We start from the raw sequence: 115,343 nt of genomic DNA, 5'->3' as shown, positions 1-115,343 counted from the left end.
CAGAAGCCGAAACTGAATTAGGCCAGCTGTGTGACAGCTATCCGGGGATTGCCGTGTGCGTCGAACCGGAATCGGTCCCGGCACTGGTCACCGGCATTGAACAGGCACTTGCCATGCCGAAAGTGAACACGGTGGCACGTGAATATGCCGAACGCACGCTCGAGAAAGAGAACGTGCTGAGTCAATTTATTGCAGATATACGGGGATAAATCATGAGTCAAACCACTTTGTATCCGGTCGTAATGGCGGGTGGATCCGGGAGCCGGTTGTGGCCACTGTCCCGCGTGCTTTATCCAAAACAATTTCTGTGCCTGAAGGGTGACCTCACCATGCTGCAGACGACGGTAAACCGTCTGCACGGTGTGGAGTGTGAAAGCCCGGTGGTGATTTGTAACGAACAGCACCGCTTTATTGTTGCCGAGCAGCTGCGCCAGCTGAATAAACTCACAGAAAACATCATTCTGGAGCCTGCCGGACGTAATACCGCGCCTGCTATCGCCCTCGCGGCGCTGGCGGCAAAACGCAGCAGTCCTGACTGTGACCCGCTGATGCTGGTGCTGGCGGCAGACCACGTTATCCAGCAGGAAGAGGCGTTCCGCGAGGCGGTGCGTGCAGCGATCCCTTACGCCGAAAGCGGCAAACTGGTGACCTTCGGCATCGTGCCGGATCTGCCAGAAACCGGCTATGGCTATATTCGCCGCGGTAATGTGACGCCAGGCGAAGGCGACAGCGTGGCGTTTGATGTGGCGCAGTTTGTCGAAAAACCGAATCTGGAAACCGCTCAGGCCTACGTCGCCAGCGGTGAGTACTACTGGAACAGTGGGATGTTCCTGTTCCGTGCCGGGCGCTATCTGGAAGAGCTGCGCAAATACCGTCCGGATATTCTGAATGCCTGTGAGAAGGCGATGGCAGTGGTGGACCCGGATCTCGACTTCATCCGCGTGGATGAGGAGGCGTTCCTCGCCTGCCCGGAAGAGTCCATTGACTATGCGGTGATGGAACGCACGGCCGACGCCGTTGTGGTTCCGATGGATGCGGGCTGGAGTGATGTGGGCTCCTGGTCCTCACTGTGGGAGATCAGCGCCCATACCCCGGAGGGTAACGTCCATCACGGCGATGTCATTAGCCACAAAACGGAAAACAGCTATGTCTACGCCGAGTCCGGCCTGGTGACCACGGTCGGGGTGAAAGATCTGGTGGTTGTCCAGACCAAAGATGCCGTGCTGATTGCCGACCGTAACGCCGTGCAGGACGTTAAAAAAGTGGTCGAGCAAATCAAGGCCGATGGCCGACACGAACACCACATTCACCGCGAAGTGTACCGTCCGTGGGGCAAATATGACTCCATCGATGCAGGTGAGCGTTATCAGGTGAAACGCATTACCGTGAAGCCGGGCGAAGGGCTGTCTGTGCAGATGCACCATCACCGCGCCGAGCACTGGGTCGTGGTGGCGGGCACGGCTAAAGTCACCATCGACGGCGAAGTCAAACTGCTGGGTGAAAACGAGTCCATCTATATTCCGCTGGGGGCCACGCACTGTCTGGAGAACCCGGGGAAAATTCCTCTCGATTTAATTGAGGTACGCTCCGGCTCGTATCTGGAAGAGGACGATATCGTGCGCTTCCAGGATCGCTACGGCCGGGTGTAGCACTCTGCAATATGCCCGGTGGCGCTGCGCTTGCCGGGCCTACGAATGACAAAAAAATCAATTTGGCCATTTAGTGGTCAGGGCCGACTGTTGCCTGAAAAAGGGGTCATCATGGAAAAATTAACCTGTTTTAAAGCCTACGATATTCGCGGCAAGCTGGGCGAAGAGCTGAATGAAGATATCGCGTGGCGCATTGGCCGCGCCTATGGCGAATACCTGAAGCCGCAGACCATCGTGCTGGGCGGCGACGTGCGTCTGACCAGTGAATCCCTGAAGCTGGCGCTGGCGAAAGGGTTGCAGGACGCGGGCGTGGACGTGCTGGATATCGGACTTTCCGGGACCGAAGAGATTTACTTTGCCACCTTCCACCTGGGCGTGGACGGTGGTATTGAAGTGACCGCCAGCCACAACCCGATGGACTACAACGGCATGAAGCTGGTGCGCAAAGGTGCGCGTCCTATCAGCGGCGACACCGGCCTGCGCGACGTGCAGCGTCTGGCGGAAGCCAACGATTTCCCGCCAGTGAACGACGCGAAACGCGGCAGCTATAAGCAAATCAACCTGCAAAAAGAGTATATCGATCACCTGCTGGGCTACATCAACGTGGCGAACCTCAAGCCGCTGAAGCTGGTCATCAACTCCGGTAACGGCGCGGCCGGCCCGGTGGTGGATACCCTGGAAGCCCGCTTTAAAGCGCTGAACGTGCCGGTGACCTTCGTCAAAGTGCACAACACCCCGGACGGCAACTTCCCGAACGGTATTCCTAACCCACTGCTGCCGGAGTGCCGCGACGACACCCGTAACGCGGTGATTGAGCACGGCGCGGATATGGGCATTGCCTTTGACGGCGATTTCGACCGCTGCTTCCTGTTCGACGAGAAAGGGCAGTTCATCGAGGGCTACTACATTGTCGGCCTGCTGGCGGAAGCGTTCCTTGAGAAAAACCCGGGTGCGAAAATCATTCATGACCCGCGTCTTTCCTGGAACACCGTCGATGTGGTGTCAGCGGCAGGCGGCACGCCGGTGATGTCCAAAACCGGTCACGCCTTTATCAAAGAGCGCATGCGTGAAGAAGACGCTATCTACGGCGGCGAGATGAGCGCCCACCACTACTTCCGTGATTTTGCCTACTGCGACAGCGGGATGATCCCGTGGCTGCTGGTGACTGAACTCCTGTGTCTGAAAGGGAAAACGCTGGGTGAGCTGGTGCGCGACCGCATGGCGGCGTTCCCGGCGAGCGGGGAGATCAACAGCAAGCTGGCGCAGCCCGCCGAGGCGATTGCCCGCGTGGAGCAACACTTTGCCATTCACGCGCTGGAAGTTGACCGCACCGACGGCATCAGCATGGCGTTTCCACAGTGGCGCTTTAACCTGCGCTCCTCCAATACCGAGCCGGTGGTGCGCCTGAACGTGGAATCCCGCGCGGATACGGCGCTGATGGAAGCCCGAACGAAGGACATTCTGGCGCTGTTGAATCAGTAACAATTGCCCCTCCCGGCGGGAGGGGAAACCGAATACAGGAACAACGATGACGAATCTAAAAAAACGCGAACGAGCGAGAACGAATGCATCGTTAATCTCTATGGTGCAGCGTTTTTCTGATATCACCATCATGGTCGGCGGACTGTGGGCGGTGTGTCGGATCGGCGGGCTGCCGTTTTTATATATGCATCTGCTGATGGCGCTGATTGCGTTGGTCGTGTTTCAGATGATCGGCGGGATGACCGATTTCTACCGCTCGTGGCGCGGCGTGAAAATGACTACCGAACTGATGCTGTTGCTGCAGAACTGGACCCTGAGTCTGATCTTCAGCGCGGGCCTGGTGGCGTTCAGCCATGATTTCGATAATCGCCTCGTGACCTATCTCAGCTGGTATCTGCTGACCAGCGTCGGCATGGTGGTGTGCCGCTCCCTGATCCGCTTTGGCGCGGGCTGGCTGCGTAACCGCGGCTATAACCGTCGCTTCGTTGCCGTAGCGGGCGATCTGCCGGTTGGTAAGGTTCTGCTCGACAGCTTCCGCAAAGAGCCGTGGTTAGGGTTTGAAGTGGTGGGCATTTATCACGACGCGAAACCGGGCGGCGTGCCGTCGGACTGGGCGGGGAATTACGCCCAGCTGATTGAAGACGCGAAAGCCGGAAAAATTCACAACGTTTATATCGCCATGCAGATGAAAGACGAATCCCGCATTAAGCAGCTGATGCGCGAGCTGGCGGATACCACCTGCTCGGTGATCCTCATCCCGGATGTGTTTACCTTCAACATTCTGCATTCCCGTATTGAAGAGGTGAACGGCGTGCCGGTGGTACCGCTGTACGATACGCCGTTGTCGGGCATTAACCGCGTGCTCAAGCGCGTGGAGGATATCGTGCTCTCTTCGCTGATTTTACTCCTCATCTCCCCGGTACTGTGCTGCATCGCTCTGGCGGTGAAGCTTAGCTCCCCCGGCCCGGTCATTTTCCGTCAGACCCGCTACGGCATGGACGGCAAGCCGATCATGGTCTGGAAATTCCGCTCTATGAAGGTGATGGAGAACGACAAGGTGGTGACCCAGGCGACGCAGAACGATCCGCGCGTCACCCGCGTGGGGAACTTCCTGCGACGCACCTCGCTGGACGAGCTGCCGCAGTTTATCAACGTCTTTACCGGCGGCATGTCGATTGTTGGCCCCCGTCCGCACGCCGTGGCGCACAACGAGCAGTACCGCTCGCTGATTGAAGGCTACATGCTGCGCCATAAGGTGAAGCCGGGCATCACCGGCTGGGCGCAGATCAACGGCTGGCGCGGTGAAACCGACACGCTGGAAAAAATGGAAAAACGCATCGAGTTCGATCTGGAGTACATCCGCGAGTGGAGTCTCTGGTTCGATATCAAGATTGTTTTTCTGACCATTTTCAAAGGCTTCGTGAACAAAGCGGCGTACTAAGATGAGCTTACGTGAAAAAACCATCAGCGGCGCCAAGTGGTCAGCGATGGCGACCATCGTCATCATTGGCCTCGGCCTGGTGCAGATGACGGTGCTGGCGCGCATTATTGATAATCACCAGTTCGGCCTGCTGACCGTCTCGCTGGTGATTATTGCGCTGGCCGACACGCTGTCGGACTTTGGTATCGCCAACTCGATTATCCAGCGTAAAGAGATCAGCCATCTGGAGCTGACCACGCTCTACTGGCTGAATGTGGGGCTGGGAATTTTCGTGTTTGTGCTGGTCTTTCTGCTGAGCGGTACTATCGCCAGCGTGCTGCACAACCCGGATCTCGCCCCGCTGATGCGCACATTGTCCTTTGCCTTCGTGGTGATCCCACACGGGCAGCAGTTCCGCGCGCTGATGCAGAAAGAGCTGGAGTTCAACAAAATCGGCATGATCGAAACCAGCGCCGTGCTGGCGGGCTTTACCTTCACCGTGGTCAGCGCCCATTTCTGGCCGCTGGCGATGACGGCCATCCTCGGTTACCTGGTCAACTCCACCGTGCGTACGCTGCTGTTTGGCTATTTTGGCCGCAAAATTTATCGCCCGGGGCTGCATTTCTCTCTCACGTCCGTCTCGTCTAACCTGCGCTTTGGCGCGTGGCTGACGGCGGACAGCATCATTAACTACGTGAATACCAACCTCTCAACGCTGGTGCTGGCACGTATTCTTGGGGCGAGCGTCGCGGGGGGCTACAACCTGGCCTATAACGTTGCGGTTGTACCGCCGATGAAGCTGAACCCGATTATCACCCGCGTCCTGTTCCCGGCGTTTGCCAAGATTCAGGACGATACCGAAAAGCTGCGCGTTAATTTTTACAAGCTGCTGTCCGTGGTAGGGATCATCAACTTCCCGGTGCTGCTGGGGTTGATGGTGGTCTCGAGCAACTTCGTACCGCTGGTGTTTGGCGAGAAGTGGAACGGCATTATCCCGATCCTGCAATTGCTCTGCGTGGTGGGACTGCTGCGCTCTGTGGGGAATCCGATTGGTTCGCTGCTGATGGCGAAGGCACGGGTGGATATCAGCTTCAAGTTCAACGTGTTCAAAACCTTCCTGTTTATTCCGGCAATTATCGTCGGTGGCCATATGGCGGGCGCCATCGGCGTCACGCTGGGCTTCCTGCTGGTGCAGGTAGTCAATACCGTTCTGAGCTACTTCATCATGATTAAGCCGGTGCTGGGCTCCAGCTACCGTCAGTACATTTTGAGTCTGTGGCTGCCTTTTTACCTCTCACTGCCAACCCTGGCTGTGAGCTACGGTCTGGGCATTATCCTTCGCGGCCATCTGCCGCTGGCCGCACTGCTGGCGGTGCAGGTGGCCGCCGGCGCGCTGGCATTTGGCGTGATGATTGTGCTGTCACGCAATGCGCTGGTGGTCGAAATGAAGCGCCAGTTTTGCCGTAACGAAAAAATGAAAACGCTGCTTCGCGCAGGCTAGTTATTTAAGAGGCCATTATGAAATTATTAATTCTTGGCAACCATACCTGCGGCAACCGTGGCGACAGCGCCATCCTGCGCGGTTTACTGGATGCAATTAACACCCTTAAGCCTGAGACCGAAGTGGACGTGATGAGCCGTTATCCGGTCAGCTCATCCTGGTTACTGAACCGCCCGGTAATGGGCGACCCGCTCTACAGCCAGATGAAACAGCATAACAACGCCGCAGGCGTGATGGGGCGAGTGAAGAAAGTCCTGCGTCGTCGCTACCAGCACCAGGTGCTGCTTTCCCGCGTGACGGATACCGGCAAGCTGCGCAACATTGCGATTGCGCAGGGCTTTACCGATTTCGTGCGGCTGCTGTCCGGCTACGACGCGATTATTCAGGTTGGCGGTTCGTTCTTCGTCGATCTCTACGGCGTACCTCAGTTTGAACATGCGCTCTGCACGTTTATGGCCAAAAAGCCGTTGTTTATGATTGGCCACAGCGTCGGACCTTTCCAGGATCCGCAGTTTAACCAGCTGGCGAACTATGTCTTTGGGCACTGCGACGCGCTGATCCTGCGTGAGTCGGTGAGTCTGGATATGATGAAGCGCAGCGAAATTGACACGTCTAAAGTAGAACACGGCGTGGACACCGCTTGGCTGGTGGATCATCAGGATGACAGCTTCCAGGCAAGCTACGCGGTACAGCACTGGCTGGACGTGGCGGCAAAACAAAAAACGGTCGCCATCACGCTGCGTGAACTGGCTCCCTTTGATAAACGGCTAGGCACCACCCAGGCGGCGTATGAGAAAGCCTTTGCCGACGTGGTGAACCGCGTGCTGGACAGCGGTTATCAGGTACTGGCGCTTTCCACCTGTACCGGCATCGACAGCTACAACAAAGATGACCGCATGGTGGCGCTGAATCTGCGCAACCTGGTTAACGATCCGTCCCGTTATCACGTTGTGATGGATGAGCTGAACGACCTTGAAATGGGCAAGCTGCTCGGCGCCTGTGACCTGACCGTCGGCACCCGCCTGCATTCGGCCATTATCTCCATGAACTTCGGTACGCCGGCCATCGCCATTAACTACGAACACAAATCCGCCGGGATTATGCAGCAGCTTGGCATGCCGGAAATGGCAGTGGATATTCGTCACCTGCTGGATGGTTCGCTTGGTGCGATGGTGGGGGACACGCTGGGTCAACTGCCCGCCATCAACGAACGGCTGGCCGTGGCGGTGAAAGCCGAACGCGAGAAGGGCATTGGCATGGTGAAATCGGTACTCGACCGCGTACGGGAGGGGAAATGAAGGTTGGTTTCTTCTTACTGAAATTTCCGCTGTCGTCCGAGACCTTTGTGCTGAACCAAATTACCGCGTTTATCGATATGGGATATGACGTGGAGATTATCGCCCTGCAAAAGGGCGATACCCAAAACACCCATGCGGCCTATACCCAGTATGGGCTGGAGGCGAAAACCCGCTGGCTGCAGGATGAGCCTTCCGGGAAGTTGAGCAAGCTGCGCCACCGGGCCAGCCAGACCTTACGCGGGATCCATCGGCCGCAGACCTGGCGGGCGCTGAATGTTTCCCGCTATGGGTCCGAATCTCGCAATCTGATCCTGTCGGCCATCTGCGGGCAAACGGCGCAGCCGTATCGTGCCGATGTGTTTATCGCCCACTTCGGCCCGGCGGGTGTCACTGCCGCGAAGCTGCGCGAACTGGGGGTAATAGACGGCAAGATTGCGACTATTTTCCACGGAATCGACATCTCAAGCCGTGAAGTGTTGAACCACTATACGCCAGAGTATCAGCAGCTTTTCCGCCGCGGTGACATGATGCTGCCCATCAGCGACCTGTGGGCCGGACGCCTGAAAAGTATGGGCTGCCCGGGTGAGAAGATTGCCGTTTCGCGCATGGGCGTCGATTTAACGCGCTTTACGCGTCGTCCGGTGAAGGTGCCGGGAAAACCGCTACAGATCATCTCTGTGGCACGTCTGACCGAAAAGAAAGGTCTGCATGTGGCCATTGAGGCCTGCCGTCAGCTAAAAGCGCGCGGGGTGGCGTTCCACTATCGCATTCTCGGCATTGGGCCGTGGGAACGTCGTCTGCGCACGCTTATCGAACAATATCAGCTGGACGATGTCGTGGAGATGCCGGGCTTTAAGCCGAGCCATGAAGTTAAGGCCATGCTCGATGAGGCGGACGTGTTCCTGCTGCCCTCCGTGACGGGCGCCGATGGTGACATGGAAGGCATTCCGGTGGCGCTGATGGAGGCGATGGCCGTGGGTATTCCGGTGGTATCGACCCTGCACAGCGGGATCCCGGAGCTGATTAAATCTGACCATTCCGGCTGGCTGGTGCCGGAGAATAACGCGATGGCCCTTGCTGACCGGTTAGCGGCCTTCAGCGACATCGACCAGCAGGCGCTGGAGCCCGTGCTTCACAATGCCAGACAAAAAGTAGAAACCGATTTTAACCAGCAGGTGATTAATCGCCAGTTAGCGAGCCTGCTGCAAACGCTGTAACGCCGAGGTTGTATGCTGAAAAAGATTACCCGACGCACTTTTGTCTCTTCTCTGTCCGTTCTGGCGGCCACGCCGCTGCTGTCGTCCCGCCTCGCGCGGGCGGCAGGCGGAAAGACGGTCTCTGTTAATCAGTACAATAACAACGACTGGATCGCTGCCTTTAAGCAGGCGTTTAAAGAAGGTGACATCGTCGTTGTCCCGGCGGGACTCACCTGCGAGAACATCAATACGGGCATTTTCATTCCTGACGGTAAAACGCTGCTGATCCGCGGGGCGTTAACCGGCAACGGGCGCGGCCGCTTTGTTCTGCAGGAAGGCTGCAAGGTCATTGGCGAAGGGGCAGGGCGCACGGAGAACATTACGCTCGACGTTCGTGGCTCAGATTGTGTGATTAAAGGGCTGGCAATGAGTGGATTTGGCCCGGTAACGCAGATCTACATTGGCGGTAAGAAACCCAAAGTGATGCGCAATTTGCTGATTGATAATATCAGCGTGAGCCAGGCTAACTACGCTATCCTGCGTCAGGGTTTTCATAACCAGATCGATGGGGCCCGTATTACCAACAGCAAATTCAGCCACCTGCAGGGCGATGCGATTGAGTGGAATGTGGCGATCAATGACCGCAATATCCTGATCTCCGATCACGTCATCGACAACATCAACTGCACCAACGGCAAGATCAACTGGGGTATCGGTATTGGCCTCGCCGGGAGCACCTACGACAACGACTATCCTGAAAAACAGACCGTTAAGAACTTCGTGGTGGCCAACATCACCGGCAGCAACTGTCGCCAGCTGGTACATGTTGAAAACGGTAAACACTTTGTTATCCGCAATATAAAGGCCGAAAATATTACCCCCGACTTCAGTAAAAAAGCGGGAATAGATAACGCCACGGTAGCTATTTATGGCTGTGATAATTTCATTATTGATAATGTCGATATGGTCAATAGTGCCGGAATGCTAATTGGCTATGGGGTCATTAAAGGCGATTATTTGTCCATTCCCCAGAACTTCAAGCTAAACAATATTCATCTGGATAATCGCCAGCTTGCGTATAAGCTGCGCGGAATCCAAATATCATCCGGCAATGCCACCTCCTTTGTGGCGATCACCAACGTCGAGATGAAGCGCGCGACGCTTGAGCTGCACAATAAGCCGCAGCATCTGTTCTTACGTAATATCAATGTGATGCAGGAGGCTGCTATCGGTCCTGCGCTGAAGATAAACTTTGACTTACGTAAGGATGTGCGGGGCAAATTTATGGCCAAAGATGAGACCCTGCTGTCACTGGCGAACATAAAAGCGGTGAATGAGAAGGGGCAGAGCTCGGTGGATATTGACCGGGTGGACCAGCAGGTGGTGAATGTGGAAAGGCTTAACTTTGCACTTCCGCGCAAATAATCGACGATCGTCTGTTTTGAGACTATTCCTGGCACAAAAGCGCGATCGAATCAGATTACAACTACAGAAATTTGTGATGCTGAGGCGTAACATTACCTCAGGATTACGGCAAATCATGCTGGCGAAAACAGGTTTAAGAGCTATAATTCGTCAACCATTTTAAGGTGGAAGAAATAATGATTAATTTGAAAGCAGTCATTCCGGTAGCAGGCCTGGGCATGCATATGCTGCCAGCCACAAAAGCCATTCCTAAAGAAATGCTGCCGATCGTCGACAAACCGATGATTCAATACATCGTCGACGAGATTGTTGCTGCAGGGATCAAAGAAATCGTCCTGGTTACGCACTCGTCCAAGAATGCGGTTGAAAACCACTTCGACACCTCTTACGAACTCGAAGCGTTGCTTGAGCAGCGCGTCAAACGCCAGCTGCTGGCGGAAGTGCAATCTATTTGTCCACCTGGCGTGACCATCATGAACGTGCGCCAGGCGCAGCCGCTGGGGCTGGGCCACTCCATCCTGTGTGCCCGTCCGGTTGTCGGTGATAACCCGTTCATCGTTGTTCTTCCGGACATCATCATTGATACCGCGTCTGCCGATCCGCTGCGCTACAACCTGGCGGCCATGGTGGCGCGTTTCAACGAAACCGGTCGCAGCCAGGTACTGGCAAAACGCATGAAGGGCGATCTCTCTGAATACTCTGTGATTCAGACGAAAGAAGCGCTGGAGACGGAAGGGCAGGTGAGCCGCATCGTTGAGTTTATCGAAAAGCCGGATCAGCCGCAGACGCTGGACTCCGACCTGATGGCGGTGGGTCGTTATGTTCTGAATGCCGATATCTGGGCGGAGCTGGAAAAAACCGAGCCAGGCGCCTGGGACCGTATTCAGCTGACTGACGCGATTGCTGAGCTGGCGAAGAAGCAGTCTGTGGATGCCATGCTGATGACGGGTGACAGCTATGACTGCGGTAAGAAAATGGGGTATATGCAGGCGTTTGTGAACTATGGGCTGCGTAACCTGAAGGAAGGGGCGAAGTTCAGAAGCCGGATTGAGAAGCTGCTGGCTAACGACTGATATTCCTTTTTGTCTTTTTGAATAAGCGGCAGTTATCATTTGGCTATGTCGAACATAACCAAAATGGTAACTGCCGTTTTTTATTATTAATTCTAGCAATAACATGCAGTTATCTGATTCAATTGTGGGCTGATTTGTAACGATTTGTGCTTGTTTCCAGGGCCATTTAGGACGACAATTAACGGCAGTTTTTCGTCTGTAATCAGACCCAAAATCCTTTATCTAACTATCGCTCAGTGCACTGGTAGCTGTTAAGCCAGGGGCGGTAGCGTGCAAAATTTCTGAAATCATTATTATTAATCGGGTTCCAGAGCATCAATATCTCGATAAACCCAATAGATGGAATAGCTAACGTGAAAATCCTTGTTACGGGCGGTGCCGGATTTATCGGCTCAGCGGTTGTGCGGCATATTATTAAGAATACCCAGGATGCGGTCGTCAATGTGGATAAACTGACGTATGCCGGTAACCTGGAGTCACTGACCGACGTCAATGATAGCGATCGTTATGTCTTTGAACATGCAGACATTTGCGATAAAGTCGCTATGGATCGCATTTTTGCCGAGCACAAACCGGATGCGGTGATGCACCTTGCGGCAGAGAGTCACGTTGACCGTTCTATTACCGGCCCTGCTGCGTTTATTGAAACTAACATTGTGGGTACCTATGTCCTTCTGGAGGCCGCCCGTGCCTACTGGTTGAAGTTAGATGATGCGGCTAAAGCGGCGTTTCGTTTCCACCACATCTCAACTGATGAAGTGTACGGTGATTTGCCTCACCCTGATGAACATCCTGCGTCTGCTGAGTTGCCGCTGTTTACCGAAACCACAGCCTATGCGCCAAGCAGCCCGTATTCCGCCTCTAAAGCCTCCAGCGATCATCTTGTACGCGCGTGGCTGCGTACCTACGGTTTCCCTACGATTGTGACTAACTGCTCAAATAACTACGGCCCGTATCATTTCCCTGAAAAGCTGATCCCGTTGGTGATTTTGAATGCTCTGGACGGTAAAGCGCTGCCAATTTACGGCAAAGGTGACCAGATACGTGACTGGCTGTATGTTGAAGACCATGCGCGTGCGCTGTATACCGTTGTAACCCAAGGTAAGCCGGGTGAAACATATAACATTGGTGGGCATAACGAAAAGCAGAATCTGGATGTGGTACACACCATCTGCGATCTGCTGGATGAAATCGTGCCGAAAGAAGGCTCCTATCGCGATCAGATTACTTACGTCGCTGACCGTCCAGGGCATGATCGGCGCTACGCAATTGACGCACATAAAATTGGCGTTGAGCTGGGCTGGAAGCCGGAAGAGACGTTTGAAAGTGGAATTCGTAAGACAGTGGAATGGTATCTGAATAATAAAAAATGGTGCATTCGAGTGCAGGATGGAAGTTATCAACGTGAGCGTCTGGGGTTAGTATAAATGAAAGGCATTATTTTAGCTGGTGGTTCCGGAACTCGACTTTATCCTATAACTATGGGTGTTTCGAAGCAGTTATTACCTATTTATGATAAACCGATGATCTATTATCCATTATCGGTTTTAATGCTTGCTGGTATACGAGATATTTTAATAATTACCACCCCGGAAGACCAGGAAGGATTTACACGTCTCCTTGGCGATGGCTCCGCCCTCGGTTTGAAACTGCAATATGCAATTCAACCATCACCGGATGGACTTGCCCAAGCTTTCATTATTGGTGAAGAGTTCATTGGAAATGATCCTGTCTGTCTTGTGTTAGGAGACAATATTTTTTATGGACAGGGGTTCTCGCCGAAATTAAAAGAGGCTGCTGTTCGGGCAACAACAAAAGCAACTGTTTTCGGTTACCAGGTTAAAGATCCAGAGCGATTTGGTGTTGTAGAATTTGATGAAAACCGCAACGTGCTCTCTATAGAGGAAAAACCTGTTAAGCCGAAAAGTAATTATGCAGTGACAGGTTTGTATTTTTATACAAACGAAGTTGTTGAATTTGCAAAGAAAGTTAAGCCCTCTGAGCGAGGTGAACTTGAAATAACATCAATAAACCAAATGTACCTCGAGAAGGGTAATCTTGTTGTTGAGATGCTAGGTCGTGGTTTTGCCTGGCTGGATACAGGCACTCATGAAAGCCTTTTACAGGCAGCACAGTTTGTTGAAACTATCGAAGTTCGACAGGGCTTTAAAGTCGCTTGTCTGGAAGAGATTGCGTATAACAACGGTTGGTTGGCAAAGGAAGACGTGTTGAAGCAGGCTGCCATGATGTCAAAAAATGGTTATGGTCAGTATCTTTCTCAACTTGTTAAGTAATGCACAGTGTCTGAACTTAAAAGCAAGACCGTCAATGGTCTAAAATGGAGCGCTCTTGAGAGAATACTCTCACAGGGTGTTCAGCTCATTTTGATGCTGATTTTAGCGCGTCTCTTAGGTCCCAAAGCCTTCGGTCTAATCGGGATGTTAGCTATCTTTATTGCGATAGGCCAGGTCTTTATTGATAGCGGATTTAGCTCAGCACTGATAAGAAAGACCGACCGTAGCGATGTAGATTATTCAACGGCATTTTATTTTAATATCATTGTAGCCTTTTGTTTCTATATTCTACTTTATATAAGCTCAGGTTACATAGCTGATTTCTATCAACAGCCAGAATTAGTCTTATTGACAAAAGTAACAGGTTTAACGCTGATGGCTAACAGCTTTTCAGTGGTGCCTAGAACAATTTTGACAGTCTCGATGAATTTTAAAGCGCAAGCAAAAGCCTCGATCTGCTCGGTTGTTCTGGGAGGCGGCGTTGCTTTGATTATGGCGTTGAATGGTTATGGCGTTTGGGCTCTGGTAGCACAAACGCTAACCACAGCCGTGCTCAGCGCTGTTTTTCTTAATTTTATAACACGCTGGGTTCCGGTCTTTTGCTTTTCAAAAAAATCGTTTGATTATCTCTTTGGTTTTGGAGGTAAATTACTAATTTCTGGTCTACTTGATACAGCTTACAATAATCTCTATCAAATCATTATCGGTAAAAGATTTAATGCGGAAAATGTTGGGCAATTCACTCAAGCCAACCAGATATCTAGCATACCTGCTATGACAATGACCAACATTATTCAACGTGTTACCTATCCTATGTTTAGCCATATGCAAAGTGATCAGCATAAGATGGATGGGTATTATTTGCTAACCATGAAAGTGGCTGCATTATTTATTTTTCCACTAATGGCTGGGGTTGCCATACTTGCACAACCGTTATTGCAACTAGTATTAGGTGTGCAATGGAAAGAGGCTGCTGAACTTGTTGCCGTTCTTGCTTTAGCGTATATGCTTTATCCCATACATGCAATTAATCTGAACGTGCTTCAAGTCAAAGGCCGTAGCGATCTTTTTCTGAAGTTAGAAATTATAAAAAAAATCATAGGTATTTGTATTATAGCAGTAACGATGAATTACAGCATATATCTTATGTGTGTTGGATTATTAATTCATTCTTATTTTGCTCTTTTGTTAAATACTTATTATACAGGGAAATTAACCGGGTTAACGGTATGGCGCCAATTCAAAGAAATTTCGCCTATCTGGTTGATTACCATGACCTCATGTTTAATTGCTAAAATGACTGCTGTCTATCTTACGGCACATTATATTTGGCAGATCGTTACAATGTTAACTTTAGCGCCTGGTATATATGTAGTCTTAATTTACCTCACGCAAAGAAAATTATTTAAGATTGTGTTGTCTATCAAAGAATAGAGAAAACTAAATGAAAAATATACCAGTGACTCAACCGTTTCTTCCTGAGCTCAGCGAGTTTATTCCTTACCTGGAACAAATTTGGGATAATAAATGGTTGACTAATAATGGACCTTTCCATCAGCAACTCGAAAAAGAACTGTGTGAGTATTTGGGTGTTGAGCACATATCTCTTTTTAATAATGCTACCATTGCACTCATTACAGCTCTTCAGGCCCTGCGTATTTCAGGTGAAGTGATCACTACCCCATACTCCTTCATTGCGACCAGCCATTCTATTTTATGGAATGGGTTGAAGCCGGTATTCGTCGATATTGATCCTAAGACGTTCAATATCGATCCAAAGAAAATCGAAGCTGCCATCACGCCAAATACAACAGCTATCATGCCTGTGCACTGTTATTCCAGTCCTTGTGATGTTGAAGCTATTCAGGAAATTGCTGACAATTACGGCCTGCGCGTGATTTATGATGCCGCTCATGCTTTTGGGGTTAATTACAAAGGCCAAAGCATTTTACGATTTGGCGATATGTCTATCCTCAGTTTCCATGCTACAAAAGTATTCAATACATTTGAAGGTGGGGCGATTATTTGTCAGGATGCCAAGACTAAACAACGAATTGACAGATTAAAGAATTTTGGTATTGCTGATGAACTCACCGTAACGGCGCCAGGAATCAACGGAAAAATGAGTGAAATCAACGCTGCCTTTGGGCTGGTTCAGCTTAAGCATATCAACAGCGCAATTGAGCAGCGTAAAAAAATTGATCTGGCCTACCGTGAAGCGCTTACGAGTATCAAGGGTATTACTGTTCCTGCACCATCAGAATATTCAAACAGTAACTATTCTTATTTCCCTGTGTTGATTGAACCTGAATTTCGTGTTTCAAGAGATGAGCTTTACCTAGAGCTAAAACGGAATGACATTCTTTCTCGTCGCTATTTCTATCCATTGATCAGTAATATGCCAATGTACAGAGGCATTGAATCAGCTGCCGTTGAGAATCTTCCTTTATCAAATGCTATCTCTGATAAGGTATTGTGTTTACCGATTTTCAACGAATTAAGTAAAGAAGATTTCTCGCGTATTATAAATGTTATTCGAGGGTAGAAATGGCTATCTTAACCCGTGAAGAAATTGAAAAAATGGGATTTGCTTCCATTGGAGAAAATGTTCATATATCAACGAAAGCATCATTCTACGGTATATCTAAAATTCATATCGGGAACAATGTTCGAATAGACGATTATTGTGTTATTTCCGCAGGAGTGGGTGGGGTATTTATCGGGAATTATATACATATTGGGGTGTATTCCTCTTTGATCGGTGCGGGGAAAATCACGTTAAGGGATTTTTCAAATATTTCGTCACGGGTTTCGATTTATTCTAGTAACGATGATTACTCTGGTGAATTTATGACAAACCCAATGGTTCCAACTAAACTAACAAATGTTTGCCATGCATCCGTTACCATTAATAAACATGTTATCATTGGTTCTGGTTGCGTTATATTACCAGGCGTAGTTATAGGCGAGGGGGCTGCAATAGGTGCTCTTTCTCTTGTAAAATCGGATTGTGAACCCTTTTCAATATATGTAGGTAATCCCGCGCACAAAGCTAAAAAAAGAAGTATGGGCATGATCGATCTTGAAAAAAAATTGAACATAAAGCCGGGTCAGTAATGATAGAAATAAATGATGAGCAAATAAAAAAAAATTGGATTACGTCGATCCATGAAATTAAAGTGAGCATTTGTTGCATTACTTATAATCAAGAGCTTTATATTTCTGAAACGATTGATAGCTTCTTAAAACAAAAAACAAACTTTCCTTTTGAAATTCTTGTTTCTGATGATTGCAGTTCTGATGCAACTAAAGAGATTATAGAGCAATATGTGCGAAAATTCCCAAGTATAATAAAGTCAGTTGGTGTCGATGAAAATCTAGGCGCTAATGGAAATATTTTGAATGTGTTCTCTCATGCTAAAGGGAATTATATAGCCTTTTGTGAAGGGGATGATTATTGGGTTGATGATAACAAGTTGCAGGTGCAGCTTGAGGCTATGGAATCAAATCCACATATTAAATTTTCATTCCACCCCTGTTATTTGCTCAATAATAATATATTGAATGAATCAAGATCCTTTTATAAAGGGCCTAACCCTACAGTTTTTCACATTAAGGATGTCTTAAATAGTTTAAATCAATTCGCTCCGACAGCATCTTATATGTTTCATAGAAGCTTAATTGATAATATTCCTGATTGGTTTATAAACGCACCTGTGGGCGATCTATTTTTAGAACTTTATGGGATGAAATCTAGCGGAGGGTTATATATTCCAGATATAAATTCAGTATACCGATTAGCATCATTAGGCTCATGGTCTACAGAAACACAAAAAGAAACCACAACGCATAAAAATAGACATCTTAAACTGATTGAATTTCTATCTTTTGCACAAAACGATTTTCCTGGATACGACAAAGCTTTTTCACGTAAAAAAGCATATATTTATTTATCATTAGCAACTCGTGCGGTAAAAGTTGGAAATTATCGAGATTTTTATGAATATCTTAAAGCAGCCAATGGGCACAATGAGCAATTAGATTTTAGACATAAATTCTTCAATTATATGCATAAATTTCCGTTAGCCATTCGTTTGTTTATCAAAATGAAAAATAAATTCTCCCATAATAAATAATTTTGGTAGTCTTATAAGAAATAATTGAGAGAACAATGACGAGAAAATATTTATTTGCGCTATATATATTCCTGAATATATCATGTACATTATATTTTGGAGTGTTAGGTATGTTGGGTGGGGATTTCAAGTATGAATACCCTGCAGATTCAGAATTGCTGTTATTATCTCTTTTGATTGTATTATTAACTTTTTTTATTGTGCAAAGAGTTATATTTAGGATTTTTGAGAACATACCCGTCAAAAAAACAATTAATTTAAATAATTCAATTGTTTTGGATTGGCTTGTTTTTGCTATAGTCATTATTGGATTGTTCTCATCAATATTTTTTAGTGTCGGTGTACTTGGTGCAAGTAAGGATGTTGCAGAGGATGCGCCAAAACTGATATTTTACTTTAATTCTTTCTTCCAGCCTTCATTATTTGTTCTTGTCTATTTGTTTTATAGATATGACAGTACTCGTTTTTTATATTATATTAATTTTATCCTATATATTATATTGATTTTAGTGAGTGGGCAAACGGGTCAATTATTATTATTGTTTTGTCTCTATCTTTTAAGAAAAAAAAATCCGTTAAACTTCTTCCAGCTTTGTATATTTACTTTACTTGGTATAGGATTATATCCATTTGTAAGGATTATCAAGGATGCAATTGTTCAAAGTGTCAATGCTGGCTCGAATTTAATTGAAACAGTTATCACCGCAATGTCCAACATTGATATGGATATTTATTTTAGCTATTTATTCATAACACTTGAACGCTTTCAAAGTGTAAGCAACATACATTATCTTCTTCAGAACGGAGAGAGGTTATCAACGCTTTTTGATTTAACAGGATCAACATACTCTTTCTTTTCCTTATATTGGATTGTGTCAGCTTTTTTACGCATGTTTGGAATTGATTTGTCTAATATAACTTCAGCACAAGATTTTACCGCCGTAAGTATTAACGGAGTTTCAACTTGGTCTTCACAAATCGGTGTGTTTGGATATGTTTACTTTCATGGTCTATATTCATCCATCATATTTTTTTCAATGATGATTGCATTGTTTTTTTGTATCCGGATGAGTAAGTTGTTAAATAAAAATAATGCTATAACAAACTTAACATGGTTCATGTCATTACTTTTGATATGCCATGGGTGGTTTATTCCATTTTATAACTATGCTCAGACATTATTAATTTTTCTAGGTTTAGTATTAACCTTGAATGCTTTTAAAATGAAGCATAAGGTATATAAGTCATGAATGCTTCGCAAAAAAATATAGTTGTTTTTAGGACTAAGTTATTGCCATACTCTGAGACTTTTATTAAAGAGCAAGTATTATCATACCAGGAATGGTCTCCGATTTTGGTTGGACACTTTATGTTGTCTGATGGTATTGATTTAAAAGATGTAAATTACGTCACCTTTGAGAAAAAATATAATACATTCTCTAATTTTAAAAGGAACTTTTATAAACTTATTGGGTTTTCACCTTATTGTGACTTTGCTATGTTGAACAATATAAAACCTGATCTGATCCATGTACATTTCGGTGTTGATGCTGTTGTAAATTGGCCTCTGTTAAAAAAAATTCAAGTGCCCCTCATTATTACTCTTCATGGATATGATATAACAATAGATAAAAATTGGTGGAAGGCTGGTAAAGAAGGTATACATCTAAAAAAATATCCTGAAAAATTAAATGAAATTGCTAAATATGAAAACGTAAATTTTATTGCTGTTTCACAAGCAGTTAAAGAAAAAGCAATAGAGTTTGGGATACCTTCAGATAAAATAAAAATATCATACATTGGTATAGATCTTCTAAATTTCTCAGTATCAACTAACAAGTTTGATAACCGTAAACAAATCTTATTTATAGGACGTTTGGTAGAGAAAAAAGGCGCTCATGTACTGCTTGATGCATTCTCAAAAATAAAAGATAAATTCCCTGATCATATCATTACATTTATTGGTGATGGACCATTGAAGCCTCAACTTTATGACCAAGCACATACTTTAGGAGTAAATGTGAAATTTTTAGGTGCATGCTCAAAAGAAAAAATTATAGAGGAGTTGCATAATACAGCAGTATTTTGTTTACCTAGTATTCGCGCAAAGAATGGTGATTCCGAAGGGTTTGGGTTGGTAATCCTTGAGGCTGCAGCATGTGGTGTACCTGTTGTGACTTCTGCATTGGGTGGGGCTACTGAGGGTATTGTTCATGGGGAAACAGGTTTTAGATTTGGTGAAAATAATAGCGATGAGTTGGCTTTATATTTAGATAAATTATTGAGTGATCCGCATTTAATGAAATCAATGGGTCAAAATGGCAGAGAGTTTGTCGAGAAAAACTTTGATATAAAGAAATGCACGAGATCTCTTGAAATAATATATGAAGATATTATAAACGGTTGTTAAAAAAGGTTGAGATGGTAATGACTCTTAGGAATAAAGTGGATGTAATTATCCCTTGCTTTAACCGATTAGAACTCATAATGAGCTCAATACGCAGTGTCAAGTCGCAAACATATCCTATTAATAAAATAATTGTTGTGGATGACTGCTCTTCCTTTACTAATGAGCAGTTTTGGATGGAGCTTAATAATAATATATCTGATTCATCAAATATAGAATTTCATAGAAAAAAAAGTAATGGTGGAGCATGCCAATCCAGGAACCAGGGTGCAAGCCTTAGTGAAGCTGAATTTATTGCTTTTCTTGATGATGATGATATGTGGGAGCCAGAGCATATAGAAAAGCTTATAAACTGCTTTAAAGATGATAAAGTTGCATTAGCCTACTCTGGAAAAAAAATAACAAACTTTGCCAAAGATAGCGTCAGAAAAAGCTTAAATGTTATCCCTAATAAAGAACAATATAAAGCGCTTCTTAAATGTAACTATCCAGGTTCAACTTCTTCAATTCTTGTAAGGAAAAAATATTTCCTTGAAACTTCAGGATTCGATGAAAAACTGCCTGCCATTCAGGACTATGATTTTTATCTAAGATTAGTCAAGAAAGGTAAAATTGCAACAAGCAAAGCATATACATTGATATATAGAGATGATACGGGTATAAAAATTACGAATCAATTGAATAAAGCTCGGTATGCATTTCATATGATAATCGGGAAAACAGAAGGCTGTTTTAAAAAACAACTTGCTTATACGATTTTCATTCAAAATATTAAGAAAGCCGTCATAAATAAAAATATCAAGTATGCTTTATTGTTTAGTCTGGATTATTTTAAATTCTTATTGATGAGTAAATGAAATGAAATATGATTACCTTATTGTCGGGTCTGGGCTGTTTGGTTGTGTCTTTGCTCATGAGATGCACAAACGTGGTTTTAAAATTAAAGTGATTGAAAAAAGAAATCATATTGGTGGAAATATATACTGTAAGGAAATCGAGGGTATAAACGTCCATGCTTATGGTGCGCATATTTTTCACACAAATGATAAAAAAATTTGGGACTACGTTAACGCTCTTACTGAATTTAATCGATTCACAAATTCCCCGGTAGCAATATCAAAAGGTAAAATGTATAACTTACCTTTTAATATGAATACATTTTATCAATTATGGGGGGTAACTAAGCCTGAAGAGGCTAAAAGCAAAATCGCTTCCCAGAGTGCGGAAATGGATGGGAAGGACCCCCAAAATCTTGAAGAACAGGCGATATCGTTAGTCGGTAGAGATATCTTCAATACACTAATAAAAGAATATACTGAAAAGCAATGGGGTCGAGATTGTAAAACACTTCCTCCATTTATTATTAAGCGACTTCCTGTACGCTTTACTTTTGATAATAATTACTTTAATGATAAATATCAAGGTATACCAATTGGCGGCTATAATAGCATAATTGAATCCTTGCTTAATGGCATAGAAGTTGAAACAGAAGTAGACTTTTTTGACGATAAAAACAGATGGATCGAATCTGCTTCAAAAATTGTTTATACTGGACCTATCGATAAATATTTTGATTTTGAGTTTGGTGAGCTTGAATATCGCACGCTTGAATTCCAGAATGAGGTTTTGGAAACAGATAATTTCCAAGGTAATGCGGTGATAAACTACATTGATGCTTGTTTCCCTTATACTCGTATTATTGAGCATAAACATTTCGAGTTTGGAAATCAAGCCAAAACAGTAATCACTAAAGAATATCCGAAAGAATTCAAGCATGGCGATGAACCTTATTATCCTGTTAACGACAGCAAAAATAATAGGATTTTTTCTCAATATAAACAAAAGTCAAAAACATTAAGCAATATTCTATTTGGTGGCCGTTTGGCTGAATATAAATATTACGATATGCATCAAGTTATAGCTTCTGCATTGAATGCTGTCGAAAAGGAGTTAGAAGCTAAATGAAGAAGGTTATAGCTTTAGTTGTTACTTATAAACGCAAGGAGTTTTTAAGTAAAGTAATAAAAGGTTTATATAATCAGTCCTATCCAATAAATGAGATCATTATTGTCGACAATAATAGTCAGGATGGTACTCATTTATTAGTCCAAGAAATGCAGAAAGAATGTGCTAATGTCGCTTTAACCTATTTTAATACTGGGGCAAACCTTGGTGGTGCAGGCGGCTTTTCATATGGTTTCGACATTATTAAAAACAAAGAATATGATTATGTATGGTTGATGGATGATGATCTGCTTCCTTCACCTAATTGCCTTTCTCATCTTGTTAAATTTTGTAATAATGGTATAACGCAACCAATGAGATTCAATCTAGATGGATCATGTGCAGAAATTTCACCTGTGAAATATGATCTATCAGAGCCATTCATTATTAACCCAAAAAAATTAACAATTCAAGAATTATACGAAAAGCAGCCTTTTCATGAGCCAGTAGAAATTGATGGTGTTCCGTTTGAAGGTCCATTGATATCCAAAGAGCTTGTAGATAAAATTGGCAAACCTGATGCCAGGTTTTTCATATTCAACGATGATTTGGATTATTCAATTCGTGCTAGAAATAATGGGTATAAGATATTTTGTCATCCAAGCGCTACAGCAACGCGCTTATTAGTTAATAACCAGGGTAATGATTTAAATTCATGGAAGGGATATTTCATGTTACGTAATCATTTTTATATATTAAGGGTTCATGGTAATTCTATCCTTGTAAAAATGAGACCATTATTTTTGACGGTTGGATATTTTGGCTTATCCATATTGCGTGGAAAAACGTCACTTGCTTTAACTACTTTAAAAGCATACAGAGATTCCTTCTCTTTGAAAAATAATGATAAATATAGACCGTGATTTTTATATGCAGTAATATTCAGTGATTATTACTCTTTTAGGCACAATTGTCCCTACACACACATGATAAAATTGGGTTAACATCAGAGCTACATTCAAGCCGCGCATAAGTCGCGGTGACCACACCTGACAGGAGTATGTAATGTCCAAGCAACAGATCGGCGTTGTCGGTATGGCAGTGATGGGGCGCAACCTGGCGCTCAACATCGAAAGCCGTGGTTATACCGTCTCCGTTTTCAACCGCTCCCGTGATAAGACTGAAGAAGTCATCGCTGAGAATCCAGGCAAGAAACTGGTTCCTTTCTATACGGTTAAAGAGTTCGTTGAGTCTCTGGAAACGCCTCGTCGTATCCTGTTAATGGTGAAAGCGGGCGCAGGTACCGATGCTGCTATCGATTCCCTGAAACCGTATCTGGATAAAGGCGACATCATCATTGATGGCGGCAACACCTTCTTCCACGACACCATCCGTCGTAACCGTGAACTGTCTGCTGAAGGCTTTAACTTCATCGGTACCGGTGTATCCGGTGGTGAAGAGGGCGCCCTGAAAGGCCCATCAATCATGCCTGGCGGTCAGAAAGAAGCCTACGAACTGGTTGCACCTATCCTGACCAAAATCGCAGCGGTTGCCGAAGATGGCGAACCGTGCGTGACCTATATCGGTCCGGACGGTGCGGGCCACTACGTTAAGATGGTTCACAACGGTATCGAATACGGTGATATGCAGCTGATTGCAGAAGCCTACTCCCTGTTGAAAGGCGGTCTGAACCTTTCTAACGAAGAGCTGGCTGAAACCTTCACCGAGTGGAACAAAGGTGAGCTGAACAGCTACCTGATCGACATCACCAAAGATATCTTCACTAAAAAAGATGAAGAGGGTAAATACCTGGTTGATGTGATTCTGGATGAAGCAGCGAACAAGGGTACCGGTAAATGGACCAGCCAGAGCTCTCTGGATCTGGGCGAACCTCTGTCCCTGATCACCGAATCTGTGTTTGCACGTTACATTTCCTCTCTGAAAGAGCAGCGCGTTGCGGCATCTAAAGTGCTCTCTGGTCCGCAGGCTAAGCCAGCGGGTGACAAAGCGGAATTCGTTGAGAAAGTTCGTCGCGCTCTGTACCTGGGTAAAATCGTTTCCTACGCGCAGGGCTTCTCACAGCTGCGTGCAGCGTCTGACGAGAACAACTGGGATCTGAACTACGGCGAAATCGCGAAGATCTTCCGTGCGGGCTGCATCATTCGTGCGCAATTCCTGCAGAAAATCACCGATGCCTATGCAGAAAACGCGGGTATCGCGAACCTGCTGCTGGCACCGTATTTCAAGAAAATTGCGGATGAATATCAGCAGGCGCTGCGTGATGTGGTTGCTTACGCTGTTCAAAACGGTATTCCGGTTCCGACCTTCTCCGCTGCCGTGGCATATTATGACAGCTACCGTGCTGCCGTACTGCCAGCGAACCTGATTCAGGCACAGCGTGACTACTTCGGTGCGCATACCTACAAACGCACCGATAAAGAAGGTGTGTTCCATACCGAATGGCTGGATTAATCTGATTTAACTCCGTCTGATAACAAAGCCTGATGAACCTCATCGGGCTTTTTTTATCGCGCTTACGCCCATGTGGACTTGCTTTGCTCAACGAGCATCGTTTAACACCATATAAACCACTGCATTTTCTCATTTCTGTAGCCAGGCATTCGCCTTGACAGCCGCTCAACATAAGAGGTAAAAACCTCAACAGTTGTTTATTGCGGTGGGGTGTTTATGCCTCCTGAAACTCAAAACTTGAAGAAGTTGAACGAATGAAAATAACTATCTCCGGAACGGGCTATGTTGGGCTTTCAAACGGCATCCTGATTGCACAAAACCATGAAGTGGTGGCGCTGGATATCGTTCAGTCCAAAGTAGATATGCTCAATCAGAAGCAGTCTCCGATTGTCGATAAAGAGATCCAGGACTATCTTGCCAACAAACCTCTGAATTTTCGTGCGACGACGGACAAAGAAGATGCCTATCGCGGTGCAGATTTCGTCATCATCGCGACACCAACAGATTACGATCCCAAAACCAACTACTTCAACACCTCTACTGTTGAAGCCGTGATCAAAGACGTTATCGCAATTAACCCTCAAGCAGTGATGATCATTAAGTCGACCATTCCGGTAGGCTTCACCAAATCGATTAAAGAAGAGTTGGGTATTGATAATGTCTTCTTCTCGCCAGAGTTTCTGCGCGAGGGCAGGGCGCTATACGATAACCTGCACCCCTCGCGTATCGTGATCGGTGAGCGCTCTGAGCGGGCGGAGCGTTTTGCCGCGCTGCTCCAGGAAGGCGCAATCAAGAAAGACATTCCGGTTCTGTTTACCGACTCCACGGAAGCCGAAGCCATCAAGCTGTTCGCCAATACTTATCTGGCGATGCGTGTAGCGTACTTCAACGAGCTGGACAGCTACGCAGAGAGTTTGGGCCTGAATACCCGTCAGATCATAGAAGGCGTGTGCCTCGACCCTCGAATCGGCAACCACTATAACAACCCGTCATTCGGTTACGGCGGCTACTGCCTGCCAAAAGATACCAAACAGTTGCTGGCCAACTATCAGGCTGTACCGAATAACCTGATTTCAGCCATTGTAGATGCCAACCGCACGCGTAAAGATTTCATCTCTGACTCTATCCTTGCGCGTCAGCCTAAAGTTGTGGGCGTGTATCGTCTGATCATGAAGAGCGGTTCAGATAACTTCCGTGCCTCTTCCATTCAGGGCATCATGAAGCGCATTAAGGCTAAAGGAGTGCAGGTTATTATTTATGAACCCGCGATGCAGGAAGATGAGTTCTTCCACTCCCGCGTGATTCGCGATCTGGATGCGTTCAAGCAGGAAGCGGACGTGATCATCTCTAACCGCATGGCGGAAGAGCTGGCGGACGTGGCGGATAAAGTCTATACCCGCGATCTGTTCGGAAGCGATTGATTACTCTTAACGCACGTAAAAAACCCGGCCATGTAGCCGGGTTTTTTATTTTCAGACCTTGTAGAAAGCGCGATACCAGTCGACAAAGTTCTTCACTCCGTCTTTGACCGACGTCTGCGGTTTAAAGCCAATAACGTCATACAACGCTTTCGTATCCGCGCTGGTCTCCAGCACGTCACCCGGTTGAATCGGCATCATGTTTTTCTCTGCTTCTTTGCCGAGAGCTTCTTCCAGCGCCGTGATGTAATCCATAAGCTCGACCGGAGAGCTATTACCAATGTTGTAAACGCGATAAGGCGCGGAGCTGGTCGCCGGGGAACCGGTCTCGACGGTCCAGTCTGCATCGGCCTGAGGAATGACATCCTGCAGACGAATAATAGCTTCGGCGATGTCGTCGATGTAGGTGAAGTCGCGTTTCATCTTGCCGTAGTTGTAAACATCAATCGGCTTATCTTCGATCATTGCTTTGGTAAATTTGAACAAGGCCATGTCCGGTCGCCCCCACGGGCCGTACACGGTAAAGAAGCGCAGGCCGGTCGTTGGCAGGTTGTACAAATGAGAATAGGTATGCGACATCAGCTCATTGGCCTTTTTAGTTGCCGCATACAGCGAAACAGGGTGATCCACTGAATCGTCCGTAGAGAAAGGCATCTTACGGTTGAGCCCATAAACGGAGCTGGATGAGGCGTAAAGCAGGTGTTGAACCTTATTATGGCGACAGCCTTCCAGCACGTTGAGATGACCCACCAGGTTGGCTTCTGCATAAGCATGTGGATTATCCAGCGAGTAGCGAACCCCAGCCTGCGCGGCCAGATGAATCACCCGATCAAACTTCTCATCGGCGAAGAGCGCAGACATCCCTTCACGGTCGGCTAAATCAAGTTTATGGAAAGAGAAATTGTCAGATTTGAGCAAGTCCAGACGTGCCAGCTTAAGATTGACGTCATAGTAGTCATTCAGATTATCAATACCGACAACCTGATGGCCTGCGTCCAGCAGTCGTTTGCTGACATGTGAACCGATAAAACCTGCTGCGCCCGTTACCAAAAATTTCATATCTTTCCTCGTTAACGCTTCGTTCTTGTGATGCATAAGGCATCCGAATTTGTCTATGATAGCGCGTAGCACACCCGATACATAACCCATCTTTCCGATATAACTCATCGAATTCCTATAGAAAAATCCTCAGCAACAGATAAACTACGTAAACATAATTTTTTTTTGCCCTTTTTCATCTGTTAGGGATTGTATGACGCAAAACAACAATAGCCTGGTCACGCGCAGTACTGACCCGGAGCAAATTGATTTACTTGATTTAGTGCTGCAACTTTGGCGCGGAAAGTGGGTAATTGGGGCATTTATTGCGGTTTTTATCGTATTAGCGGGCGTATACATTACAGTCGCGAAAGAGAAATGGACCTCCTCCGCCATTATTGCTCAGCCAGATGCGGCGCAGATCGCCACTTACGCCAATGCACTGAATATCCTTTACGGTAGCGCTGCACCTTCAATGCTGGATATCCAGAACCGTGCTATTAATCGTTTCAATTCCTCGTTTTCTGCTTTAGCTCAGGCTCTCGAAAACCAGGACATTCCAGAAAAGCTGACTATCGACACCACCGTTAAGGGGCAACCGCTGCCGTTAAGCGTCTCCTATCAGGGGGAGTCTGCAGAAGCGGCTCAAAAACAGCTGGCGCAATACATACAGCAGGTTGATCAGCAAACAGCGAAAGAACTTTCTCTCGACCTCAAAGATAATATCAAGCAGCAAATTACCACGCTAAATGACTCTCTGGAAAACCAGGAAAAGGTTGCTCAGGAGCAGAAAGATCTGCGAATCAAACAGATCACTGAGGCGCTTAAAAATGCGGAAGCTGCAAAAATCGCGACCCCACAGATCCAGCAAACTCAGGATGTGACCCAGGAAACTATGTTCCTGCTGGGTAGTGAAGCGCTGAAATCGATGATTGATAACGAAGCGTCTCGCCCGTTAGTGTTCTCTCCTGCTTACTATCAGACGAAACAAAACTTACTGGATATCGAGAAGTTGAATGTGAATCCAGACACGATTCACGTCTATCGTTACGTCATGAAGCCGGATCTCCCTGTCCGACGTGATAGCCCGAAAAAGGCGATCACCTTAATTCTGGCGGTTCTGCTGGGCGGGATAATTGGTTCTGGTGTGGTACTGGGCCGCAATGCACTGCGTAACTACAAACCCAAATCCTGAACCACATTGGATATAAAAAAACCGGGGAAATTCCCCGGTTTTTTTATTTGTGGCGCTTACGAAGATTCTCGATCACCGCCGTCAAATCCAGCTCCTGATCCTGCAGCAGTACCAGAAGGTGATACATCAAATCCGACGCCTCATTGGTCAGCTCCTCGCGGTCATGCACCGTCGCAGCCAGCGCAGTCTCAACGCCTTCTTCCCCTACCTTTTGCGCAATACGCTTGGTTCCGCTGGCGTACAACTTCGCAGTGTAAGAGCTTTCAGGATCCGCCGTTTTACGCTCTGCCAGCAGCTGTTCCAGTTGATACAGGAACAGCCACTGGTGGCTCGTCTCACCGAAGCAGCTGCTGGTGCCCTTGTGGCAGGTCGGCCCGATCGGATTGGCCAGCACCAGCAGGGTGTCGTTATCGCAGTCTGGCGCCATGCTGACCACATTCAGGAAATGACCTGAGGTTTCACCTTTGGTCCACAGACGCTGTTTCGTGCGTGAGAAAAACGTCACCTTGCCGCTGTCGATCGTTTTCGCCAGCGCGTCCTGGTTCATGTACCCCAGCATCAGCACTTCGCCTGAGACGGCATGCTGTACAACCACCGGCAGTAATCCGTCAGTTTTTTCCCAGTCCAGCTGCGCCTGTTGTTGCTCTGTTAACATACCCTGATCTCCACGCCCTGGTCGGCCAGGTACGTCTTTAACTCACCAATATTAATAATCTGTTTGTGGAACACGGACGCCGCCAGCGCACCGTCTACGTTCGCATCACGGAAAGCTTCCAGGAAGTGCTCCATGTTGCCCGCACCGCCGGAGGCAATCAGCGGCACGTGGCAGACCGCGCGGACTTTTTTCAGCTGCTCGAGGTCATACCCGTTACGCACGCCGTCCTGGTTCATCATGTTCAGCACAATCTCACCCGCGCCGCGCTTCTGCACTTCCTGCACCCAGTCCAGCGTTTCCCATTGGGTGACACGCGTCCGGCTCTCATCACCGGTATACTGGTTGACGTGATATTTACCGGTTGCAGCGTCATACCAGGTGTCGACCCCAACCACAATGCACTGCACGCCAAAGCGATCGGCCAGACGGGTAATCAGCTCCGGGTCGGCCAGGGCAGGGGAGTTGATGGAAATCTTGTCGGCACCAAAAGAGAGAATTTTGGCCGCGTCGTCAGCGGACTTAATGCCGCCCGCGACACAAAACGGAATATCAATCACTTCCGCCACGCGCGCGACCCAGCTTTTGTCGACCACGCGACCATCGCTTGAGGCGGTGATATCGTAAAAGACCAGTTCGTCTGCGCCTTCATCGGCATAACGTTTTGCCAGCGGAACGATGTCGCCAATAATCTCGTGGTTGCGGAACTGCACGCCTTTCACAACCTGACCGTCGCGTACGTCAAGACAAGGGATTATCCGTTTTGCCAGCATTGAATCGCCTCCGTTACAGTAAATTTACCTTCCAGCAGGGCACGGCCTACAATCACACCCTTTACACCGGTACCGCGCAGCGCAGCCACGTCGTCTATATCGCCGATGCCGCCTGAAGACTGGAACGCCACCTGCGGATAACGTGCACAAACCTCTTCATACAGCGAGACATTAGAGCCTGCCAGCGTACCGTCGCGAGAGATATCGGTGCACAGCACGTGCTTCAGGCCAACGGGCAGATACATCTCGACCAGTTCTTCCAGCGTTACCCCGGAGTTTTCCTGCCAGCCGCTGATCGCCACCTGCTTATGACCTTGTTCGTCAATGCGAACGTCCAGCGCCAGCACCAGCGCATCGGCGCCGAAGCGGCGGAACCAGCCTTTCACGGTCTCAGGATCGTTGACCGCGGTTGAGCCTACCACCACGCGCGCCACGCCTGCATCCAGCAGTGCCGCAACGTCCTCTTCCGTACGCACGCCGCCGCCGACCTGTACGGGCACATTAACGCCAGCAACCAGGTTTTTCAGCAGCGGGATCTGGCGTTTCGCCGGATCTTTCGCGCCCGTCAAATCCACCAGATGCAATACCTGCGCGCCCTGAGCCGCATAATCCTGCAGACGCGGCAGCGGGTCGTTCCCGTAGTCACGCTGCTGGCCGTAATCGCCCTGATGCAGACGGACAACCGTGCCGTCAATTAAATCTAAAGCGGGAATGATCATCACATCTCCAGGAAGTTTTTCAGCAACTGCGCGCCCGCGGCGCCCGAACGTTCCGGGTGAAACTGCACGCCGAAGAAATTGTCTTTCTGCACCGCGGCAGTAAATGCCTCGCCGTAGTTGCACTGGGCGATGGTATGGGCGTTCACCGGCATGGCGTAGCTGTGCACGAAGTAAAAATACGCACCGTCTTCGATGCCGCGAAACAGACGGTCACCTGCTTTCGCGTAAACGCGGTTCCACCCCATATGCGGTAGCGGCAGGCCGTGGTCGGTCATTTTCGGTACGTCTTCGTCAATAATACCCAGCAGGTCAACGCCGTTGCTCTCTTCGCTGCGGCGACCCAGAAGCTGCATGCCTAAGCAAATCCCCAGTACCGGTTGGGTACAGGCTTTGATCAAATCGACCAGCTCGCGCTCGTGGATCTGATCCATCGCCGCCTGGGCGGTGCCTACGCCGGGCAGGAAAAGCTTGTCGGCGCGCAATACCACGTCCGGATCACGGCTCACCACCGGCTCGTAGCCGTGGCGCGCAATGGCCGATTTGACGGAGTTCAGGTTGGCGCATCCGGTGTCCAGAATCACCACGTTCATCACAGCACTCCTTTCGACGAGGGAAGGGCGTCACCTTCCACGCGGATCGCCTGACGCAGCGTACGGCCAAAGGCTTTAAACAGACTTTCCACGCGGTGGTGATCGTTTTTGCCTTTCGTTTTCAGATGCAACGTCAGGCCCATGGTGTAGGACAAGGAACGGAAGAAATGCTCCACCATTTCGGTGCTGAGATCGCCCACGCGCTGATAGGTGAAGTCAGCTTTGTATTCCAGGTGCGGACGACCGGAGATGTCCATCGCGCAGCGCGCCAGACATTCGTCCATCGGAAGAACAAAGCCAAAACGGTTGATGCCGCGTTTGTCGCCGAGCGCCAGCTTCAGGGCTTCACCCAGCGCCAGACCGGTATCTTCTACGGTGTGGTGATCGTCAATGTAAAGGTCACCCTTCACCGAGATTTCCATGCGGAAACCGCCGTGGGTGGCAATCTGGTCCAGCATATGGTCAAAGAAACCGACACCGGTGTGGATCTTGCTGCCGCCTTCACGGTCCAGCCAGACCTTCACATCAATCTGTGTCTCTTTGGTGTTGCGTTCAACGTGCGAGTAGCGGTCACGTTTTGTCAGCTGTTCGCCAATCTTTGCCCAGCCAAGATTGTTGCGGTCGTAGCGAAGCCCCGCAATGCCCATATTTTCCGCCAGCGTAATATCAGTAATGCGATCCCCGATGACATAGCTATTGGTTTTATCCAGCATATCCTCAGCCAGATAGCGCTCAACCAGCTTCACTTTTGGCTTACGGCAGTCGCACTCATCGGCTGGCATGTGCGGGCAAATCAGTACCTCATCGAACACTACGCCCTGAGAGGTCAACACCTGCATCATTAAATTATGGGGGCCGTCAAAGTCTGCCTGAGGGAAGCTGTCGGTACCCAGACCGTCCTGGTTGGTGATCATCACCAGCTTATAACCGGCTTTTTGCAGCGTAAGCAGCACCGGTATCACGTCCGGTTCAAAAGCCAGTTTGTCGAAACGATCGACCTGAAAATCGGCTGGTGGCTCCGAAATAAGGGTGCCGTCACGATCGATGAAAAGGATCTTCTGGGTCATACTTTCTCCGCTTTCAGGGCGTCAATCACGCGCTGGCTCTCTGCGCGGGTGCCTACGGTAATGCGCAGGCAGCCGCTCAGGGAAGGTTGTTTATTCTGGTCTCGTAAGATAATGCCCTGATCCCACAAAGATTTAAATACGGCACTCGAGGCGGTAAAACGCACCAGGATGTAATTGGTTTCCGAGTCAAACACCTGCTCCACGCACGCAATATCCTTCAGGGCGGTGACCAGGTACTGGCGTTCTTCCAGGATCTGCGCCACGCGTTCGCGCATCGCATTAATGCCCTGAGGCGTCAACGCCTGTGCCGCAATATCCGCAACCGGCGTGGAGAGTGGATACGGGGCGATGACTTTCAAAAGCAGGTCGATGACTGCTTTATTCGCCAGGGTGAATCCGCAGCGCAAGCCCGCGAGGGCGAAAGCCTTCGACAGTGTGCGCAGGACAACAAGATGCGGATACTCCTCAAGCCAGCCTGTCAGCGTCGCCTGTGGGCAGAACTCAATATAGGCTTCGTCCGCGACCACCAGCGCTTTACCGCGCGTCATTTCCAGCAGGGTACGGATATCCTGTGGCGTGATAATCTGCCCGGTTGGATTGTTCGGGCTGCAGACAAACACGACTTTTACGCCGTCAAGATTGTCGGCAATCCCCTGCAGATCCAGCTGCCAGTTCTCCAGCGCCTGCACGTTGCGGCACGCCACGCCGAAGGTTTCGGCGCTGACGCTGTACATGCCGTAGGTCGGCTGGCAGTACATTACTGCGTCTTTTCCCGGCTCGCAGAACGCGCGGATCAGCAGTTCAATGCCTTCGTCTGCCCCACGGCTGACCAGCACCTGCTCCGGTTTCACGCCTGCGTACTGGGCGTAGTTTTCGATTACCGCTTTCGGCTGACACTCCGGATAACGGTTCAACGTTTGCTGCGACAGCTCAAACTGCACCGCCGTCGGGAATTCGTTGGCGTTCAGCCAGACATCGCCTTTGCCACCCAGGCGGCGCGCGGACTGATAAGGCGTCAGGCGACGGACATTTTCGCGGGCTAATTCTTCAATGTTCATGCTTGCTCCTTCAGCGCAGCAACGCGCAGCGTAACGGCATTTTTATGGGCAGTCAGACGTTCGGCGGCGGCCAGCGTCTCAATAGTTGAAGCCAGCGAGGCAAACCCTTCGCGGGAAAGTTCCTGCACGGTCATCCGTTTCTGGAAATCCGCCAGACCCAGGCTGGAACAGGTTGAGGTATAGCCATACGTCGGCAGAACGTGGTTGGTACCAGAAGCGTAGTCGCCCGCGGATTCCGGAGACCAGTCGCCGAGGAACACCGAGCCAGCGCTGGTAATGCTGTCGACCAGATCGCGGGCGTTGCGGGTCTGAATAATCAGATGCTCCGGGCCGTACTGGTTGGAAATTGCAATGCACTGCTCCAGGTCACGCGCCACAATCAGGCGGCTGGCGGATAACGCCTGGCGTGCCGTGTCGGCACGGGGCAGGTCGGCAAGCTGACGCTCAACGGCCTCACCCACACGTTTAGCCATATCGGCGTCCGGTGTCAGCAAAATGACCTGGGAGTCCGGGCCGTGTTCAGCCTGTGAAAGCAGGTCGGACGCCACGAAATCCGGCGTTGCGCCGCTGTCGGCAATCACCAGTACCTCAGAAGGGCCGGCTGGCATATCAATTGCCGCACCGTCCAGACGCTGGCTGACCTGGCGCTTGGCTTCGGTTACATACGCGTTGCCCGGTCCAAAGATTTTGTCGACCTTCGGAATGGACTCAGTCCCGAACGCCAGGGCCGAAATGGCCTGAGCACCGCCCACTTTATAGACTGCCTGTACGCCGCACAGCTTTGCCGCATAAAGGATCTCATCGGCAATCGGTGGCGGAGAGCACAGCACCACTTTCTGGCATCCGGCGATACGCGCCGGGGTTGCGAGCATTAATACGGTTGAAAACAGCGGCGCTGAACCGCCAGGGATATAAAGCCCGACTGACGCCACCGGGCGAGTCACCTGCTGACAACGCACGCCGGGCAGGGTTTCCACGTCCACGGTCGGCAGTTTCTGCGCGACGTGAAAGGTCTCAATGTTTTTCACCGCGACGGCCATCGCCTGTTTGATGTCGTCACCGAGGCGGCTTTCCGCCTCCGCGATTTCCTGCCCGGTGACCTGTAGCGCGTCAACTTCGGTTTTATCAAACTTTGCACTGTATTCACGCAGCGCGTCATCGCCACGCGTTTTGACGCTATCAAGGATCTCCGCCACGGTGCGGGAGATGCTTTCGGAGGCGGAAATCGCCGGGCGCATCAGCAGCTCGCGCTGCTGTGCGTCGCTACAGGTATTCCAGTCGATGATTGTGTTAAAACGCATGGCCGTTACTCCATCATCTTCTCAATTGGCAGCACCAGAATGGAGCTTGCGCCCAGTGCCTTCAGTTTTTCCATGGTTTCCCAGAAGAGGGTTTCGCTACTGACCATGTGCATTGCCACGCGCTGCTGATCGCCCGCCAGCGGCAGAATGGTTGGACGTTCTGCGCCCGGCAGCAGGGCAATCACTTCATCCAGACGCTCGGTCGGCGCATGCATCATGATGTATTTGGATTCACGTGCCTGAATCACGCCCTGAATACGGGTCAGCAGTTTGTCGATGAGCTGCTGCTTGGCATCGGCCATATCGCCATCACGCTGGATCAGACACGCTTTGGAGCGGTAAATCACTTCGACCTCGCGCAGGCCGTTCGCTTCCAGCGTCGCGCCGGTAGAGACGAGGTCACAGATAGCGTCCGCCAGACCCGCACGCGGTGCCACTTCAACCGAGCCGTTCAGCAGGCAGGATTTAAACTGCACGCCTTTCTGATCCAGATAACGCTTTAACAGGTGAGGGTAGGAGGTGGCGATACGTTTGCCATTCAGCGCGGCCGGACCGTCCCAGGGTTCATCAACCGGCGTTGCCAGCGACAGGCGGCAGCCGCCAAAGTCCAGACGACGCAGGGTGAAGTAACGCGGGTCTTCGCCCTGTGCACGGCGGGTCAGCAATTCTTCTTCCAGCACGTTTTCACCGATAATCCCGAGATCAACGACGCCATCCATGACCAGGCCTGGAATATCGTCATCACGCACGCGCAAAATGTCGATCGGCATGTTTTCAGCCAGAGCAATCAGGCGCTGGGTGTGCAGGTTGATTTTAATCCCGCAGCGGGCCAGCAGTTCGCGTGAATCATCACTCAAACGACCTGATTTTTGAATAGCTATGCGTAAGCGTGAGTTATCTAACATTCTTTATTCCTCGTTAACCTGTTTTAACCTGTCTGAATTTGGTCCAAAAAAAAGCCCCCGGAAGAAGATCTTCCGGGGGCTTTATCATGCGTTCATGCACCACTGGAAGATCCAAACGTCTTCCAGCACACATCGCCTGAAAGACTAGTCAGGATGATGGTGATGATGGTGGTGTTTAAATTGAACGCGTGTCATATAAATTCTCGATGAATGCTTATTCATTTGATGTCTTTTAACCTAAACCAGTTGTGTGACAGATTGCAAGGGCTTTTTTTGATCATTAATTCATTTCATATTGATGCTATGAATTGTGTGTTCTGCCAGGCTGGCGTAGCCTTATGAAAGACGAGTGAGAGTCAGGAGAATTCGCATGAAAAAGGTCGCGATTGTCGGTTTGGGCTGGCTGGGAATGCCGCTGGCGATGTCATTAGCCGCGAAAGGCTGGCAGGTGACCGGGAGCAAAACGACGAGGGATGGGGTCGAAGCGGCACGCATGTGCGGTATTGATGGCGTCGAACTGCGTCTGGAACCGGAGCTGGTGTGTGATGCGGACGATCTGGACACGCTGATGAACGTCGATGCGCTAGTGATTACGCTACCTGCGCGGCGCAGCGGCCCGGGTGAATCATTCTATCTGCAGGCGATGCAGGAGATTGTCGACAGCGCCCTTGCGCACCATGTTCCGCGTATCATTTTTACCAGTTCGACGTCGGTCTATGGCGATGCTCCGGGCGTAATGAAAGAAGGAACTGAGCGTCGTCCTGTGACCGCGAGTGGCAAGGTCCTTAAAGAGCTGGAAGACTGGCTGCATAATTTGCCCGGCACACAGGTGGATATCGTCCGTCTGGCGGGGCTGGTCGGCCCCGGGCGGCATCCGGGACGCTTTTTTGCCGGGAAATCGGCGCCGGACGGGCAACATGTCGTCAATCTTGTTCATCTTGAGGATGTTATTGGCGCGATTGAGCTACTCTTAAAAGCTCCAAAAGGTGGACACATCTATAATATATGTGCACCTTCTCATCCTGCGCGCAGCACGTTTTACCCGCTGATGGCGCGTCAGCTTGGCCTGGCTCCGCCGGTTTTTGCTGAGGCAAAGGACGAAAGCAAAGGCAAAATTGTTGATGGCAATCGCATTTGTCATGAGCTGGGGTTTGAGTATCAATATCCCGATCCGCTGGTGATGCCCATGGAATAAGTCCCGCAGCGGAAACGATCGCACACCGGAAGGGGGCGAGCATGAAACCGCTGCTGGATGTTCTTATTATTCTGGATGCACTGGAAAAAGAGGGGAGCTTTGCGGCTGCTTCAGCAAAGCTCTATAAAACCCCTTCGGCATTGAGTTACACCGTTCAAAAACTGGAAAGCGATCTTAATATCCAAATCCTCGATCGCACCGGACATCGCGCGCGTTTTACCCGTACCGGACAGATGCTGCTGGAAAAAGGCCGCGAAGTCCTGCACACCGTTCGTGAACTGGAAAAACAGGCCGTCAAGCTCCACCAGGGATGGGAGAACGAGCTGGTCATTGGCGTGGATGATACCTTCCCGTTCTCTCTTTTGACCCCGCTGATCGAAGCGTTTTATCAACATCACAGCGTCACCCGGCTTATCTTCATCAACGGTGTGCTTGGCGGCTCCTGGGATGCCTTAACGCAGGGCAGGGCAGATATTTTTGTCGGGGCATTGCATGAGCCCCCCCAGCTGAGTGAATTTGGCTTTGCCCGACTTGGCGTGCTGGAGCAGGTGTTCGCCGTGGCGCCTCATCATCCGCTGGCTCAGGAGCCAGAGCCCCTTAACCGCCGCGTGATTAAAGGCTATCGCGCCATCGTGGTGGGGGATAACGCTCGCCCGGAATGTTCGGTTTCCTCGCAACTGCTTGATGAGCAGGAAGCCATCACGGTTTTTGACTTTAAAACTAAGCTGGAACTGCAAATTAGTGGACTCGGCTGCGGCTACTTACCGCGCTATCTGGCGCAGCGGTTTATTGATAGCGGTGCGCTTGTTGAAAAACAGGTACTTGCTCAAAGCAGTAACGAATCGGTATGGATGGGCTGGAATGAACAAACCGCCGGGCTTGCGAGCGCCTGGTGGCGGGATGAAATTTTAGCAAATAGTGCTATCGCGGCAATTTACTCTCAGCCCGGCGTCCAGAAATCAGCCAGTTAGCAGAAAGAAAACGGCCCGGTGCGTTGCAAAGTATTGCCTTTTGTATCCGATGTGGGGCAAAATGCCGCCGCTGCAACCAAATGAATAATCGACGATATAAAAGGCGTCGGTTATTTTTTTTTGCATGTACGAAACGAAACTAAAAACCAAGAGGCCGGGCTTCGTACCGGATAGATATTTACTAAAATCCGACAGTTGTTGTCGCTGAGGAAGAAAGAAATGGGGCAATTTTTCGCTTACGTGGCGGTTATCACCGTAAAGGAGAATAACTATGTCGCATAACGCAACTCCAAACACCTCTCGCGTGGAATTACGTAAAACGCTTACGTTGATTCCGGTTGTTATGATGGGCCTTGCCTATATGCAACCGATGACGCTGTTCGATACATTCGGTATCGTATCGGGCCTCACCAACGGTCACGTTGCGACGGCGTACGCCTTCGCACTGGTCGCGATCCTCTTTACCGCGCTGAGCTACGGAAAACTGGTCCGCCGTTTCCCGTCAGCAGGCTCTGCGTACACCTATGCTCAGAAATCCATTAGCCCGGCAGTTGGCTTTATGGTGGGCTGGTCATCTCTGCTGGACTACCTGTTCATGCCGATGATCAACATTCTGCTGGCAAAAATTTACTTTGAAGCGCTGGTGCCTTCCGTGCCGTCGTGGATCTTTGTTGTCGCGCTGGTGGCCTTTATGACCATTTCTAACCTGCGCAGCATCAAGACCGTGGCAAACTTCAACACCCTGATTGTTATTCTGCAGATGGGCATCGTGGCAGTTATCGTCGGCCTGATCATCTACGGTGTTTCTCACGGTGAAGGTGCGGGCACGCTGACCAGCACGCGTCCATTCTGGTCTGAAGGCGCACATGTTGTGCCGATGATTACCGGTGCGACGATTCTGTGCTTCTCGTTCCTGGGCTTTGACGGTATCTCTTCGCTGTCAGAAGAGACCAAAGATGCTGAGCGCGTGATCCCGAAAGCGATTTTCCTGACGGCGCTGATTGGCGGCCTGATCTTCATCGGTGCCTCCTACTTCCTGCAGCTGTACTTCCCGGATATCTCTCGCTTTAAAGATCCGGATGCGTCGCAGCCTGAAATCATGCTTTATGTTGCGGGTAAAACGTTCCAGTGGGGCGTGCTGATTTTCTCCAGCGTGACCGTACTGGCATCCGGTATGGCAGCACACGCAGGCGTTTCTCGTCTGATGTATGTTATGGGCCGTGACGGCGTGTTCCCGACTCGCTTCTTCGGTTATGTGCATCCAAAATGGCGTACTCCGGCGTGGAACGTGCTGTTGGTTGGCGCGATTGCGCTGATGGCGATTAAATTCGACCTGGTGACGGCAACTGCGCTGATTAACTTCGGTGCGCTGGTGGCGTTCACCTTCGTTAACCTCTCCGTGATTTCGCAGTTCTGGATCCGTGAGAAGCGCAACAAAACGCTGAAAGACCACTTCAACTATCTGGTGCTGCCAGTGTGTGGTGCGCTGACGGTGGGTGCGCTGTGGATCAACCTTGAAGAGAGCTCTATGATTCTGGGGCTGATCTGGGGCGGTATCGGCCTGGTTTACCTGGCCTGCGTAACGAAGAGCTTCCGTAACCCGGTTCCTCAGTACGAAGACGTTGCGTGATGACTCGCCGGGTGGCGCTAGCGCTTACCCGGCCTACAAAACATCACTCCTGTAGGCCCGTGTAAGCGAAGCGCCACCGGGCAAAAAAAGCGGAGACCATCGTCTCCGCTTTTTTTATGTCTGATTTTCAGACTATCTCTTGTGCGTACTGGAACAGCGCTTTCAGCAGCGCCTGTTTCTCTGCATTCCCTTCGTACTGACCGTAAAGCATCTCCAGCTCCTGGGCGTAGTGGTGCAGATACTCTGGCGTAAACACGTTACGACGATGCTGCAGCCAGCGCTCCTGCTCCGTTTCATCCAGCGTGCCGGGGTAGTTACGTGCGCGGTAATTAAACATCAGCTTTTCGATGCGTTTATCGGCGAAAGTGATGTCCAGCGCCGGCAGGTTCCGCGGCTCGGTTTGCAGGACAATATTCATCGCTGCACGGTCGGCATCGCTGAAGAAGCCGTTGTAGAGCTGTGCATCGACGTTTTCCGACGGCACAAACGGCTCCGCTTCGGCGAAGATCGCGACCACTTTCTCGCGTACCTGCGGATTTTCGCGCAGCACTTTCAGGTTATCCAGGCAGTGCTGACGGTTAATGCCCAGCCTGTCAGCATCCTCCGGGCGCAGCGTATTCGCCTGCGCCAGTACCGGACATTTATTGATATGCACCAGTTTGACCGGCACCGCGGGCAGGTCACCAAGCTCATTTTTCGGGGTGTAGAGCCGTTCGCGCAGGGTATCGCTGTCAAGTTCCAGCAGCGGCGAAATATCGCCCGCTAAATCCACCATGATTACGGCGTTACGGTTGTCCGGATGCCACGCCAGCGGTGCCACCCAGCTTGTATTGCCGCGCCAGGCACCGAACATACCGGAGATATGCACCAGGGGTTTCATCTGCGGCACGTCGATAAGGGTCATGAGCTTCTGCTTGCTGCGATGGCTTAGCAAATACTCAAACAGCCGGGGCTGCGCGGCTTTCACCAGCTTCGCCATGGCAATAGTGGCATAGACGTCCGCCATTGCGTCGTGGGCATTGCTGTGCTCAATGCCATTAGCGCGCGTCAGGTGTTCCAGGCGGAAGCTCGTCAGACCTTCCTCATTTTCCGGCCAGTTGATGCCTTCAGGACGCAGGGCATAACAGGCGCGCATGATATCCAGCAGATCCCAGCGCGAGTTGCGGTTCTGCCAGCTCCAGGCGTACGGATCGTAGAAGTTGCGATAGAAAACGTTGCGGGTCACTTCGTCATCGAAACGGATGTTGTTGTAACCGACCACGCAGGTATTGGGGACGGTAAACAGTTCGTGGATGCGGCGGGCGAATTCCGCCTCGTTCACCCCTTTCTCCCGCGCTTCCTGAGGGGTGATCCCGGTGACCATGACCGCGCCTGGCTGCGGCAGGTAATCATCAGCAGGTTTGCAGTAAAAGACCTCAGGCTCGCCAATGATGTTGAATTCGTCGTCGGTACGGATGGCGGCAAACTGCGCCGGTCGGTCCAGCGCCGGGTGCGTGCCAAAGGTTTCATAGTCGTGGAATAAAAAAGTGGGGCGTGCGGCAGAGTCAGACACCAGTAATACCATCCTGTTAAAAAATGACGCCACTATGGTAAACGATCGTGCGGGTCAGACCGAATAAAAAGCGCCGCCGTGGTGCAAATTTGCGAGACAGATTCAGCGTGAAACCTGCGTTCTGTCACATTTTTTTGCAATTAAGCCAGGTAACGACATCAGAACTCCCGTAAAAAGGTCATCGATTTTTAATGACCTGAGGATATACCGTTGAAACGCCGTCTGTTTATTGCTGTTTCTTTACTCGCTTCGAGTATCTCATCTGCTTTTGCGGCCGAACCGCTGGATTTTTCCCCGCAGCCTCCGGCCATTCAGGCGGGCTCGTGGGTGCTGATGGATTACACGACTGGTCAGATCTTAACGGCGGGCAACGAACATCAACAACGTAATCCGGCGAGCCTTACTAAGCTGATGACGGGTTATGTGGTTGATCGGGCCATTGATAGCCATCGCATTACGCCGGATGACATTGTCACCGTAGGCCGTGACGCATGGGCCAAAGGGAACCCGGTTTTTGACGGATCATCCCTGATGTTCCTGAAAGAGGGCGATCGCGTCTCCGTGCGGGACTTAAGCCGCGGGCTGATTGTGGATTCCGGCAACGACGCCTGCGTGGCGCTGGCCGATCACGTAGCGGGTGGGCAGCCGCAGTTTGTGAAGATGATGAACGACTATGTGCAGAAGCTGAACCTGCGCGATACGCACTTTGAAACCGTCCATGGGCTTGATGCGCCGGGTCAACACAGCTCGGCCTATGACCTGGCCGTTCTCTCCCGGGCTATCATTCACGGTGAGCCTGAGTTTTACCATATGTACAGTGAAAAGAGTCTCACCTGGAACGGGATCACCCAGCAAAACCGTAACGGCCTGCTGTGGGATAAAACCATGAACGTGGATGGCCTCAAAACGGGGCACACTTCTGGCGCGGGCTTTAACCTGATTGCTTCCGCCGTTGACGGTCAGCGCCGTTTAATCGCGGTGGTGATGGGGGCGGACAGCCCGAAAGGGCGCGAAGACCAGGCCCGGAAACTGCTGCACTGGGGTCAGCAGAATTTCGATACGGTGCAGATTCTGCACAGCGGTAAAAAAGTAGGGACAGAACGTATCTGGTACGGTGATAAAGAACAGGTAAATCTGGGTACGGATCAGGACTTCTGGCTGGCTTTACCGAAAGCGGAAGTGGCGAACATTAAGGCGAAATACGTTCTGGATAAAAAAGAGCTGGAAGCGCCGATTGCCGCACATCAGCGGGTTGGGGAGATCCAGCTCTATGACCGCGACAAAGTGGTGGCACACTGGCCGCTGGTCACCCTGGAACGTGTTGATAAGGGTGGGATTTTCTCTCGCCTCAGTGATTACCTGCACCAAAAAATCTAACCTTTCTGAGCAGACTGGCAGGGTTGCGAGTCTGCTCACATAATAAACACTCCTCGTTTGCCGATAATATTGTTCCTGTTTTATAGTGTATAAATATACAGTAATAAGCGGAGGCAGTATGGACTACAGCATCAAGCAGCAACAGAAGCGTAAGATTGCGGGTTTTCATCTTGTTGGGCCGTGGGAAAAAACGGTTAAGCAGGGATTTGAACAGCTGGTCATGTGGGTGGATGGACGTCACATTGAGCCGCTGGAGTGGGTGGCGGTCTACTACGATAATCCTGATGAGGTCCCGGCGGAAAAACTGCGCTGTGATACGGCCGTTACGGTACCGGAGGATTTTGTTATCCCGGATAACAGCGAAGGCGTCATGATGACGGAAATCGCGGCGGGTGATTATGCCGTGGCCACGGCGCGTGTGGAAAACTACGACTTTGCAACACCGTGGTATCAGTTCTTCAATTCCCTGTTGCAGGACAATAAATACCAGATGGCGCTCAAACCCTGCTTCGAACGCTATCTCAATGATGGCAACGCGGACGGTTACTGGGATATCGAAATGTTTATCGCGGTAGAGCACAAAACGGCTTAAGCCTGCTAAATGAAGGGTTTTTCAGCCGGGTGTGATCCGCCCGGCTGAAAACACAGTACAATTGTGATTTGCCGTGTAGCTGGAGAGCGGGTGTGCGTCCCGACAAATCATTAACGCCGTTTGAAATTCGTCTATACAAACATTACCGCGTGGTGCATGGGTGCCGCATTGCGCTGGCGTTCGTATTGACCTTTATACTGGTCCGACTGCTGGATGTTCCGGAGGGGACGTGGCCGCTGATCACGCTGGTGGTGGTGATGGGGCCTATCTCATTTTGGGGGAACGTTGTTCCTCGCGCCTTCGAGCGGATCGGCGGTACCGTTCTTGGCTCTGCGCTGGGGCTTATTGCCCTGAAGCTGGAGCTTATCTCATTTCCGGTCATGCTGGCATGGTGCGGTGCGGCCATGTTCCTCTGCGGCTGGCTGGCGTTGGGCAAACGCCCCTATCAGGCGCTGCTGATTGGTATCACCCTTGCGGTGGTGGTTGGCGCACCGGCCGGGGATATGACTACGGCGCTCTGGCGAAGCGGGGATGTCATCCTGGGCTCGCTGCTTGCCATGCTGTTTACCGGCATCTGGCCGCAGCGTGCTTTTTTGCACTGGCGTATCCAGATGGCCAGCTATGTCACCGCGTTTAACCGCGTTTACCAGGCCGGTTTCTCCCCCAATCTGGTTGAGCGCCCACGGCTGGAAAAGCATCTGCAAACCATCCTTAATGACGTGGTCAAAATGCGCGGCCTGATTACCCCCGCGAGCAAAGAGACCCATATTCAGAAAGCGATTTTCGAGGCTATTCAGACCGTAAGCCGCAATCTGGTCTGCATGCTTGAGCTGCAGATTAACGCGCACTGGGCTTCTCGCCCAAGCCATCTGCTGATGCTCAACGCACATACGCTGAAAGAGACACAGCAGATGACGCAGCAAACCCTGTTGACCATCGCTCATGCGCTCTATGAAGGCAACCCGCAGCCGATACTGGCGAACAGCGAGCGTCTGAATGACATTGTGGCGGAGCTGAAAACGCTTATCAGCGAGCGGCAGGGTGATAACGTGGCGGAAACGCCCATTCATGGCTATGTCTGGTTGAGCCTGGAACTGGCTCGGCAGCTTGAACTGTTATCGCACCTCATTTGCCGGGCGCTGCGCAAATAAAACGCGGATGTGACGCCTGCTGCTTCGATTCAGCAGCAATTGGGGTTATGATAGCGTTAAACGATATAGTCATTGTCATTCGCAGCCGCTGTCAGTAAGGTTATTGATACAACGGTTGCTTTAACGAATCCGAATCTCACATTATCAGGGGTGTAAAAATGGAAACTACCAAGCCTTCGTTCCAGGATGTTCTGGAATTCGTCCGCCTGTTCCGCCGCAAAAACAAACTGCAGCGTGAAATCCAGGACGTTGAGAAGAAGATCCGTGACAACCAGAAACGTGTCCTGCTGCTCGACAACCTGAGCGACTACATCAAGCCAGGCATGAGCGTTGAAGCTATTCAGGGCATCATCGCCAGCATGAAGAGCGACTATGAAGACCGCGTGGATGACTACATCATCAAAAATGCTGAGCTGTCCAAAGAGCGTCGCGATATCTCTAAAAAGCTGAAAGTGATGGGCGAAATCAAAAACGGCGAAGCAAAAAGCGAGTAATCGCAGTGAATGGTGAAAAAGGCTCTCTGGTGACAGAGAGCCTTTTTTATTTTAGTAGGTCGGGTAAGGCGCAGCCGCCACCCGACAATTTTATCAGGCACAGAAAAGCAAAAAACCTGCTTTAAAAGCAGGCTTTTTAAATTTGGCTCCTCTGACTGGACTCGAACCAGTGACATACGGATTAACAGTCCGCCGTTCTACCGACTGAACTACAGAGGAATCGTTGTGGAGGCTTATCTTAGCGGCGAAAAAACTTTTGTCAAACCTGATCTTAGAGAAAATCGACTGACTGCTGAATCTGTCGTCAGTTTGTTGTAAATCCACACATCTTTTTCAGGAAAATACTTTGCAGGATGAGCATTTCTCCCCCATCATTTGAAATGGAGTTTCAACTTTTCTCGCTAAGGTCCATTTTGAACGTCACTGCTCCTCTGCGCCAGGCGATCATGCGCACGCCCTGGTACGCAAAACGTAAAAGCTATCGTGTCCTCTTCTGGCGTGAAATCACCCCCCTTGCGGTGCCTATCTTTCTGGAGAATACCTGCGTACTGCTGATGGGGGTGTTGAGCACCTTCCTTGTCAGCTGGCTGGGGAAAGAGGCGATGGCGGGGGTTGGGCTGGCGGACAGCTTCAACATGGTGGTGATGTCTTTCTTCGCGGCTATCGACCTTGGGACAACGGTCGTGGTGGCCTTCAGCCTCGGCAAGCTTGACCCCAAACGGGCCCGCGAGGCGGCTCGCCAGTCGCTGATGATCATGACCATTTTTTCGATCGTTCTGGCGGCGGTGATCCACTATTTCGGTAAAGAGATTATCGATGTTGTCGCCGGGGAAGCCACGAACGAGGTGAAGGACCTGGCGCTAACCTACCTCGAAATGACCGTCATAAGCTATCCGGCCGCAGCCATCGCGCTGATTGGCAGTGGCGCGCTGCGCGGGGCAGGTAACACCAAAATCCCGCTGCTGATCAACGGCGGGATGAATATTCTGAATATCATCATCAGCAGCGTGCTGATCTACGGCGTGTTTTCATGGGATGGGTTGGGGTTCGTCGGTGCCGGTCTGGGGCTAACCATTTCTCGCTACATTGGTGCGGCGGCGATTATCGGGGTGCTGATGACGGGCATCACGCCTTCGCTGCGCCTTACGCTGAAAAGCTACTTCCGACCCTTTAACTTCGCCATTATCTGGGAAGTGATGGGGATTGGTATTCCCGCCAGTATTGAATCAGTGCTGTTTAACGGCGGTAAGCTGCTGACGCAGATGTTTGTCGCCGGTATGGGGACCGACGTTATCGCCGGTAACTTTATCGCCTTCTCCATCGCCTCGCTGATTAACCTGCCGGGTAACGCGCTGGGTTCAGCCTCGACCATCATCACGGGCAAACGGCTCGGGAAAGGGCAGATAGGCCAGGCGGAACGTCAGCTGCGCCACGTGTTCTGGCTGTCAACGATTGGCCTGACGGCGATCGCCTGGGGAACCGCCCCCTTTGCCGGGCTGATGGCCGCGTTTTATACCCATGAACAGGATGTGAAAGAGGTTGTTAAGATCCTTATCTGGCTCAATGCCGCGTTTATGCCCATCTGGGCGGCCTCATGGGTGCTACCCGCGGGTCTGAAAGGGGCGCGTGATGCTCGTTTTGCGATGTGGGTGTCGATGCTCGGCATGTGGGGGTGTCGGGTTGTGGCGGGTTATACGTTAGGTGTGGTGCTTGGCTGGGGCGTGGTGGGTGTCTGGCTGGGAATGTTCCTTGACTGGGCCGTGCGCGGCGCGCTGTTCTACTGGCGTATGGTCAGCGGGCGCTGGCTATGGAAATATCCGCGACAAAATGCCTGACAAATGCGCGAAATGGAGAATAAATCGGCAAACGATCGGAAATCTGCATTCTGCCTTTGACATCCCGGGGGAGCATCGATAATATGCGCCCCGTTCACACGATTCCTCTGTAGTTCAGTCGGTAGAACGGCGGACTGTTAATCCGTATGTCACTGGTTCGAGTCCAGTCAGAGGAGCCAAATTTAAAAAGCCTGCTTTTAAAGCAGGCTTTTTGCTTTTTAATCTCTGGAAGTATTGCCCGGTGGCGCTGCGCTTACCGGGCCTACTTGTTCCGTAGGCCGGGTAAGGCAAAGCCGCCACCCGGCAAAAGCCGCACTATCGAGCCAAACTAATCGGCGCCGTCGCCTCAACCAGCCACGGACGCGCTTCGCTATTCACCAGCGGTGACAGCGCCTCGCGAACCTGCTGATGATATTCATCCAGCCACTGCTTTTCCTGCCCGGTCAACAGCTGCAATTCCACCTGGCTTAAATCAATCGGGATCAGCGTTAGCGAAGAAAACGTGCAGAACCCCGGGCGGCTTTCAACAATTTCCACCTGGTTTTCAATGCGGATACCGTGGCTGCCGCCCAGATAATACCCCGGTTCAATGGTCATGATATTGCCCGCCACCAGTGGCCAGGGGTTAACCTTTTTGGCGATGCGGTGTGGGTTTTCATGGATAAGAAGCTGATGCCCCACGCCATGTCCCGTGCCGTGATCGTAATCCAGCCCCATTTCCCACAGCGGACGTCGCGCGAAAGCGTCCAGCTGATGCCCGTGTATGCCGGATGGGAACTGCAGGGTTATCAGCGACAGGAAGCCTCTCAGTACGGCGGTATAATGCATACGCTGCTGCGGGGGAACATGACCCCAGGCAAGCGTGCGCGTGGCGTCAGTGGTGCCGTTAGTGTACTGACCGCCAGAATCATTCAGGTAAAAATGATCGTGGCCGATGGGTTTGTTGCTGGCCTCGCTGGAGTGATAGTGGCACATCGCCGCGTTGCTCGAAGAGGCGGAAATGGTCGCAAAGCTCTGCTCGATAAAGCCGGGCTGCTGTTTACGGAACGCGAGCTGTTGCGCCTGTACTTCGAGCTCGGTTAACGGATTCCCAGCCGCTTCACGTCGCGGCACTTCACGGCTCAGCCAGGCCAGGAAGTTGACCCACGCGGCGCCGTCCTGGTGATGACATTCACGATACCCTGCCAGCTCGACCGGGTTTTTGGTGGCTTTCAGCAGGGTGATCGGATCGGTCTGCCAGACGATCTCCCTCTGAGGTTCAATGGCGAAGCGCAGGGCTACCGGTGCGGAATCGGTATCGATCATCACTCGTTTACCTTCCGCAATTTCTCGGCAGCGTTCGATAAAGGCGTCCTGTGGCGCAGTGGCGAGCGTGTTACGCACGGCTTCGGGCAGGGCGCTGAGCTTAGTGTCGTCAACAAACCACTCGACGTGACCGTCGCGACGCAACAGGGCAAAAGAGAGCGGTACCGGGCTGGTGGGGATATCTGACCCGCGTACGTTGAGCAGCCAGGCAATGTTATCCGGCAGCGTAACCGCCAGATAATCAGCATTGTTCGCGGCCAGCACGGCGGCAACGCGCTGACGTTTGTCTTCGCTGCTTTCACCGCTTACCGCAACCGGCATTTCACGGATCGGCCCCGCCGGTGCGTCAGGACGATCGATCCAGAGCGTGTCAAACGGTGAGGCATTCAGCGGGACGAGCTCACACGGCGTGGCAGAAAGTTGCGTAAACTCGGTATTTGTCATCAGCAGTGGATCAAAACCGATGCGCGTGGCGGGCTCAACGTTTGCCGCCAGCCATGCTGCCAGCGGTTCATTGTGCAGATGATGAATTTCAATCTCATCCAGGTTGACCTGAACGCGGGCCTGCACCTGATAGCGCCCGTCGACGAACAGCAACGCCTTGTCTTTCAGAACCAGCGCCAGGCCAGCCGAGCCGTCAAAGCCCGTCAGCCAGGCCAGTTTTTCATCATACGGCGCGCAGTATTCACTCTGCCAGGCATCCGCGCGCGGGACGATCATCCCGTCGAGATGGTTTTCCTGAAGCCACCGGCGCAGGGCCGCTAAGGGTGATGAGGTGGACATGCATTTTCCTTAATAGTTATCAGCGGAACGGTGGCTCGTTGAAGGTACGCAACTTGCGGGAATGCAGTTTGTCACCTTCCGCGCGCAGCAAATCAATGGCACGAATGCCAATTTGCAGGTGTTCGGATATCGCCCCTTCGTAGAAGCGGTTGGCCTGACCCGGCAGCTTGATTTCGCCATGCAGCGGCTTATCGGACACGCAGAGCAAGGTGCCGTAAGGCACGCGGAAGCGATACCCCTGCGCGGCAATGGTGGCGCTTTCCATATCAATCGCCACCGCACGGCTCAGGTTGAACCGCAGCGCGGAGGCGGAGTAACGCAGCTCCCAGTTACGGTCATCGGTAGTGACCACCGTACCGGTGCGCAGGCGCTGCTTAACCTCTTCACCGGGCATGCCGCTCACCTCTTTGGTGGCGTCATACAGCGCGCGCTGCACCTCAGCGATGCTCGGAATCGGAATATCTGGCGGCAGCACGGCGTCGAGAACGTGGTCGTCGCGTAAGTAGGCGTGGGCCAGCACGTAATCACCAATCAGCTGGCTTTCGCGCAGGCCGCCGCAATGGCCGATCATCAGCCAGACGTCCGGGCGCAGTACCGCCAGATGGTCGCAGATGGTTTTGGCGTTCGACGGCCCCACGCCGATGTTGATCAGCGTGATGCCCTGGCCGTCGGCGGTGATCAGGTGCCAGGCAGGCATCTGGTGCTTTTTCCATGCCAGGTCGGAAATGGCCTGCTCGGGCGCTTCAGTCTCTGCGGTGATCCAGATCCCGCCCGCACAGGAGAGCGCGATGTACGGGCTTTCCGGGTCAAGGATCTGGCTGCAGCCCCAGCGGACAAACTCATCGACGTAACGGGTGTAGTTGGTAAACAGCACGAACGGCTGGAAATGCTCGGCGGGCGTGCCGGTGTAGTGGCGCAGGCGTGCCAGCGAGAAATCCACCCGGCGGGCATCAAAGTGCGAGAGGGGAGAAAATTCTGCCGGGTGATAAATCCCGTCTGCCGTTTCATCGCCAATCTGTGAAAGCTCGGTGGTTGGGAAATGGCGGGTCAGTCCCGCGCTCATGGAACGATCAAGGGTTAGCGCCGAACCGTCAATCACGTAAGGATACGGGATCTCATGCTGTGAAGGTTCTACGGCAATGTGTGCGCCGTAATCCTGGTATAACAGCGTGAGCTGCTCTTCAAGATAAGGGCGGAATAGTGCAGGGCGGGTGACGGTGGTGCTGTAGCAGCCGGAGTGGGTAAAACGGGCATAGGCGCGGGTTTTTGGCGTCGTGCTGGCGCTACCGTCCCAGGTCACAGAGAGCGATGGATAAACAAAAAGGCCCTCACTTCTGGCCTTTTCGTCGGGAAGTTTCCCTGTTTCGATATATTCGCTGATGGCGCTGCGCAGCGCGTTGACGGACTGTTCATACAGTGCGTCGAGTTTTTCCAGCGCCTGAGCCGGGGTCAGGCTGGAGCCCTTATTATTCATCTCTGTCTCCTTGTTCCACAGGTGTGCGACTCTACCCGATAGTATGTCACACGCCTGTGAAACAAAAGGGAGATCAGCTGTGGCGCGTCTCTTTCATCAGTAGCGCCGTCGCCGCTGACAGCAGGCATCCAGCCAGCAGATAAATCGCCACGCTGTGCCAGTTTCCCCCGGAGAAGGTCACCAGCGCGGCGGCAATAAACGGCGTGAAACCGCCGCCGACCACGCTGGCAACCTGGTAGCCCACGCCCGCGCCGCTGTAGCGATAGCTCGCACCAAACAGTTCGGTAAACATCGGCTGCTGTACGCAGACCACCATATCGTGAGCGATGTTCGCGAGCATAATGGCGAAGAAGACAATCCAGAACACAGACTGCGCCTCCAGCGCCATAAAGAACGGCCAGGCGCTGAGGGTACCAATCAGCGCGCCGGTGATATAGACGCGACGGCGGCCAAATCTGTCCGCCAGCCAGGCGAAACAGGGGATAGTCAGGCAGCTGATCCCGCCGACCACCAGACCAATATTCAGGAATAGCTCACGCGGCAGACCGAGATTTTGCGTCGAGTAGTTCAGGGCAAACGCGGTGACGATGTACATCGTCAGCAGCTCACACAGGCGCAGGGCGATAATTTTCAGAAAAGCGCCAGGGTGCCGGACGAGGGCTTCCATAACCGGAAGGCGTTTTTTGACGGAAGGCTTTTCCTGCTGCTTTTCGAATTCTGCCGACTCCTCCATCCCATTACGGATCCACAGCGCGGCAATGACCAGCACGATGCTGAAGATAAACGGAATGCGCCAGCCCCAGCTCAGGAACTGCTCGTCGGTGGTGTAATGGCTGATGAGTGACACCAGCCCGGTCGACAGCAGCAGCCCCACGCCATATCCCACCTGTACGCCGCTGCTGTAGAACGCTTTCCGGTTTTTCGGTGCGCTCTCAACGGACAACAGCGCCGCACCGCCCCATTCGCCGCCTACGGCGAAGCCCTGGATGGCGCGCAGTATCACCAGCAATATCGGTGCCCACCAGCCAATGGCGGAAAACGAAGGGAGAATGCCAATCAGCGCGGTGGCAATCCCCATCATCCAGACGGTAAGCATTAGCATACGTTTGCGGCCCAGCCGGTCGCCGAAGTGGCCGAAGATCACCCCACCAAGCGGACGAAACAGGAACCCGACGCCGAAGGTGGCAAATGCGGCGAGGGTGCCCATCGCGGGGCTGACCTGGGGGAAGAATTCACGGTTAAACACCAGCGCGGCGGTGATACCGTAGAGCAGAAAATCATACCAGTCGACGACGGCGCCCGCGAAGCTGCCGAGGGCGGCGCGACGGGCACGATTGAGCGAAGGGGTCTCCTCGCCGGGTCGTTCGGAGATGAGGGTGGAGTCCATAGTTGTCCTGTCCATACTGATTTTAATTATTGGTATAAGAAAAGGTCACTCACATAGCAGCCGTCATATAAACGGAACCTATGAGACTACCGCGACAGGCAGCCCGTGCAAACTGATTTTATCTCCTGATGGGTAATGCAAAACGGCTACGCTATGCTTAACAAATAGCGAAGCGACTGAGGAAGGGAAGATGCGTCGTACAGAGGTGTTGGGTTGTCTTGCTGCATTACTGATCGGCCACAGCGTGCAGGCGGTGAGTTATCCCTTACCACCGACGGGCAGTCGTCTGGTGGGCAGCTCGCAGGTCATCACCGTGCCGGATCGCAATACGCTACCGCTTGAGGCGTTTGCCGCGCGCTACGGACAGGGCCTAAGCAATATGCTGGAAGCAAACCCGGGCGTGGATCCTTTTCTGCCTAAGTCCGGCACCCGGCTGGTGATCCCCCAGCAACTGATTTTGCCCGACACCGTCCGCGAGGGGATTGTCGTTAACGTGGCGGAAATGCGTCTCTACTATTATCCACCGGGCAGTAATACCGTTGACGTATTGCCCATCGGCATAGGTCAGGCCGGGCGTGAAACTCCGCGAAACTGGGTAACGGCCGTTGAGCGTAAGCAGGAAGGCCCCACCTGGTCTCCGACGCCGAATACGCGGCGCGCCTATGCGGCAGAGGGGAAAACGCTTCCGGCCTTCGTGCCCGCCGGGCCGGATAACCCGATGGGCCTGTATGCGATATATATCGGCAGGCTGTATGCGATTCACGGCACCAACTCGAATTTCGGTATCGGGCTACGGGTTAGCCAGGGATGTATTCGTCTGCGTAACGCCGATATCAAATATCTTTTCGATAATGTTCCCGTGGGCACCCGTGTGCAGATTATCGATCGCCCCGTTAAAGTGACGACAGAGCCGGACGGTAGCCGATGGGTGGAGGTTCACGAACCGCTATCACGCAATCGGGCGGAATTCGAGTCAACCCGAAAAGTGCCTCTGCCCATTTCGGCCGCGCAGCGGACACAGTTGATTAACGAGGGTGCGGGAGCGGAGCTGGAACGTCGGTCGGGGATGCCGGTTAAGGTAGGGATGTGAAGCCCTTTTCGTCGGGTGGCGGCTGCGCCTTACCCGACCTATGATTCGAGGTTTTTGTAGGTCGGGTAAGGCGCAGCCGCCACCCGACAATTTTACCAGATGCAGAAAAGCAAAAAGCCTGCTTAAAAGCAGGCTTTTCAAATTTGGCTCCTCTGACTGGACTCGAACCAGTGACATACGGATTAACAGTCCGCCGTTCTACCGACTGAACTACAGAGGAATCGTGTGAACGGGGCGCATATTATCGACGTCAGCCGCGCTTGTCAAAGGGTGGATCAACGCCTTTTGATCGTTTGCTGACAAAATCGGCAATGTGATGTTTTTGACAGCGTAATGCACCGCTTTGGTGCGTATATACCTCTAATGGGGCAGATCATAAACTGCTGTTTCAGTAATAAAACCCCCCTCCATGATTAGGTTTCCTTATTTTCAGGCGCTTAGCGAGGAATTCAGACCGCCCGGTAAAAGTGGCATTCATATTGCAAAACCTGTTCAACAACGATAGCCAGTACCGGCAAAGCATTTCGAACAGGGGGCAAAATGAACTTAAGACGACTGAAATACTTCGTAAAAATCGTCGATATCGGCAGCCTGACTCAAGCGGCAGAAGTGCTGCATATCGCGCAGCCTGCGCTGAGCCAGCAGGTGGCTACTCTGGAAGGCGAGATGGATCAGCAATTATTGATTCGTACCAAACGCGGCGTCACGCCAACGGAAGCCGGAAAAATTCTTTATACCCATGCCCGCACTATTCTGCGCCAGTGCGAACAGGCGCAACTGGCGGTCAACAACGTCGGCCAGACCCTCAGCGGGCACGTTTCCATTGGTCTTGCGCCGGGCACTGCGGCGTCTTCTATCACCATGCCGCTGCTGCAGGCCGTTCGTGCTGAGCTACCGGAAGTGCTGGTCTATCTGCACGAGAACAGCGGTTCGGTACTCAATGACAAACTGCTCAATGGACAGCTGGATATGGCGGTCCTTTACGATCGTTCTCCGGTCGCCGGGATCACCAGCCAGCCGCTGCTGAAAGAAGATCTCTACCTCGTGGGCACCCGCGACTGTCCGGGGCAGAGCGTCGATCTTACCGCCGTGGCAGAAATGAACCTCTATCTGCCGCGTGATTACAGCGCCGTGCGTGTGCGCGTGGATGAAGCATTCTCCCTGCGTCGCCTGACGGCCAAAATCATCGGCGAGATCGACTCACTCTCCACGCTGACCGCGGCCATTGCCAGCGGAATGGGCGTAACCGTGTTGCCAGAATCCGCAGCGCGCTCGCTCTGCAGTGCGGCAAATGGCTGGATGGCACGGATCACCACGCCTTCGATGAGCCTGCCGCTGTCGCTCAACATGTCCGCACGCGGCTCGCTGACGCCACAGGCGCAGGCGGTAAAAGAGATTTTGATGTCGCTGGTCAGCAAGCCATCGCTTGAGAACCGTGAACTCCAGCTCGTGAGCTGATATTCCATAAAAGCATAAGTTGCGGGTTTTTATTATTTGTTCTGCAGTGCGGCTGACTCTAACAATAGCGTTATGTCAGATGCGCCGGAGTGAATCGTGAATTTCCAGCAACTTAAAATTATCCGTGAGGCGGCCAGGCGGGATTACAACCTGACCGAGGTCGCCAATATGCTTTATACCTCTCAGTCCGGCGTCAGTCGCCATATCCGCGAGCTGGAAGAAGAACTGGGGATAGAGATTTTTATCCGTCGCGGCAAACGTCTGCTTGGCATGACGGAGCCGGGCAAAGCCTTGCTGACCATTGCGGAGCGGATCCTCAACGAAGCCAGCAATGTGCGCCGCCTGGCGGATCTCTTCACGAATGACGCCTCGGGCGTCCTCACCATCGCCACCACCCACACCCAGGCGCGTTACAGCCTGCCGCCGGTGATTAAAGCCTTCCGTGAACTTTTTCCTGACGTCCGCCTGGAGCTTATCCAGGGGACGCCGCAGGAAATTGAAGTGCTGCTGCAAAACGGTGGGGCAGATATCGGCATTGCCAGTGAACGCCTGAGCAACGACCCGCTGCTGGTGGCTTTTCCCTGGTTCCGCTGGTATCACAGTTTGTTGCTCCCCGCCGATCATCCGTTGAATCAGGTTTCGCCCCTGACGCTGGAAGACATTGCCAAATGGCCGCTGATTACCTATCGCCAGGGCATTACCGGACGCTCGCGCATTGATGAAGCCTTCAACCGCAAAGGGCTCACGCCGGACGTGGTGCTGAGCGCACAGGACTCTGATGTAATCAAAACCTACGTCGAGCTCGGGCTGGGCATAGGTCTGGTGGCAGAACAGTCCAGTGGCGAACGCGAGGGGGGAGATCTGGTGCGTCTTGATACACGTCATCTGTTTGATGCTAATACCGTATGGCTCGGCCTGAAGCGTGGACAGCTGCAGCGCAACTATGTGTGGCGTTTTATCGAACTTTGCAACTCCGGGCTGTCCGTTGATGAGATTAAACGTCAGGTGATGGAGCCAGAAGAAGTGGCGATTGATTATCAGATTTAAGCCCTTTATAGCACCCGTCTCCGTCGACAAGAAGCAAAGGCCTGCAATTAAAGCAGGCTTTTTTATTGAAACCGTTTAATTTCCTGACCGCTTATTCTTAAGAATACCCTGATTAACAACGATACTTTGTAACGTCATAAGGTTGTCTTATATTTAAATATTTCTCATATTTTCCATTGAGTTACATATAAAAATAAATAACGAAATATGATTCTTTTAGGTGAGGGTAATATTTGCGTGCGGTAAAACTCGCGGTTAAATAAAAGAGTCATTATTTTAAAACTCAACTCATTTAATTGCCGTTATCTGCGGGAAATTTTCTGCCTTATTTATCATTTAAATTTATTAATTTAGATATTGATTGGTTAGCTGTGCTTACAGCTTATCCAGGAAATGCTTACTTAATTACCTGCTAAATTTCAGGTCAATTTTTTGTTATTTTTTCTGGACAAATTTGATTGGGTTGTAATATGTTTGTTTCACCCTGTGATGAAAGGCATGATATTGTGGAATCAAAAAGACTTATTACTTCTGGCAGCAGCTGGGAGGAGGCTTTCGGTTTCTCGCGAGCGGTAGAAGCAGACGGTTGGCTATATATTTCGAAAACGGGACCTCTTAATTCTTGTGGTGAGATTGAATCTGATGATATCTCACTGCAAACTGAATGCGTTCTGAATAAGATCAAGGGGATACTTGAATCCAGTGGTTATGCAATAGACGATGTAATACAAAGCAGGCTGTATCTGACTGAAATTGAAGAATGGCAGCAGGTAGCGCGTATCCATGGGCACTATTTCCGTGATTCCCGACCTGCATTTACGTTATTGCATGTCTTACCGTTTCCCGAGAAAAAAATGAAAGTAGCAATTGATATTGTGGCAAAAAAAAGACAGGGGGCGATTAATGAGTGATATCGCGCAAGAAAATCCGGTTTCGCCGTTATTTATCTGGTTCGCCAGCATCGCGGCGGGTACGGCTATGGCAAATAACTATATTCTTCAGCCCGTATTGCCCGCTATCGCGGCATCTTTGCAGTTGCCTCTGTTTTATACCGGCTTCATTGCGGCGAGCATGCAAATAGGTTATATGTTGGGAATACTGTTTCTTGTTCCGCTTGGAGACAGCGTTAACCGTAAGAAACTGATTATTTCTCAGTTTATTCTCCTCTCACTTGCGCTCTTCGCCGCTTCCCTGACCCGTCAGCCGTTGCTCCTTTTTAGCGCGGGAATAGTGACAGGCGCCATGGCGACAAGCGCAGTGCAACTGAATGCGCTTGGATTTCACATTACGCCAAAAGGCGCTACGGTCGGACTGATCACCATGGGCATTTCGGCAGGAATATTGCTCGCGAGGCTCGTGGGCGGCAGTCTGGCCGATGCGCTTGGCTGGCGAGGGATGCTGGCCATCGTCGCAGCCGTTATGGCCTCCATGGCGCTACTGGCCATCAGATGCCTGCCTGATGTTAAACCCGCAAGGGAGACGGGGTATCTGAGCGTCATGGTGCAATTGCCGGGCTTGCTGCGTAACGTGCGGCTTATTGAATCTGCCGTCACCGGAGGGGCATGGTTTTTCGTCTTTAGCCTGTTATGGGTGACCATCATGCTTCATCTGCAAAGACCGCCACTCCATCTGCCAGCGGGAACAGCCGGATTATTTGGCCTGGCGGGTATCGTCGGTCTTGTACTGGCGAACTATGCGGGGAAACTGGCTGACCGCTTCGGGTGTCGCAGCGTGATTTTTGGCGGAATGGTATTTGTGGTTGCGGGAATAGCCATACTATTTCTTTTTCCTGCGTCCTTACCGGGAATTACGCTGGGCATTATATTATTCGATTTAGGGTGTTTTGCCGCGCAGGTGGCTAACCAGACGCGGGTTCTCGGATTACATCCGGATAAAAGAAGCAGCCTCTATGCGCTTTATATGTTCTTTTATTATGCATTGGGCGCAGCCGGATCCGTTACCGGTCCGTGGGTTTATGAAAGGTGGGACTGGCAGGGCATCTGTTTGCTGAGCCTCGTTATGGTGATGATAGCGATGATAACCACCGCGATGGGGTATTTTAACGAGAACAGCGTCGCCCACGTTTCGAACTAAACACTTTTAATATCAATAAACTCAACGCTAGCATTGGCGGGGATACCCATGTTTATTATTCAGCTTTCGGTAATTGTTTTTGCCTGCTATGTCGTCGGCAAACTTATGGAGCAAATAGGTCAAACACAGGTTATTGGCCATATTGCTGCAGGCGTTTTATTGGGACCGACTTTCTTTCCCGGAATAATGTCTCTGTTCTCATTTCAAACGTCTTTATTTAGCCAGGAGTCGCTGACCACCATAGATAAGCTGGCGAATCTGGGCATGATTCTGCTCATGTTCGATATTGGGTTGTCGCATTTTCATGGTCATAATCATGGCCGTCGTAAGCAGACTATCGCTGCATTGAAAATAGCGTTCCTGGGCATGCTGCTGCCGTTTATCGGTGGCATGTTAGCGGGAAATTCGGTACATGCCGAACTGGCGCCACAAACCGATCGTCTTTTATTTAATATCTTTATGGGAACGGCGCTGGCGGTATCCGCTCTGCCGGTCATTGTGCGAATCATTGAAGATTTAAAAATGCTTCACCTGGCCATCATTCCTCCCGTCATTACCGCTGCCATTCTTACCGATGTGGCAGGCTGGGGGATTTTGGCTTTGGACAGCGTATTTGCCGCGGTTGAAGGAAAATCTGATTCGCTGTGGTCGTATTTGGCGGTCGTGACGGCAGCCCTGGTACTTTATGGGTTGGTGACCGGCAAAGTCGTGGTCCCCCTGCTTATACGCTATGCGCACAGGCCTGAGATGAGATTTCCGGCGATCATTTTTTGGATTTTGGTCAGCGCGTGGGGAGCGGAGTATCTTCACCTGCACAGTGGTTTCGGTGCCTTGCTGGCGGGCAGCATGTTCGCGCGGATCCCCGGGTTAGCGAAGCAATGGCATGCGAGTATGAACGGTTTCATGCACTATCTTTTACTTCCCGTGTTGTTTGTCAGCGCCGGTCTGAAAACGCATTTCGACTTCAGTATGGCAACGCAGGACATTGCCTGGATAATTGGGTTCACCTTACTGGCATTTATAACCAAATTCAGTGGTGCTCTGCTCGGGGCGCGTATTTCAGGATATTCCCTTCGTGAAGCCTCCATGATTGGCGCGCTCATGAATACGCGTGGTCTGATGGAGCTGGTTGTGCTGTCTATCGGGCTCGAATTGCATCTTATTTCACAACGCGTCTACTCCATTATGGTCATCGTGGCGCTCGTGGTAACGGCAACCACACCGCCAATATTACGTTGGTTAAATAAAGAATCATCTTCCGCTGTAGTAAATAAAACACTTGAAAACATTAAAGGGTAAAATTATGAAACTGGATATGCCTGTAATTGTCGATCGTATTAAAGAAATCATCGCTGAACGTATTGGTCTGGATGTCGAACGCGAAGATATTGCTGACGAGACCGGTCTCGCCTCAATGGTAGGAATGGATTCTATTGGATTTGTAGAATTACGCTTCCAGTGTGAGGAAGAGTTTAATATTAAAGTTGAAGATAAAGAGTTTTCGCCCGCGAATTTTTATTCGTGCCAAACCCTTTCGCGTTTCATTATGAATAAGCTTGGAGCCTGAGAATGTTAACGCGAGCAGAAGAATGTGCCGCATTTTTTCCCTATGAGCCTGCCGGTTTATTTTCTCCGGTGCAGGCAACGTCTGCGGTGGGGACCAGCGGCACTGAAGGAGAGAGTTATCAATACTATGTCGATTACTGGCAGCGGCAGAGTCTGGAACCCGGTCGGGTGGTGCTGATAGCGATGCCGAACTGCCCGGACTTGATGTATATGTTCTTTGCTGTCCTCAACAGTGGCTTTGTGCCTGCGCTGATCCCGCCGCTCACGCCAGCAGAACGCATCCTGCAGATGCTTGAGGACTTTGCGGCGGGGGCGCTGGTGCGAACGCCGGTTCAGCCAGGACGATGGCAGGAGCTGGGCGTAAGCGCAGCTGAACCCCTCGGGCGCTGGCAGGTGGGAAAATGCCGTGATGGCGGACCCGTACTGACACAGCCGGGGCAGGTCGTGATAGCCACGTCCGGCACGTCGTCGTCGTTCAGCAGCGGCTGTGTCCATCATTTTGATTCGCTGCGGCGTAACGCGCTGCGTCATGCCAAAAGTATCGGCATGAGCGCCAGCGACAGGGTATTGATCAGTTTGCCGATGTGCTATTCCACCGCGCTGGTTGCCCAGATGATTGCTGCCCTGGAGACGGGCTGCGAAATTGTTATCAGTGGACCTCCGTTTTCTGTACCCCATTATCTGGATGATTTACAGCGATACGGCGTGACCCTCAGTTCGCTCACGCCCGTATTGCTGCGCCAGTTGAACGCCTGGGAAACAACGCTTCCGCCGGGGTTAAACAAACTGACGATTGGGGGCGATTTGGCTGCGCCGAATGAGGTGGAAGCCTTTTTACTCCGACAGCCATGGCTTGAGTTATATCTGACTTATGGCATCAGTGAGGCCGGACCGCGGGTGTCGACATGCCCGGCTCATCTGCTGGGGAGAGGATATTATGCGTCAGCCGGACGTCCTATTGACCAGACGGACGTTCGTATCCTGCCCGGTGCAGACGGCCAGGACGGGCAGGGGGAGTTGCTAATTAGTTCTGATACGTTGCTCGTCAAGCGCATTGGGCGCGGTAACCGACAAACGTTCATTGAGCTTGATGGCAAACGCTGGCTTCGCACCGGAGACATCTTCTTCCAGGACGCTGATGGGTTCCTGTTTTTCAAAGGCAGAATCAGTGATTTTATTGTTATCAGGGATGAGAAAGTCAATATCGGCGCCGTTAAGCAGCTGTGCCGGGAAATTAAAGGGGTGATGACCTGCAAGACCCAAATTGTCAATGAAGGGGATCAAATTGCGGGATTCGATATTGTTTTGACCTGCGATGAATCAGTGATCAATGAAACCAATTGCCAGCAGCACAGTGCCAGCCTGCTGAAAAAGCTCAAACGCCATGAACGGCCACGTAATATAAACTTTGTTTATTGTGGCGCGGCCTCTTTAACACAATATAAGTAAGGTGATGTTATGAATGATGAACTTCGGGAACTGGCACGGGCAGTCATTGAAAAATATCACCTGGCGAGCCTTGATGATATTCTACGTGAAGTTCCAAAAACAATGTGCCATGTCCTTCAGGAATCAGATGTGTTTGAAACATGGCCGGCAGACATCGTTCGCCTCAAATTTCCTGAGGAGCATTGGGATTATTATATTTCACGTTACGAGCATTTTCGCGACGAGGTCATACGTAACCTGACACCTCAGGATTATCTTCGTGAAATGCTGGGTCAAACACAGCGCTTGCCCTGCTTCTGTTCGGAAATGGCCGATGTCTCGGCAATACTGTATAGCCAGATAATCAACAAGCCAGTGTATTCTCTTCGGAATATTTTTGTGAATTATCTTTATTTGCCCCGCCCCTGGCATTGTATTAATGCAGTGGTGGAAGATAATCGCATTCGATATTTTGATATTTCTGCTTATGCACAGGTTCTGGACCGTAAAAGAAGGAAAGTGGTTAAGCCTGCCGAGCTCGAAGGATTTGATGCGACAGACATCGCATTTGATTTTATTGAAAGTCCACGCTGGCTACAAAAAGAACCTTATCAACGAAAGATAGAATTAACGGCAGGCGAGATTAAAGATAATTTTTCTCCTTCTCCGCTTGAAGATAAACCTTCAAACGAATTTTTTCGCGCGTTCCACTGATATATCGTTAATTCACTTTAACCAGCTTACCGTACTATTTTGCGGTAAAGGAAAAAATGATGACTACTACAACGTATGTCGCCAATGTTGTCGGCATGGGATGGACAACTGCGTCTGGCGATCGTATCGAGGATGTTTTCCAGACTTTACTGGAAAAACAAACCGGTATTGCGCCTGCGCCATCGGATCGAAGCTTGCGTACCGATCTGGCCGCCATGCTGCCGGGTGAATGGCCTGCCGAAATGCGCGAAAAATTGATCGCTCTGACGAAACGCACGGCCCGCCAGGCGCTAGAGGATTCGGGTGCAGCAGAACCTGTGCCGGAGGAGCGACGCTTTTTGATTGTCGGAACCAGTCTGGGATTCCGCCTCGACAGCGAGGCGTTTTGCCGGGAGCCGCTCGACGGCTGGGTCAACGAGGTGGCGGAGTCGCTGGGAATGGAAGGGATAGCCCTTTCTACCGCCTGCTCCTCGGGCTCGGATGCTCTTCTTTTGGGGGCGCATTTAATTGCAACGGGGCAAGCCGATCTGTGCCTGTGCGGCGGCGCCGATATTCTTACTGATTCAAAACGTCTGGCCCATAGCGCATTAGGCACGCTCTCACTTTCTACCCTGAAATCGTTCGATGCTACACACGAAGGAACCATTCTCGGAGAAGGGGCCGGTTTTCTGGTGCTGCAACGAGAAGGCGGCTCTGCACCACGCGTGCTGGCAAGGCTTGTCGGTGCTGGGGCGTCTAACGATGCGGCAGGCTTGACTGCGCCGGATGAGCAAGGCAATGGCATCCGCCTGGCATTGCAGCGTGCCCTGACGCAGGCGGGACTTGAACCTGGCGATATTGCGCTTATTAATGCGCACGGTTCGGGTACCCTGACCAACGATCGGGTTGAAAGCAATGCCTATAACCAGTTTTTCACACATCGTCCCTGGGTCTTCGCGACGAAGGGCAATTTTGGCCATACGCTGGGGGCGACAGGGGCGCTGGAAGCCATCGCGCTCATTCATAGCCTCAATGCGGGCACGATCCCCCCGGTGTATGAACTGAAAAAGCCGATTGATGGCCTGCGTTTTAATTTACCTGCCGCGCAGCCTCAGCCCTTAACGGGAAAGACCGGGTTAAGCATGACGATTGGGTTTGGTGGTTTTAACACCTGCCTGATATTTACCGTAATGTAAAAGGTGGGGCAGCTAATGAAGATCGTTTCTACGAGTACAGCACGCTCATTAATCTGGTCAGATTTAGATGAGACCTTGCGCCGGGGGCTAAAAACAGCCGACCCATTGTCTTTAAATGTGCTGTTTACTGTCGATGAACTTTATCAACAGCACAAGGGATTGCTGAATAATCATCTTGAAAGCGTCGGGGTTATTCAGTTTGGCACGGCATTCCCGGTGAATACCAGCGAGAAAATTATTCATGACATGGCAATAAAATCGCGCGTCTCTCCGGTCGATTTTATTAATGCCAATGTTGGGGCACCTATTTCCATTTGCTGTACGCGCTATCGCTTTCAGGGACCCACCATGGTACTGACAATGCCGCAGCGCACTGGCAAAGAAATTGCCCTGTCTCTGGCGAGAGAATGGTTAACACAACAGGCAACATATCTTTTTCTGATTCAGGCAGATCACACGCGTGAACATGAAATCGAAATAACAACTCAGTTAGTCACTCAGTAATATTATTAAGGGTAAAGCAATGAAACAAAGTCATTATGATGTGGCCATCATCGGGAGCGGTATTGCAGGAACCATGCTCGGCGCTATTCTGGCAAAACAGAAATTAAACGTGGTAATTATTGATGCCGGTACCCATCCTCGCTTTGCCGTCGGGGAATCGATGGTGCCGGAAAGTGCTGTATTGTTGAAAATTCTGGCGCGTCAGTACAATATTCCTGAGCTGGCGTGGCCGGGGGAAATTCACGCGCTGATGGAAAATATTGGTACGTCGAGCGCCGGTATTAAACTGGCGTTCAGCTTTGCATGGAACGGTAAGAATAAAGCGCATAATCCCCAGGACGTTGTGTCGACACCGGTATTGTCGCCGGAAGCGCATCTGTTCCGTCAGGATATTGATGCCTATTATCTGGCGCTGGCCGCACGTCTGGGGGCCGATATTCGCCAGCAAACCCGCATCCAGTCGATTGAAGAAACCGGCGACGGGATGCTGCTGGATCTGGGAAAAGAGCAGATAAAAGCCAGGTACGTCGTGGATGCAGCAGGCTATCGTTCACCGGTTGCCGATAAGTTTGGTCTGCGCGAGGGTGCACGTGAGATGCAGAGCCGTACGCGTTCGTTGTTCACCCATATGACAGGGGTCAAACTGTATGAAGACGTCATCGCCTCAACGGACGTGACCGGTTCGCCGACCCCGCTCTCACAGAGCACGCTGCACCACATGTTTGAAGGCGGATGGCTGTGGATTATTCCGTTCAACAACCACCCCTATTCGACCAATACCTTATGCAGCGTCGGCCTGCAGTTCGATATTGATAAACATGGTCCCGCAGGCGATCCGGAAGAAGAGTTTACCCGTTTTCTCGATGAGCACCCCTCCGTTGCCCGTCACTTTGAGAGCGCGGCACGGGTACGCGAATGGACCGTTGCACCTCGTCTGAATTACACCAGCCGCGAAAGCGTAGGGGAGCGTTATTGCCTTTTAGGCCATGCAGTGGGCTTTGTCGATCCGCTGTTCTCGCGCGGGTTGGTGAATACGTTCGAATCGATTCTGCGCGTCGCGCCTAAAATTGTTCGTGCCGTCAGACAGGATGACTGGTTAGCAGCGAATTTCGCCAGCTATCAGGATTACAGCCTGGAAGTGGTGAAGGTAAACGACAGGCTGGTGGCAAATTCATTCACCGCATTTGATAGCTTCCCACTGTGGAATGCGTGGTTCCGTATCTGGATTAGCGGCAGTTACATCGGCGTGTTGCGTCTGCGTAAAATCCTCAGCGACTATCAGCAGCACGGTGATGACGAGCGGCTTGAGAAGGAATTTGAAAGCGCAACCTATCCGGGACATCTTTCCATTGAGAGCCCTTACTATGAGGCTATTTTCGATAAGGCCTGCGAAACAATGGAAGCCTATCGCGCCGGTAACCTTCCAGAAAAAGAGGTAATCGCTACGCTTCATTCGCTTTTTGCTGACAACCGCGAGCATTTCCCCATCGATTTCTCTGATTTCACCAATCGTTACCTGTCCCGGGCAACGGAGGAATTTGCCGATTCTCTGTTCTACTGGGCTCATAACGCGCCTGGCGGAATCGGGCACTTGTTCGACCGCGGAGATAAACCGGTCCGTTTCGATTTCCTCGATCCTTACCGCTATGGCGATCGTCAGCAGTTAAACCAGCATGCAGATGCCATGTTGCAACAGGCGCGTCATCAATAACCTGACGGGCGGTTGTTCCGACCGCCCCCTGAGGAGAGCGTTATGGATACTGTAGTCGAGCAGCTTTTGCAGCGACGGGAGGGTGCCGTCGCCCGTGGTATTAACCAGATGCATCCGGTTTATATTCAACGAGCGGAAAATGCGGTGATGTATGACGTCAACAACCGTCGCTACATTGATTTTTCCGGCGGCATTGCCGCGCTCAATACCGGCCATCTTCATCCCAACGTCATCGCGGCCGTTGAGCGCCAACTGCACCAGTTTACCCACAGCTGTTTTGCCGCCACCCCTTATGAATCGTATATCGCGGTGTGTGAACGTATTAACGCCTTAATGCCTGGAGATTTTGACCGACGGAGTTTTCTCCTGACGACGGGGTCCGAAGCGGTGGAAAGCGCGCTTAAGGTTGCCCGCGTGGCCACGCGGCGAAGCGGTGTGATTGTTTTCAGCGGTGCCTATCACGGGCGTACGTTTATGACCCTCGCGATGAACGGCAAAATTGCGCCCTACAGCCAGGGGATGGGGATTATGCCCGGCCCGGTCTTCCGGGCACCCTTCCCGCAGGGAGAGACGGAGCGTGATATTGCTCAGGCGCTGGCGGGCCTCAAGACGATATTAACGAGCGACATTGCCCCCCAGGATGTGGCCGCCATCGTCATTGAGCCCGTTCAGGGAGAGGGCGGGTTTTACGTCGTGCCGCCTGCGTTTATGCGTGCTCTGCGTGAACTCTGTGACCGGGAAGGCATCGTGTTAATCGCGGATGAAGTTCAGTCTGGCGCGGGGCGCACGGGGACGTTCTTTGCTATGGAACAAACCGGTGTTGACGCCGATTTAATTGTGTTCGGTAAATCCGTTGCCGGCGGGCTTCCGCTGTCTGGCGTGGTGGGCCGTGAGTCGCTTATCAACCAGGTGGCACCGGGCGGTCTTGGTGGAACCTGGGCAGGCAACCCGCTTTCCTGCGCGGCGGCGCTGGCGGTACTTAAGCTCTTTGAAGAGACGGACCTGCTGGGCGCAGCCCGGCGTCTGGGTCAACGTCTGCGCTCCGCCTTAGTATCCATTGTCAGCCCTCTGTCGATTGGCTATGAGATACGCGGGACTGGCGCCATGATTGCGCTGGAGCTTTTTTCTCTGGAGCATGGAGAGCGAACGCCGGCGACCGGGCTTATCGATCGGTTAGTCAAAAGCTGTGCCCGTGAGGGGCTTATTCTTCTTAAATGCGGCAAACAGGCAAATGCTATCCGCTTTTTAATGCCGCTAACGATTGAAGACAGCGTTCTGGATGAAGGGCTGACAATTTTTGCCGGCGCGCTGCAGCAGCAGGTCGCGTCTTCAGGCTTAGCAGAGGTGAAATAATATGGCGCAGTTTGATAGCCGAACATTACGGAACGTATTTGGTCAATTCGCAACTGGCGTGTGTGTCGTGACCATGATGGATAAAGATAACAATTTCCATGGGCTAACCATCAGCAGCTTTAACACCGTCTCCCTGGAACCCCCGCTGGTGCTCTGGAGCCTGCGCAAGCAATCCTGGTACGCTCAGCATTTTCTGGAGGCGGACGCCTTTGCGATAAATGTCCTGTCGGGCCATCAGCATCAGGTTAGCGATATTTTTGCCAGCGCGGGGAGCGACAAATTTCATCGCGTCGATCACCGGGTCAGCGGCTTTAAACTGCCTTTGATTGACGGGGCACTCGCGCATCTTGAATGCAAAATGTGGCGTCAGGTAGACGGTGGCGATCACTGGATATTCATCGGTGAGGTGGTGGATTCGTTACATACTGAAGGTGAACCGCTCATCTTTTTCAACGGTCGCTATGCCACCACCGCGGGTCTGTCGATTCCTGCCTAAAAAAAAGGGGCTGAAAAGCCCCATAACACGCCGAGCGAAGCGTTAACTAAAAGGGTATTTTTTAAATGCCGCCTGGTTTTCGAAAACGTCGGCAACCGCCTGAATCTTTTTAAAATCCCCGGCGTTAACGACGTGAGGGATCATTGACTGAATAAATGTCCAGATAACCGTACTGGTGACAGCAACCTGATCGGCCACCGCATTTTCCGGACGGGCTTCCAGCAGCGCGTTCCATTCCCGACAGGCAGCCAGCAGCTGGACGGTAATACGTTCTATCCACGGATTATGTTGTTTCTCCGCCGGGCGCAGGTTGTGTTCGTACACATTTTGCACAGCTTTCTCCGCGGCGGCGAGGATAAAGCCCAGCGTCTGGAGATCGTTCGCCAGTGCATCCGGTGTCACGGGAAGGAGTCTCCGTTCAGGCGCGGCCTGAGCCTCAAAATAATTCAGTATGAGAGACGAGTCCATCAGACGTGTTCCATTCTCCAGAACCAGCGTTGGCGCTTTTACCGCAGGGTTAATCCGGGAAAATTCCTCAAATGTGCTGAATACGGACAACGGCTGGCTTTCAAACGCAACGCCATAAAGTTCCAGGGAGACCGCCACGCGGCGTACATAAGGAGAATCCATCATGCCAATCAGCTTTATCATGATTCCAGTTTTCCTGTCTGTGTGAAAAAACGCTTCATTGAAGATGATAAACAGACATTACAATAAATTCGTTATGGCGAATATCATCAGTATCTTACGGCCTGAGTTAGTATTACTGACAGATTGGCCGGTTAGCGTTTATCAGATTCAGTCTATGAGGGAGTGGTTTCATGTCGGATTTTCCACCTATCGCAAGTTTGCGTAGTTTTGAAGCTGTGGCTCGCCTTGGCAGCGTAACGCTTGCGGCGAAAGAGCTTCACGTTACCCATTCCGCCATCAGCCAGCAGATTAAAGTGCTGGAGGAAATGGTGGGGGTGAAGCTGTTTATCCGTCATGGGCGAGGGGTGCAGATCAACGAAGAGGGGCGTCTCTACGCGTTACAGGTGCGCGAAGCGCTGAATCATATCGCAGATGCTACCCGGTTAGTGCAGGTGAAACCGAGAATACTGGAACTGACGCTGGCGATGGTGCCGTCTTTTGGTTGTCACTGGTTGTTGCCGCGTCTGGAGCGGTTTCGGGAAAAATATCCACACATCACGCTGCGGATCCAGGCCAGTCTGACGATCACCAGCATGCAGCAGGAAGGGATAGATGTGGCGATACGCATGGGGAAAGGTAACTGGGAAGGAAGCGACTGCCATTATCTGTTTTCAGATGAACTGATTGTGGTTGCAGCACCCGGTTATAACGGCGGCATCCTCCCGGCAACGCCAGCAGAGGTGGCAAAGAGTAAAATCATATTCTCCATGGAGTCGTGGAAAACCTGGTGTTTCAATGCGGGACTGGAAAAAGATATTGTGCCCGGCGGGTTATGCATTAACGACTCAAATTTAGTCCTTGAGGCTGTCAGACTCGGTAAAGGTATCGCGCTGGAACGTCGCTCTCTGGTACAGGATGCCATCACCCGGGGCGAACTGGTCCAGCTTACCCCTTTCACTGCACCTTATCCCTGGCCTTACTGGCTGGTGACATCGCAGTTAACGGAAGCGAAACCGGAGGTGGCTCTCTTTAGTGAGTGGCTGGATGAGGAAGTGGCGGCCTGGCGTCAGTTGACAGGGACTGTGGAAAGTAACGGCTAACAGAAAAGCAAAAAGCCTGCTCTAAAAGCAGGCTTTTCAAATTTGGCTCCTCTGATTGGAATTGCCTTTGCCATTAACTGGCTGATTGGTAAGTCAATCCTAAACGGTTGGGTTGTCAAGACCACCAGAATGACCACCATTTCACTACGGAACTAATGACATATTTAGGCACTGGCTTTAGCCAATTGATCACCAGCAAACCACGCCAATTATGGTGCAGGCACAATAGTATCCGCTCCGAACCAATTCCCAAGTGTTGCAAGTGCCTCAGGAGACAAAGCTTGTGTAAACAAGATTGCAAGGCGCTATGAATCGCCACGGGTTTAACAGACACCTCAGAGTCATTTAAGATGACTTAAAGAGAGGTGCCCATGAGCGGTAAACGTTATCCCGAAGAGTTTAAAATTGAAGCAGTCAAACAGGTTATTGATCGCGGTCATTCTGTTTCCAGCGTTGCAACACGTCTCGATATCACCACCCACAGCCTTTACGCCTGGATAAAGAAGGACGGTCCGGACTCATCCACTAATAAAGAACAGTCAGATGCTCAGGCCGAGATCCGCCGACTCCAGAAGGAGTTGAAGCGGGTTACTGACGAACGGGACATATTAAAAAAAGCCGCGGCGTACTTCGCAAAGCTGTCCGACTGAGGTACGCCTTTATTCGTGACAACTCCCGTTGCTGACCTGTTCGTCTGCTCTGCAGGGTGCTGGATGTTTATCCCAGTGGCTTTTACGCCTGGTTTAAGCAACCGTATTCTCAGCGCCACCAGGTAGATCTGAGACTGACGGGACAGATCAAACAGTTCTGGCTGGAGTCCGGTTGCGTTTATGGTTATCGCAAGATCCATCTGGACTTACGGGATAGCGGGCAACAGTGCGGAGTGAACAGAGTCTGGCGAGTGATGAATCGTGCCGGGATAAAGGCTCAGGTCGGGTACCGGAGCCCGCGGGCACACAAAGGCGAGGTCAGTATCATATCGCCCAACAGGCTCCAGCGACAGTTCAATCCGTATGCTCCGGATGAGCGTTGGGTAACGGATATAACTTACATCAGGACCCACGAAGGCTGGCTGTATCTTGCCGTGGTTGTTGATCTGTTCTCACGCAAAATTATCGGCTGGTCAATGCAATCCCGGATGACAAAGGACATTGTCCTGAATGCGCTTCTGATGGCCATATGGCGACGTAATCCTCTAAAACAGGTGCTGGTTCATTCAGATCAGGGCAGTCAGTACACAAGCCATGAGTGGCAGTCATTCCTGACATCACACGGCCTGGAGGGCAGCATGAGCCGTCGCGGTAACTGTCACGATAATGCGGTTGCAGAAAGCTTTTTCCAGTTGCTGAAACGCGAACGGATAAAGAAAAAGATCTACGGAACACGGGAAGAAGCCCGCAGCGATATTTTTGATTACATCGAAATGTTTTATAACAGTAAGCGTCGGCATGGTTCGAGCAATCAGATGTCACCGACAGAATATGAAAACCAGTATTATCAACGGCTCAGAAGTGTCTAGATTATCCGTGGCGATTCAGTTATTACATTGCATGTGAACTTCATTCTTCTAATAGCTTAGTTGTTCACAATGCCTCAGGTCCTATATTATTACCTGAGGCATTGAAACTTTACTCTGTCAGTGAGACATTATGCACATCATCCAGCTGAACCTGACATTCCTTCCATCGACGCACAAGCGTAGCCACACAGGGATTGCCCGCTAGTTGATTCATTCTGACCCAATCAACATCAACTAGTCCGGCAAGAAGTTCGGAATTAAGTTCACCCTGCAATGCATGCCATTGGCGAATACTGGGTTGACGTTGAATAATAGGTTGAGGGGAGGAAAGACTGCCAACAATGACGTAATTTTGCTCTGGATCATGCCAGAGTCGTGTAATACCTGGTACGTTCTTGAGCCAGTTGCGAGGATCGCCTAAAGGTAAATCGAAGACACGAGATAATAATTTATTCCATGATGCTATTAATGATGTACTGGCTCTTTTTACTGATTTTTTAGCGACTTCCACCATAAGCGCATTTTTCTTTTCAGGCCATTGGGAAAAAACATAATTTTTTAAAACATCATAAGTGACATTGAATTCATTGTCGGAATAATATTTTTTTAAAGCACATTTCCATAGGTCACACAACAACTCTAGTTCACGAAGTAACGTATTTTTATTTGTATCGGATAATTCACCTTCTTCAGTAAGGTGGTCTATATGAAACATTAGTTCATCCATTTCAGGTAATAACCATTTATTAAGAGGGAGTTGTTGCCGTTGAGAATCCAGAATAGTCATTAAATCGTTTAATTTCTCCGGAAGCATGTGAGGTGCTCCATATTGTGGATCCTGAAGGAGGATAGTCACTTCTTCCGTTTTGTGAATTATCACCGTCAACCGATTAATAAATCGAGTCAACTTCTCTGCTTCATTCCAAATCCCTTGTGTAATATCTTGGGGGCGATAATGGTAAGGCCACTTTTCGTTAAGCAAAGCGAGTAGTGCTGTTACAGAGGTATCAAATGAACAGAGTATATTATCACAGGCTGAAACAGCATCTGGCATAGCTGGGTGGAAAGGTAATATTATTGGGCGGTCTTGTTTAACAGTAAACAAACAGCCATTAGTGATTACAGCGAGACTGCTAGTGAGTAGATCCTTCTGCTGCGGAAGCGTCACACTAATTTTGGTCTCATTACATAGCAGCAAATGCTTCAGGGCTAATTCTTTATATACAATTTCAACATTACGTGCCAAAGATTCTTGAGCCGCTTTTTTCTCAAAATCACTGATACTATAATCATAGTAACGAGAATCTGTGGCAGGAATAAGCCTCGTGTCACCGTCAGGGGTAAACTGTTCTATTAGTAAGTTATCCGCAATTGGGTCGGCTGTGAGATCAAAAGGATTAACATTAATATGCTGGCAGGCAGCTTTTGTTCTTAATATTTTTGTCAACGGATAGCGATCGTCAATGATACCCGGAGTCTGATCCAGCAAAACAAGTAGACACTGTGATCCATCAATATCTATGTTCACAATCTGATCCGGTTCTATATTAGGTAGTAATGACATGCGTGCATCAGGATATTTTTCATTCAGCAGGGACTGAATGTTATTAACAATGTATTGTGGGGATACATTTTTCGAAAAACGTAGATCAAGAACCTTTATCTCTTTGTCAAGCTGCACACTTGGGAATTTAGCCTTGTCAGCTGTTTTGAATTTTGTTTTAAGCGGTAAAGGGCGTAACTTAAGTACTACTGGAGATAATCCGAAGCCAAATTTTCTTGCTTGCTCAATAAATTCATTTTGAACGGGTTGAAGGATCCAAGGCCAGCTATTTTTGAGTGAGGTTGAAGACGAAAGGTCGAGAAAAGGGCGTAGCTTGCGTTTATCTTTATTTTTGGCTACTTCACGGTAAATTTGAGATTTAGGTTTTGTCGTTTTTTCCGCTTTCCAGCGGGCAAGAACATTATTTTTATCATAAATCCATAATGGTTGATGAGTATTAAATAATTCGTCTTTTATATCGACTGGACGTAGTGGAACATTTTTATGAAATAATATAACCTCAGTGATATTTTTATCGCTTCTTTGTTGAGTGCGACAGTCCAGACTAATTGCATTGATACCGCAACTATTCTTACTTTTCCAGACGTCAGTCTGTAGTAATGGGCATCCCAGTGTATGGCTACCTTTGCAATGTGAACCAAAGGCGGAGACTTTACGCATGATAAGTCGGATCCATACTGGATTCAGCATAGCCTCGTAATGGACACGCGTTGGCTCAACAATAATCCCATCACCATTTTTTATTATTGGTGGCTTGTCTTGCTCTGAGTCCAAAGCAACGTATAGTCCAAATTGATCCTTATGAGATTTCATCAAATAAGGATAATAACGACTGCCTAACTCATCATCAATTCGGCTTTGCCATTCATTCCAGCGATAGTTTTTACTTAACGGATAATGATAGACAACTAGTTTTTCAGCTTTCTCCCGATCGATCTCGTTGTCCCGGTAAATCATGTGTGAAAGAGGGAGAGAACGGATTATTTCGTCATTACATTTCGCCATGATGTTATGCTCTTTCCATAATGTTTTGATTGATGATTTTTTTGAGTTGCCCGAATCCGGGGGTTTCCACTGAAATGGTGTCTGGGGTCACGCATCCGCCGAGAATCAGAATGTCCGCCTCATAAGGATTTTGAACAGGGGTTAATTGGTGAGAGAAACCCAGTAATTGACTATCAGCATGTGGAGCAACAAAGTTGGCGATAACCAATTTGGTTTTATTACCCTCGATAGCGCGAATTTGTGCCAGTTTTTTACTCAGACCCAGAGGGGTATGCTCTTGATTTGCGCCAGATGCCAACCATTGTTGATATTCTTCATCTGCCTTATCGAGAGTATCTTGTCTCCAAAACTTAGCATCCACACGATAATCAGAATTTTTTATGATGAAATCATACTGCTCAAAAAGCCGGTGATTGCTCACTTGGCTGGTGGTAATGATGCTCTCTGAATAAAGAAGTGCCCGGATAGCTTCTTCTCCCAGACGTCCCATCAGCAGGCGTTGTATAACTAGTGGATGGAATGCGTAATGCTCTTCCAAATCGTTCGCGAAGGGCATAATAGACGTTCTGTAACCCTTACGGTTGAACCAGTCAGTAATGACAGGATGACGTTGGATATACTGATACAGTTTCTGAGGGTTGTATTGGCGCAGCCCTTCTGCTGTTTTGTCAAAAAACTGCCATGTCTGTGGGGAGTACCAGATTTTGCCGTCAGTATTAGCTAATTTCGGTTTTTCAAAGCAAGCCCATTTATATAATTCAAGATCAATATCGAAAGCGTTTTTTCCCGGTTTCCAGGCTAAATCATGTTGAAGTACTGCTTTACCGAGTTGTCGCCAGAGTAATGGGATGTCATCTCTTGGGGTTGACTGTTCCCGTAACAACCGAATAGCCGGAACTAGTCGCTGATCGATATAATCCACTGCTAGTTTTCCAGGCTGTGTCGGCGTCATGAGCTGGCTGAAGAAATTATTCTGTGTCAGTTCATCTCGCTCCCGAAGTGTATCCAGTAATTGACGATTGAGTGCCGAAAGCTGTCGACGATTTGATGTATAGATAGGTAATGAAGCAAAGCGGGACAGGTCTTTTGCTAGTTCAGCATCAAGGTGAATCTCAGCGTTGGGTACTTCACACCAGGCTCTCTCAATACGACCAACCTGCTGTTGAACATTGGCTGCCGTATTTTTTATATAATCGCTGGTTCTCTTATACTCTCCGTTTAACCGGGAGATTTCGTTCTTCCTGTTCAACATCAGTGGCAGAATGAAGCGCTGATGCTGTTTACGTGAAATTTCCCCTGCTCGTAGTAGTTTTTCCAGATTGCGTAACTGGAACCCTGCATGTGCCATATCATCATTGCTATCTGCACTGGTCTGGAAAGCGGAAAAGTAAAAATGCCGTGATTCCAGTAAATATAAACAGGTCAAATCCATATTTTTGCCGGATTCGGGCAGGCTGAAATCCAGATTTATACCGTTGGTGGCAGAGGCAATTTGTGTCAGCACAATAACAATACGTCGGGAAGCAAATGCAGCCTGATAGGCATCACTGAAGCCCTTTTTTTTCTGACATTCTGCGGTTAACAGACAGATTAGTGCGGGCTCGTTATGTATAGTCAACGGGATAAATACATCAGTAAAATTCTTTAGCAGAAGATTGTCGGATAAAGGTGGATCCAGCTTTAACCATGTGAGGCAATCTCTGCTTTGTGTCGCTATTGCAGCGGTTAGCCATTTTCTTAAATAAGATATGGAATTAACAAAAGCCAGATGCCCTCGGTGCTGAGGCCTTTTTCCTGCTAGATCCAGCACATCAAGCAGTTTAAGTAGAATATTCTGGCGATACTCTGATTCGAAATCTGTTGAAGGTTCATCATCATTCTGGAAAAAATCGGGGGGCAGAGAAGCGAGAAGATCAGCTGAATGCGGGCTGTTCTTTGTTCTATTAAAATCATGGATCTCAGTATTCAGTTGTGTCTTTCTGATGCTTTCCTTGTTGCTATTGATTTCTTCAATCGCGGTATTTTGTAACTGAAGGTCATCATCGGTTTGAACATAGGGCACCGGTTCTTTAAACCAGGAATCAGGTCGGTTTTCAAAAGTAGTTCCGAGAAAGCTTTCCGTAACTATAGGGTTACGTGCTTCTGCAATATAGCGTAAGGCTGAGTTTATCCACCGGACATCAAAGTGGTTGCAGGCTCTTTCAATATATGATGTGGCCGACAGTGCAAAAACGAGATTACGGCTGGCTAGTGATAGTAGTAAACCTTCTGCTGTTGTTGGCAAGAACGCACGCTTGATCTGTATTCGTAATGGATCGATATCGGTATCCACAACATTTTGTTTCAGCAACCAGTTAGTTAACCCAAAAATACTGGCATGTGTATTGGGCAAAATATTACTTTTTCTTAGTTCCCGCAGTTCAGGCAGATCAGTACGTGGTAACAAAAACCGAGACATATTTGGCAGGGTTGAACCATAATATGACGGTCTGTAGTCATTAACCGGGTCGAATAGAAGTCGGGTTAACTTTTTGATGTATTCATACGTTTCATCTTCGCTGGCTGTCAGGTCCGTTAACATCAGACTGAACTTTCGAATAAACTTTTCCATCAGGCGTAAAAAATCACTGATGTCGATAGGCTGATGGTTATTCTGAAATGAGGAATTTGGTCTGATAACTTCGTAGCCATGTTCGGCCTGTCGCATTATAAGGCGCTCACTGGTTACCAGTTGATCGGAGCGAAATAAATAATGTTCACCGAAGGGTTTATTATCCAGATATCGTTGCAGAGGAATTACTAGCGATCTGGCATGTGTTAAATCAATTTTTTTCCTTTTAAGGCAACATCTAGTTCGTTAATAAATGTCCCAAGACGTTCACGGATCATCGGTGCAGGTGCTGTTTCAACATACTGCATACGTTGCAGTAATCTGCGTCCCCCCTCGAGTAACTGCCCCAAGCATTCAGGCGGTTCCTGAACCCATTGAGCTTGAGCCAGATATTCCTGTAGTACCTCAGCCTGATAATCAAATTCATCAATAAAAATGACATAATTGCGCAGCTCTTTGCTTGACATTCGTACTTTGCGCCGCCCATCGTAAAATGATGAAATAAGCTTTTGGGTTGTCATAATCAGCAGGTGTTGTTTTTCGTCGCGCCAGGCGATGGCGGGCAGAATGCGTCTGACCCAGGCATGACGACGGAAGTCATCAACTCGTTGCCTGGCGGCCTGTAAGAGTTCATGTTCTTCACCATATTTTTCTTTTTGCTTCCTGGCTTCTTTTTCCAGCAATTTGATATTTTGAATTAACGATATCTCAACTGCCGCACATAATTTTATTAACGCCTCTTTTTCACTGGCGATAGCTGCACGTAAATGTGCCGGGTATCCTTTTAATGATTTATTGATATATAGTATATTCCTGCAATTCTTACGCAGTTTGTCTGCAACATCTGGGCCGACAAACAAGTTTTTTTCCTCAAGTTCGTTAATGGAATTAAAGGGATCCGGGAGTGAACCTGTAGAAATATCTTTCTCATGAGGTAGCGGCGTAGCCTCGATTGCAGAAATAATTTGTTCATCCTGCGCATAAAGAACACTAACGTTAAATGGTTTTCCATTGCTGTCTTTGTGCGAAGCTGTTTTTTCGTAAATGTCGTGGAGTATATTCCAACGATGGGTAACCAGAATGGCCTGAAAGCCTATTTTTTTTATTGTCTCCAACGCCGGAGATACATTATCGGCGAAACCAGAACGGTAGAGAGCACTAGTTTTTCCACTGCCCGTGGGCCCCTGTAACTGACAAAAACCGGCAATGTGTTTCGTTGTCCTGGATTTTTTTGCTTGGGATAACGTATGTTCGATAACGGCATTATAGGAACGAAGTAAAGGGGGATTCACATATCACCTCATCTATCTCGACTTTTTGACGACTAATATTTCAGCAATTTATGTTACGCCGCTTGAATGACATTGCAATAGTTGTGGTTAATTTTTTTGATAAATCAATGAGCATGATATATTTCGTAACGTTATGATTCGTCTTGATGTCATATTGCTACTTTAGGTTATATGTTTTTTGTAAACGCGTGTTCGTCCTTTTTCCTCTTGCCTAATTGCCTGGTGTCACATCTGAACTAATTTTGCCTTCACGCTATCTCTGATGTCCTTACGGCGCAGCCCATTTACGGAAGCTGCGCCGCATTTCGTTTATCTCATCCGTCATAATCCTTTGAACCGCAAAAACAGTTTTCTATTATCGGTCTTCTTACCACGAACTAAGCCACCGCCTGCACAAAATGCTTCATGACGTGAAAGAAGCGCCCGATGTATCAGGATGGTCGGCGTTTTACCTGTAATGCAGCCTTTGAAAGCTGCCGGATCTGTCTTAGGACGGATTAAGGCCTCCTTCACGCTTAGTTACACTAAGGAAACCATAATGAATCTGACTAAAAATTGCGCTCCACCAGCTATGGATGTTATATTAAAATATAATATTCGGAGGTGCTCTATGTATACCACTCGCCTGAAAAAGGTCGGCGGATCCATCATGTTGGCGGTTCCTCCCGCCGTGCTCAAAACACTGGAGCTGTCGACGGACAGCGAAGTCGGCATGACCATAAATAATGGCTGCCTGATTATTGAACCCCAGAAACGGCCCCGTTATTCGCTTGAGGAACTGCTGGCACAGTGCGATCCGCACGCCGAAATGAGCGACGAGGATCGGGAATGGATTGATGCGCCTGCGGTGGGCAAGGAGATCCTGTAAATGGACAGAGGGGAAATTTGGCTCGTCTCACTGGATCCTACAGCCGGACATGAACAAAGCGGAAAACGTCCGGTGCTTATCGTATCGAAGGCATCTTTTAACAAGCTGACCCGGTTACCCGTTGTTGTTCCCATCACCAGCGGTGGAAACTTTGCACGTACAGCCGGTTTTACCGTCTCCCTGGACGGTGCGGGAACAAAAACGATGGGCGCTATTCGCTGCGACCAGCCCAGAACCATTGATATGGCTGCCCGGAGCGGCAAGCGGCTGGAACGCATACCAGACGCTGTGGTGAATGAGGTGCTTGCCAGGCTGGATGCGATTCTGAATTAACATCTGAGACGCAGAAAAGCAAAAAGCCTGCTCTAAAAGCAGGCTTTTTAAATTTGGCTCCTCTGACTGGACTCGAACCAGTGACATACGGATTAACAGTCCGCCGTTCTACCGACTGAACTACAGAGGAATCGTGTGAACGAGGCGCATAGTAGCGACCTCAGTTCGTCTTGTCAAAGGGGGAAAACGCACTTTTCGTTCGTTTGCCGACAATTTCAGCAAATCGCTGATTTTATAGCAAATTCGCGCTGAAATTACACAGCAAATTGCGCCGCCCGCAGGCGGCGCACAGGATTAGAACAGTACGGAGTAGTTCAGACCAAACGTACGGCCACGGCCTTTATAAGTATACAGACCTGGTGCACCGTAGGTTGGGCTATACAGCCCCGGCGCACGCTGACCCCAGGCGGTGGTGTAGTCTTTGTCCAGCACGTTTTCCACGCTGAAGCTCACTTTACCCACCGGCAGGGCGTAGCTGCCCAGGAAGTCGACCGTGTTATAGCCATCGATCTTCTTGCCGTCCGCATCTGACACGTCAAAGGTCTGCGTGCTCTGCACGCGCAGGGTCCAGTCGCCCGGTGCCCAGTTGACCCATGCGCTGGCTTTTGACGGGCTGGCGCTGTCTACCGTCAGCTTCTCCCATTTGCCGTTTTCGCGGGTTTCAGACTTAATGGCGTTAAAGTTCGCGCCCGTGCTCCAGTCGCTGTCGGTGAAGAAATAGTCCACCTGGCCTTCAATCCCGTAGATACGACGCTTGTCGTCTTCGAGGTTGATGGTCATGTCCGTCTTGTTGATGGTGATCGTTTTGTCCGAGAGCGAGTAGTACGCCGCGACCTGGGTACGCAGGTTATCGCCGGTGTAGCGCCAGCCCAGCTCGTAAGCGTTGACCTTGATACCGTCAAGCGTCGAGTCGTTCACGTTCACGCTGTTCAGCAGGCGATAGTGACCGTTGCTGAGCTGATAAGTCCCGGAACCGTAGTACTTCGCCAGATCCGGGATTTCAAAGCCCTGGGAGAAGTTAAACCACAGCTGCTGCTGTTCGGTCAGACGACCGAGGATCCCGGCGTTAAACAGGAAGTTGTTGTAATCGGTTTTCCCGCCCGGCACCGCGTCTGCGGAGGTGGCTTTCCCGGTTGCAATGGCCTGCTGCTGGGCGTAACCCACAAAATCGTCCACCTTGTTTTCGGTGTACTGGTAGCGCACGCCGCCGCTCAGGGTGATGGCGTCAATGTCGTAGCTGGCCTGCAGGAACGGGGCGAGGTTGGTAATGCTGTAACCCGGGTAGCGGCCCACGTTATAGGCGTTATCAAGCTCCATGCCGCCGCTCGCCGCTGCTTTGCTCAGATCAAAGAACTGCTGATTGGCATCGAAGGTTTCATGGTCGGCATCCACACCCCAGGTCAGGGTTAAATCATCCACCGGTTTGCTGTTCAGCGTCAGCTTGCCGCCGTAAAAATCGGTTTTCTGCTGCGACGCACCGATGCTGCTCACGACGCCTTTGGTCAGGGTCGGGAAGGGGTAGTAGGTCAGGCTTTCGTCACGATAGTAAATCTGCGCAACCAGATCCTGGCCCCAGAAGTCGGTATTGGAGTATTGCAGGTTAATCAGATGACGCTCGGTACCCGGTATACGGTCAGAATCGAGATTACCTTTGTTATAGGCAGTCGCATCGCCCGTGACCGCCGAGAAGTTTTTCCCGAGATACAGGCCATGCTTGCCGTCGGACTCGCTCTTATAGTACTGCGTCGTGAGCTGAAGCTGCTGGTGTTCGTCAATGTTGAGGGTGCCGGTCCCCATCACATCAATACGGTCGGAATACTGTAAGCCGGTCTGGGTGTTATCAATGATCACCTCGTCGCCGTTGCCGTCATACCAGCCGCCGTAACGCTGATACGACACCGACAGACGACCCGAGGCGTTGTCGTTGCCGCCGCTGACCGCCGCCGACACGTTCTCATCGTGGTCGTTGTGGCTGTTAAAGCCGCTTTTTGCTCCGGTCTGGAACTCAACTTCGGTCTCAGGCTGGCCTTTTTTGGTGACGATGTTCACCAGGCCGCCGGTGCTGCCGCCGCCGTAGAGGGACGTGGCGCCGGAGATCACTTCGATACGGTCAATGTTGAACGGATCGATGGAGTCGAGCTGGCGGCTGTCGCTGCGGGAGGAGTTCAGGCGCACGCCGTCCACCATCACCATCATCGAGCGGCCGCGCAGGTTCATACCGTAGTTGGTACGCCCCTGGCTGCTGACGTCCATGCCCGGGATCAGCTGCGCCAGGACTTCTTTAATCTCCTTTCCGCCCTGAACCTGCTGCTCAATTTCAGACCGTTCAATAACCCACGTGGTCTGCGCCATCTCGGCCACGCTGCGGTGTGCACGGCTGGCGGAGACCACGATATTTTCTTCCTTTTGTTCTTCCGCCCACGCAGAGGTAGAAAGCATTGCAAGCAAGCAAGGATTTAAAACCCAAAGATGAGAACGTTTCATTGTTATGTTGATCCTGATTGTGTGTGTCAGTACTCGGTCGTTTTCTCTAACGCGTTAAAAACCGGGCTGCTGTCCTGGCTGGCGGTGGTGCGCCAGTGGATAACGCCGGGTGTGGTAGCCAGCTCAAATGGCTCGTCAGGATGCGCGCGGTTAAGAATGCGTGCGGCACGCCAGGCCATCAGGCTGAGCTGGGGTTCAGCAATGCCGAGACGGTGCATCCCGGCATTGACGGCAAACAGGCGGTTGCTCTGCGGGCCGTCCCATTCGAGGGTGAAATCGTTGTTGATGCAGAAGGCTTCATCCGCATCCAGATGCAGGCGGTGAGACAGCGGGGCAAGGAACGCAGGCTGCACGGCGCGGTAACCGGTGGCAAAGATCACCACGTCGGTATCCAGCTGTTCGCGACCGCCGTCGAGATGATGCTGTATGCTCAGACGCTGACCGTTTTCCTGACGCGCCAGTGACGTCACCGAGCGGGACGGCAGAAGGTGCGCCCACGGTTTTTCGCGCAGCACCTCAAAGCGGTGATACATGGCGCGGTAAATTGCCAGCAGGGACTCGGTGGTAATGCCGTCAGAGGTCATCTTCTGCTCGTGCAGCATCTGACGACGGGCCTCTTCGCCGAGCGTGGAGAAGCTGTCCACATACTCCGGCGTGAAGTACTCGTTGGCGAAGGCGGCTTCATCCAGCGCGTTATAATTGTTACGGCGCGACACCCAGTTCAGGCTTAGCGGCTGGCCCCATTCCCCGCGGAAGATATTTAAGAACAGGTCGGCACCGCTCTGGCCGCCACCGACGACGGTCACGCGCTTGCCCGCTAAATTCGGCGTGCGCAGCATCATCTCGCTGGCGTGGAAACAGGTGTCGTCCTGCACCGTCACGCAATCCGGGAGGTTAATCTGTTTGCCAATCCCCACGCAGACGTGGCGGGCAAGGAACCGATCCCGCTGGGTCACCACCTCAAACAGACCGCTTGTCTCATCAAAGCTCACCTGCTGCACCTGCTGGCTGAAGGCGAGGTTGGTGAGGTTTTCTGCCGCCCAGCACAGGTAATCGGCAAACTCTTCGCGAGACACCGTGCGCTGTTCGGTAGTCAGGAAGCGGTAGAACTTTTTACGCTGCACCAGGTAGTTCAGAAAGCTGTGGCGGTTGGTGGGCTCCACGGCGCTGACCAGATCCTTCAGGAAGCTGGTCTGCATGTGGCAGTCCGGCACCATCATCCCCGGGTGCCAGGAGAAGTGCGGCTTGCGCTCAAGGAACAGCGAGCTAAAACCGTCCAGCCCTTCGGCCAGGGCGGCGATGCTGAGGTTAAACGGGCCAATACCAATGCCGATGAAATCAAAGGTTTTCATTGCGCTGACTCCCGGGAGGCCAGAAAAAGAGGGTTATCAAGGTCGGTAACGTAGTTCGGCAGCATGCGGCTGCCGCCGTCATGCTCGGAGAAGGTCAGTTTGACCGGGTTAAGGATCACGCGAATAATTTGCGGCTTAAACAGGTCGAACATCGCGAAACGTTCCGCAAGCTCGGGGTGCGCAGCCATATACCGGCGCAATACCCCCGCCAGGACTTGATAGAAACGGATTTCGCTCACGCCGCATTGCAGGGTGAGACGCGAGATAAAGCGCAGCACCGTTACAAAGTTGCCGGTTTGCAGGTCGTGGATGATGTAATCCGCGCTCAGACGTGCCGTAACGTCCTTCACCTGCGCCGGCAGGCTCTGCGCCTGCGGGAAATCTTCGTCCACCAGACGCATATCACCCTGGAAATCCTTCAGCAGGATGCGCTGCGGCACGTAGTTTTTCATCACCAGCGTCACGTTCTGGCCGTGGGCGATCAGCGCCACGCCATAGCGGCAGAGCAGGTGATAGAACGGGATCACCGTTGCCTCAAACAGCTTTTCCAGCCACGCGTCGGCGCTTAGCCCCGAGCGTTTAATCCACGCGTCGATCAGCGGACGCCCGGCGTTATCGGTTTCCATCAGCGCCGCCATCAGCACCGCCTGTTCACCGTCCTCTAAATAACAGGACGGATTCTCGCGCCAGATCACCCCCAGCATCTCCTGATAGCGGTAGGGCGCTTTCGGTAATGCGGCATAGCCCGGATGCGACAGATATCCGGCGGCGGGTTCACCCAGTACCTGCGCGCCGCAGCGAATCAGCGTGGCGTCAGAGGCGAACTGCTGCTGCAGCCAGCGTGAGGCCAGCGGCCCGGCGGCAATGTATTTGCCCGGAATGCCGCGATAGCAGGAGGTGTTATAGATGGTCAGCGGCAGCTTGATGTCAAACGGCGCGCGACGGCTGGCGTTGGTGAGCGTGCGCAGAGACTGCTGCGCCAGATACTCATCGCCAAATTCGCCCAGCTCCACCATCTCACCGCGCGCCAGCTGCGCCAGGAAGTGAATGGCAATTTTCTGCTGCCACTGCCACGGGTGTAGCGGCACGGGCAGCCAGCTTTCGTCGAGCCCCAGCGCCTGCCAGCGATGCTCAAACCGGACGCGCTCGGCGTTGTCCATGGTACTGGCAAGCAGATTCTGAATGTCGCAATCGGCGTCGCTGCTCCAGACCAGGTGTTCACGCTGAACGGCAACCCAGTGCAGACGAAAACGTCCGCGATACTCAGGTGCGTACTGATGCAGGGCATCCAGCCCCCATCCGCGGCGGCCTTTGTTGAAAATAAACTTAGGATGACCGCTCATCAGACACTGTAATTCATCCGGGTCGAGGTGGATCAGCGCGTCGGCATCCAGCGCTTCACGCGCCTGGAGCAGCTGAATATCACCGCGCAGCGTGGCGTAAAGATCTTCCATATGCTCTGCCGTTTGCGCGTCGCTCATCTCCAGCACGGTCGCCAGCTGCAGCAGCGCGCTTTCCGCTTCCACGGCGGCGCCGCTGGCGGTGGTCAGGGAATCAGGATCGATATGCAGCCAGCCCCATATCCCGCGCGTGGCGCGAAACTGCCAGGACTCCGAGCCCATGGTAATGCGCCAGCCGTCAGACGAAACCGGCTCAGCGCGCAGGGTACGTTCGTATTCCAGTTCGGCGAGGATCTTCGCCACCATCTCGCGGTTTACTTTCTGCCAGAGCGCGTTCACAGTTCCACCTCATGGAAGAAGCGGTGACGCTCGCTCACGATCAGGCGCGAGCGCTTGTGCGGGAAGTCGAACTCTTTTGCGGTGTCGAAACCGGCGGACGCCAGGTGGCGGAACAGGCGTTGGTTGTCGAAGCGCGGCTCGGCCACAATGCGCGTCGTGCGCGGTTCATCCAGATACAGGTAGTGGCTCAGACCGCGCAGCCAGCTGCGGATGTACTGCGCGCCGCGCCAGCGCTCTTCGCCCACCAGCATATGCAGCCCGCGGTCGAACGGCTGCCAGCGGTAGTGGCGGCCAATGCGGTCTTCTGGCGCCCAGTAGAGTTCAAAGTAGCCGAACGGCTGGTCGTCGAAGCAGCCGATAACCGGGTAGCAGTACGTCGAGTCAAGCTGACGGCGCAGGTAGTTTTCCTGTTCGGCCTGCGGGCCGGCCATCTCCCAGAAGGCGTTCACGCGCGGGTTGTTCATCCATTGAGTGAATCGTTCGCCATCCAGCGCCACGTCGGCCACGCGGAAGCTCAGCGTGCGTTTAATTTGCGGATCGTAACGGCGATACACCTCACCCTGCGGGCGGCGAGGGCGCTGCGGGAAGTACAGCTGACGGCTCTCATCAAACTGCATACCGTTGCTCGTCTGCGGTCGTTCGCCTTTCAGCCAGAGCGGCAATTGCCAGAAGGTTTCACGCGCCAGGTAATCCCCGTGGGCCAGGCTAAACAGCGCCTTTGCCTGAGGTTCATCCTGCCAGGTTGCCCACGGCAGCGTAATGCCGGTCAGCGTGGGGGCGGCGACAAACAGCTGATCCAGCGCTTCCACCAGCCAGCCCGCCGGGATAGCCCCGAGACGCTCCAGCACCGCGCTGCCGTCGAGACCTAACGTCAGCTGCAGCGCGGTATCCGTTGCGGTGCAGCGAAAGCCGAAGCCAGAATGGACGATATTCGCGATGGCCATTACGCCTTCTCCTTGTAGAACGGGTTGCTAAAGTCGAAATAGATCACCGCCGGATCGGCGATGGTGTTTTCGTTGCGATCGTGCAGATAACAGAAGAAGTTGCCTTTGCAGTTCCAGGTCGGGCTGTCCAGCACGTAGTCAAGGCAGCGGGTCTGCTTCGCCGTACGGCGCAGCGCGACCAGCGCGTCACGTACGCGCGCCATCAGGCGCTCTTCACTGTCGAAACCGGCGGCGGCAAGGGCGGCAGTCACCGCAAGGGTGGAGTTCAGCAGCAGGTAGTAAGGGAAGTAGCGCAGCAGCTGGCTCTCACCGAAGCGGTTTTCCACGTCAGTTTCACCCGCCTCTTTCAGCCACCCGTCGGCTCCTTCGGTCCAGGCGCTGCCCTGGCAGTCACGGTAGATAAGCCCGACGGGGAAATCCTGCTGCATCTCAACCAGGATATTTTGCTGGTGGGCGAGCAGCACCAGGCCGTAGTCCGCCTCGGCGCTGAACAGGGGAAGTAACACGCGGTCGCAATAGGCGTCCAGCCAGCAGCGTGCGGCCTGAGCGAGGGGTAAATCCAGACGCTGGCTCAGACGACGCACTGCCGCAGCCAGCAGGCTGTCACCGCCATCCGGGGCGGCCTGGGTCAGGCTGACCAGCACGTTGGTCTGCGTGTCCGGCGTGTCAAACAGCAGATTGACGCGCAGGGCCATCAGGCTCTCTTCCTGCACCACGCCGTTTTCGTCACGCAGCCCCGCCCAGCCGTCTTCCTGCATCACGCGCATCGTCGGGTAGCGTGCCTGAAGCGTTTGCCAGCGTTCCGTTTTCGCCAGGCGCGCCAGGCGCATCCCGCGCTTAACTTCTTTCACCGACAGCGTGCGCACGGAATTGGTCAGGCGCACGCTGAGGGAGAATTTAATCATGTCGCTGTTGGTTTCACTGTACAGCGAGCGGGAGGAGCTGGTGGGCAGCCACTGCGCGCCCGCTTCGCCCAGATCCTGCAATGAACCGTTTTCCACCAGACGCTGGCACCAGGCCTGACCCAGCAGATGCTCTGCCTGCCATGGGTGCATAGGCAACAGCCAGCACGTGTCGGTGAAGTGGCCGAGCAGCTCAGGCGCGCTCTGGGCGGCGAAGCGCAGCAGACGTTCGCGCAGGGAGACGTTCAGGCTGTCACCGGCAATGCGCGTGCTCTCAACGGCAAACCAGCGCAGCGGGAAACGGGAGGCAAAATCAGGCAGATAGCGTCGCGCTTCGGTTTCGTTGAATGGCTCGTGCGACTTCGGTGCCGGGTGAAATGCGTGGCCGACCAGCAGCGCCTGTTCTGCTTCAGCAAACGTCAGCGGTTTATCACGCAGCGTGGACCAGCTGTGGCGCAGGTCGATCGCCTGCCAGGTATGCGCATGACTTTCCAGCACGCGTTGCTTAAAACGCGCCAGCGTATCGGCATCAAGAACGCCTTTTACTGATGGTTTTTCAAGAAGTAAATCAACCAGTTGGGTATATGTGACGGCGTCACCGCAGTCGCTATCGCTCTGGATAAGCGTTGCCGGGAAACAGTACTGATGGTGCTGGGTGGGGGAGAAATAGCGTACCGGAACCCGCAGGGCCTGAGCGGGAGAAAGCGGGATATGAATATGCGCCAGCTCATCCGCAGCGGCTGCGGGGAGATAGCGCCAGTCCGTCGTTTCGCGCAGCAGGGCGTTTAAAAAACACTGGGCCGCAACGTCTGTACCGGCGGAGCGGGGCAGAGTACGCATAGATGTACCTCATTCCATGATTGATAATAATTCTCGTTATGATATTCATTCTATTTACACTCGCAACCATTTTTGCAATATTTGTTTTCATAAACTTCATAATTTCCACACATTTATTGACACTATGTTCACATTCTCATGCGCGCTAATTCAGAAACGCTGACTGAAAACGTCACCTCTAAAGCCAACTGGCCGCTGGCACTCTGTGCAGGTTTATTGGGCATCGGGCAGAACGGTTTGCTGGTCATGCTCCCGCAGCTGGTGAACCTGACCGGGCTGTCGCTCTCGGTCTGGGCCGGGCTGTTAATGTTCGGCTCCATGCTTTTTTTACCGGCATCGCCCTGGTGGGGGCGTCAGAGCGAGCGACGCGGCTGTAAGGTCGTGATGGTGGCCTCGCTCAGCGGCTATCTTGCCAGCTTCGCCGTGATGGCCGTGGTGGTCTGGGCAATGGCGGCCGGGTTGCTCCAGAGCACCTGGGGGCTGGCGGGGCTGATCTTTTCGCGCCTGCTCTACGGTTTAACCGTGTCGGGGATGGTGCCTGCCGCCCAGACCTGGGCTATTCAGCGTGCGGGGCTGGACAAACGCATGGCGGCGCTGGCCACCATCAGCTCCGGCCTGAGCTGCGGCCGTCTGCTGGGGCCACCGCTGGCAGCAATGATGCTCAGCATTAACCCGGTGGCACCGCTCTGGCTCATGGCGATTGCGCCGTTTATGGCTCTGCTGCTGGTGCTGCGAGAAGTGGCCGACCCTCCACTGCCGCCGGTGGCGCATCAGGCGACCCGTCTGCAGGTCTCTATGCTGCCGTTCCTGCTGCTGGCGATGCTGCTGGCGGCGCTGGTGAGCCTGATGCAGCTTGGCCTCACGCCGCATCTCAGCCCCTTGCTGGAGGGCAACGCCCGTGAGATCAGCCACCATGTTGCGCTCCTGCTGAGCCTGGCCGCGCTGGCCACGCTCTCGGCGCAATTTTTGATTGTTCGCCCGCAGCACTTCAGCCCGCTGACGTTGCTCTGTATGGCGGCGGTATTGATGGTGGCAGGACTTGGGTTGATGTGTATTGCCGGGCTGGCGCTGTTCTACGTGGGAATTGCAGTCACCTCGCTCGGCGCGGCGATGGCAACACCGGGCTATCAGCTACTGTTGAACGATCGGCTGACCACGGGGAAAGGCGCGGGCGCGATCGCCACCAGCCATACGTTAGGCTACGGCATCAGCGCGCTGCTGGTGCCCGTAGTCACGCGCTTTTTCGGTGAGCAGTATTTAACGATGGCGGCAGGGGGAATGGCGGTGCTGTTTCTCGTACTGAGCATCGGGGTACGGTTAACCGGGCGCACCCCTGTCGAAAAAAATTAATGTACCTGGTGAGGGGAAGGGCCGACCGCCTCATTTTGACGCAGACGCTTAAGCGGATCCTGCTGATAAAACTGGGTAAAACGCTGCCATAGCGCCGGGAAACGCGGGGCAAAGAGTTCGGGGGCGCTGAAGAAGTACTCTGAAAGCACCGCGAAGCACTCTGCGGGGTCGGTCGCCGCGTAGGCATCAATGCTGGCGGCACTTTCGCCCACGAGATCGATCTCGTCCTGGATGTTATCCATCGCCGCATGCAGATCGTGCTCCCATCCTGCGACTTCACGCAGCGGGATCAGCGGAACACCGCTGGCGCGGTCGCCGTTGCGGGTATCCAGCTTATGCGCCACTTCATGAATAATCAGATTAAAGCCTGACGCGTCGAACGAGTCCTGAATGTCGAGCCAGTTCAGGATAATCGGCCCTTGCTGCCAGCTTTGTCCGGACTGTACCACCCGCTGGTTGTGTACCAGGCCGATGTCATCCTCCCACTCATCGTCGACGATGAAGGGCGCCGGGTAGATCAGCACTTCATGGAAGCCGTCCAGCCACTCGATACCCAGTTCAAGCACCGGCAGGCAGAAAAGCAGGGCGATACGCGCGTTTTTCAGGGGATCCAGCTCGAATCCCTGCAGAGGAACCAGGCGTTTTTGCTGCAAAAAACGATCCGCCAGCTGAACCAGTTTTGACTGTTCGTCCGGCTGGAGATTCGCCAGAACAGGGATCGCCAGCGCGTCATCCCACGGCAGCGCCATATCCCGGCCAGCCTCATTCGTTTTCCAGGGCCACTTAATCATCGCTTTGCTCGCAAACTCGTCACTTGAACAAAAATGGGAAAGTCAGGTTCAGTTAAGATGCCAGAAAATGGCTTATTTCTACACTTCCAGCCTGAATAAACTATCATTTCGTACAGAGCAGTGGGTAGCGCTTTGCAGGCATCACCTTCATTTTGTGATGTCTGTCGTAGCCTTTATCCGCAGCCCGAGTGAATAAATCAGTCCGGTATTGAAAAGATGAGTGATTTCAAAGGTAACAAGCAGAACCTGCCCAGTCGGGCGTGTGTGCACTGCCAGCGGCCCATGACGTGGCGCAAGAAGTGGGCGAAATGCTGGGATGAGGTCAAATACTGTTCTGAGCGCTGTCGCAGGAGCCACCGTTGACCGAACTACGCCTGATTCTGGGCGATCAGCTCAATCCACATCACAGCTGGTTTGATACCTGCAGCCCGAATGTCATTTACGTGATGCTGGAACTGCGGGCAGAAACCGCGTATGTCCTTCATCATGCTCAGAAAATCATCGCTATCTTCGCGGCCATGCGCGCGTTTGCCGCTGAGTTAAAAGAGAAGGGGCATCGGGTAAGGTATGTCCGGCTCTCTGAGGGTTCAAATCGCGGCGCGCTGGAAGATAATCTCAACGCGCTTATCGCGCATTACCATGCTGGCAGGGTGATGTGGCAGGAGCCCGATGAATGGCGCCTTGATGCGCAGTTGCAGGCGTGGGCGAAAACGGCGACCGTCGAGACGACCTGCGTCAGCAGCGAGCATTTTTTCATCTCCCGGGAGCAGGTGAGCGCGTTCTTTGCGTCGCGTAGAAGCTGGCGAATGGAATATTTTTATCGGGAAATGCGTCGTCAGCATGGCGTGCTGTTGACCCCGGAAGGCGAGCCCGAAGGGGGGAAATGGAATTTCGATGCTGAAAACCGCAAGCGCTGGTCCGGTGAACCGCCTGCTCCGGATGACTCTCGCATCTGCCACGATCGCTCAGCATTATGGGAAGAGATCCAACGCTGCGGCGTACGCACCTTTGGCGAACCGCAGGCCAACACTTTTCGCTGGCCAGTCGACCGTGTTGAAGCTAAAGCCCGGCTGGATGCGTTTATTTCGCACGTCCTGCCCCAGTTTGGTAACTGGCAGGATGCAATGCACACGGAAGAACCTTTTCTTTTCCACTCCTTAATTTCATTTGCGCTGAACACCAAAATGCTCAATCCCCGTGAAGTGGTTGCCGCCGCCGAGCAGGCATGGCGCTCGGGTGATGCGCCGTTGCCTGCTGTCGAAGGGTTCATCCGGCAAATTCTTGGCTGGCGGGAGTATGTGCGCGGGATCTACTGGTCGCAAATGCCGGGCTATCGGGAGCTGAATGCGTTAGAGCAGCACACCCCGCTGCCGGAGTGGTTCTGGACGGGCAAGACGCAAATGCGCTGCCTGGCGCACGCCATTGGACAGTCGCTCACTGAGGCTTACGCCCACCATATCCAGCGCCTGATGATTATCGGGAATTTTAGCCTGCTCGGCGGTCTCTCGCCGCAGGCGGTACATGAATGGTATCTGGGCGTTTATATTGATGCGTTTGAGTGGGTAGAATTGCCCAATACTCTCGGCATGAGCCAGTTTGGCGATGGCGGTTTACTGGCCAGTAAGCCTTATGTTTCAAGCGCGTCTTACATCCATAAGATGAGTAACTACTGTCAGGGATGTCGGTATCAACACAATCAACGCACCGGCGAGGTGGCGTGTCCCTTCAATGCGCTTTACTGGGATTTCTTTTTGCGTAACCAGGCGCGTCTGGGTCACAATCCCCGGCTGGGCATTGTTTTTAAACAGCTTGCGGACATGAAGGACGAGGAGCGGCAGGCCATTGCCGAACGCGCTGAGTACATCCGCCTTAATCTCAACGAACTCTGACCCCTGACAGGACATCCAGACACTATGCCCGTGAATTTCGACCTCAACGATCTCTATGCCTTCAGAGCGTTAGTGGAATACGGTAACTTCCGTGTCGCCGCTGAATCTATCTGTCTGTCCCAGTCGGCGCTGAGCCGCAGGATTGAAAAGCTGGAAGCCGCGCTGGGGAACCGACTCTTTGACCGAACCACCCGCCGCGTCTCCCTGACGTTATACGGGCAAAACTTTGCTGAACGCTCCACGCAGCTGCTCGATAACGTAGAGTCAATGCTGGCGGATGTCGATAAAGCCAGCGAAGAGCGGACGGGGCTGATCACGGTGGCTACGGTACCTTCCGCAGCCTGTTACTTTATGCCCGATGTGATCCGTCGCTTTCAGTCGCGCTATCCGCGCGTTCGCATTAAGCTCATCGACAGTAGCGCGGGCAACGTGATGGACGCTGTGGCCCGAAGCCAGGCGGATTTTGGTATTTGCTTCGCAGGAAACTTGTCGTCTGAAATCGAATTCTTCCCGCTGGTGGAGGATGTGTATGTTGCAGCATGCAGAAGGGATCACCCGCTGGCGCAGAAGAGCCAGCTGACGTGGCAGGCATTTTTTCAGCAGGATTACATCTCTCTCGATAAAACGTCCGGCAATCGCAACCTGCTCGATCGTCTGCTGGGGGATATCATTCCCGAGCGTCCCAGCGTCTGCGAAACGCGTCATGTCACCACGATGCTCGGTATGGTAGAGGCGGGGATCGGCATTGCTGCCGTTCCCGCCATGTCGATGCCGACGTCAGAGCACACGCTGCTGACCCCTTTGCCGCTGGTGGCGCCGGAGGTGAAGCGTACCGTGGGGCTTATCCGACGCCGGGGGCGCATCCAGTCCTATATTGCGGCTGAGCTTGAAAAACAGATCACCGAGCAGTATCGCCGGACGTAACGGGGATCATCCCCGTCTCGCGGATGACTCCCCTTGAGGGCGGTGAGGCGAGATAGTTCAGCAGCGCTTTTCCCTCCGCGGGATGTTCCGCGTCACGGGTGACCGCGCCAGCGAAGCGCGTGATGTATTGCAAATTATCCGGGATTTTACCGATAAAGGTGACGCCCTGAATCGGCAGCAGCTCGCTGACCTGCTGGAACCCGACGGCGTATTTTCCTTTCGCCACTTCTGATGCGACCGGAATGCGCTCGACTTTTGTCGCTTTGCCCGTCACCTCCTTTTCAATCCCCAGCTTTTTGAACAATTCTTCACTGACATACCTGCCGCTGGCGCTGTCTGAATAGGCGATGGAGCGAGCCTGCAGCAGGGTATTACGCAGCGTCGTCTCGCTGCTGATATCAGGGATATCCGCACCTTTTTTCACGACCATGCCGATGGGAGAGTCCGCGAGTTCAGTCCGCGTACCCGGCCGGGTCAGACGGGCCTGTTCAAGCTTTGCCAGTGCATTGCCCACCATAATCACCACGTCGGCTTTCTCTCCGCGCGCGAGCCGGTTTGGGATTGCCTGCGGCGTAGTGCCCATTGAGGGACCGGGGATGATCACAATGTTATCCCCGGTCCGGCGTTCATACTCCGGGGCCAGCTTTTCCAGGGCGGCCTTGAATCCGCCCGAAATCATCACCTTCACGTCCTCTGCGCAGGCATTGACGCTCAGAAACATCGCCATTAGCGCGATGGCGGTAGAGCGAGACGTACGTTTCATGCGGCCCCCTGTGACTTAACGGTGTTTTGCAGTGATGCCGCGCGGCGACGGTAGAGGAAGAGCGTTGCGAGCAACGCGCAGACCGCCGCAAAGCTCATCCAGTATCCCGGCGAGGCTTTGTCACCCGTGTATTCAATCAGCGCGGTGGACATCACGGGGGTGAAACCGCCAAAGACGGCGGTAGCCAGGCTATAAGCCAGCGAGAACCCCGCCACGCGGACTTCAGCAGGCATGATTTCCGTCAGCGCCGGGATCATCGCGCCGTTATACAGGCCGTAGAGGAAAGAGAGCCACAGCAGGACGCTCAGCATCATGGAGAAGCTGGGGGCCGCCGCCAGCATCGTCAGTGCCGGGTAGCTAGTGGCGAGCGCCAGCAGCGTCATGACAACCAGCACCGGTTTACGACCGAAGCGGTCCGAGAGGGCTCCACCTATCGGCAGCCAGATGAAGTTAGAGACGGCCACCAGCAGCGTGACCAGCAGGCTGTCCGACGCGCTCAGCATCAGCACTTTTTTGCCGAAGGTTGGCGCGTAAACGGTGATCAGGTAGAACGCGGTGGTGGTCATCGCTACCATCAACATACCTGCGACCACCACCTGCCAGTTTGTCAGCAGCGTTTTGAAAACCTGGTGCATCGCCAGATGATGGCGCCGTGCGTTGAACGCTTCGGTCTCCTCCAGCTTACGACGCAGGAAAAAGATGAACGGCACGATTAAACAGCCAAACAGGAACGGGATGCGCCAGCCCCACTCGCGAATGGCGCTCTCCTCCATCAGGGCATTCAGGGCAAAGCCCATCGCCGCGGCGACCATAATGGCAACCTGCTGGCTGCCGGACTGCCAGCTGGTGTAAAAACCTTTGCGGCCCGGCGCGGCGATTTCTGCCAGATAGACCGAGACGCCGCCAAGCTCCGCACCGGCGGAAAAGCCCTGCAGCAAACGGCCCGTCAGCACCAGCAGCGGTGCCCACAGCCCAATGCTCTGATACGACGGAATAAGCACAATCAGGAATGTTCCGGCAGCCATGATCGACAAGGTGACAATCAGCCCTTTACGACGACCCACTTTATCGATGTAAGCGCCGAGCACAATAGCGCCGATCGGACGCATCAAAAAGCCCGCGCCAAAGACGGCAAAGGTCATCATCAGCGAGGCAAATTCACTGCTCGCCGGGAAGAACGTATGCGCGATGTAGGTGGCATAAAAGCCGAACAGAAAGAAGTCGAATTGCTCAAGAAAGTTGCCCGAGGTGACGCGAAAAATCGCGCCCGCTTTCGCACGGACCGTTGCAGGTGAGGTTGAGGAAACCATGATTATCTCCAGTTTTTATCGTGACGTTATGCTCGTCTGTTTTTGAAAACTGGATCAGGAAACGGAAATTAATAAGCGCAAAGAGTGAATGAACTGATGCGCGTTGTGCATCAATGACAGGATGTTGACCAGGATTTACATACCTAACAATAACTTAACAATCGTGTGATTTTTTATTCACGCTAATTCGCTAAGTTGCTGATATCGCTGTTTTGTGACATCGCGCAGAGGAGACGCCAGGCAGCGCCTGGCTCTAAAAATCAGCGCAGCGCGTTCGCGATTGCGCTAAACATTAACGATGCTTCCAGCGGCTGAGCGCTGAAGGACGGTTCCGCCTGCGGCCAGGTGGACCACTGGACGATAACCAGGTTCTCTTTCTGATTCACCATAATCATCTGTCCAAAGATCCCCAGCGCCCAGAGCGACCCTTTAAGTGAATTGTCGACCTTTGGCGCGACGTGGGTGGCATTAACCGGCACTTCGTTGTTCCACCACTGATAGCCATACAACCCGTTCGGATGCGCGGCGGACACCGAACCTTTTGCCTGCGTCCAGTCTGAGGACTGTTTTACCCAGCCTTCGGGCAGGATCTGCTTCCCGCCGGGCAATGTGCCGTTATGAAGGATGAACTGACCGAAGCGGCCCCAGTCTTCCAGCGTGGCGTTAAAGCCGTGGGCGCCGACATCATGCTGGCCTTTGCTGTAGGCATGCCATACGCCGTCGCTGGCCATGCCGTAGGGTTGCCAGATGCTTTTCTCCAGATACGCCGCGAGCGTCATGCCGGTTGCGCGTTCAAGCACGTCACCCAGCAGCCACGCGCCACCCGAGGAATAGGACCAGTTTTCGCCCGCAGGGTGCGCGCGGTGTAACCCTTTTACTAATGTCCGCACGCAGTCATAGGTGCCCGGTTTGGCTTCGCACTCTGTCAGCTTTGCGAAATCAGATCCCGGATTCGTGTAGTCCTCATTCCACGCCACGCCGGGGGTGTGGGTAATAAGCTGTCTCAGCGTCACACCGTCCCAGGCGGTGCCTTTCAAATCAGGTTCATATTGGGTAATAAGATCGTCGAGGGAGTGGATTTTTCCCTCTTTAATCGCTACCCCAACCAGCGCAGAGACCACCGATTTACCGACAGAGCGTGAGGTCCAGAGCGTGCTGTCGGTATTCCCTTCACCCAGATACTTATAGGCAACGTGGCCGTTTTTTAATACCAGCATGCCGCTGACGTTCTGGCGTTTCAGGTAATCATGGAGATCGTAGGTCTTGCCATTCACCTGATAGCGGGCATCGGTCAGCGGTTTTTCTGCGGCCAGCAACGGCGAGGCGTTGCCGTGATGGAACACGTCGCCCGCATAGTTGCGGTAGTCGTTGCGGAAACCCACGACGCGGTCGGCCTGGCTCCAGGTGAGCATCGTATGTGCGTCCGGCAGTTTTGTATCAAAAGGGGCAGGACAGGTGTCGAGAACGGTACCGTTGCAGGCAGCCATGGCGGCAGGAGAGAGCAGGCTGCTGACAATCAGCGCCGCGAGCAGAGTGCGGTTTGTTTTGTTTTTCATGTTTTTCTCGTATGGCTCAGGAAGGACTTCAGTTTACGAACCCGCGGCCTATAATAAAAAACGCGTTATGGGGGAAAATCCCCCGAAAAGGAACTGTGGAGGATCGCGTGGCGTCATTGATCTATTCGTTTGCCCAGCTTGAGGCGTTCACCGCCGTGGCTGAACATGGCAGCCTGGTGAAGGCGGCCACTAAACTGGGTAAAGACCGCACGACCCTGCGCGATCTGATTGATTTTCTGGAAGATGGTCTGGGTTACGCGTTGTTCCTGCGCGAGGGGCGAACCCTGCGTTTAACGCTGGAGGGGGAGCAGTTACAGCGGCAGGCGCATCTGTTGATGCGTCAGGTAAAAGCCTTTGAGGCGTTCGCCAGAGCCGTTCCGCAAAGCGCGACGCAGGATATTGCGCTCGTCTACGATCCGTTCACCCCGCGCGCTTTTTTGCAGGCGCTGATAGCAAAAATGGCGAGCCAGAATATTCGGCTGAGCCTGACCAGCACCTCGCGTGATGAAGCGGAAGCGATGCTCGCCAGCGGTGAGGCCGATATTGGGATCTGTCAGGCACGTAATCGCAGCGTAGGCAATGAGATGGAATGGCGGGCGTTAGGGTCCATTGAGATGGATTTTTACGCCTCGAAAGCGCTGTTCCGGGATAACGCCTCTCCGGTTTCGCTACTCGATCTCTCTCTGGTGCCGCAGGTCATTATGCATGCGGCGTCTGACGAGCCGGTCGCTCGCCGTCTGCAAATCTCCGGACATACCCTTTTTACCAATGAACTTGAGATGCTGCGCGGTCTGCTGGAAAAGGGGTGCGGCTGGGGATTTTTGCCGACGCATCTTCATGCGGCGCAGTGGAAAAATGTAGAAAGGCTGCCCACCGAGGTGGGCAGCCAGGGGATAGCTCAGACGATGGTGACCATCTGGAAACCGGGCAGCGACAAGCGCGGGCTTATCAATGAAACGCTGTCGAGATTACCGGCGTTGTGGAAGGCCTCAGCGCTGTGAGCAGCCTTTGCACTGTTGATTCTGGATCTGCTGGAAGAAATCGTTGCCTTTGTCATCCACCAGGATAAACGCCGGGAAATTTTCCACTTCAATTTTCCAGATGGCTTCCATACCCAGCTCCGGATACGCCACGCACTCTAGGCTCTTAATGCTGTTTTGCGCCAGTACCGCCGCCGGACCGCCAATGCTGCCGAGGTAGAAGCCGCCGTGCTTATGGCAGGCGTCGGTCACCTGCTGGCTGCGGTTGCCCTTCGCCAGCATGATCATGCTCGCACCGTGGGATTGCAGTAAGTCTACGTACGAGTCCATACGTCCCGCGGTGGTCGGGCCGAGTGAGCCAGAGGCGTAACCTTCCGGCGTTTTTGCCGGACCTGCGTAGTAAATCGGATGATCTTTAACGTACTGCGGCAGTTCCTCGCCGTTATCCAGCAGCTCTTTCAGCTTCGCATGGGCAATATCGCGCGCCACGATGATGGTCCCGTTCAGCGACAGACGGGTAGAGACCGGGTGCGCGGAGAGCTGGGCCAGGATTTCATTCATCGGCTTGTTCAGGTTGATGCTCACCACGTCGCCTTCACCCTGCTGACGCAGTGATTCAGGAATATACTGGCCCGGGTTGTGTTCCAGTTTTTCAATCCAGATCCCGTCGCGGTTGATTTTCGCTTTGATGTTGCGGTCTGCGGAGCAGGAAACCCCCATGCCGATCGGGCAGGACGCGCCGTGGCGCGGCAGGCGAATAACGCGGATGTCGTGGGCAAAATATTTACCGCCAAACTGTGCGCCCAGGCCGAGGTTCTGCGCTTCCTCGAGCAGTTCCTTTTCCAGCTTAACGTCGCGGAACGCCTGGCCATGTTCGTTACCTTCGGTTGGCAGCGCGTCATAGTAGCGGGTAGAGGCCAGCTTCACGGTTTTCAGCGTGGCTTCAGCCGACGTTCCCCCGATCACAAACGCGATATGGTAAGGCGGGCAGGCCGCGGTACCCAGGGTACGCATTTTCTCCACCAGGTAGTTTTTCAGCTTCGCAGGGGTAATCAGCGCTTTGGTTTCCTGATAGAGATAGGTTTTATTCGCGGAACCGCCGCCTTTTGCCATGCACAGGAATTTGTACTCGTCTCCGTCCACGCTGTAGAGGTCAATCTGCGCGGGCAGGTTGGTGCCGGTATTCACCTCTTTATACATATCCAGCGCGGCGTTCTGGGAATAACGCAGGTTGTCTTCAATGTAGGTGTTATACACGCCCTGGCTCAGGGCGGCTTCGTCACCGCCACCTGTCCAGACGCGCTGGCCTTTCTTGCCCATGATGATCGCGGTGCCGGTATCCTGACAGGTCGGCAGGACGCCTTTTGCGGCAATTTCAGAGTTGCGCAGGAACTGCAGGGCGACGTACTTATCGTTCTGGCTGGCTTCCGGGTCGTTAAGAATGGCGGCAACCTGTTTCTGATGAGAAGGACGCAGCATAAAGGCGGCATCGTGGAAGGCCTGCTGCGCCAGCAGCGTCAGGGCTTGCGGCTCGACTTTCAGGATTTCCTGCCCCTCGAACTCGGCAACGGAAACGTGCTCTTTGGTGAGCAGATAATATTCTGTGTCGTCATGGGAAAGAGGGAAGGGGTTCTGGTAGATAAACGGTTTGTTTGACATAGCTTGCTCCACAAAAATAAAACCGCCGGAGGAAGACCCCGGCGGTCAGAAATCAGAACATCATCGACATCCACGGATAACCAATCAGCAGCAGGGCCGCCAGGAAGATGGCACCGAAGATAGTGCCCAGGCGCCAGTAGTCTTTGGTTGGCAGGTAGCCGCTACCGTAGTAAATCGGGCTTGGGCCGGTACCGTATGGGGTAATGATCCCCATTACACCCAGCGAGGTCACCATCAGCAGGACGAACACTTCCATATTCATGCCCGGAATGGTGGAGGCGATGGTCAGCATCGCGGGCAGCAGCGCGGTGGTGTGTGCGGTGGTGCTGGCAAACAGGTAGTGCAGCAGGTAGAACGCCAGCAGCAGGACGATAGTCGCCACGCCCGGAGAGATACCGCTCATCAGCAGACCGCCTTCTTTACCTAACCAGCTGATAAAGCCGGTAGAGGAGAGGCCATCCGCCAGCGCCACCAGGGTGGCGAACCAGACGAAGGTGTTCCATGCGGCTTTGTTACCGGTGATATCGTTCCACTCCAGCACACCGGTCCACAGCATCAGACCGACAATTAACAGGGCAGCCATGGCCGGTTCAATCCACGCGGCGGCGAAGATCCACATCAGCAACGCACAGCACACGAAGACCAGCAGCAGGATCTCATTGCGCGACAGTTTGCCAAGTTTTTCCAGCTCGCGGGTCGCCCACAGCGGTACTTCGTTATTCACTTTCACTTCAGGCGGGTAGAACCAGTAGGCCAGCAGCGGCATGGTCAGAATCAACAGGATGCCCAGCGGCAGGAACGCGAGGAACCAGGTGCCCCAGGAGATATCAATCCCAACGGTGCTTTTCACCAGCGCCAGCGCCAGCAGGTTCGGCGCCAGAGCGGAGAGGAACATAGAACTGGTGATACAGGCTGCGGTGATAGCCACCCACATCAGATAAGAACCAATTTTGCGCGCGCTTGGGTCGTTGGGTTTTGAGCCGTACAGCGGCGGCAGGTTAGCGATAATCGGGTAGATGGTCCCGCCGCTGCGCGCCGTGTTGGACGGGGTAAACGGTGCCAGCAGCAGGTCTGCAAAGGTAATAGCATACCCGAGCGTCAGGCTGCGACGGCCGAGATATTTTACCAGAATCAGCGCCAGACGGCGGCCGAAGCGGGTTTTGTCATAGCCTGCGGCAAACATAAAGGCACCGAAAATCAACCAGACCGTTGAGTTACCGAACCCGCTCACCGCCCATTTGAAGGAGGCGCCTGCCAGCTTGAATTTTGGATCTGCCAGCTGGTCCGGGCTGAAGAGCACCCACTGGCTACACAGCGCAATGGCGACCACGCCGGTCAGGCCAATCACCGCGCCAGGCAGTGGTTCGAAGATCAGCCCGACGATCACGCCAACGAAGATAGCGAAGTAGTGCCACGCGTAAGGCGGTAAACCTTCCGGTACCGGAACAAACAGCAGCAGTACGGCGACGATGACGGGCAACGCCATCATCAGCAGTCGTTTCGCTTTTCCATTTGATGCCTGGTTCGCCACTGGGGGCGTTACAGCAGTTTTTGTATTCATAGTTTCACGTCTTAAGTTGTCAAAAATTCGGTAGTGCAGAAAAAACCAAATGTGTTTTTTAAGTTTCTTTGCTTTTTTTAGTTGTTAAAGGTGCGGTTTGGTTTTTTCATTAATAACGATTTAACGCCTTTCTGTGTGCGTTAAATTAAAAATTGATGATGTTTTTATATTGCGCTTTTGGATGCTGCAACTATTGATCAGGATCAAAAAAGCAGAAGTGCAGCGTTATTTTTGTGCTTTTATTAATAACCACTCTGGCGTATGGGTTATTATTTATTTTTATCGTTTTCTTTATCATTCTTGTAACAATCCAAAATCTGGTATTATTTTTATTGTTTGATTTTATTGAGTTTTTTATGGTTAAATGAAATTGGTATGACCAATATTTATTTAACGTATTTTAAATTATTGTAAACGGGTGAATTATTATCACTAACACCATTGTGTTATTTCTGTTATCTCAGGGATTAAATAGTTTTTTAACTAACGTAATGGCTTTGGAAACTAAAAAAATCATTATATTAGTATCATGACATCGGCAAATAACAACCAATTTAAAAATTAAACCCGATAACGAATTCTTAATTTTAAAAGTTTGGAGTTTCTATTATGAGCACTAACGAACGCATTCTTAGCCCCTTCACATTACCGAATGGCACTGAACTGAAAAACCGTTTGTTAATGGCCCCGATGACCACCTGTACCGGCTACTATGACGGTACTGTCACCAGTGAGCTGGTGGAGTACTACCGGGCTCGCTCCGGCAGCATCGGTACCATCATCGTGGAGTGCTGCTTCGTTGACGATCTCGGTCTCGCCTTCCCGGGCGCCATCGGTATTGATAACGACGAGAAAATTGCCGGGCTGGCGAAAATCGCAGAGGCGATTAAATCCAAAGGTTCGAAAGCGCTGCTGCAGATCTACCACGGCGGCCGTATGGTTGACCCAAAACTGATTGGTGGCCGTACCCCGGTTGGCCCAAGCGCGGTGGCCGCACCGCGTGACGGTGCCGCAACGCCGGTTGCACTGACCGCCGAAGAAGTAGAAGGAATGATCGGCAAGTTTGGGGAAGCTGTGCGTCGCGCCATTCAGGCCGGTTTCGACGGCGTGGAAATCCACGGGGCCAATACCTACCTGATTCAGCAGTTCTACTCACCGAACTCTAACCAGCGCGATGACGAGTGGGGCGGCAGCCGCGACAACCGCGCGAAGTTCCCGCTGGCCGTGCTGGACATTACGCACAAAATGGTGCGCCAGTACGCGGATGATGCCTTCATCATTGGTTACCGCTTCTCCCCTGAAGAGCTGGAAGTCCCGGGCATCCGTTTTGAAGACACCATGTACCTGCTGGAGAAACTGGCCGCGTGCGGCGTGGATTACCTGCACTTCTCCGTCGGTGCAACTCTGCGTCCTTCGATTGTTGACACCCAAGACCCGACCCCGCTCATCGAAAAATACTGCGCGATGCGTTCAGAAACGCTGGCGCAGGTTCCGGTCATGGGCGTGGGCGGCGTGGTGAATGCTTCAGACGTGAATGACGCGCTGGACCACGGTTACGACCTGATTGCCGTTGGCCGCGCCACCATCGCTTATCCGGACTGGACAGACCGCATTGCGGCTGGCGAAAGCCTTGAACTGTTTATGGACAGCACCAAACGCGAGGAGCTGAGCATTCCGGAACCGCTGTGGCGTTTCTCGCTGGTGGAAGCGATGATCCGCGACATGAGCATGGGCGAGTCTAAATTCAAACCGGGCACCTTCGTCGAGAAAGTGCAGGACGACGCTAACGAGCTGGTGATTAACGTCAGCCTGGAAACCGACCGCATTGCGGACATCGCGCTGGCCTCCGGCCCAAGCGAAGACGTTGAGTTTGTGACCAGCTTCGAAGAGATCCGTACCCGCATTCTGGATGCCAACACCCCGCACGTGGATGCCATCACCGGCGCAACCAGCCAGAGTGAAGCGGTGAAAAAAGCGGTTTCTAAAGCGATGCTGAAATCCAGTAAAGCGCTGGCGGCAGAGGAGGGCGTTGACCCGAACGAAACCCGCAGCGTTGACGTGGTTGTCGTGGGCAGCGGCGGTGCCGGTCTGGCGGCGGCGATTCAGGCGCACGACGAAGGCGCAAGCGTGCTGATTGTCGAGAAAATGCCAACCATCGGCGGTAACACCATCAAAGCTTCTGCCGGGATGAACGCCGCTGAAACTCGCTTCCAGCGCGTGAAGGGTATTCAGGACAGCAAAGAACTGTTCTACCAGGAAAGCCTGAAAGGCGGCGGTAACAAGAACAACCCGGAACTGCTGCGTCGCTTTGTCGAGAACGCACCGGAAGCAATTGAGTGGCTGGCAACCCGCGGCATTATGCTCAACGACATCACCACCACCGGCGGGATGAGCATCGACCGTACTCACCGTCCAAAAGACGGTTCTGCAGTAGGCGGCTATCTGATCAGCGGTCTGGTGCGTAACGTCAACAAACGCAACATCGAGGTGATGCTGGATACCTCCGTCAGTGACATTATTTTCGAAAACGGCGAAGTGACCGGCGTGCGCCTGACGACCGAAGAGAATGAAACCGTCATCGTGGCAACCAAAAGCGTGATTGTGGCGACCGGCGGCTTCAGCGCCAACAGCCAGATGGTGGTGAAATACCGTCCGGACCTGGAAGGATTCGTCACCACCAACCATAAAGGGGCCACCGGCGGCGGTATCGCACTGCTGGAGCGCATTGGGGCGGGCACCGTGGATATGGGCGAAATTCAGATTCACCCCACCGTGGAGCAGAAAACCTCGTACCTGATTTCCGAATCCATCCGCGGCGGCGGGGCGATTCTGGTCAATCAGAAAGGGGAGCGCTTCTACAACGAAATGTCGACCCGCGACAAAGTCTCCGCGCAGATCATCGCGCTGCCAGAGAAATACGCTTACATCGTCTTTGATGAACACGTACGCGCCAAAAACAAAGCTGCGGATGAGTACATCGCCAAAGGGTTCGTGACCAGCGCCAGCTCACCAAAAGCCCTGGCCGAAGCGCTGGGCATGGATCATCACGCCTTCCTGGCAACGCTGGAACGCTACAACGGCTTTGTCGAGAAACAGCACGACGATGATTTTGGCCGTACCACCGCGCTGCGTGCGCCAATCAATGAAGGGCCGTTCTACGCCATTCAGATTGCGCCGGGCGTGCACCACACCATGGGCGGTGTGACCATCAACACTGAAACCTGCGTGCTGGACAGCAACCACAACGTGCTGCCAGGGGCATTTGCTGCGGGTGAAGTGGTCGGCGGGATCCACGGCGGTAACCGTATCGGCGGTAACGCGGTGGCAGACATCATTATTTTTGGTACCCTTGCCGGACATCAGGCGGCGATGCGCGCAAAAATGGCATAAAGCACCTGTGTTGTAGGCCGGATAAACGCAACGTTATCCGGCGATTTCCCCGGCGGCGCGGTGCTTGCCGGGGCTACATCTGAGGAAACATGCATGTCAGATAACCGTGTTTACAGTTACTCCGCCGTCCTGATGGGTTCCCCCATCCTCCTGAAACTCTTCTCCCATGACGAAGCCCTCGCCTCCCGCGTGTTTCGACTCATCAAACAATATGAAGATCTGCTTACCGTCAACCGTGCCCACTCGCAGGTGATGGACATCAACCACGCGGCTGGGCAGCATCCGGTCATCGTCAGCCGACCGGTGTTCGAACTGATCCGCTGTGCAAAAGCGGCAAGCCTGCTCAAGAACAGCGCTTTTAACCTGGCGATTGGCCCGCTGGTGAAGCGCTGGAAAATTGGTTTCCGGGGTGACAGCGTTCCGCCTGCTGATGATATTGCGGCGCTGCTGGCGATTACCCGTCCTGAGGATGTCATCCTTGATGAGGCGCAGAGCAGCGTGTTTCTGGCGAGAGCAGGCATGGAGATCGACCTGGGCGCCATCGCCAAAGGCTATATCGCTGACCGGGTGCGGGATTACCTGCACAAAGAGGGGACCGAGCGGGGACTCATCAACCTGGGGGGAAATATCCAGACGTTAGGCTCACCGGAAGGGGGCTGGAGCGTCGGGCTGAAAAAACCGTTCGTCAGCGACGCGCTGATTGGCGCGATGACGGTGGAAAACCGCTCCGTGGTGACGTCAGGAACCTACGAGCGCTTCTTTGAGCAAAACGGCAAGCGCTATCACCATATTCTCGATCCGCGCACCGGATACCCGCTGGACAACGCGCTGGACAGCGTCACCATCGTGTCAAAAGAGTCTATCGACGGCGATATCTGGACCACGCTGATGTACGGCATGGGCATAGAGAAGGGCTGCGCGGTGCTGCGCTCTCGCCCGGATATTGAAGCCATTTTTGTGACCAAAACAAAAGAAGTGGTGATCTCATCGATGCACCACTTCCGCTTTACGTTGCTGGATAATACCTACCGCGTTACTGACAGTACTGCTTAAGCAGCCCCGTCTGTTCCGGCTGGAGACGGTAACGATACACTGGCCGCCCGGTGGCACCGTAGTGAATGCTGGTGAACAGAATGTTGATTTGCGCCAGCCAGATCAGATATTTGCGGCACGAGACGCGGGAGATATTCACCGCGCTCGCCAGGTCATCGGTAGAGAACTCCATCTCCGGGTGGGCGTCAATCCACTGGCAGATCGTGCGCAGCGTCTGCGGCGTTAACCCTTTCGGCAGTTTTTTGCTGTCCGCCAGCTCCGGCGCTCCGCCGTGGATCAGGCGGTCAACGTCGGCCTGTTCATAATACGGGTGCGATTCCATCAGGTTATGCTTCGCTTTCCAGCCGTTGAGCGCCTCTTCAAAGCGCGGGAACTGGAAGGGTTTGATCAGGTAATCCACCACGCCGTAGTGGATAGAGGTCTGGATCGTGGCGGCATCGGCGGCCGAGGAGATCATAATGACATCGATCGGGCGGCCGGACGCGCGAATCACGGGCAGCAGATCCAGCCCGTTATCCTGCTGCATATAGACATCCAGTAGCACCAGATCGACCGGCTGACCGGGGTCGTTAATCATGGCCTTCGCCTGGTTGAGCGTGGAGGCGACACCGCAGCAGCTAAAGCCTTCAACACGGTTGACATACAGACGGTTGAGGTCGGCCACCATGGCGTCATCATCGACAATTAATACATTTATCACGCGATATTCCTCTCGCTATCCCAGGGGATGTGAACAAAAAATTGGGTAAAGACGCCAGGCTCAGACTCCACGGAGATCTCTCCGCCCAGATTCTGAATCTGCTGGCGAGCAAGGAACAGCCCAACGCCGCGGTTTTCACCTTTCGTTGAGAAGCCCTTAGTAAAAATAGCCTCCAGCTGAGTGGGATCAATGCCGGGGCCATCGTCGCTGACTTCGCAACTGAGCCAGCCATTCTGATAATGCAGCAGCAGGCCGATCTCGCCTTCCTGCTGTCCTTCCATCGCGTCGAGCGCGTTTTCAATCAGGTTACCCAGCGCGGTGATCAACACCGCGACCTGCTCTTCGCTGGCGGTATCCGGTATCTGGCTTTCGTCTGCCAGCGTCAGGGTGACGCCCGCCTCTTTTGCCCGGTTGATTTTACCCAGCAGGAACCCGGCAATGACCGGCGATTTTACCTTGCTCTGGATCGTACCGATATCCGTCTGGTAATTATGCGCCGTCTGGATGATGTACTCCTCCAGCTTGTCGTAGCGCTTCATATGCAGCAGGCCAAGGATCACATGCAGTTTATTCATAAACTCGTGCGTGTGGCTGCGCAGGGCATCGACGTAGTTGACCATGCCATCAATGCGCTGCATCAGCTGGCTGATTTCCGTTTTATCGCGGAAGGTGGCGATCGCCCCGATGACCTGCTCCTGGCTTTTGACCGGCACCATGTTGCACAGCAACAGCCGACCGTTACAGCTGATCTCCTGATCCTGGCGCGCGACGCCGGTTTTTGAAATCTCACGCAGGCTGGCTAAAAGTGGTGCGCTGGCGTTTTCCGTTTGCTTGCCGGAGGGCAGGAGTAAAATTTCTCTGGCGGTGTGGTTGATCATCGTCACGCGCCCGTGAATATCGACGGCCAGTACGCCTTCGCGAAGCGACTGCAGCATTGCCTGACGTTGTTCGAAAAGGGCGGATATCTCGTAGGGTTCGAGGCCGAACAGAATGCGCTTCAGCACCCGCACCAGGCCCCAAATCGCCATCGAACTCATAAAGATACTGAATAATATCGTCCAGAGCGCATTCAGCCGCCCGCGGGCAATCTGGTCTTCCACCTTTTTGAGGGAGATACCGACCACCACCACCCCGATCTGATCGTGCTGGCTGTCATAAACCGGGGTAAAGACGCGAAGCGCTTCGGCGAGGGCGCCCCGGTTAACCGAGACGTTCTCTTTACCTTCCAGGGCGGGTTCCAGATCGTTGCCAATAAAATGCAGGCCAATCAGTGCTTCGTTCGGGTGCGAGTAACGAATACCGCGCATGTCGGTCACCACGGTGAGCAGCAGATCGTTGCGTTGGGTGACCGCTTTGGCGATGGGCTGAATGATGTCGGCCTGCGGGGACTGCATCAGACCTCGCTGGATCTCCGGGCTGTCGGCCAGCGTGCGGGCGATACCCAGTGCGGTGTCTTTGACATCATCGCGTGTGGCCCGGGTGATCTGAACGGAGTAGAGCGCAAAGACCAGAAGCAGCACAGAGGCAATAATCGCGCATACCATCAACGTGACCAGCGTGTTCAGTTTCATGGGGCGCTTGCGCGTCAGAAGGAAAGGCTGCAAATCGCTCATCAATACTCCGCGATGATTAACAAAGGGGTAATTATCGCTGATGACGCGCGTTTCTTAAAGCCATGTAAAGGCGTGGATTTGGTCCTCTTTTCGTGACCCTCCTCGCAGGTCATCCATATAAAACACTTTATAGTGTGTGGGTACTCATAATAAGGAGGCTGTTTATGAGCATTATGCTTACCGGTTCGGTCAAGGAAAGACGGCACGCCAGCACGATGAATATTGATAGATTGTCCACGCTGGACATGCTGAAGGTCATTCACCAGGAAGATGCACTCATTTCCGCTGCAATATCCCCCTGTTTAACGACGATCGCCCGCGTGGTGGATAACGCCGCGGCGACGCTTAGTCACGGGGGCCGTCTGGTCATTGTCGGGGCGGGGCCGTCTGGCCGTGTCGCACAACAGGCTGCCGATGAATATGCGCCGGGCAAAACCCCTGTGATTGCCGTGACGGCACAGGAAGGGGAAGGGAGCTACGAGCGTGGCGTTGCCGATCTGCAGGCCATTAAGTTTGGTGAACACGATATGATGCTGGCGGTCACCGTTAGCGGAAAAACGCCGTGGGTCTGGGGTGCAATGCGCCATGCATGGTCGCTGGGCTCTATGGTCGCCATCATTACCGGTGATGCACAAAGTGAAGCGGCGCAGCTGGCAAGCATGGTAATTGCCCCGGCGCTGGGAGCTGATGTGGTGGCAGGCTTTAGCAATACCAAAGCGGGTATTGCGCAAAAAATGATCCTCTCGATGGTCACCACCGGGCTGGCCGTGCGGACCGGGCGCGTTTACAGCAACCTGCGGGTGGATCTGGAGGCACGCAATACCAAATGGGCCGAACGACAAATTGCCATTGTGATGGAGGCGGGGGGCTGCACCCGGGCGCAGGCAAAAGCCGCGCTGGAGAGCTGTAACCATAACTGTAAAACGGCAGTCCTGATGGTACTGACCGGGCTGGATGCATGGAAAGCCCACGAACTGCTGGCGCAGAATAACGGGTTTGTTCGCGTGGCGTTGCAGGAAGCGCCGTAAATTCGGCTCTTATAAATGAAAAAAAGCCCGCGAGTGCGGGCTTTAGTATTTTTGGGGAATTAGAACTGGTAGGTCATGCCTACGCCAACGATGTCGTCGGTAGAGATACCGTACTCATCATACAGCGCTTCATCCTGATCCAGCATGTTGATTTTGTAATCAACATAGGTGGAGAAGTTTTTGTTGAAGCTGTAAGTCATGCCCAGGTCAATGTAGTTAACCAGATCCTGGTTGAAGCCCTGACCATCCAGGTCTTTACCTTTTGAGTAAACCCATGCCAGGGAAGGACGCAGACCAAAGTCGAACTGGTACTGTGCAACCGCTTCAAAGTTTTGAGTCTGGTTTGCGACACCAACGTCACCGAATGGCGTCATGTTGCGGGTTTCCGCATACATCATCGCCAGGTAGATGCTGTTTGCATCGTATTTCGCGCCAACAGTCCAGGCTTCGGCTTTTTCGCCATCCGCAAACCCGACACCTTCAAAGCGTTTGCCGTTTGCAACCTGCTCATTGGTACGGTCAGAAGACGAGTACGCCGCACCCAGGCTCAGGCCGGACAGGTCGCCAGAGAAATCATAGGAGGTAGACATACCGAAGCCGTCACCGTTCTGGAAACGTACTTTGCTATGACCGTTTTTGGTGCCTTCCTGATCTTCATTCGCGTTAGCACCTTCATTCGCACCCTGATACTGCAGCGCGAAATTCAGACCTTCAACGAGACCGAAGAAATCACTATTACGGTAGGTTGCCAGACCGTTAGCACGGCCGTTCATGAAGTTATCGGTCCAGGTGTAAGAATCACCGCCGAATACTGGCAGCATATCGGTCCAGGCTTCAACGTCATACACCACGCCATAATTACGGCCATAGTCAAATGAACCGTATTCGCCATATTTCAGGCCAGCGTACGCCAGACGGTTGAAAGAGTTACCACCTGCGTTTTCAGTATCGTTGGCGTAGGTTTTATATTCCCATTGGCCGTAACCCGTCAGCTCATTAGTAATCTGAGTTTCGCCTTTGAAACCCACCTGTACATAGGTTTCATCGCCGTCGTCACCAGGGTTGTCAGAGAAGGTATGACGCGCATCAACTTTGCCATACAGGTCAACTTTGTTGCCGTTTTTATTATAGATTTCAGCCGCATTTGCTGCGCCAGCCATTAATAATGCGGGTACCAGGATTGCCAGAACTTTTCTTTTCATTATATATTCCCTTTAAAGATAATTTATATGAATATATGTAATCACCCTCCGTAATTACGATTTTGATACTATTCTATGGATTGTTATTTTGGTTCAAAAATAAATGTAATTAAATCGGTAAAAATATTGCAAAATATTTCTAAGGCTCTCATTATTTTTCATGTGAATTAATGAACTGAATACATTGCGCATAATTATTATTAAGTATTTCTCATTTCTATTTTTTAAATCATTTAATTCGGCTGTGTTATAATCCACAGCCTGTTTTCGTCACAGGAAAGAATGATGGAACTCGTACAGTGGCAGCAGCGTTTTGAATCCTGGCTTGATGAACATCACGCCAGCGATGACAGTGCGCATGATATTTCGCACTTCCGCCGCGTCTGGATGACGGCCCGAAAAATAATGATTCATCATCAGGCCGATCCGCTGGTGGTCCTGACCGCCTGCTATTTTCACGACATCGTTAGCCTGCCGAAAAATCATCCTGAACGCAGTCAGTCATCGCGTCTGGCGGCGCGCAAAACGCGGGACATTCTGCACCGCGATTTCCCGGACTTTCCGCCGGATCGCTTTGCCGCCGTGGAGCACGCCATCGAGGCGCACAGTTTCAGCGCGGGTATTGCGCCGCAAAGTATCGAGGCCAAAATTGTCCAGGATGCCGATCGTCTCGAAGCGCTGGGCGCGATTGGCCTGGCGCGCGTGTTTGCCGTCTCGGGTGGGCTGGGCGTGGCACTGTTTGACGCGGAAGATCCCTTTGCCGATGCGCGCTCGCTGGATGACCGGGCATTTGCCCTCGATCATTTTCAGACTAAGCTGCTGCGCTTGCCTGATACAATGCAAACCGACGTCGGGCGCGAGCTCGCGCAACATAACGCCGATTTTCTCGTTCACTTTATGGCGAAACTCAGTGCCGAATTACAGGGCGACTGCATCGGGCTGGATAGCCAGATTCAGCACCGCTTCTGTCGCAGTTTGCCCAACTGAACTGTGGTAATCTGTTCCCAGTCTTTATTCTCCGGTTAAAAGAATGCAGGAAAATCGATCAGTGACAGGGCCCGCGCCAGAGCAGGCTGAGAAATCAACGGCAACGGTGCAGGCATTACTGCGCCAGCTGCTGGATATTTATGATGTCAAAACGCTGGCGAACCAGCTTATAGCGCACGGTGAGAGCCACTGGAGCCCGGCCATCCTTAAGCGACTGCTGACCAGCGAGCGGGCAGGGCGCCGCCTGAGCGACGGTGAGTTTCGTTATCTGCAAAACCTGCTTCCGCGTCCGTCTGCCGCGCACCCGGACTATGCATTCCGCTTTATCGATCTGTTCGCCGGTATCGGTGGGATCCGGCACGGTTTTGAAGCCATCGGCGGTCAGTGTGTGTTTACCAGCGAGTGGAACAAACATGCGGTACGCACCTATAAAGCGAACTGGTACTGCGATCCGCACGAGCATCACTTCAACGCCGATATACGTGATGTCACCCTGAGCCATAAAAGCGGCGTCACGGATGAGCAGGCCGCCGGGCATATTCGTCAGACGATCCCGGCGCACGACGTGCTGCTGGCTGGCTTCCCCTGCCAGCCTTTCTCGCTGGCCGGCGTATCGAAAAAGAATGCCCTCGGTCGCGCCCACGGTTTCGCCTGCGATACGCAGGGAACGCTGTTTTTTGATGTGGCCCGCATCATTGACGCCCGCCGCCCGGCCATCTTTGTGCTGGAAAACGTCAAAAACTTAAAGAGCCATGACGGCGGAAAAACCTTCCGCATTATTATGCAAACCCTGGATGAGCTGGGTTACGACGTGGCCGATTCTGAGGATATGGGCGCGGATGACCCAAAAATCATTGACGGGAAACATTTCCTGCCCCAGCATCGCGAGCGCATTGTGCTGGTCGGCTTCCGCCGCGATCTCAATCTGAAGGGAGATTTTACCCTGCGGGATATCCCGTCTCTGTATCCCGAGCGTCGTCCAACCGTCGCCGACCTGCTGGAGCCTGTGGTCGACGCGAAATTTATCCTTACGCCCGTTCTGTGGAAATACCTCTACCGCTATGCCAAAAAGCATCAGGCAAAAGGCAACGGCTTCGGATTTGGCATGGTTAATCCTCACGATCCGCACAGCGTGACCCGCACCTTGTCCGCCCGTTATTATAAAGACGGCGCGGAAATCCTGATCGACAGAGGCTGGGATAAAGCGCTGGGCGAGAGGGATTTCGACGATCCGCAAAACCAGCTCCACCGTCCACGACGCCTCACGCCACGGGAATGTGCCCGGCTGATGGGCTTTGAAACGCCGCAGGGCTACAGTTTCCGTATTCCGGTGTCGGACACTCAGGCATACCGTCAGTTTGGTAACTCGGTGGTGGTGCCCGCATTTGCGGCGGTGGCAAAACTGCTGGCCTCACGTATCCGGCAGGCGGTGGCGCTCCGCCAGAGTGAGGCCGTCAATGACGGACGTTCACGATAAGGCAACGCGCAGCAAAAACATGCGTGCTATCGGCACGCGTGATACCGCCATTGAAAAGCGTCTGGCCGGGTTGTTGACGCAGGCGGGGTTTGATTTCCGCGTGCAGGATGCCGCGCTGGCGGGGCGACCGGATTTCGTCATCGACGCGTATCAGTGCATTATCTTTACCCACGGCTGTTTCTGGCATCATCACGACTGTTACCTGTTTAAAGTTCCGGCAACGCGCACCGATTTCTGGCTGGAGAAGATTGGCAAGAACGTTGCGCGCGACGCGCGTGATCTCACCACGCTTATCGCGCAGGGCTGGCGCGTGCTGATCGTCTGGGAGTGTGCGCTGAGAGGGCGGCGAAAACTGAACGATGCCGATCTGCGCGAACGGCTGGAAGAGTGGATCTGCGGCGGCGGACACACCGCGCAGATCGACACACAGGGGATCCACGCGCTTACGGTTTCTCCACCCCGCAAGGCGTAATCACGGGCTTCGCCGGCAGTAAATATTTGCCCAGCGTGACCAGCACGACGGCAAAAACAATCACCCCTAATGCTAACCACTCAACCGGAGAGAGTGTTTCCCCGCCGAGCCCGGTACCGAGCAGCACGGCCACGACCGGGTTGACGTAGGCATAGCTGGTGGCAACCGCCGGAGACACATTGCGGATCAGGAACATGTAGGCATTGATTGCAATGAGCGAACCAAACAGCGCCAGATACCCGACCGCCAGGAAGCCCGACAGATCCGGCAGGGTCGTCAGCCTTTCCCCCGTCAGCATGGAAGCCATCAGAAGCACGATCCCCGCGGCAAGCATCTCAATCGCCCCCGCCATCATGCCGGTTGGCAGTTCGATACGCGAACCGTATACCGAACCAAACGCCCAGCTCATTGAGCCGATAAGAATAATGATCGCCCCCCACGGATTCCCGCTCAGGTTACCGCCGCTGTTGAGCAGAATAATGCCCGCCAGGCCGATGCCAATCCCCAGCCATTCCAGCTTGCGGGTACGGATACCAAAAAGACGGCTGAAGCAGAGGGTAAACAGCGGTACGGTGGCAACGACCACGGCGGCGATCCCCGAAGGTACGTTCTGGTGCTCGGCAATGGTCACAAACCCATTCCCTACCGCCAATAGCAGCAGGCCAATCAGGGCAGCGTTGAGCATCGGGCGCAGCGGCGGTAGCTTATGACCGCGCAGCAGCAGAAAGGCCAGCAGCAACACGCCCGCCGAGAGGAAACGAATGCCCGCCATCATCAGCGGCGGCCAGCTTTCCACGCCGATGCGAATGACAAAGTAGGTCGAACCCCAGATGATATAAAGCGAAAAAAGTGCCCCGATGAGCGGTAGCAGTTGCCGGAAACGCATAATCCCTCACGACGAAATAAAAAGGTCGCTGATAGTAAACGCGAAAACTATCGTGCTGGCGAGCCCTTTAATTGTGTAGTTGATGTGAATTTTTTGTTGACGTGAGGTGCCTGTTTCCGCGTTTGCGCTTTTGCTCCATACTATTCACTTAATTACCAAAAAAGAAGGATCACGATTTTGGCAGGAAGTAGCTTATTAACATTGCTGGATGATATTGCCACCTTACTGGATGATATTTCCGTGATGGGGAAACTAGCGGCGAAGAAAACCGCGGGTGTGCTGGGGGATGATTTATCGCTTAACGCTCAACAGGTGAGCGGTGTACGGGCTAACCGCGAACTGCCGGTGGTGTGGGGCGTGGCAAAAGGCTCGTTTCTGAATAAAGTGATCCTGGTGCCGCTGGCGCTGCTGATCAGTGCATTTATTCCCTGGGCTATCACGCCGTTGCTGATGATTGGCGGGGCATTTTTATGCTTTGAAGGCGTGGAGAAAGTCCTGCACTCCTTCAGCGCACGCAAGCATAACGACACGCCGGAGATGCGCCAGCAGCGTCTGGACGCGCTGGCCGCGCAGGATCCGAAAACCTTCGAGCGCGATAAAGTCAAAGGCGCCATTCGGACCGACTTTATTCTCTCGGCAGAGATCGTCGCCATTACGTTGGGCATTGTCTCCGATGCGCCGCTGCTCAATCAGGTGTTGATCCTCTCCGGCATCGCCATTCTGGTCACCGTCGGCGTGTACGGTCTGGTCGGATTGATCGTGAAGCTGGATGATATCGGCTACTGGCTGGAGGAGAAATCAAGCGCGGTGGCAAAAGGCATCGGTAAAAGCTTACTGACGCTGGCACCGTGGTTGATGAAGAGCTTGTCGGTGGTTGGCACCCTGGCGATGTTCCTGGTGGGGGGCGGTATTGTGGTCCACGGCATTGCTCCGCTGCACCATGCGATCGAACAGTTCTCCTCGGCGCAGGGGAGCGTGGTGGCCGCTATTCTGCCGACGCTGCTTAATCTTGTGCTGGGCTTTATCGTTGGCGCTATCGTGGTGGCGGCGGTGAAACTGGTCGAGAAAATGCGCGGTTCGGCGCACTAATTGTTACCTGTTGTGGTATGCAAAAAGACTATTCCTCGTCTAAATTGAAACAGTTTCACCCTGATACAGGAGGCAGGTATGGTCTTTTTGGTCAGTGATGAAGTTAAGCCTAAGAAAGGTGGCCCACGTATGATTGTCACAGGCTATTCCAGCGGAATGGTGGAGTGTCGGTGGCACGATGGCTATAGCATCAAGCGGGAAGCATTTCGTGAAGATGAGCTTCAGCCGGGCGACGGGCAGCACAAGCGGGACAAGGCTTAATCACATAACGCCCGGCTTTGCCGGGCGTTTTTATCTCATGTACCGGGTGTAAGGCAGTAATCAGGGAGTGTGTGTGCAGCGCGATACCTTTGTTGTAAAACAATATTTTCTGCAATGGCTGCATAAGCGTAGCAATCCGGGGTTAATCGTTAATCTCTGTTTTCTTGTCGTCCTTGTCTTTTCCACCCTCCTGACATGGCGTGAGGTGGTGGTCCTGGAGGAGGCGTATATCTCCAGCCAGCGTAACCATCTCGAAACGGTCGCCACGTCGCTGGACCGTCAGCTGCAGTACAGCGTGGACAAAATGCTGTTTTTTCGCACCAGCATGCATGATGCCTTACAGACCCCCCTGGGGTTTGATGTCCTGCGCGATGCGGTGTCTCGTTTTAGCGCCGTGCGGACGGATGAAACCTGGCAGCTGGCCGTTGATAAAAAACGCACCCTTCCCCTGAACGGCGTGTCAGATGCCTTCGTTGCAAAATCCACGCTCCTTAACCGTGATAGTGAGCGTATCAGTAATGAGATCTCTGCCGCGCTGGAAGTGGGGTATTTACTGCGCCTGGCCTCGTCGGGTGTGCAAAGTGAAGAGCGGATAATCTACGTTTCCCGCGCGGGGTTTTATCTTTCGACAGACACGCCTGATATGGCTGACGATATCAGCGCCCGCTATTACTTTCTGGTCACTCAACCCTGGTTTACCTTGCACTCAGAACGCCACAATCGCGCGCGCGCGGTGCGCTGGTTTATTTCGGCGCCGTCGCCCTGGAGCAATGGGGAGCGCACGATAACGGCGAGCGTGCCCATCTATTTTGAGCATTACTGGTATGGCGTGGTAGCGATGGATTTCTCCATACACACCATGAAACGCCTGCTGACTGAAGCGACGCAGGACCGGACGGAGGGCGAGTATCAACTGTATGACACGCGTCTGAACATGATTGCCACGTCAGAAGCGGACGGCAGTCAGGTGAACCGCTTTGACGAGGTTGAAACGGCGCAAATTGCTCACGCGATTGAGCACGACACCCGAGGCGGTATACGCCTTGGAAGCCGTTTTATTAGCTGGGAGCGACTCGATCATTTTGACGGGGTGATCTTACGCGTTCATACGTTGCACGAAGGCGTACAGGGTGACTTTGGCAGTATCAGTATTGTGCTGGCCCTGCTGTGGGCGCTCTTTACCGCCATGCTGCTTGTTTCATGGCTGGTCATCCGCAGGATGGTCAGCAATATGTACACCCTCCAGCACTCCCTGCAGTGGCAGGCCTGGCACGATCCCCTCACGCGTCTGAATAACCGCGGCGCGCTGTTTGAGCGCGCAAAAGTGATTGCGGAGAACTGTCGACAACAGGGTCAGCCGTTTACGGTGATACAGATCGATCTTGACCATTTCAAATGCATTAATGACCAGTATGGGCATCAGGCGGGTGACAAAGTGCTGTCCCATGCCGCAGGGTTGATTACCAGCGTGCTGCGCAAAAATGACGTTGCCGGGCGCGTGGGCGGGGAAGAGTTTTGCGTGGTCCTGCCGGGGAGCAGCCTGGAAGAGGGGAGAAGGGTCGCGGAGCGCATCCGGTCACGCATCAACAGCAGGGAGATCCTGGTGAAAAAGAGCACGACCGTTCGCATTAGCGCCTCCCTGGGCGTCGCCAGCGCGCAGGAAAAAGAGAACTATATTTTTGAACAACTGCAATCTGCCGCGGACGACAGGCTGTATCAGGCCAAGCAGAGCGGGCGTAACCGGGTGTGCTGGAGCGATCAGGAGAAAAAGTGATCCATCCCTTCCCGCCAGCCTAAGGGACCGCTCAGCTGCGTGTGATAAGCCCGTTCAGGGCTATCATTTTGTAGCGTAATGCCCTGGCGGTTTATGCTTTTAATCACCACGGCGAAGTCGACGCTGTCCAGCAGCGGCGCATCGTTTGGGCCATCCCCCAGCCCCAGGGTGGTGGGGACACAATCTTCCTGCTCGCGGTACTGCGCAATCAGCCAGTTAACCGCCACGTCTTTACCGCAGCGTGCATCCAGAATGTGCCAGAAACGGGCCCCCTGTAAACATTTCAGACCCCTTTGCGCCAGCGCCTCTTCAAAGCGGACCATTGCGTCGTCGGTATCACGCCAGATGAGCGTGACAGAGGCGTCGTGTTTGCGTGCGAGCGCCGCACGGTAGCGCGTCAGCCCGGTCCATTCGCTGATGACGCGTTCGTTCACGTCATCAAACGTGACGAATTTAAAGCCTGCCTGCTGGCGGATTTGCTCAATAAGCGGATGAATTTCCCGATGCGTCATCCCTGTGATCTGGCGCTGCCCCCTCTCCCAGCGCACATCAGGCTGAATGACCGCGCCGTTCTCAGCAATAAAAGGTAACCCCTCCAGGCCCAGATCCTGTTGGATATCCAGCATCTCTGCGGCACTCTTGCTGCTGCACAGAATCACCGGCACCTGATAATCCTGCAGTTTGTCCAGCCATGGCATCGCGGGTTGCCACTCGTAGGTATGAATGTCCAGAAGCGATCCATCCAGATCGGAAAAAACCAGCAGGGGACCCTGAAGTGAAAGCATGATGACTCCTGAAAGCGCACGCGCCTCTACCTAAGAATATTCTTAAAAAAATACTGAAGGGAAAACCGTCTTTATAAGACGCGATTCAGCCAAAGCCGCATTCACCGTGCGTTATTGCTCATAACAAAAATGATTATGTTAAAAATATTATATTCGCCGTAAGAATATATGCTTGTCAGACAAAATCGTTGGGGATAGTGTGGTTTGTACATCAGATTTCCTGGTGTAACGAATTTTCAAGTGCTTCTTGCATAAGCAAGTTTTGATCCCGGCCATCCCCATGACCGGGATTTTTTTCGCGCTAACGATTGGCTTCAGACACGCTAAAGTCGTGTATATCAAGCTCGAAGGCCTCCGCCAGTTCGCGGTAGGTATGGTAATCCCTCCCGTTCACCATCACCCTCTCGGAATCATCCTCTGCACGACGTACTTCGGATTCACTGATCTCATTGATGGCGGCCAGCAGGGCATCGACATCCACTTCGACTTCGCGCTTGATGGTGTCGCTATACGCTTTGTTGGTCTTCATTACGGGGTACCTCATATAAACGTGTCCACGGTTAAGTATAGACCGCACACAAAAACGGCATTCGCATCCGTCAGCGATGTCAGCGCATGCGTTTTGTTCTACACTGGCTCAAAACCAGAGGAGGAATGTATGAAGGTCAACGATCGGGTTACCGTTAAAACGGACGGTGGGCCGCGCCGCCCGGGGGTGGTATTGGCAATTGAAGAGTTCAGTGAGGGGACAATGTACCTGGTATCACTGGAAGACTACCCGCTCGGCATCTGGTTTTTTAATGAACTGGGGCATCCGGACGGCATTTTTGTCGAAAAAGCGGAGTAACACAGCGTCGGGTGGCATTGCGGTTGCCCGACAACGCCCACATAAGCAAAAATCTCTGGCCTGGCCAGAGATCAAAGGTAGGGTGCAAAGGGGTTTAAGCCACTAACGCATGTTGACGAAAATCCCGTTCGTCACATTATCGGTCAAACGTACCACGTGATAGATCACTTGCTTATTATGCGTTTTAATTTTCCTTTTAATATTTCCTTTATGTGATGAAACGGTTTTTGCTTTAATATTCATCTGGTCAGAGATCTGAATAGTTCCTTGTCCTGCCATCCACATTCGCAGCATACTTGATTCAGTCCTGCTTAATGATAGGGTGGGTAAGTTAACCGCTCCTACATTTTTAACTTCTTTATTCAAATAATCACCCAGAATGTCATCCAGCGACTCGGGCTTAATCGACTTAGAACTG

At 52.2% G+C, this 115,343-nt stretch carries 100 protein-coding genes, 4 tRNA genes, 1 pseudogene and 1 other annotated feature (2 of these 106 running past the window's edge); of the genes and pseudogenes, 66 read left to right on the top strand and 39 right to left on the bottom strand.

The genetic code is table 11. The features are described 5' to 3' along the window. From wcaI to ugd, 22 genes are all read left to right on the top strand, one after another. Positions 1 to 209: the end of a colanic acid biosynthesis fucosyltransferase WcaI gene (gene wcaI / locus L3068_RS14925; RefSeq protein ID WP_014884499.1), read on the top strand. It extends 1,015 nt beyond the left edge of the window; the window shows 209 of its 1,224 coding nt (coding positions 1,016-1,224); its start codon lies off the left edge, out of view; the stop codon is at positions 207 to 209. A 3-nt stretch (positions 210 to 212) separates the two neighbouring features. Next, positions 213 to 1,649, top strand: a complete 1,437-nt coding sequence (gene cpsB, locus L3068_RS14920; protein ID WP_014884498.1) for a mannose-1-phosphate guanyltransferase — start codon at positions 213 to 215, stop codon at positions 1,647 to 1,649. Positions 1,650 to 1,760: 111 nt separating this feature from the next. Further along, entirely contained in the window at positions 1,761 to 3,131 is a 1,371-nt protein-coding gene (cpsG, locus tag L3068_RS14915) for a colanic acid biosynthesis phosphomannomutase CpsG (protein WP_117581236.1), read from the top strand. A 46-nt stretch (positions 3,132 to 3,177) separates the two neighbouring features. Continuing rightward, entirely contained in the window at positions 3,178 to 4,572 is a 1,395-nt protein-coding gene (wcaJ, locus tag L3068_RS14910) for an undecaprenyl-phosphate glucose phosphotransferase (RefSeq protein WP_096218702.1), read from the top strand. Between the two features lies 1 nt (position 4,573). Then, entirely contained in the window at positions 4,574 to 6,052 is a 1,479-nt protein-coding gene (gene wzxC / locus L3068_RS14905) for a colanic acid undecaprenyl disphosphate flippase WzxC (RefSeq protein WP_063433718.1), read from the top strand. A 17-nt stretch (positions 6,053 to 6,069) separates the two neighbouring features. Next, positions 6,070 to 7,350 carry a colanic acid biosynthesis pyruvyl transferase WcaK gene (wcaK, locus tag L3068_RS14900; protein WP_023330878.1) on the top strand — a complete coding sequence of 427 codons (1,281 nt, stop codon included), beginning with the start codon at positions 6,070 to 6,072 and terminating at the stop codon, positions 7,348 to 7,350. Continuing rightward, positions 7,347 to 8,567 (top strand): colanic acid biosynthesis glycosyltransferase WcaL, encoded by a 1,221-nt coding sequence (gene wcaL / locus L3068_RS14895; RefSeq protein ID WP_023330877.1) that lies wholly within the window; start codon positions 7,347 to 7,349, stop codon positions 8,565 to 8,567. The genes wcaK and wcaL overlap by 4 nt, the downstream gene beginning before the upstream one ends. 12 nt (positions 8,568 to 8,579) lie before the next feature. Beyond that, positions 8,580 to 9,971, top strand: coding sequence for a colanic acid biosynthesis protein WcaM (wcaM, locus tag L3068_RS14890; RefSeq protein ID WP_032636057.1), 1,392 nt, complete (start codon positions 8,580 to 8,582; stop codon positions 9,969 to 9,971). Positions 9,972 to 10,147: 176 nt separating this feature from the next. After that, positions 10,148 to 11,044 (top strand): GalU regulator GalF, encoded by an 897-nt coding sequence (galF, locus tag L3068_RS14885; protein ID WP_032636058.1) that lies wholly within the window; start codon positions 10,148 to 10,150, stop codon positions 11,042 to 11,044. Positions 11,045 to 11,397: 353 nt separating this feature from the next. After that, the gene (gene rfbB, locus L3068_RS14880; protein ID WP_047344786.1) at positions 11,398 to 12,471 is read left to right on the top strand and encodes a dTDP-glucose 4,6-dehydratase; all 1,074 of its coding nucleotides are present in this window, start codon (positions 11,398 to 11,400) and stop codon (positions 12,469 to 12,471) included. Further along, positions 12,472 to 13,338 carry a glucose-1-phosphate thymidylyltransferase RfbA gene (rfbA, locus tag L3068_RS14875; protein ID WP_047344785.1) on the top strand — a complete coding sequence of 289 codons (867 nt, stop codon included), beginning with the start codon at positions 12,472 to 12,474 and terminating at the stop codon, positions 13,336 to 13,338. It begins immediately after the preceding gene. A 6-nt stretch (positions 13,339 to 13,344) separates the two neighbouring features. Continuing rightward, entirely contained in the window at positions 13,345 to 14,772 is a 1,428-nt protein-coding gene (locus tag L3068_RS14870; protein WP_047344784.1) for a lipopolysaccharide biosynthesis protein, read from the top strand. A 10-nt stretch (positions 14,773 to 14,782) separates the two neighbouring features. Then, positions 14,783 to 15,883 (top strand): dTDP-4-amino-4,6-dideoxy-D-glucose aminotransferase VioA, encoded by a 1,101-nt coding sequence (gene vioA, locus L3068_RS14865; RefSeq protein WP_047344783.1) that lies wholly within the window; start codon positions 14,783 to 14,785, stop codon positions 15,881 to 15,883. 2 nt (positions 15,884 to 15,885) lie between these two features. Continuing rightward, positions 15,886 to 16,455, top strand: a complete 570-nt coding sequence (locus L3068_RS14860) for an acyltransferase (RefSeq protein ID WP_047344782.1) — start codon at positions 15,886 to 15,888, stop codon at positions 16,453 to 16,455. Further along, the gene (locus tag L3068_RS14855) at positions 16,455 to 17,474 is read left to right on the top strand and encodes a glycosyltransferase (RefSeq protein WP_214602733.1); all 1,020 of its coding nucleotides are present in this window, start codon (positions 16,455 to 16,457) and stop codon (positions 17,472 to 17,474) included. The genes L3068_RS14860 and L3068_RS14855 overlap by 1 nt, the downstream gene beginning before the upstream one ends. A gap of 35 nt (positions 17,475 to 17,509) precedes the next feature. Next, entirely contained in the window at positions 17,510 to 18,724 is a 1,215-nt protein-coding gene (gene wzy / locus L3068_RS14850; RefSeq protein ID WP_047344781.1) for an oligosaccharide repeat unit polymerase, read from the top strand. Then, positions 18,721 to 19,884 carry a glycosyltransferase gene (locus L3068_RS14845; RefSeq protein WP_117581243.1) on the top strand — a complete coding sequence of 388 codons (1,164 nt, stop codon included), beginning with the start codon at positions 18,721 to 18,723 and terminating at the stop codon, positions 19,882 to 19,884. Before wzy ends, L3068_RS14845 begins: the two co-directional genes overlap by 4 nt. A 35-nt stretch (positions 19,885 to 19,919) precedes the next feature. Continuing rightward, a complete protein-coding gene (locus tag L3068_RS14840) occupies positions 19,920 to 20,738 on the top strand; it encodes a glycosyltransferase family 2 protein (RefSeq protein WP_181969313.1) in 819 nt (272 codons plus the stop codon). A gap of 1 nt (position 20,739) precedes the next feature. Continuing rightward, on the top strand, positions 20,740 to 21,846 hold the full coding sequence (gene glf, locus L3068_RS14835; RefSeq protein WP_047344779.1) for a UDP-galactopyranose mutase: 1,107 nt from the start codon (positions 20,740 to 20,742) through the stop codon (positions 21,844 to 21,846). Continuing rightward, entirely contained in the window at positions 21,843 to 22,748 is a 906-nt protein-coding gene (locus L3068_RS14830) for a glycosyltransferase (RefSeq protein ID WP_117581245.1), read from the top strand. Before glf ends, L3068_RS14830 begins: the two co-directional genes overlap by 4 nt. 142 nt (positions 22,749 to 22,890) lie before the next feature. After that, positions 22,891 to 24,297, top strand: a complete 1,407-nt coding sequence (gnd, locus tag L3068_RS14825; protein ID WP_023294999.1) for an NADP-dependent phosphogluconate dehydrogenase — start codon at positions 22,891 to 22,893, stop codon at positions 24,295 to 24,297. Positions 24,298 to 24,551: 254 nt separating this feature from the next. Then, complete coding sequence (gene ugd / locus L3068_RS14820) at positions 24,552 to 25,718, top strand: UDP-glucose 6-dehydrogenase (protein ID WP_014884475.1); 1,167 nt, start codon at positions 24,552 to 24,554, stop codon at positions 25,716 to 25,718. Positions 25,719 to 25,769: 51 nt separating this feature from the next. On the opposite strand, the gene L3068_RS14815 is transcribed toward ugd, so the two are convergent. Beyond that, positions 25,770 to 26,774 carry an NAD-dependent epimerase gene (locus L3068_RS14815; RefSeq protein WP_117581247.1) on the bottom strand — a complete coding sequence of 335 codons (1,005 nt, stop codon included), beginning with the start codon at positions 26,772 to 26,774 and terminating at the stop codon, positions 25,770 to 25,772. Positions 26,775 to 26,967: 193 nt separating this feature from the next. On the opposite strand from L3068_RS14815, the gene wzzB reads away from it, so the two are divergent. Next, positions 26,968 to 27,948, top strand: a complete 981-nt coding sequence (wzzB, locus tag L3068_RS14810; protein WP_023337515.1) for an LPS O-antigen chain length determinant protein WzzB — start codon at positions 26,968 to 26,970, stop codon at positions 27,946 to 27,948. Between the two features lie 43 nt (positions 27,949 to 27,991). Here the strand turns inward: wzzB and hisIE are convergent, their stop codons facing one another. The 9 genes from hisIE to hisL form a co-directional block, all read right to left on the bottom strand. Continuing rightward, on the bottom strand, positions 27,992 to 28,603 hold the full coding sequence (gene hisIE / locus L3068_RS14805; protein WP_047344777.1) for a bifunctional phosphoribosyl-AMP cyclohydrolase/phosphoribosyl-ATP diphosphatase HisIE: 612 nt from the start codon (positions 28,601 to 28,603) through the stop codon (positions 27,992 to 27,994). After that, positions 28,597 to 29,373 carry an imidazole glycerol phosphate synthase subunit HisF gene (hisF, locus tag L3068_RS14800; protein ID WP_063862376.1) on the bottom strand — a complete coding sequence of 259 codons (777 nt, stop codon included), beginning with the start codon at positions 29,371 to 29,373 and terminating at the stop codon, positions 28,597 to 28,599. Before hisF ends, hisIE begins: the two co-directional genes overlap by 7 nt. Beyond that, the gene (hisA, locus tag L3068_RS14795) at positions 29,355 to 30,092 is read right to left on the bottom strand and encodes a 1-(5-phosphoribosyl)-5-[(5-phosphoribosylamino)methylideneamino]imidazole-4-carboxamide isomerase (RefSeq protein WP_117581248.1); all 738 of its coding nucleotides are present in this window, start codon (positions 30,090 to 30,092) and stop codon (positions 29,355 to 29,357) included. Before hisA ends, hisF begins: the two co-directional genes overlap by 19 nt. Further along, positions 30,092 to 30,682 carry an imidazole glycerol phosphate synthase subunit HisH gene (gene hisH, locus L3068_RS14790; protein WP_014884470.1) on the bottom strand — a complete coding sequence of 197 codons (591 nt, stop codon included), beginning with the start codon at positions 30,680 to 30,682 and terminating at the stop codon, positions 30,092 to 30,094. The genes hisA and hisH overlap by 1 nt, the downstream gene beginning before the upstream one ends. Next, positions 30,682 to 31,749 carry a bifunctional histidinol-phosphatase/imidazoleglycerol-phosphate dehydratase HisB gene (hisB, locus tag L3068_RS14785; protein ID WP_023330860.1) on the bottom strand — a complete coding sequence of 356 codons (1,068 nt, stop codon included), beginning with the start codon at positions 31,747 to 31,749 and terminating at the stop codon, positions 30,682 to 30,684. The genes hisH and hisB overlap by 1 nt, the downstream gene beginning before the upstream one ends. Beyond that, positions 31,746 to 32,807: a histidinol-phosphate transaminase gene (hisC, locus tag L3068_RS14780; RefSeq protein ID WP_014884468.1), complete on the bottom strand. Its 1,062-nt coding sequence runs from the start codon at positions 32,805 to 32,807 to the stop codon at positions 31,746 to 31,748. Before hisC ends, hisB begins: the two co-directional genes overlap by 4 nt. Continuing rightward, positions 32,804 to 34,108: a histidinol dehydrogenase gene (gene hisD, locus L3068_RS14775; protein ID WP_023330858.1), complete on the bottom strand. Its 1,305-nt coding sequence runs from the start codon at positions 34,106 to 34,108 to the stop codon at positions 32,804 to 32,806. The genes hisC and hisD overlap by 4 nt, the downstream gene beginning before the upstream one ends. Positions 34,109 to 34,113: 5 nt before the next feature. Further along, positions 34,114 to 35,013, bottom strand: coding sequence for an ATP phosphoribosyltransferase (hisG, locus tag L3068_RS14770; protein ID WP_023330857.1), 900 nt, complete (start codon positions 35,011 to 35,013; stop codon positions 34,114 to 34,116). A gap of 45 nt (positions 35,014 to 35,058) precedes the next feature. Beyond that, positions 35,059 to 35,182, bottom strand: a sequence feature (His leader region). Next, positions 35,158 to 35,208 (bottom strand): his operon leader peptide, encoded by a 51-nt coding sequence (hisL, locus tag L3068_RS14765; RefSeq protein ID WP_001364200.1) that lies wholly within the window; start codon positions 35,206 to 35,208, stop codon positions 35,158 to 35,160. (Overlaps the previous feature by 25 nt.) 175 nt (positions 35,209 to 35,383) lie before the next feature. On the opposite strand from hisL, the gene L3068_RS14760 reads away from it, so the two are divergent. From L3068_RS14760 to L3068_RS14745, 4 genes are all read left to right on the top strand, one after another. After that, positions 35,384 to 36,208 (top strand): SDR family oxidoreductase, encoded by an 825-nt coding sequence (locus L3068_RS14760; RefSeq protein WP_014884465.1) that lies wholly within the window; start codon positions 35,384 to 35,386, stop codon positions 36,206 to 36,208. Between the two features lie 41 nt (positions 36,209 to 36,249). Next, positions 36,250 to 37,179, top strand: a complete 930-nt coding sequence (locus L3068_RS14755; RefSeq protein ID WP_045134941.1) for a LysR substrate-binding domain-containing protein — start codon at positions 36,250 to 36,252, stop codon at positions 37,177 to 37,179. A 219-nt stretch (positions 37,180 to 37,398) separates the two neighbouring features. Next, positions 37,399 to 37,461, top strand: a complete 63-nt coding sequence (gene yoeI / locus L3068_RS14750) for a membrane protein YoeI (protein WP_099458931.1) — start codon at positions 37,399 to 37,401, stop codon at positions 37,459 to 37,461. After that, positions 37,451 to 38,809, top strand: a complete 1,359-nt coding sequence (locus L3068_RS14745; protein ID WP_014884463.1) for an APC family permease — start codon at positions 37,451 to 37,453, stop codon at positions 38,807 to 38,809. Before yoeI ends, L3068_RS14745 begins: the two co-directional genes overlap by 11 nt. Positions 38,810 to 38,936: 127 nt before the next feature. Here the strand turns inward: L3068_RS14745 and sbcB are convergent, their stop codons facing one another. Next, complete coding sequence (gene sbcB, locus L3068_RS14740; RefSeq protein ID WP_369796273.1) at positions 38,937 to 40,373, bottom strand: exodeoxyribonuclease I; 1,437 nt, start codon at positions 40,371 to 40,373, stop codon at positions 38,937 to 38,939. 198 nt (positions 40,374 to 40,571) lie between these two features. Here sbcB and dacD point away from each other — a divergent pair, with 198 nt between their 5' ends. From dacD to L3068_RS14720, 4 genes are all read left to right on the top strand, one after another. Next, positions 40,572 to 41,738 (top strand): serine-type D-Ala-D-Ala carboxypeptidase DacD, encoded by a 1,167-nt coding sequence (dacD, locus tag L3068_RS14735; RefSeq protein ID WP_014884461.1) that lies wholly within the window; start codon positions 40,572 to 40,574, stop codon positions 41,736 to 41,738. Positions 41,739 to 41,856: 118 nt separating this feature from the next. After that, positions 41,857 to 42,330: a DNA gyrase inhibitor SbmC gene (gene sbmC, locus L3068_RS14730; RefSeq protein ID WP_014884460.1), complete on the top strand. Its 474-nt coding sequence runs from the start codon at positions 41,857 to 41,859 to the stop codon at positions 42,328 to 42,330. A gap of 92 nt (positions 42,331 to 42,422) precedes the next feature. Further along, positions 42,423 to 43,481, top strand: a complete 1,059-nt coding sequence (locus L3068_RS14725; RefSeq protein ID WP_014884459.1) for an FUSC family protein — start codon at positions 42,423 to 42,425, stop codon at positions 43,479 to 43,481. Positions 43,482 to 43,639: 158 nt separating this feature from the next. Further along, complete coding sequence (locus tag L3068_RS14720; protein ID WP_008499467.1) at positions 43,640 to 43,975, top strand: DUF496 family protein; 336 nt, start codon at positions 43,640 to 43,642, stop codon at positions 43,973 to 43,975. Positions 43,976 to 44,118: 143 nt separating this feature from the next. On the opposite strand, the gene L3068_RS14715 is transcribed toward L3068_RS14720, so the two are convergent. Next, positions 44,119 to 44,194: transfer RNA gene (locus L3068_RS14715), tRNA-Asn, on the bottom strand. Positions 44,195 to 44,355: 161 nt separating this feature from the next. On the opposite strand from L3068_RS14715, the gene emmdR reads away from it, so the two are divergent. Together emmdR and L3068_RS14705 are read left to right on the top strand one after the other, a co-directional pair. Beyond that, a complete protein-coding gene (emmdR, locus tag L3068_RS14710) occupies positions 44,356 to 45,810 on the top strand; it encodes a multidrug efflux MATE transporter EmmdR (protein WP_014884458.1) in 1,455 nt (484 codons plus the stop codon). A 103-nt stretch (positions 45,811 to 45,913) separates the two neighbouring features. Continuing rightward, a tRNA-Asn gene (locus L3068_RS14705) sits at positions 45,914 to 45,989 on the top strand. A gap of 136 nt (positions 45,990 to 46,125) precedes the next feature. On the opposite strand, the gene L3068_RS14700 is transcribed toward L3068_RS14705, so the two are convergent. The 3 genes from L3068_RS14700 to shiA all read right to left on the bottom strand — a co-directional run bounded on the left by L3068_RS14700 (position 46,126) and on the right by shiA (position 50,759). Next, a complete protein-coding gene (locus L3068_RS14700) occupies positions 46,126 to 47,898 on the bottom strand; it encodes an aminopeptidase P family protein (protein WP_047344773.1) in 1,773 nt (590 codons plus the stop codon). A gap of 19 nt (positions 47,899 to 47,917) precedes the next feature. Further along, positions 47,918 to 49,372, bottom strand: coding sequence for an AMP nucleosidase (locus L3068_RS14695; protein ID WP_014884456.1), 1,455 nt, complete (start codon positions 49,370 to 49,372; stop codon positions 47,918 to 47,920). Positions 49,373 to 49,445: 73 nt separating this feature from the next. Continuing rightward, positions 49,446 to 50,759 (bottom strand): shikimate transporter, encoded by a 1,314-nt coding sequence (shiA, locus tag L3068_RS14690; RefSeq protein WP_045134945.1) that lies wholly within the window; start codon positions 50,757 to 50,759, stop codon positions 49,446 to 49,448. Positions 50,760 to 50,949: 190 nt separating this feature from the next. Here shiA and ldtA point away from each other — a divergent pair, with 190 nt between their 5' ends. Further along, a complete protein-coding gene (gene ldtA, locus L3068_RS14685; protein ID WP_117581250.1) occupies positions 50,950 to 51,849 on the top strand; it encodes a L,D-transpeptidase in 900 nt (299 codons plus the stop codon). A 144-nt stretch (positions 51,850 to 51,993) separates the two neighbouring features. Here ldtA and L3068_RS14680 read toward each other — a convergent pair. Next, positions 51,994 to 52,069 (bottom strand) — tRNA-Asn (locus L3068_RS14680). A gap of 320 nt (positions 52,070 to 52,389) precedes the next feature. Between L3068_RS14680 and nac the strand changes: the two genes are divergently transcribed. The 13 genes from nac (at position 52,390) to L3068_RS14615 (ending at position 65,395) form a co-directional block, all read left to right on the top strand. Then, complete coding sequence (nac, locus tag L3068_RS14675) at positions 52,390 to 53,307, top strand: nitrogen assimilation transcriptional regulator NAC (RefSeq protein WP_014884446.1); 918 nt, start codon at positions 52,390 to 52,392, stop codon at positions 53,305 to 53,307. A gap of 96 nt (positions 53,308 to 53,403) precedes the next feature. After that, positions 53,404 to 54,354: an HTH-type transcriptional regulator Cbl gene (gene cbl / locus L3068_RS14670; protein WP_117581252.1), complete on the top strand. Its 951-nt coding sequence runs from the start codon at positions 53,404 to 53,406 to the stop codon at positions 54,352 to 54,354. Between the two features lie 470 nt (positions 54,355 to 54,824). Then, positions 54,825 to 55,265, top strand: a complete 441-nt coding sequence (locus L3068_RS14665) for a Rid family hydrolase (RefSeq protein ID WP_023330848.1) — start codon at positions 54,825 to 54,827, stop codon at positions 55,263 to 55,265. Beyond that, the gene (locus tag L3068_RS14660) at positions 55,258 to 56,448 is read left to right on the top strand and encodes an MFS transporter (protein WP_023330847.1); all 1,191 of its coding nucleotides are present in this window, start codon (positions 55,258 to 55,260) and stop codon (positions 56,446 to 56,448) included. Before L3068_RS14665 ends, L3068_RS14660 begins: the two co-directional genes overlap by 8 nt. A gap of 48 nt (positions 56,449 to 56,496) precedes the next feature. Continuing rightward, complete coding sequence (locus tag L3068_RS14655) at positions 56,497 to 57,747, top strand: cation:proton antiporter (RefSeq protein ID WP_023337504.1); 1,251 nt, start codon at positions 56,497 to 56,499, stop codon at positions 57,745 to 57,747. 4 nt (positions 57,748 to 57,751) lie between these two features. Next, positions 57,752 to 58,015 (top strand): cispentacin biosynthesis acyl carrier protein AmcB, encoded by a 264-nt coding sequence (gene amcB / locus L3068_RS14650; protein WP_014884442.1) that lies wholly within the window; start codon positions 57,752 to 57,754, stop codon positions 58,013 to 58,015. Positions 58,016 to 58,017: 2 nt separating this feature from the next. Further along, positions 58,018 to 59,463: an adenylate-forming 2-oxoglutaryl-ACP ligase AmcH gene (gene amcH / locus L3068_RS14645; RefSeq protein ID WP_050483584.1), complete on the top strand. Its 1,446-nt coding sequence runs from the start codon at positions 58,018 to 58,020 to the stop codon at positions 59,461 to 59,463. Between the two features lie 9 nt (positions 59,464 to 59,472). Next, positions 59,473 to 60,156: a hypothetical protein gene (locus L3068_RS14640; protein WP_117581254.1), complete on the top strand. Its 684-nt coding sequence runs from the start codon at positions 59,473 to 59,475 to the stop codon at positions 60,154 to 60,156. 56 nt (positions 60,157 to 60,212) lie between these two features. Continuing rightward, positions 60,213 to 61,331, top strand: coding sequence for a cispentacin biosynthesis acyltransferase subunit AmcF (gene amcF / locus L3068_RS14635; protein ID WP_232947868.1), 1,119 nt, complete (start codon positions 60,213 to 60,215; stop codon positions 61,329 to 61,331). 15 nt (positions 61,332 to 61,346) lie between these two features. Beyond that, positions 61,347 to 61,835 carry a cispentacin moiety biosynthesis protein AmcG gene (amcG, locus tag L3068_RS14630; RefSeq protein WP_117581258.1) on the top strand — a complete coding sequence of 163 codons (489 nt, stop codon included), beginning with the start codon at positions 61,347 to 61,349 and terminating at the stop codon, positions 61,833 to 61,835. A 19-nt stretch (positions 61,836 to 61,854) separates the two neighbouring features. After that, on the top strand, positions 61,855 to 63,546 hold the full coding sequence (locus L3068_RS14625) for an NAD(P)/FAD-dependent oxidoreductase (protein ID WP_117581260.1): 1,692 nt from the start codon (positions 61,855 to 61,857) through the stop codon (positions 63,544 to 63,546). Positions 63,547 to 63,588: 42 nt separating this feature from the next. Next, on the top strand, positions 63,589 to 64,899 hold the full coding sequence (locus L3068_RS14620; protein WP_045269268.1) for an aminotransferase class III-fold pyridoxal phosphate-dependent enzyme: 1,311 nt from the start codon (positions 63,589 to 63,591) through the stop codon (positions 64,897 to 64,899). Position 64,900: 1 nt separating this feature from the next. Then, positions 64,901 to 65,395, top strand: coding sequence for a flavin reductase family protein (locus L3068_RS14615; RefSeq protein WP_023337497.1), 495 nt, complete (start codon positions 64,901 to 64,903; stop codon positions 65,393 to 65,395). 42 nt (positions 65,396 to 65,437) lie between these two features. Here L3068_RS14615 and L3068_RS14610 read toward each other — a convergent pair whose 3' ends face one another. Then, on the bottom strand, positions 65,438 to 66,046 hold the full coding sequence (locus L3068_RS14610; RefSeq protein WP_014884434.1) for a glutathione S-transferase family protein: 609 nt from the start codon (positions 66,044 to 66,046) through the stop codon (positions 65,438 to 65,440). Between the two features lie 170 nt (positions 66,047 to 66,216). On the opposite strand from L3068_RS14610, the gene L3068_RS14605 reads away from it, so the two are divergent. Together L3068_RS14605 and L3068_RS14600 are read left to right on the top strand one after the other, a co-directional pair. Next, the gene (locus L3068_RS14605; protein ID WP_023337496.1) at positions 66,217 to 67,125 is read left to right on the top strand and encodes a LysR substrate-binding domain-containing protein; all 909 of its coding nucleotides are present in this window, start codon (positions 66,217 to 66,219) and stop codon (positions 67,123 to 67,125) included. Between the two features lie 371 nt (positions 67,126 to 67,496). After that, positions 67,497 to 68,644 (top strand): annotated as a pseudogene (locus L3068_RS14600) (IS3 family transposase). 109 nt (positions 68,645 to 68,753) lie between these two features. Here the strand turns inward: L3068_RS14600 and L3068_RS14595 are convergent. The 3 genes from L3068_RS14595 to L3068_RS14585 form a co-directional block, all read right to left on the bottom strand. Beyond that, positions 68,754 to 71,213: a hypothetical protein gene (locus L3068_RS14595; protein WP_214602802.1), complete on the bottom strand. Its 2,460-nt coding sequence runs from the start codon at positions 71,211 to 71,213 to the stop codon at positions 68,754 to 68,756. Positions 71,214 to 71,217: 4 nt separating this feature from the next. Continuing rightward, positions 71,218 to 73,920: a hypothetical protein gene (locus L3068_RS14590; protein WP_232947866.1), complete on the bottom strand. Its 2,703-nt coding sequence runs from the start codon at positions 73,918 to 73,920 to the stop codon at positions 71,218 to 71,220. Between the two features lie 110 nt (positions 73,921 to 74,030). Further along, positions 74,031 to 75,116: a hypothetical protein gene (locus tag L3068_RS14585; protein ID WP_232947865.1), complete on the bottom strand. Its 1,086-nt coding sequence runs from the start codon at positions 75,114 to 75,116 to the stop codon at positions 74,031 to 74,033. Between the two features lie 610 nt (positions 75,117 to 75,726). Here L3068_RS14585 and L3068_RS14580 point away from each other — a divergent pair. Together L3068_RS14580 and L3068_RS14575 are read left to right on the top strand one after the other, a co-directional pair. After that, the gene (locus L3068_RS14580; RefSeq protein WP_117581268.1) at positions 75,727 to 75,984 is read left to right on the top strand and encodes an AbrB/MazE/SpoVT family DNA-binding domain-containing protein; all 258 of its coding nucleotides are present in this window, start codon (positions 75,727 to 75,729) and stop codon (positions 75,982 to 75,984) included. Further along, positions 75,985 to 76,317 carry a type II toxin-antitoxin system PemK/MazF family toxin gene (locus L3068_RS14575; RefSeq protein ID WP_045134957.1) on the top strand — a complete coding sequence of 111 codons (333 nt, stop codon included), beginning with the start codon at positions 75,985 to 75,987 and terminating at the stop codon, positions 76,315 to 76,317. 54 nt (positions 76,318 to 76,371) lie between these two features. Here the strand turns inward: L3068_RS14575 and L3068_RS14570 are convergent. From L3068_RS14570 to L3068_RS14545, 6 genes are all read right to left on the bottom strand, one after another. After that, positions 76,372 to 76,447 (bottom strand) — tRNA-Asn (locus L3068_RS14570). A gap of 164 nt (positions 76,448 to 76,611) precedes the next feature. Next, on the bottom strand, positions 76,612 to 78,801 hold the full coding sequence (locus tag L3068_RS14565; protein WP_045281560.1) for a TonB-dependent siderophore receptor: 2,190 nt from the start codon (positions 78,799 to 78,801) through the stop codon (positions 76,612 to 76,614). Positions 78,802 to 78,827: 26 nt separating this feature from the next. Further along, entirely contained in the window at positions 78,828 to 80,153 is a 1,326-nt protein-coding gene (locus L3068_RS14560) for a lysine N(6)-hydroxylase/L-ornithine N(5)-oxygenase family protein (RefSeq protein ID WP_047344763.1), read from the bottom strand. After that, positions 80,150 to 81,892: an IucA/IucC family protein gene (gene iucC, locus L3068_RS14555; RefSeq protein WP_117581272.1), complete on the bottom strand. Its 1,743-nt coding sequence runs from the start codon at positions 81,890 to 81,892 to the stop codon at positions 80,150 to 80,152. The genes L3068_RS14560 and iucC overlap by 4 nt, the downstream gene beginning before the upstream one ends. Beyond that, complete coding sequence (locus tag L3068_RS14550; RefSeq protein ID WP_117581274.1) at positions 81,889 to 82,836, bottom strand: GNAT family N-acetyltransferase; 948 nt, start codon at positions 82,834 to 82,836, stop codon at positions 81,889 to 81,891. Before L3068_RS14550 ends, iucC begins: the two co-directional genes overlap by 4 nt. Next, the gene (locus L3068_RS14545; protein WP_117581276.1) at positions 82,836 to 84,578 is read right to left on the bottom strand and encodes an IucA/IucC family protein; all 1,743 of its coding nucleotides are present in this window, start codon (positions 84,576 to 84,578) and stop codon (positions 82,836 to 82,838) included. Before L3068_RS14545 ends, L3068_RS14550 begins: the two co-directional genes overlap by 1 nt. Positions 84,579 to 84,716: 138 nt before the next feature. Between L3068_RS14545 and L3068_RS14540 the strand changes: the two genes are divergently transcribed. Further along, positions 84,717 to 85,928, top strand: a complete 1,212-nt coding sequence (locus L3068_RS14540; RefSeq protein ID WP_117581278.1) for an MFS transporter — start codon at positions 84,717 to 84,719, stop codon at positions 85,926 to 85,928. On the opposite strand, the gene mtfA is transcribed toward L3068_RS14540, so the two are convergent. After that, positions 85,925 to 86,719, bottom strand: coding sequence for a DgsA anti-repressor MtfA (mtfA, locus tag L3068_RS14535; protein WP_014884426.1), 795 nt, complete (start codon positions 86,717 to 86,719; stop codon positions 85,925 to 85,927). The genes L3068_RS14540 and mtfA overlap by 4 nt on opposite strands. 216 nt (positions 86,720 to 86,935) lie before the next feature. Between mtfA and L3068_RS14530 the strand changes: the two genes are divergently transcribed. From L3068_RS14530 to psrA, 3 genes are read left to right on the top strand one after another with little or no spacing between them, the layout of a single operon-like run. Then, positions 86,936 to 87,082 carry a DUF2256 domain-containing protein gene (locus tag L3068_RS14530; protein ID WP_014884425.1) on the top strand — a complete coding sequence of 49 codons (147 nt, stop codon included), beginning with the start codon at positions 86,936 to 86,938 and terminating at the stop codon, positions 87,080 to 87,082. Then, the gene (locus tag L3068_RS14525) at positions 87,079 to 88,608 is read left to right on the top strand and encodes a cryptochrome/photolyase family protein (protein WP_117581281.1); all 1,530 of its coding nucleotides are present in this window, start codon (positions 87,079 to 87,081) and stop codon (positions 88,606 to 88,608) included. The genes L3068_RS14530 and L3068_RS14525 overlap by 4 nt, the downstream gene beginning before the upstream one ends. Before the next feature lie 24 nt (positions 88,609 to 88,632). Further along, the gene (psrA, locus tag L3068_RS14520; protein WP_014884423.1) at positions 88,633 to 89,532 is read left to right on the top strand and encodes an L-proline-binding transcription factor PsrA; all 900 of its coding nucleotides are present in this window, start codon (positions 88,633 to 88,635) and stop codon (positions 89,530 to 89,532) included. On the opposite strand, the gene L3068_RS14515 is transcribed toward psrA, so the two are convergent. From L3068_RS14515 to L3068_RS14505, 3 genes are all read right to left on the bottom strand, one after another. Continuing rightward, positions 89,507 to 90,295, bottom strand: coding sequence for a substrate-binding domain-containing protein (locus L3068_RS14515; protein ID WP_088126590.1), 789 nt, complete (start codon positions 90,293 to 90,295; stop codon positions 89,507 to 89,509). The two genes, psrA and L3068_RS14515, sit on opposite strands and share 26 nt — an antisense overlap. After that, entirely contained in the window at positions 90,292 to 91,605 is a 1,314-nt protein-coding gene (locus tag L3068_RS14510; protein ID WP_117581283.1) for an MFS transporter, read from the bottom strand. The genes L3068_RS14515 and L3068_RS14510 overlap by 4 nt, the downstream gene beginning before the upstream one ends. 260 nt (positions 91,606 to 91,865) lie before the next feature. Then, positions 91,866 to 93,161: a serine hydrolase domain-containing protein gene (locus L3068_RS14505; RefSeq protein WP_214602803.1), complete on the bottom strand. Its 1,296-nt coding sequence runs from the start codon at positions 93,159 to 93,161 to the stop codon at positions 91,866 to 91,868. 95 nt (positions 93,162 to 93,256) lie between these two features. Here L3068_RS14505 and L3068_RS14500 point away from each other — a divergent pair, with 95 nt between their 5' ends. Next, on the top strand, positions 93,257 to 94,162 hold the full coding sequence (locus L3068_RS14500; protein WP_117581285.1) for a LysR family transcriptional regulator: 906 nt from the start codon (positions 93,257 to 93,259) through the stop codon (positions 94,160 to 94,162). Here L3068_RS14500 and fumA read toward each other — a convergent pair. Together fumA and L3068_RS14490 are read right to left on the bottom strand one after the other, a co-directional pair. Next, positions 94,151 to 95,800 (bottom strand): class I fumarate hydratase FumA, encoded by a 1,650-nt coding sequence (gene fumA, locus L3068_RS14495; protein WP_063433542.1) that lies wholly within the window; start codon positions 95,798 to 95,800, stop codon positions 94,151 to 94,153. The genes L3068_RS14500 and fumA overlap by 12 nt on opposite strands. A 52-nt stretch (positions 95,801 to 95,852) precedes the next feature. Next, complete coding sequence (locus L3068_RS14490) at positions 95,853 to 97,361, bottom strand: anion permease (protein ID WP_014884418.1); 1,509 nt, start codon at positions 97,359 to 97,361, stop codon at positions 95,853 to 95,855. Between the two features lie 609 nt (positions 97,362 to 97,970). Between L3068_RS14490 and L3068_RS14485 the strand changes: the two genes are divergently transcribed. Together L3068_RS14485 and L3068_RS14480 are read left to right on the top strand one after the other, a co-directional pair. After that, positions 97,971 to 100,751 carry a flavocytochrome c gene (locus tag L3068_RS14485; protein ID WP_117581287.1) on the top strand — a complete coding sequence of 927 codons (2,781 nt, stop codon included), beginning with the start codon at positions 97,971 to 97,973 and terminating at the stop codon, positions 100,749 to 100,751. Between the two features lie 93 nt (positions 100,752 to 100,844). After that, a complete protein-coding gene (locus L3068_RS14480; RefSeq protein ID WP_117581290.1) occupies positions 100,845 to 101,804 on the top strand; it encodes an FAD:protein FMN transferase in 960 nt (319 codons plus the stop codon). On the opposite strand, the gene dcuR is transcribed toward L3068_RS14480, so the two are convergent. Further along, positions 101,785 to 102,504, bottom strand: a complete 720-nt coding sequence (gene dcuR / locus L3068_RS14475) for a two-component system response regulator DcuR (protein WP_014884414.1) — start codon at positions 102,502 to 102,504, stop codon at positions 101,785 to 101,787. The two genes, L3068_RS14480 and dcuR, sit on opposite strands and share 20 nt — an antisense overlap. Beyond that, entirely contained in the window at positions 102,501 to 104,117 is a 1,617-nt protein-coding gene (locus tag L3068_RS14470; protein ID WP_014884413.1) for a sensor histidine kinase, read from the bottom strand. The genes dcuR and L3068_RS14470 overlap by 4 nt, the downstream gene beginning before the upstream one ends. Positions 104,118 to 104,281: 164 nt before the next feature. Between L3068_RS14470 and L3068_RS14465 the strand changes: the two genes are divergently transcribed. Next, complete coding sequence (locus tag L3068_RS14465; RefSeq protein ID WP_117581292.1) at positions 104,282 to 105,145, top strand: N-acetylmuramic acid 6-phosphate etherase; 864 nt, start codon at positions 104,282 to 104,284, stop codon at positions 105,143 to 105,145. A 59-nt stretch (positions 105,146 to 105,204) separates the two neighbouring features. Here the strand turns inward: L3068_RS14465 and ompC are convergent, their stop codons facing one another. After that, complete coding sequence (gene ompC / locus L3068_RS14460; protein ID WP_014884411.1) at positions 105,205 to 106,347, bottom strand: porin OmpC; 1,143 nt, start codon at positions 106,345 to 106,347, stop codon at positions 105,205 to 105,207. 285 nt (positions 106,348 to 106,632) lie between these two features. On the opposite strand from ompC, the gene L3068_RS14455 reads away from it, so the two are divergent. The 3 genes from L3068_RS14455 to L3068_RS14445 all read left to right on the top strand — a co-directional run bounded on the left by L3068_RS14455 (position 106,633) and on the right by L3068_RS14445 (position 109,283). Further along, positions 106,633 to 107,334: a phosphohydrolase gene (locus L3068_RS14455; protein WP_063614368.1), complete on the top strand. Its 702-nt coding sequence runs from the start codon at positions 106,633 to 106,635 to the stop codon at positions 107,332 to 107,334. 61 nt (positions 107,335 to 107,395) lie between these two features. Further along, positions 107,396 to 108,811 carry a DNA cytosine methyltransferase gene (locus L3068_RS14450; RefSeq protein ID WP_014884409.1) on the top strand — a complete coding sequence of 472 codons (1,416 nt, stop codon included), beginning with the start codon at positions 107,396 to 107,398 and terminating at the stop codon, positions 108,809 to 108,811. Next, positions 108,792 to 109,283, top strand: coding sequence for a very short patch repair endonuclease (locus tag L3068_RS14445; RefSeq protein ID WP_014884408.1), 492 nt, complete (start codon positions 108,792 to 108,794; stop codon positions 109,281 to 109,283). The genes L3068_RS14450 and L3068_RS14445 overlap by 20 nt, the downstream gene beginning before the upstream one ends. Here the strand turns inward: L3068_RS14445 and yedA are convergent. After that, positions 109,255 to 110,169 carry a drug/metabolite exporter YedA gene (yedA, locus tag L3068_RS14440; RefSeq protein ID WP_117581294.1) on the bottom strand — a complete coding sequence of 305 codons (915 nt, stop codon included), beginning with the start codon at positions 110,167 to 110,169 and terminating at the stop codon, positions 109,255 to 109,257. The two genes, L3068_RS14445 and yedA, sit on opposite strands and share 29 nt — an antisense overlap. A 174-nt stretch (positions 110,170 to 110,343) precedes the next feature. Here yedA and L3068_RS14435 point away from each other — a divergent pair, with 174 nt between their 5' ends. The 3 genes from L3068_RS14435 (at position 110,344) to dgcQ (ending at position 113,293) form a co-directional block, all read left to right on the top strand. Further along, complete coding sequence (locus L3068_RS14435; protein ID WP_349675177.1) at positions 110,344 to 111,258, top strand: DUF808 domain-containing protein; 915 nt, start codon at positions 110,344 to 110,346, stop codon at positions 111,256 to 111,258. Between the two features lie 78 nt (positions 111,259 to 111,336). Then, positions 111,337 to 111,519, top strand: coding sequence for a YodC family protein (locus L3068_RS14430; protein ID WP_008500307.1), 183 nt, complete (start codon positions 111,337 to 111,339; stop codon positions 111,517 to 111,519). A 73-nt stretch (positions 111,520 to 111,592) separates the two neighbouring features. Then, positions 111,593 to 113,293, top strand: coding sequence for a cellulose biosynthesis regulator diguanylate cyclase DgcQ (dgcQ, locus tag L3068_RS14425; protein WP_063861514.1), 1,701 nt, complete (start codon positions 111,593 to 111,595; stop codon positions 113,291 to 113,293). Here the strand turns inward: dgcQ and L3068_RS14420 are convergent. Beyond that, positions 113,278 to 114,078, bottom strand: a complete 801-nt coding sequence (locus L3068_RS14420; protein WP_063433526.1) for a mannosyl-3-phosphoglycerate phosphatase-related protein — start codon at positions 114,076 to 114,078, stop codon at positions 113,278 to 113,280. The two genes, dgcQ and L3068_RS14420, sit on opposite strands and share 16 nt — an antisense overlap. Positions 114,079 to 114,379: 301 nt before the next feature. Continuing rightward, on the bottom strand, positions 114,380 to 114,607 hold the full coding sequence (yodD, locus tag L3068_RS14415) for a YodD family peroxide/acid resistance protein (RefSeq protein WP_014884403.1): 228 nt from the start codon (positions 114,605 to 114,607) through the stop codon (positions 114,380 to 114,382). Positions 114,608 to 114,736: 129 nt separating this feature from the next. Between yodD and dsrB the strand changes: the two genes are divergently transcribed. Then, positions 114,737 to 114,925, top strand: a complete 189-nt coding sequence (gene dsrB, locus L3068_RS14410; RefSeq protein WP_013097741.1) for a protein DsrB — start codon at positions 114,737 to 114,739, stop codon at positions 114,923 to 114,925. A 102-nt stretch (positions 114,926 to 115,027) separates the two neighbouring features. On the opposite strand, the gene rcsA is transcribed toward dsrB, so the two are convergent. After that, positions 115,028 to 115,343, bottom strand: partial view of a transcriptional regulator RcsA gene (gene rcsA / locus L3068_RS14405; RefSeq protein WP_008500313.1) — the 3' portion only. It continues 308 nt past the right edge of the window; only the last 316 of its 624 coding nucleotides appear in the window; its start codon lies off the right edge, out of view — the gene reads right to left on this strand; its stop codon occupies positions 115,028 to 115,030.

It is taken from the genome of Enterobacter cloacae complex sp. ECL414 (assembly GCF_021869685.1).
Taxonomy (GTDB): Bacteria; Pseudomonadota; Gammaproteobacteria; order Enterobacterales; family Enterobacteriaceae; genus Enterobacter; species Enterobacter kobei.
Note: the sequence above shows the minus strand (reverse complement) of the source record. Positions and strands in the feature narration are given on the sequence as shown.

Bases quoted from the DNA above. Each gene is read 5' to 3' on its own strand.
- cpsB (WP_014884498.1), top strand. From the start codon at position 213: ATGAGTCAAACCACTTTGTATCCGGTCGTAATGGCGGGTGGATCCGGG.
- cpsG (WP_117581236.1), top strand. From the start codon at position 1,761: ATGGAAAAATTAACCTGTTTTAAAGCCTACGATATTCGCGGCAAGCTG.
- wcaJ (WP_096218702.1), top strand. From the start codon at position 3,178: ATGACGAATCTAAAAAAACGCGAACGAGCGAGAACGAATGCATCGTTA.
- wzxC (WP_063433718.1), top strand. From the start codon at position 4,574: ATGAGCTTACGTGAAAAAACCATCAGCGGCGCCAAGTGGTCAGCGATG.
- wcaK (WP_023330878.1), top strand. From the start codon at position 6,070: ATGAAATTATTAATTCTTGGCAACCATACCTGCGGCAACCGTGGCGAC.
- wcaL (WP_023330877.1), top strand. From the start codon at position 7,347: ATGAAGGTTGGTTTCTTCTTACTGAAATTTCCGCTGTCGTCCGAGACC.
- wcaM (WP_032636057.1), top strand. From the start codon at position 8,580: ATGCTGAAAAAGATTACCCGACGCACTTTTGTCTCTTCTCTGTCCGTT.
- galF (WP_032636058.1), top strand. From the start codon at position 10,148: ATGATTAATTTGAAAGCAGTCATTCCGGTAGCAGGCCTGGGCATGCAT.
- rfbA (WP_047344785.1), top strand. From the start codon at position 12,472: ATGAAAGGCATTATTTTAGCTGGTGGTTCCGGAACTCGACTTTATCCT.
- vioA (WP_047344783.1), top strand. From the start codon at position 14,783: ATGAAAAATATACCAGTGACTCAACCGTTTCTTCCTGAGCTCAGCGAG.
- L3068_RS14860 (WP_047344782.1), top strand. From the start codon at position 15,886: ATGGCTATCTTAACCCGTGAAGAAATTGAAAAAATGGGATTTGCTTCC.
- L3068_RS14855 (WP_214602733.1), top strand. From the start codon at position 16,455: ATGATAGAAATAAATGATGAGCAAATAAAAAAAAATTGGATTACGTCG.
- wzy (WP_047344781.1), top strand. From the start codon at position 17,510: ATGACGAGAAAATATTTATTTGCGCTATATATATTCCTGAATATATCA.
- L3068_RS14845 (WP_117581243.1), top strand. From the start codon at position 18,721: ATGAATGCTTCGCAAAAAAATATAGTTGTTTTTAGGACTAAGTTATTG.
- glf (WP_047344779.1), top strand. From the start codon at position 20,740: ATGAAATATGATTACCTTATTGTCGGGTCTGGGCTGTTTGGTTGTGTC.
- L3068_RS14830 (WP_117581245.1), top strand. From the start codon at position 21,843: ATGAAGAAGGTTATAGCTTTAGTTGTTACTTATAAACGCAAGGAGTTT.
- gnd (WP_023294999.1), top strand. From the start codon at position 22,891: ATGTCCAAGCAACAGATCGGCGTTGTCGGTATGGCAGTGATGGGGCGC.
- ugd (WP_014884475.1), top strand. From the start codon at position 24,552: ATGAAAATAACTATCTCCGGAACGGGCTATGTTGGGCTTTCAAACGGC.
- L3068_RS14815 (WP_117581247.1), bottom strand. From the start codon at position 26,774: ATGAAATTTTTGGTAACGGGCGCAGCAGGTTTTATCGGTTCACATGTC.
- wzzB (WP_023337515.1), top strand. From the start codon at position 26,968: ATGACGCAAAACAACAATAGCCTGGTCACGCGCAGTACTGACCCGGAG.
- hisIE (WP_047344777.1), bottom strand. From the start codon at position 28,603: ATGTTAACAGAGCAACAACAGGCGCAGCTGGACTGGGAAAAAACTGAC.
- hisF (WP_063862376.1), bottom strand. From the start codon at position 29,373: ATGCTGGCAAAACGGATAATCCCTTGTCTTGACGTACGCGACGGTCAG.
- hisA (WP_117581248.1), bottom strand. From the start codon at position 30,092: ATGATCATTCCCGCTTTAGATTTAATTGACGGCACGGTTGTCCGTCTG.
- hisH (WP_014884470.1), bottom strand. From the start codon at position 30,682: ATGAACGTGGTGATTCTGGACACCGGATGCGCCAACCTGAACTCCGTC.
- hisB (WP_023330860.1), bottom strand. From the start codon at position 31,749: ATGACCCAGAAGATCCTTTTCATCGATCGTGACGGCACCCTTATTTCG.
- hisC (WP_014884468.1), bottom strand. From the start codon at position 32,807: ATGAACATTGAAGAATTAGCCCGCGAAAATGTCCGTCGCCTGACGCCT.
- hisD (WP_023330858.1), bottom strand. From the start codon at position 34,108: ATGCGTTTTAACACAATCATCGACTGGAATACCTGTAGCGACGCACAG.
- hisG (WP_023330857.1), bottom strand. From the start codon at position 35,013: ATGTTAGATAACTCACGCTTACGCATAGCTATTCAAAAATCAGGTCGT.
- L3068_RS14760 (WP_014884465.1), top strand. From the start codon at position 35,384: ATGAAAAAGGTCGCGATTGTCGGTTTGGGCTGGCTGGGAATGCCGCTG.
- L3068_RS14755 (WP_045134941.1), top strand. From the start codon at position 36,250: ATGAAACCGCTGCTGGATGTTCTTATTATTCTGGATGCACTGGAAAAA.
- L3068_RS14745 (WP_014884463.1), top strand. From the start codon at position 37,451: ATGTCGCATAACGCAACTCCAAACACCTCTCGCGTGGAATTACGTAAA.
- sbcB (WP_369796273.1), bottom strand. From the start codon at position 40,373: ATGGTATTACTGGTGTCTGACTCTGCCGCACGCCCCACTTTTTTATTC.
- sbmC (WP_014884460.1), top strand. From the start codon at position 41,857: ATGGACTACAGCATCAAGCAGCAACAGAAGCGTAAGATTGCGGGTTTT.
- L3068_RS14720 (WP_008499467.1), top strand. From the start codon at position 43,640: ATGGAAACTACCAAGCCTTCGTTCCAGGATGTTCTGGAATTCGTCCGC.
- emmdR (WP_014884458.1), top strand. From the start codon at position 44,356: ATGGAGTTTCAACTTTTCTCGCTAAGGTCCATTTTGAACGTCACTGCT.
- L3068_RS14700 (WP_047344773.1), bottom strand. From the start codon at position 47,898: ATGTCCACCTCATCACCCTTAGCGGCCCTGCGCCGGTGGCTTCAGGAA.
- L3068_RS14695 (WP_014884456.1), bottom strand. From the start codon at position 49,372: ATGAATAATAAGGGCTCCAGCCTGACCCCGGCTCAGGCGCTGGAAAAA.
- shiA (WP_045134945.1), bottom strand. From the start codon at position 50,759: ATGGACTCCACCCTCATCTCCGAACGACCCGGCGAGGAGACCCCTTCG.
- ldtA (WP_117581250.1), top strand. From the start codon at position 50,950: ATGCGTCGTACAGAGGTGTTGGGTTGTCTTGCTGCATTACTGATCGGC.
- nac (WP_014884446.1), top strand. From the start codon at position 52,390: ATGAACTTAAGACGACTGAAATACTTCGTAAAAATCGTCGATATCGGC.
- L3068_RS14665 (WP_023330848.1), top strand. From the start codon at position 54,825: ATGTTTGTTTCACCCTGTGATGAAAGGCATGATATTGTGGAATCAAAA.
- L3068_RS14660 (WP_023330847.1), top strand. From the start codon at position 55,258: ATGAGTGATATCGCGCAAGAAAATCCGGTTTCGCCGTTATTTATCTGG.
- L3068_RS14655 (WP_023337504.1), top strand. From the start codon at position 56,497: ATGTTTATTATTCAGCTTTCGGTAATTGTTTTTGCCTGCTATGTCGTC.
- amcB (WP_014884442.1), top strand. From the start codon at position 57,752: ATGAAACTGGATATGCCTGTAATTGTCGATCGTATTAAAGAAATCATC.
- amcH (WP_050483584.1), top strand. From the start codon at position 58,018: ATGTTAACGCGAGCAGAAGAATGTGCCGCATTTTTTCCCTATGAGCCT.
- L3068_RS14640 (WP_117581254.1), top strand. From the start codon at position 59,473: ATGAATGATGAACTTCGGGAACTGGCACGGGCAGTCATTGAAAAATAT.
- amcF (WP_232947868.1), top strand. From the start codon at position 60,213: ATGATGACTACTACAACGTATGTCGCCAATGTTGTCGGCATGGGATGG.
- amcG (WP_117581258.1), top strand. From the start codon at position 61,347: ATGAAGATCGTTTCTACGAGTACAGCACGCTCATTAATCTGGTCAGAT.
- L3068_RS14625 (WP_117581260.1), top strand. From the start codon at position 61,855: ATGAAACAAAGTCATTATGATGTGGCCATCATCGGGAGCGGTATTGCA.
- L3068_RS14620 (WP_045269268.1), top strand. From the start codon at position 63,589: ATGGATACTGTAGTCGAGCAGCTTTTGCAGCGACGGGAGGGTGCCGTC.
- L3068_RS14615 (WP_023337497.1), top strand. From the start codon at position 64,901: ATGGCGCAGTTTGATAGCCGAACATTACGGAACGTATTTGGTCAATTC.
- L3068_RS14610 (WP_014884434.1), bottom strand. From the start codon at position 66,046: ATGATAAAGCTGATTGGCATGATGGATTCTCCTTATGTACGCCGCGTG.
- L3068_RS14605 (WP_023337496.1), top strand. From the start codon at position 66,217: ATGTCGGATTTTCCACCTATCGCAAGTTTGCGTAGTTTTGAAGCTGTG.
- L3068_RS14595 (WP_214602802.1), bottom strand. From the start codon at position 71,213: ATGGCGAAATGTAATGACGAAATAATCCGTTCTCTCCCTCTTTCACAC.
- L3068_RS14590 (WP_232947866.1), bottom strand. From the start codon at position 73,920: ATGCGACAGGCCGAACATGGCTACGAAGTTATCAGACCAAATTCCTCA.
- L3068_RS14580 (WP_117581268.1), top strand. From the start codon at position 75,727: ATGTATACCACTCGCCTGAAAAAGGTCGGCGGATCCATCATGTTGGCG.
- L3068_RS14575 (WP_045134957.1), top strand. From the start codon at position 75,985: ATGGACAGAGGGGAAATTTGGCTCGTCTCACTGGATCCTACAGCCGGA.
- L3068_RS14565 (WP_045281560.1), bottom strand. From the start codon at position 78,801: ATGAAACGTTCTCATCTTTGGGTTTTAAATCCTTGCTTGCTTGCAATG.
- L3068_RS14560 (WP_047344763.1), bottom strand. From the start codon at position 80,153: ATGAAAACCTTTGATTTCATCGGCATTGGTATTGGCCCGTTTAACCTC.
- L3068_RS14550 (WP_117581274.1), bottom strand. From the start codon at position 82,836: ATGGCCATCGCGAATATCGTCCATTCTGGCTTCGGCTTTCGCTGCACC.
- L3068_RS14545 (WP_117581276.1), bottom strand. From the start codon at position 84,578: ATGCGTACTCTGCCCCGCTCCGCCGGTACAGACGTTGCGGCCCAGTGT.
- L3068_RS14540 (WP_117581278.1), top strand. From the start codon at position 84,717: ATGCGCGCTAATTCAGAAACGCTGACTGAAAACGTCACCTCTAAAGCC.
- mtfA (WP_014884426.1), bottom strand. From the start codon at position 86,719: ATGATTAAGTGGCCCTGGAAAACGAATGAGGCTGGCCGGGATATGGCG.
- L3068_RS14530 (WP_014884425.1), top strand. From the start codon at position 86,936: ATGAGTGATTTCAAAGGTAACAAGCAGAACCTGCCCAGTCGGGCGTGT.
- psrA (WP_014884423.1), top strand. From the start codon at position 88,633: ATGCCCGTGAATTTCGACCTCAACGATCTCTATGCCTTCAGAGCGTTA.
- L3068_RS14515 (WP_088126590.1), bottom strand. From the start codon at position 90,295: ATGAAACGTACGTCTCGCTCTACCGCCATCGCGCTAATGGCGATGTTT.
- L3068_RS14510 (WP_117581283.1), bottom strand. From the start codon at position 91,605: ATGGTTTCCTCAACCTCACCTGCAACGGTCCGTGCGAAAGCGGGCGCG.
- L3068_RS14505 (WP_214602803.1), bottom strand. From the start codon at position 93,161: ATGAAAAACAAAACAAACCGCACTCTGCTCGCGGCGCTGATTGTCAGC.
- fumA (WP_063433542.1), bottom strand. From the start codon at position 95,800: ATGTCAAACAAACCGTTTATCTACCAGAACCCCTTCCCTCTTTCCCAT.
- L3068_RS14490 (WP_014884418.1), bottom strand. From the start codon at position 97,361: ATGAATACAAAAACTGCTGTAACGCCCCCAGTGGCGAACCAGGCATCA.
- L3068_RS14485 (WP_117581287.1), top strand. From the start codon at position 97,971: ATGAGCACTAACGAACGCATTCTTAGCCCCTTCACATTACCGAATGGC.
- L3068_RS14480 (WP_117581290.1), top strand. From the start codon at position 100,845: ATGTCAGATAACCGTGTTTACAGTTACTCCGCCGTCCTGATGGGTTCC.
- L3068_RS14470 (WP_014884413.1), bottom strand. From the start codon at position 104,117: ATGAGCGATTTGCAGCCTTTCCTTCTGACGCGCAAGCGCCCCATGAAA.
- L3068_RS14465 (WP_117581292.1), top strand. From the start codon at position 104,282: ATGAGCATTATGCTTACCGGTTCGGTCAAGGAAAGACGGCACGCCAGC.
- ompC (WP_014884411.1), bottom strand. From the start codon at position 106,347: ATGAAAAGAAAAGTTCTGGCAATCCTGGTACCCGCATTATTAATGGCT.
- L3068_RS14455 (WP_063614368.1), top strand. From the start codon at position 106,633: ATGGAACTCGTACAGTGGCAGCAGCGTTTTGAATCCTGGCTTGATGAA.
- L3068_RS14445 (WP_014884408.1), top strand. From the start codon at position 108,792: ATGACGGACGTTCACGATAAGGCAACGCGCAGCAAAAACATGCGTGCT.
- yedA (WP_117581294.1), bottom strand. From the start codon at position 110,169: ATGCGTTTCCGGCAACTGCTACCGCTCATCGGGGCACTTTTTTCGCTT.
- L3068_RS14430 (WP_008500307.1), top strand. From the start codon at position 111,337: ATGGTCTTTTTGGTCAGTGATGAAGTTAAGCCTAAGAAAGGTGGCCCA.
- L3068_RS14420 (WP_063433526.1), bottom strand. From the start codon at position 114,078: ATGCTTTCACTTCAGGGTCCCCTGCTGGTTTTTTCCGATCTGGATGGA.
- yodD (WP_014884403.1), bottom strand. From the start codon at position 114,607: ATGAAGACCAACAAAGCGTATAGCGACACCATCAAGCGCGAAGTCGAA.
- dsrB (WP_013097741.1), top strand. From the start codon at position 114,737: ATGAAGGTCAACGATCGGGTTACCGTTAAAACGGACGGTGGGCCGCGC.